The following is a 115343-nucleotide window of genomic DNA, read 5'->3' as shown; positions in this document are numbered from 1 at the left end:
TCTACCGTGGATTGCGGCATGAATTATTCCACGAGTTTGAGCGAATCCGTGTTTTTGCGGATATCGCAGGTTGGCTGAACAAGCAGATCGGCTCACATCCGCTTTCTTCACTGCGGAAACAAGGACATCAATAATGAACAAAAGCGAGGTGCGCTCAATTGAGGGCACCTCGCTTTTGTATTAGTGAATCCAGTTCAATGATAAGATCATCGCTTCAATTTCTTCCAATTCCAGTGACTCGCGATCTGCAGAATACGTTAATAGAACAAGTCGTTCCCCGTCTGAATATGCATAAATCCGGATGAAGACCTCTTCTTCTTTCCCGTCTACAGCAAGAAGTGCTTCTTTGGAAGAATTCCGACGTGCTTCAAGTGGTCCAGTCAGTTCAATACCAAACTCTTCCACCAATAAGTTGATTTCCTGTTCTGCCGCTTCAAAAGGTGTCAGTTCTTCTGTATCCGACTCGTAGATGGATAACTGTAACGTCCCCATCGCATTTTCTTCCGTCGAATAAAAACTAACAAATGTTTCTTCTTCTTGATATTCAAACGTTTTTGGATATTGCAGTGTAATCCAATTATCGACCGTGTACTGTTTCATATAATTTCCTCCATTCGATTTATCTCGTCAAAATGTATGCCTGTCACGGCTAGTTGCTGGAAACACCGTGCTAGCGTATCCGAGAGGAAAATACGTTCCGTACGTTCATCCCGCAAGATGTGGTGGGGACCAAGCGATGTACTGACGATTCGCTCCGTCATGAAGTAGACTTGTTTTTTCCGAAGCGTGCGGAAAATCTCCGTCTTATGTAGATGTTCCACCCGTCTTACCGCTAGAATATTGATGAGATAGTAATTGATGAGTCCCGTTCGTGTCTTCAGCTGGACACGGAGACATTGGACGGAAAACGGTGTCAGCCGCTCCAATATCTGTTTCATCCGTTCAGATACTAATGGGATCTTCAATTCGTTCGGAAGCACGTCCGGTAGCATATCTGCATCCTGTTCGATTGAAAAGGCAAGTAAGCTTGCGTTCAGAAACCACTCTCCTGTCGTGAAGCGATAACGATCGATTTGATGGTGACATGTCGCCATCCATCCTTTTCCCATCAGCTGTTCGCTCCAAACTCGAACTTTGTTCACCAGTCATTCGCTCCTCTTTCCATCTTCAGCCACTCACTCTCGTTACAGGAAGCTTATGTAAACGATTTAGCTCTTATTATTGTACACATAAAATCAAAAGAATTACCTTTTTTCATAAAAGTTATGGAAATAAACGCTTTGCTATGCTACTATATTTCATGTAGCAACTCTTGCGGGTGTAGTTTAGTGGTAAAACCTCAGCCTTCCAAGCTGATGATGAGAGTTCGATTCTCTTCACCCGCTCCAATTTATGACATAACATAGGTCACGACACATAGGTCAATGACTTTTATGCCTTCGAGGGCAGACGGCTTGCAACTTGCAAGTCGTCTTTTTTGTTGTCTCCAGGATAGATTTCCCCTGCTTTCGGGTATAGTTCGATATAAAACGTTACATCCTAAAAGAGGAGGACTCTCATGATTCAAATGAAGATGCCCGGCGTCATGGTGTACCAAAGTACATTAATGAAAACGACCTCGACTTTGATTGAGACTCCCGATTGTCTGATCGTCGTTGATCCGGGTTGGTTACCGGACGAGATCGCAACGATCCGCCGTGATGTGGAAATCATCCGGCACGATCGGCCTCTCTATATCGTGTATACGCATGCTCATTTTGATCATATTCTAGGAGCTTACGCTTTTAAAGATGCAATTGCGATTGCTTCCCGTCGTTTCGTGGATGTCGACCGGACAGCAGCGCTTGAAGAAGTGCAGAACTTTAATGACGAGTACTACATCGAGTCTCCCGTTCTGTTTCCGGATATCACACATGTCATCGAAGAATCCGAAACGACGTTGACGATCGGTAAAACCAAACTGATTTTTTTCCTGACTCCCGGTCATGAATCAACCCATTTGTCTTTTGTCGTCATGCCGCTTCATCTCCTTGTCTGTGGTGACTATGCCTCCGACGTCGAAATTCCGTTGATTGAACATGATTCGAGTGAATACTTAACGACCCTTGAATTACTCGAATCCTTTATTTATGAATATGAGGTAAAGTTACTTATTCCGGGACATGGTCATATTTGTGACGTTCGCACGGAAATGATTGAGCGGCTTCATTTGAGTTACGACTACATCTTGGCCTTACGTGCACACAAAGAGTCGGACTGGTCGCCGTCGTGGCAACGCACGTCCTTCATGGGACGTCTGCACGAAAAAAATAAACGCCAGATTACGAAAGAACAGACCGAGCAACTCGCCCGGCGGCAATACGATTAAAACAAAAAGACAGGCTGTTGTTTCCACAAAGGAACAGAGCCTGTCTTTTCTGTTAATCCATTACTCCAATCAGTTCAATCATTAAAGCTTTTTGCGCATGAAGGCGGTTTTCCGCCTGATCAAATACAAGGGAGTGACTGCCGTCAATGACTTCCGCTGTCACTTCTTCCCCGCGGTGCGCCGGAAGACAATGCAGGAAAATCACATCCGTTGCTGCTGACGACAACAACGTTTGATTCACTTGATAGCCTTCGAATGCCTTGAGACGTGCTTCCGACTCCTCTTCCTGACCCATACTGGCGAATACATCACTGTAAATGACATCAGCACCGGCAACCGCTTGAACAGGATCCGTATATTGTTCAATCTGTCCTCCGGATTGTTGTGCCAGCATCTTCGCCTGGTCAATAATCGTTTGATCCGGTGCATAAGCAGCCGGACTACAAATTCGAACGGTCATTCCACTTAACGCGCCGCCTAAAAGCAACGAGTGCGTCATGTTGTTTCCGTCCCCGATATAAGCCAATATCTTTCCTTTACGTTGACCAAAATGCTCCTCGATCGTCAATAAATCTGCCAAGACCTGACACGGATGATGGAGGTCCGTCAATCCGTTAATGATCGGAATCGTTCCGTGCGCTGCCAACGTCTCGACCGTTTCATGTGCAAACGTCCGGATCATCAAGGCGTCGACATAACGGCTCATGACTTGAATCGTATCGCTGAGGGACTCTCCGCGACCAATCTGCATATCCGATCCGTTTAAGACGACCGGATATCCTCCCAATTCGACGACACCGACCTCAAAAGAAATCCGTGTCCGCGTCGATGCTTTTTCAAACAGCAACGCGACTTTTTTTCCGGCAAGTGTTTGGGCATATGTCGCTGGAGAAGCTTTAACATCTTTCGCCAGTTCCAATAGATCGGTCAGTCCTTCTGCTGTCAGTTCTTCCAGTGTCAGCAAATGCTTTAATCGTTGTGTAGTCGTCATTGGATTCGCTCCTTTTGTGTCGTCCATTCGGATAATGGCTTAACGGTACACATCGGTATCGTTTGGACGGATTCGAAGTATTGGGCAAGATGTTCTTCAGTAATGACAATCGCTCCTTGGGCCAGCGCTTTTTCCCGTTGTTCCCGTTCTGATTCTGATTTCGAGAAGAACACAAGACACGTATCAAACTCGGTATCCGGCTGAACTGCCGCTCCTTCTGACCACGCGTCTGTTCCCGCTCCACAGATTCGAAGCGTTCGCTTGGCCATCGCTGTTTTCGTCGTCTGGTCGAAGACGAACCGTTCTTTGGCAAGTCCCGCTTCCGTCCACTGCAATGTTTCCCCGGTCGAACGCATGACAGGACCTGTCATCGGATCGACACCACGCAGCTTCAGCGTTGAGAATACCGGTGTCTTGACCGCATGGAACGGTAACGTCAACCGGTTTGCCGGCAAGGCTTCAACCTTCATCCCGATGGCGGCTTGAACCGCCCACTCGAGCAACGGTTGTCCCGTCACCTTTGAGACAATCGGCAAGGTACGCGAAGCCCGTGGATTAATTTCGAGAACATAGACGGTTTGATCTTTTACGACGAACTGGATGTTGAAGGCACCTTGGTAATCCAGATGTTGACCGATTGTTTGCGCAATCTGTTCGATTTCATCCTGTAAGCTTGCCAGAGCTGAGACAGGCGGCAAAATCATCGTGGAGTCGCCGGAGTGAACACCGGCGGCTTCGATTTGTTCCATGATGACCGGTACGTAGGTCGTCGTCTTGTCTGAAATACAATCGACTTCGAACTCGTGTCCTTCGATATAGGCATCCACCAAAATCGGAAACACCATTTCCGGCAATAGTTTTTCTAAATCGGTTGCTGTCGTTAACCGGTGCATTCCTTTTCCACCAATGACGTACGATGGACGGATCATCAGCGGATACCCCAGTTCCTTGACGATTGCCGTCAATTCTTCCTCGTTCGACACTTCCTGACCCAGTATACGGTCAATCTGAAGTCGATCCAAGAATTGATAAAAACGATCACGGTCTTCCATTTCGTCAATCGTGTCGGCTGTCGTTCCTAAGAGCTGGTATCCTAACTCTTCGAGTTCTGCAGCAAGCGTAATGGCTGTCTGTCCACCAAACTGGACAAGCACCTGCCGGCATTGTTCTGCTTCCAGTACATGAACAACATCTTCAATCGTCAGCGGTTCAACGTAAAGACGGTCCGCCACTTCAAAGTCGGTCGAGACGGTTTCTGGATTGTTGTTGATCATGATGGTTTCATAACCGGCTTTCTGTAAAGCACGAACAGCATGAACCGAACAATAATCGAATTCAATTCCCTGTCCGATCCGGATCGGTCCGGCGCCGAGAACGGCAACCTTTTTCCGACTGGACGGAGTCACTTCCGTTCGGCCGGACCAACTGCCGTAAAAGTACGGTGTCAGACTTGAAAATTCCGCCCCACACGTATCAATCATTTGAAAACTTGGTTGAATTAAAAAAGTATTCCGTTGCTGTTGCACGACTTCAAGTGGAACGTCGGTAATCTGTGCAATCTGCTGGTCTGTAAATCCGAAACCTTTTGCCTGTTGAAGCGATTCTTTGGATTCCAAATCCAATGATTCCTGCATCAAAATCAATGTCTCGAGCGTCGTGAGGAACAGAGACTGGATCTGCGTTTTTTCAGCCAATTCTTCGTGCGTCGCCGCTTTTCGATCGAGCAATGCCAGCATGGCCAATAACCGGCGATCCGTGATTTGATTGACTTCCTGCCACAAGACCTCCGTATCGGCCTGCTTCATCCAATTCGGATATAACGGCGCTTGTTCGATTCCGGCACCCCGCCATGCTTTTTGCAAGGCTTCCTCGAGTGTCTTGCCCATTGCCATGCTCTCTCCGGTCGCCTTCATCTGTGTACCGAGCGACCGGTCACTTCCCGGGAAAAGATCAAACGGGAAACAGGGCACTTTAGCCGTGACATAATCCAGGACAGGTTCGAAACTGGCCATCGTTTCCTTTGTCACCGGATTGATGCAGTCATCAAGACGCTCACCGAGCGCAAGACGGGTCGCTAATTTTGCAATCGGATATCCCGTCGCCTTGGAGGCTAAAGCAGAAGACCGACTGACGCGGGGATTGACCTCAATGACATAGTAGGTCTGTTCTGTCGGATGGATTGCAAATTGGATATTACAGCCACCGACGACACCGAGCGCAGAAACGATTTCCCGCGATGCCGTCCGTAAGATTTGATTCATTTTATCAGAGATCGACTGGATCGGTGCAAAGACGACCGAATCTCCCGTGTGCACGCCGACCGGGTCGATATTTTCCATATTGCAGACGATGATTGTCGTATCAAAGGCATCCCGCATCACCTCGTACTCGACTTCCTTATAACCAGCAATGCTGGCTTCGACGAGACATTGTGAAATCGGACTGGCCTGAAGTCCATTCGCCGCAAGTTTACGGGCTTCTTCTTTTGTTTGAGCAATCCCGCCACCGGTTCCACCGAGCGTAAACGCCGGACGGACAACAAGCGGGACGCCCGCTTTTTCCATGAACCCTTCCAGTTCCTCCAACGTCTCGATCGTCTGACTGATCGGGAGCGGTTGATCCAGTTCCAGCATCCGCTGTTTAAATCGTTCACGGTCTTCCCCGTCTCGGATCGTTTCAAGGGATGTCCCGAGCAGTTTGACTTGATACTGATCCAGTACTCCTGCTTCTTCGAGCGATAGTGCCAGGTTCAAGGCGGTTTGGCCGCCGACTGTTGCCAGTAAATGGGTCGGGCGTTCACGTTTGATAATGGCCGTCGCTTTTTCAAGCGTCATTGCTTCGATATAGATATGGTCCGCTGTTGAGGGATCCGTCATGATCGTAGCCGGATTCGAATTCATCAACATGACCTCGCATCCCGCTTCCCGAAGTGTCTGACATGCCTGTGTACCCGAGTAATCAAATTCCGCTGCTTGACCAATCACGATTGGGCCTGATCCGATGACCAGGACTTTTTTAACTTCCTGCATATGCTACCTCCTGCTTTAAGATGCCCGCTACGAATTGATCAAATATCACCATCGCTTCCAGTGGACCGGGATGAGCTTCCGGGTGAAACTGAACCGTCAAAATAGGATGCGTCGGATGAAGCAGTCCTTCAATCGAGCCGTCATTGATATGTTCATAAGCGACGTTCAGTTCAGAATTTTGCACGCTGTCCGCTTGAACGACATAACCATGATTTTGTGATGTCATGAAGACACGTCCGGTTTTCAACTGACGGACCGGATGATTTGCCCCACGGTGACCATGGTGTTGCTTTTCGATTCGACATCCGAAGGCCTTGGCAATCAGTTGATGCCCCATGCAGATGCCAAGCGTCGGATAGGCAAGTGCCAGTTTATTGATTTCTGGAATCAAGTGATCGAGTTGGCTCGGATCTCCGGGTCCATTCGAAAAAAGTAACCCGTCAGGCTTTAATTCATCGATGACTGTTTTCGGTGTATCGAACGGCACGACCGTCACTTTCATCTGACGCTCCTGCAAGGCTTCAATCATCGATTTTTTCACCCCGTAATCGAGACACACGATATGTCCGGCCTCGTAATCGGTTGGATAAACCTCCGGCTGTTTGATCGAGACGGTGGCAATCAAGTTCGACTGTTCCTGAACAGATGATGTCCCGCATGTGAGGATACCGATCTGATCCCCCTGATTGCGTAAATGATGGACCAATGCCCGTGTATCGACTTGTGTTAAAACTGGGATATCCGATGCTGCCAACCAATCCGCCAAGTCTGACCGTAATCCGTTGTTCGCTAAGGTCTGAACGACTACACCGGATACTTGAATCTGACGGCTTTCTGAATCCTGTTCTGAAATTCCGTATTGTCCAATGAGCGGGTAGGTAAAAACGATGATTTGTCCCCGGTAGGAAGGATCGGTCAATACTTCTTGATAACCGGTCATTCCCGTGAAAAATACAACTTCTCCTTGAACGGACGAGGAACCAATCAATTCACCTGGATATACATGTCCATCCGCTAATGTTAATGCCCCTGTTCCTTTCACATCATGACCTCCTGTTGACATACTGTTTTGATTTTTCCGACCGCGAGATCAAGCTCCTGTTCCGTGACGCACAATGAAGGTAACAACCGAATGACATTCGGTCCCGCGCTGACGACGAGCATTCCGGCTTGTTGCAACGCTGTAATCAGGGATGAAACCGGTTCATGAAATTCAATTCCGATCATTAGTCCGCGTCCCCGCACATCAACGACCATCGTCTCCGGTAATTGCTTCAGTTGTTGCATCAAATAAAGTCCTTTTTGTTGAACTTGTTTCATTTGTTGCTCGTTTAGCAAGACGTCCAGTGTCGCTTCTGCCGCTGCCATTGCCAACGGATTCCCTCCGAACGTCGATCCGTGGGTACCCGGTGTGAAAACAGCCGTTGCTTCCGGTGTTGTGATGATGGCTCCGACCGGGAATCCGCTTCCGAGACCTTTTGCCACGGTAATGATATCCGGCTTTAGCGGCGTCTGTTCAAAAGCGAAACGGGATCCGGTTCTTCCGATTCCTGTCTGGACTTCATCGATGACTACCTTCACATCATACTGTCGAGCTTTCTCCATCAACGCTTCCAACCAGGCATTTTCCGCTACGATGACACCGCCTTCTCCCTGAATCACTTCAAGCCAAACGGCAGCCGTCTGATTCGTAATCATTTCAAGACTGTCAAAATCGTTAAAGGTCAGATGCTTGAAATCCGGAACCATTTCTCCAAAACCGGCTTTAATCTTGTCTTGACCCGTTGCTCCCATCATGGCAAAGGTTCTTCCATGAAACGACTGACTGAACGTCAGGATTTCTTTTTTCTGTGTCCATTTCCGAATCAGCTTAAATGCCCCTTCATTCGCTTCCGTCCCGCTGTTACAAAAAAACACATGGCTCAAATGACTGTTTTCCGTCAACATCGCGGCAACACGTTCCTGTTTACTGCTCATGAATAAATTAGACGTATGCCATAATTTTTGAAGTTGTTCTTGTAACGCCTGTTCCACATGCGGGTGTCGATGACCGGTGTTGCAGACGGCAATTCCCATCACGAAATCCAGATAGTTTTTGCCTGCTTTGTCTTGTACGAACGATCCGTTCCCTGCGACCAATTCAATGTCATGACGTAAATACGTCGGTAGTAAAGCGCTCATTGGTTTCCTCCTTGATCCGTGTCCCTTGGCTCGTCACGTCGTGTCCGGAACGAATCTTGACCTGATGTATCCCTTGTCGGACCGCTTCGATGACGGCTTCGACTTTCGGAATCATTCCTCCGTTGATTTCCGTTGATTCGATTCCCTCCTCCAGTTCCGCGACCGTCACCTCTGACTGGAAGGTGCCATTCAGCCGGACACCAGATACATCCGTCAGTAGTTCGAATTCATCGACAGCGAGTCCTTTCGCTACAGCAATCGCACAGGTGTCCCCATTACAATTCAACGTCCCTTCCGTCCCTGTAATCAGGGAGGTGACGACAGGAAGGAATCCCGATGCCATCAATGTCGTAAATAACTTCGGATTAATCTGTGTCACTTCTCCGACTGCTCCGAACGCCGGTTGCTGCTCCCCCCGAATACTGGCTCCGTCAATTCCCGTCAAGCCGATTGCCGGCAGCCCGTTTTCATTCAGTTCATAGACGATTTTTGATTGCACTTCTCCTCCAAGCACCCGTTCCGCTCCCAGCAGAACCTGCTCTGTCGTCACCCGGATCCCATTGTTGAATTCCGCTTTAATATTCATGTCCCGGCAATAAGCCGATAAAGCCGGTCCACCACCGTGGAGGATGATCAATTCATTTTTCTCGGCAAGCCACTGACCCCATTCTTCGTAATAACGCGGGTCCAGCTGTTCGAAGACACTTCCGCCCAGTTTGATCAATTTACGTTTCGTCATGTCCGGTAACTCGCATTGATTTTGATATAGTCATACGTCAAGTCACAACCGAAAGCATGACCGCTGGCAGGTCCTTGATTTAAATTCACTTCGATTTCCACAACATCTTGCGCCAGTTCACGGGAAGCCAACGATTCGTCGAATAAAATCGGCATGCTGTGACGCAGAACCCACTGGGAACCGATCCGGATATCAATTTGTCCGACATCAATCGGTTCATCGATACTGCCGACCGCTGCGATGATCCGGCCCCAGTTCGCATCTTCACCGAAAATCGCTGTTTTCACGAGGGAAGACCCTACAATCTGTTTGGCAATTTTCCGGGCAGTCCATTCGTTCGCCGTACCATGGACGTTGACTTCAATCAGCTTCGTCGCCCCTTCTCCGTCACGTGCAATTTGTTTCGCTAAATCTTGACATACTTCCTCGACCGCTTGTTGGAACTGCTCGATTTCGTCCGTCTCCGGTTGAAGCGGCTGTGTTTGTGCGGCTCCACTTGCAAGAATCATCACCATGTCATTCGTCGAACTGTCACCGTCGACGGTGATACAGTTAAACGTCCGGTTGACCGCAGACTTCAAGATGTCCTGTAGTAACGGTGAAGGAATTGAGGCATCCGTCGTTAAAAAACCAAGCATCGTCGCCATATTCGGATGAATCATACCCGAACCTTTGGCCACTCCGCAGACCGAAACCAACTCGCCGTCTAACCAGATTTGACGTCCGGCCGTCTTCGTACCGGTATCGGTCGTTAAAATAGCCAGGGCAAAATCATCGGCTTGTTCTTCACCTTCATCCGGCTGTAGCTGTTCAATTCCTTGAAGTAACGTATCGATTGCGAGCGGCTGTCCAATGATGCCGGTCGAAGCGATGACGACATGTTCCTGTGCCAATTGAAACTGATCGGCAATGGCTTGTTGGGAAGCATAGGCATGTTCGAGTCCGAGCTGACCTGTACAGGCATTGGCATTCCCGCTGTTGACTAAAACGGCATGGACTTTTCCACCCGATTTCGATATCGCCTCTTTCGTTACAGTAATCGGTGCAGCCTGGACCTGATTGGTCGTGTAGACAGCTGCCGCATCGGCACCCGCTTCACATAATAAAAGAGCTAAATCTTTCCGTTTGCGTCTGAGCCCGACATGAACTCCCGTCGCCTTGAATCCTTTTGGTGTCGTCACGGTCAATGGTGATGTCAGTTGTATATTTAACATATTCATGGTCCCCTCTATATAAAGAATGGCTGTTGTGTCAGACCTAGTGTTTCTGGATATCCGCCAATGACATTGGCATTTTGAATCGCTTGTCCTGCTGCGCCTTTTTGCATGTTATCCAGCACGGATACGACCGTCAGTCTTCCCGTACGTGTATCCAGATAGACCGAAATGTCACAATAGTTGCTTCCGGCTGCCGATTTGATTTCTGGATCCGTTTGTCCGACACGGATAAAGGATTCCTGCTTATATTTTTCAATGAACCATGTCCGCCACTCGGCTTCCGTTTTTTCAACGAGGGGCTGCAACGTCATCGTCGCCATGATGCCACGGTTGAGTGGCACGAGATACGTCGCAAGTGACACGGTGATCTGTTGTCCGGTGATGTCTTCAGCAATCGATTCGATTTCCGGAATATGTTGATGTTGGTTCATTTTGTACAATCGGACATTTTCGCTTGATCGAACGTGGTGTGTTTGTTCCGTCAATGTTTTTCCTGCTCCCGACAAGCCGGAGCTCGCATGAATGATGATTTGCGACGGATCAATCACCCGCTCTTCTAATAACGGTAATAACCCGAGTAAGACAGCCGTAGCATAACAACCCGGATTGGCAATTAAACGACTGTCCTTGATTTGCTCCCGCTTCCATTCCGTCAGTCCGTAGGTTGCTTTTTTTTGGAGAACCGTATCGACGCTTTCATGGGGATACCATTTTTCATACAATGATTTTTCAAGACGCAAGTCTCCGCTCAAATCGATGACCGTTCCTTTCCAGTCATCCAGCTGTTTCAGATATTTCGTGGAAATTCCGCTCGGCGTCGCTAAAAATAAAAGATCTGTTTCCACCGCTTCAATTTGTTCCAGTGAAAATGCTGTCAGTACAGGAAATTGTTTATTATTCATGAAACTGTATAAATCATTCATTTCCTGATTGGTTTGCGAATCGCTGATCAATGAGACGATTTCCAAATGAGGATGTAATTCAATCAGGCGTATCAGCTCAATCGCAGCATATCCGGTCGCACCTACAATCGTACATTTCATCGTCGAAACCCCTTTGCCCTTAAATGATAACTCGATTTAAACATATGTATTTTTATACTGTCAAATGAATTTTTATTTATTTTAAACATAGAAAAAAGGCTTTGATCAATGACATCTCAATAGATGTGACTGATTAAAGCCTTTTTTTATCCGAAATGAAATTATCTTTTTTCCGCCCGTTGAGCAACCATGTGATCAATCCCGTAAACGCTGGCTCCCATTAATGCAATGACCACGACAAAAATTGCAGTAAACATATGTATCTCCTCCTGTTCACAAAATCGCCATCTCTTATTTCCTATTGTGCAAGATTTCTGCCGAAAAAGAAAGCGTTTACGACAAATTTTCGTCACATTTTCTATTTATCCTGTCATTTAGAACGGAATCCAGATAGTTGACGAATGAATTCATATCCTTTAACATAACAACTGTTCTTCATTTTACTTTCGTACGTAAAAGCAAACAAGCATAAACGCAACATAGAATTTAAGGAGGTGGAAGCATGCGTATGTCTTTTCGTGAATCCGCAGCTGTCCTAGGAATTAGTATCATTATCTTATTATCCGTTATATTCGGTGCTAAAGCCGAACCGCATCTCGCTATCTTATCCAGTTTGATTTTTGTCGTCGCCTATGCCGCTGTCCGCGGCTTCCGTTATGAACAACTGGAACAACATATGATTAACGGAATTCGTGAAGCCATCAAACCGATCTTAATCATGTTGCTTGTCGGTATGACGATTGCCGTCTGGATGATGAGCGGAGCTGTTCCGACACTCCTACACTACGGACTGGAAACACTTTCTGCAACATGGTTCGCACCAAGTGCTTTAATCATTACGATGATTGTTTCGACGTTTACCGGGAGTTCCTTTACAACAATCGGAACGGTCGGTGTTGCTTTGATGGGAATCGCAGTCGCACTTGGTGTTAATCCGGCCCTTGCCGCCGGTGCCATCATCAGCGGTGCCTGTTTCGGAGATAAGATGTCCCCTTTATCCGATACAACAAATTTTGCACCTGGAATCATCAATGTCTCGGTCTTTGATCATATTCGTTTTATGATGGGCACAACAATTCCTGCCATTACAATCACGTTCATTCTGTTCTTTATCTTCGGACGGGGAGACGGTTCGATTGATTCACAAACTATCGGCTCCACCCAACAGGAATTGACGCGTCTGTTTAATCTCTCACCATGGACACTGCTGTCACCGTTACTCGTAATGATTCTTGCATTACGTAAAACACCCGTCGTTCCGACTCTGATTGTCGGCGTCCTGAGCGGTCTCCTGTTGACTGGATTAACACAAGGCAACTGGAACATCGGACAATGGATGAGCGTCATCCAAAACGGATTAAAGATTGAAACAGCCAATGACACGGTTGCAAGTATCGTCAGCAAAGGTGGTCTCCAGTCGATGATGTGGTCCGTTTCACTTGTCATGCTTGCCCTAGCTTTCGGTGGTGTCCTTCGTGGAATTGGCGTCATCGATGTCATTATCGAAAACACGGTTTCAAAATTAAAACGGGACGGCAGCATCATCTCATCGGCTGCACTCGCTTCAATCGGCGTCAACTTCATGGCCGGTGAACAATACTTGTCTATCCTGTTACCCGGTCAAGCGTTTAAACAGATCTTTAAAGACCGTTCGATTGATCCGCGTTTTCTCTCACGGGCTCTCGAAGACGGTGGAACTCTTGTGAATCCGTTGATTCCTTGGGGTGTATCCGGTGCGTTCTTCGCCTCGACACTCGGTGTCCCAGTTACTGCGTATGTTCCATTCGCCTTTTTCTTGTTACTGTCGCCTTTCTTCACTTTCGTTTTTGCCTTTACCCGCCCTACAAAACAAGCTGCAAAAGATTTGGCAGCTTAATCGACGGATTTCCTGAAGCAGAACTGAACAATCAGTTCTGTTTTTTTCTTGAAGATTACTTGAAAATATATTTCTTTTCACTTTGTTTAACAAATATTGTACAGAATTCAGCAATTACAAATAAACATGTGTAAATTCAAAAGGAAATGGGAATATACCAAACATAAGATTAAAAAATTACAGCGAATTATAAAAAGAGAAACTTGCACCTGATCCTAAGGATGCGTTCGATGTAATTTTGTAGGAGGAGTTCGATTATGATCAAACGTGGCACACTGGAACGGCTTGATGGCAAATATGCTGTTCTTCTCTGGGAGAATGGTTCAAGTTTCATCCCACGCCGCTATTTGCCTACTGAAGCAAGGCTTGGTGATACAATATTATTCGACGGATCTAATTATTCAATTGATGCAACTAACTCTACCCAGTCTTCCTTTCAAACGTTTTCGTTTCGGCAAATGGGTTGACACTTAAAAAGCCATCTGACCGCTTAAAATGACTAGCAGACACGTTGTCTCGAATAGTCGTTTCTTGCGACAGATGGCTTTTGTCTGTTAACGAATCTGGAGCGTCTGTTCAGCGCAGCTTGGACAGGGCGTTTGGGTGAGCTCATCCAAAGAAAGTCGAACCAAAACAGAATTATCTTGTTCACAGCGATGGACCGGTTCAATGATTGCCCCTTTCAAAAACAAGGCGCACCAAAACCGGGTGGAGATTTGCTGACAGGTCGGACACTGAAAGACATCATATTGATGCGGTACCCATCCGTCTTCAATCTCCTCAATATGGGCATGGTACGTCCGAATCAACTCGGCCCGTATCCGGTCATCAATTTTTTGGCGACTGACGAGCGGCTCTTGATACGGTGGAACAAATAAAAAAGGCAATGCTGATGCGTAACTTTCCATCCCATACGTCAACACCGACGGAAATCCTTTCCACTCTTCCTGCTGACCGATTTCAATGATTTGACGATACGTACATACCGCACAATATAATTCCATCCGGTTATCCTCCGATCTTCCGCACCATCTCTTTCAACATCTCTTGCGTAACGGGTCCGACATGTTTTCCGACAATCGTCCCTGTTTGATCAATAATGTAAGTCGCCGGCATCGCCACTAACTGATACGTTTTTTCCGATTGTCCTTTCGTATCATAAAGTACCGAGTACGTAATCGGTGTTTTTTTCAAAAACTGTTTTACATCACTCAACCGTCTTTCCGCAGTCGTCACGTTGATACCGTACACCGGGATTGATGTCGATTTGGCAAAGGCATTTAATTCCGGTATTTCCTGCTGACAAGGGGGGCACCAGGTTGCCCAAAAATTAATGACGATGAGCTGATCCGTTAAATCAGACAAATGAATCATTCGACCGTCTTGTTCTATTTCGAGGTCAGGCGCTTTCATTCCTGTTTCAAGTCCACCCTCTGCTTGTTGTTTTGCTTTCATTTGTTGTTGGTCCTGTTTCGTCTGATAGGCGCTGTAACTTGTATAGGCAATTCCCGAAATGATGATTGCTGCCATCAGATACACTACATATTTTTTCACTGATCTCGTCACTCCTCTATGTATGTAGTGTAGCAGAATCGCCCGCTTGATTTGTGACAAAAAAGGCAGACTGGTGCTGACTTTTTTTCCGCTCGGATGAAATATATTTGACGTACAAAAAAACAGGAGTCGGATGTTCTCCAACTCCTGTCAACGATTTTCACATCGTTTCGTTTATTAATTATAACGCGGCAATTGTTTTTTGACCTGACGGTTATCTTTAACGCTGCCAACCGCCTCATCTCCGCCAAGTGCTTCGTTTAATGTCGTTTTACCTTCTTTGACTTCCAGTCGGCGATTAAAGAGCGCCCGATTGTCGACGGCAGCGACGAGGATAGAGGCAACATCTGTTTCGGAAATCGTGGCTTCCTTGACATCCTTCAAGTCTTCATCGGCCTCAATCAATCCGCGTCCTTCTCCGTCAACGATGTTAACCGGACAAATGATCGTATATGTGAGTCCACTATGTTCAATCTGTTCTTCGGCTGCATTTTTGGCAGCGTAGAACGGATACATCTCTTTTTTAAATTGGTTCGGACGATCAGCACCATAGGCACTGAGGAGGACGAAATGACGAACACGCGCCTTTTTCGCAGCATCAATCGTTTTTAAAGCAACCGTCCGGTCCAGTAACTCGATTTCAGTCGGTTCCCCGTCAACACCGGCTGTCGCTGCACAAATGACAGCGTCTTGACCGGAAACACCCTGTTCGATGACTTTTTCGAGTTCTGTTTCGATATCGACATAGTGCGCTTTAACACCAAGTTTTTCAAATCGTTCCACTAAATGCTGATGGCGGACGATAACCGTGACTTGATGACCTTTAGCGAGCGACTTGACGACACGAGCTCCGATTGTACCTGATGCACCTACAACTAATACTTTCATATGATAGGTCCCTCCTCGATAGTTTAGTCACCTTTACTAATTTCCACTGTTCGAGAAAGAACAAACCCGTTTTGAAAAATTAATCGTTTTTTAATGTCCCATAAAACGTCGTGTCGAGTTTCGCACGCAAGTCCTTCAATTCTTTTTCCTTAGGGAAGTCATAGAAAATACCATTCATCCGCTCACTGACACCTTCGACTTCAAGGTGTTCCCGTTTCGAGAACAACGCGAGCGATAGCCCCGCCGTCATCATCTGACGGACGCTGACATCGAGATTCATTTCTTCCTTCATATACCGGTGTGCGCCGGGAATACTCGACCATCCCGTCGGTTTCATCAAATGTGTCGCCACGGCTTGGATGACTTCCGACTGTCGGTTTGCCCGTGCCACGTCTGTATCCGTTTTACGGTGACGGGAATAGGCTAACGCCATTGCCCCATCCATGTGATATTCTTTTCCTTTTTGGAACGAATACTGATTGGCTTTTCCACTCGCATCTTGTTCCGAGAACGTTCCTGTCGACACTAAATCGACTCCTCCGATTTCATCAATCAATCCGATGAAGCTGTCAAATGAAATGACGATTTTACTGTCAATGTCTTGATCGAGAAGTCCGCTGACTGCACTGCTCGTACAATCTTCGCCGCCGTATGCAAAGGCATGGGTGATCTTATCCTTTTTGCCGTTTTCACAGGCAATCGGCGTATACGTATCACGAGGAATCGACGTCAATTGAATCGTCCGTGAGAGCGGTACGAATTGCATGACGGACAGTGAATCTGATCTCGAACCGCGTAATGATTCTCCCGGCCGGGCGTCACTTCCGATCAGAAGAAACGTAAACGGTTGTGAACTAAAAAGAACGGCTGCAATCAGGACGAGTAATAATAAACCGAACAGCTTTGACTTGAAGCGACGTTTCTTTTTCGGAACAGGCTGTTTTTTCAACCGCTGTTCAGCTTCTGCTTCACGCACCGGCTCTTTCGTTCTGTTGCTCCTTGAAGCACGACGTTGGCTGAAACGATTCAAGGTCATACTCGCCAGTCTTGTTCCTGAACGCACGATGATTCCGGCTCCGGCCTGCAAGCGCTTTGCAGATGGTCTTGATACCTCTTTCCGGGCAGGCGTTCTTTCCGACGGCTCATCTAAATACCGTTGACTGGCAGATTGTTCTCTTTCATGATTTTGATCCATGGATTCGCGGGATGCTTTCCCCTGCTCCATCTTCTCTGATTCACGCAATTCTTCCTGACGTCTGCGCTCTAAACGGGAACGTCCTGAATGAAATTCTTCCATAGGTTACCTCCGTATCAATCTCGGGCTAAGTGTTTTTCCTGTAAAAAGTCATGCATATATGTCCGTTTCGGCTCCCTCATCGAAGCAGCCATCTGATAGACCCATCCTTCCGTCCGGCGTCCATCTGTTCGTTCTCCATAATACGTAGACGTTTCTTCTTCATATTGCGACAACAATTCACGCATCGTGTCGTCATTAGTATACGTATTCCGGTGGAAGACCGCATCCATCGGAAGGCGGGGTTTTTTCCCCGGCTGTTGGTCGGGAATACCGACTGCGACTCCAAATAACGGAACGACATGATCCGGCAAGCCCAACAGTTCACTCACTTTGGCAGCGTCATTTCGTAATGAACCGATATAGACGGTGCCGTATCCTAACGATTCCGCTGCAATGACTAGATTTTGGGCGGCTAAACCGGCATCGACCGCACCGACAATCAAGGCTTCCGTCGTTTCGACCGTCCGGTCCACGGAACCGGATGCGATTTTCGCTGCCAGGATGTGTTTATGATAATCGATACAAAAAACGAAAAAGTAACTGTTCTCAGCGACGTAAGATTGACCGCTCGCTACATCGACCAATTGTCGTTTCAGTGCTTCGTCCTCCACGCCGATGATGGCATAGGCCTGCTGATAAGAAGACGTAGAGGCAGACTGGGCCGAACGGACGAGCGTTTCGACTGTCTCTTGATCTAATTGATGAGGCTTGAATTTACGGATAGACCGGTGGTTAAGTAAATGTTCGATTGTTTCATTCATGAATAATCGCTCCCTTTTTGTTAATGATTCTCTTAACGATAGGCAAACCTTTCTGGAAGTGCAAATGTTAGCTACCCGTGTTCCGAAACAATCATTTTTGAATTCCATGCACTGCCGATTACTTCTTAAAAAAATCGGGAAAAGGATAGAACTACTATTGTGTCTTTTTTGTCGAAGGAGGGCGATCATGAGAATTCGTAAACTGCGTCTTTTACTTGAACAATATGGCGATACGACCCTTCGCGACATCATCGTAGAAATCTATCGTCAACTTCCGAAACAAGTCATCGAAGAAAAAGATCTTGATTTGATGTTATCCCAGTTTGCGAAGTATAAAGGATTACAGAAAGAACAAGATCAACCGACTGTCGAACAGGCGATCGAGCAAACAGAACAATTCATTCAACTCGCATATGATTTACAGTACTTGGAGCCGAATGAGCTGGTCTCCGTCCGCGAACAAAAAAATTGGTACGTGGCGGCGAAACGCCTGCTGAAACATTTACGCCATTATATCGGTCGAAAAAACGGAACACGGGTTGCTTTTGAAGAATTCTTTTTTTTACTTTCTTCAGCCGCCGGAGAAGAACCGCTTTTTTTAAGTAACGATCCCTTCCGATTGATTAAGGTCACACAAGTCGAACTGTTCGAAGAACTGGTCGGTTATTACAAACTGGACGCATCGGATCAGACTTGGATGCAACGCGCCATCTATACTGCCGTCAAGGTACCGATCGATGTCGACACGGAACGAAGCGACCTCTTCCTCGCCGTCCTCACACATTGTACGGACGTCAGTGAACGGGAGGCTTATGTTGCCTTATTAAACACGCATGCCAAAAAACTCCGGGCGAAAGTTCGTGTCGATGCGGACATGCTGGTCTTGTATCAAGAAATCCGTTTTGCCGAACTGCATGCGCTGATCGCTTTACGTGAACTCGAACGTGCTGAAACGATGTTGTTTACGGAGTATATTCCTTATTTCTCACATCGTTCGACGCCCTTCCGGTATTATCTTAGTTTGCTTGAACAAGCCGGATTAAAGGATGAACATGATCGGATTGAACGGGTCGGACGACGTAAACATATTCACTTTTAAGCTGAAATCCCTGCAAAAAAAGACGAAACGTTCTTCGGCAAGTCCCGAGAACTAATCGTCTTTTTCTTTAATCTGTCGCATTTACGATTCCTAATCCAACTGTCGCAAGCAAAGCAATGCAGGCGAATAAAAAAGCCATATCGTTTGGAGAGTCGAATCCGTCATATGTCGGTTCCTTTTGATCCGTGATAATCTCATCCATCGTCCCGTAACTGCCGTATGTGGTAGATTGCCGGACTGTCGTTTCTTTTTTTTCAATTTCCTGTGCGTGAACAGGATTCATACCGATCAGGATCAAAAAAAGACCTGTCGCCATCAGTAGTCTCGTCATCTCATCACCACCTGATTATTTACCTTTAATTTCAATTTAATACATTAAAATACCATATTTTTTGTTATACTAAATGCACTGGCTTTCATTTTTTCTGAAAGGACGTGCACGTGTTGAACATTTTATCGTACGACCAATTATCTCATCCACAACGGCGTTTGGTCCATCGCTTACTCCGTACCACTCCGTCTTCCCCGTCATCATTTTCCTACCCACCGATCGAACACCAGCAATGGACGATTTGGCATGAAGATCATGTCCAGGCAACTCTCGGATTTCATGTTTTCGAACATACCGTTCAACTTTTAAATGCTTCCTATACCGATCTACAGGCGTTTCAAATTCTCGCTCACCATGTCCATTTGCAGGCACTCTCGTTTTCTCCCCGTCATATCGATGTCCAAATCATACCGCCGAACGACTTTGGATTCATCACGACCTGGAACGCTTTAGGGTACTCTTTGTCCTGTGAACAATTTCGGCTGATTGGTCTGACGCGTGGCCGACCCGTCTCCGTTCAATTTAAACCACTTTCCTTGCGCAACCGTCAATTGTTCTTGACGATTCGCAATGACGCAATCCGTTATTCCGACTTTCTTTTCCCTTATGATGCTATCCATCTCGATTATTTAGTCGATCAAGGTGTCCTGCCCTACCTCGTCTACGACAAGAACACTGTTGTTGGAACCCTTCTGATTGAACAGCATAAGCAGGTCGTCCGCCTTTTGGAAATCACGTGTTTACCCCAATTAAAAAACCAGGGATACGGGCGCCGGATTCTCGATACGTTCCAAATGAAATTACATAAGAAAAATATCTTATCTTTTGAAGTGTATTGTTTTTCGACCCATCAAGAAGCTCTTCGCCTGTATCAACCGACAACTTTTTGTGATATTCAAATTTTTTCGAATTGGCACCGTTATTCCTGTGAACCGGTTTCGTTAACTACGTAACCGTTGAACGATTTCCGAGTATTCGCTGAGTATATATTGATCATCCAACGTATTGAAATCGATACCCGCCTGTCGCTTTAAATGGTCGCCGATGACAAATAAACTTTCGTAATAATCCGTTCCCATACTTGTTGCAAGACCCGGTTGATGATTATGAAATGCCAATAAGGCATCCTTTAGAATTTCTTCCTGATTTTGTTCCATCAAAACAGCGTCTAGCATCTTCGGGAATTGTTCCGTCTGACGACCGACGATCGCATAAAAAAGCGGAAAATGTTTGGCATATCGAAATGTTGTAACATACCGGGTGTTCTCAATGATGGATTGCAGGCTTTCAAACTTCGCTCGTTGGAGCCGTTCTGCCAGACCGACTGTCGCCGGATGTTGAAACAACGGAAGACTCTGTTCATCCGGTGCCTGCTCATGCGTCAACAACAACACGATGTCCAGGGTATTGATTTCATCCGTTTCAAGAAAACGGTCACTCCGTTGCAATGTCGTTGTGTAGTTTAGGTCCAACCCCGAATCGACGGCAAGTTGAAACAAGACGTGGTCATAGACTGTATACAAGCCTACAGGAAAAGATAACGGCTGTCTGACAAGCGACCGGTGACCTTCGACTGTGATAAGTTGATTCAGATCGAGACCGGATGCAAGCAACTGTCGAAACAGCAGCGCGCCCTGCTCGATTTCCGTCAATTTCATCAGTAAACGGTCCATCTCAATCAACGGCTGTTTCGTCTCAAGAGCTAACGCGAGATGTTTGTCCGATTGAAGCGCGACCGCCCGTCCGACAAAATTCAAAGCTTGCCGCTCCTGTGCTGTCAGCAATTGATTATATGTTTGAAAGGCTTCGTTCTCAAGTGTAAGAAAAGCATTCAGCGCCGGAGCGATGGCTTCGTTTTTAACAAATCTTTTCATAAATTATTGTCCCCCTGCATGATGTCTCTCTTCGTAGTGTACGCAATATTGAATCGTCTTGAAAGGCTCAAAAAAAATCTTGGCAGCTTCTTTATGGAGAAAGAAGCACCAAGATTTTTATTTTTTACTTAACTGGAGATGTGAATTCCGGAATGCTTCATCCTGTTTTCCGGTTTTTTCAACACTGGTTCCAACCGAGCCGCTGTATTCAATCTGTTGTTTAGGCTGAATGAATTCATAAGTAATTGCCGGTTCACCGCGCAAACGTACTTTAATCACTTGACGATGTTGAATGGAAAAAGAAGCCTTCACTTCCAGTAGTGACGTTTTATCGATGTTGTGCTGTGTCTGCAACATCTTCGTCAACTGTTCTTCTGCACTGCGTTGACTACTTTGAAGTTCAGCGTAGGAAATTCCGACAGCAAACGACAATACGCCAATCAAACTTAACGCGAGAATGACCAGTACTTTTTTCAATGACTGACTCACCTCCAGACAAAGTTCTTCCTGCTTTCTTCATCGGTTCGTCCGTCCTATTCCTGAAGTCTTTTTGAATCTTCCCTCAAGTTCATTTGCATGTCTAGATGAGGAATTCCGTCCTCTAAATAGACATCGGACGTTTCTTTAAAACCAAAGGAACCGTAAAACCGTTTCAAATGTGCCTGAGCCTGGAGATCAATCAATGATTCCCCTTGCTTCTCGATGTGAGTAATCGCTTCGTTCAACAGTTTTCTTGCTACGCCGTTTGACCGGTAATCCGTTTGGACCGCTACCCGACCGATTGCAACGGCGCCTGACGACTTCCTCGGCAAAATGCGCAGGCAACCAATCAAACGTTCGCCGTCATATGCGAGACCATGCAGGGCATCTTGATCACGGTTATCGAGTTCCGGGTACGGACAATTCTGCTCCACGACAAATATATCTGTTCTTAATTTCAATAATTGATACAAGCTTGTATTATCCAACTCATTGAACCCCATCCACTTTGTCTGATACATACCTGATTCGCTCCTCTTGGCTTCTAAATTCAACCTCTGAACAATCGGGACAACCGGCAGGAATAGATAACGACCGGAATTCCGTTGAACAACGTGTCTTTTTCCCATTGTAACCCATTCGCCCGCGCAACATTTTGCGAAGAATGATTTTCCGGATGAATGATGGAAATGAGACGGTCATGTCCCCGCTCGAATGCTTCGCGCATCAGTCGTTTGGCTGCTTCCCGGCCATATCCCACTTTCCAATGAATCGGCGTCAACCAGTAGCCGACTTCGAGTTCCTCGATTCCATCGACTGTTTGTAAAAGCAGTCCGGCAAATCCAATCGGTTCATTCGTCTCTTTTTTGATTAACAATAAAAATCCGGTTTGCCGCTCATCCTTGTAGCGATCCAGTTGACGCTCAAACCAACTCCGCGCCTTATCCTCGTCTAAGACGACACCGCCGTTGATGTAACGCATGACCTGCTCATTTTGAACAAGGGTTTTATAAAACGTAAAATCCTCTTCTACGAACGGTCGCATTTCCAGTCGTTCACTTTCCATTTAAATCCCCTCTTTCCGGATGACAGTCGTTTCTTTAATTTTCCCTTTTTTACTTTTATTCATTCACAATCCGCTCATTTTTTATAAAAAGAAAACAACATCTACATGTTGATTCGATTACATTCTTCACGAACAGCTTGCTTTTTATCTGTCAACTCTGTATTTTGGGAACAGTATGCTAAACATCAATCACGGAATTAGTGTAAAATATATTTTGAGCGTTTTTTGGCTGAATGGAATTTATGAAAAAGGACTGAGACATGATGACTGAGCAATTATTAGCTGGATTATATGAAGGTATTGCAAAAGAAGCTGTTTTAATTAATGAACCCTTAAAAAACCATACGTACACCAAGATGGGTGGACTGGCAGATTTATTCCTCATCCCGTCGACATACGAAGAAACTGCATTCGCTGTCCGGTATGCCTATGAACATGACCTCCCGTTGACGATGCTTGGAAACGGTTCGAATCTCGTTGTCCGCGACGGCGGTATCCGCGGCATCGTTTTATCCTTTGAAAAATTAACGGATATTTCGGTTGAAGGACATGAACTGATCGCGCAGAGCGGTGCGGCCATCATCCAGGCTTCACGTATCGCCTACGACCACGCCTTAAGCGGTCTTGAGTTTGCCTGCGGTATCCCGGGAACGATTGGCGGCGCACTCATCATGAATGCCGGTGCCTATGGCGGAGAAGTAAAAGACTGCCTCCACAGTGCAACGGTCTTGACACGTAAAGGTGAGCTGTTAAACATCTCACACGAAGAACTTGAGCTCGGGTACCGGACAAGCTGTTTTTCGAAAAAAGAGTACATCATTCTCGAAGGACGTTTTTCATTAACAGAAGGCGACCCTGCTTTAATCAAGGAAATGATGGACGATCTGACGCATAAACGTGAGACGAAACAACCTCTCGAGTATCCTTCATGCGGGAGTGTCTTCAAACGTCCGGAAGGATATTTTGCCGGTAAACTGATTCAAGACAGCGGCTTGCAAGGTGCACGAATCGGTGGCGCGGAAGTGTCACAAAAACACGCTGGTTTCATTGTCAATATCAAGGATGCCACAGCGACCGACTACATCTCGCTCATCCGCCACGTTCAGGAAACCGTCCAGGAAAAGTTCGGTATCTTACTGGAGCCGGAAGTAAAAATCATCGGCGAAGAAGCTTGATTCCTGTTCATCCCATCGAACTAAACAAGGGAGCACCGCGGCATGTTAATTCTGCCCGGGTGCTCCCTTGTTTTTCTTTCCGTCAAAATTCCTGCATTAGATTGCCCAGTTTCCGTCACGCATCAATGGTTCGCGTGTCCCGTCAGACAACTCACCGTCAATCGACATCTGACCTGAACCGATCATGAAATCGACGTGTGTCATTGAATCGTTTGCGCCTTGTGCCGCCAATTCTTCATTTGATAAACTCGGACCGTTTTCGAGACATGTTGAATACGCACGACCGATTGCCAAGTGACACGAAGCATTTTCGTCAAATAACGTATTGTAGAACAAGATACCCGAATCTGAAATCGGTGAGTGGTGAGGTACGAGGGCCACTTCTCCGAGATAACGGGCGCCTTCATCCAATGAGATGAGTTCATCAAGCGCTGCCTGCCCCTGTTTTGCCTCGGCTTTGACGATTTTTCCGTCTTCAAACCATAATGTGAATTCATCAATCAGATTCCCGCTGTAGCTGAGCGGTTTCGTGCTCGAAACATAACCGTTGACGCCTGTTTTCTTCGGTAACGTAAATACTTCTTCCGTCGGCAGATTGGCGATGAAGTCAACACCATCCGCGTTTGGTCCGCCGCCACCTAACCAGACGTGACGCTCCGGCAGTTCAATCGTCAGTTCCGTTCCGGGTGCTGAATAATGCAACTTGTTGTATTTCTTTTCTGTCAGGAAGGTTGCTTTCGTCCGCAGGTTCGCATCATGTTGCTCCCACGCCGCGACCGGATTGTCCTGATCGACACGTGTCGCCTTCAAGATAGCTTCCCACAGGTCTTCTACAGCGTGTTCCGAGTCCGGGAATACCTTTGCCGCCCAGGCATCTGACGGCGCGGCAATGACGCACCAGCTGACGTTATCACTCATGACGAACTTACGCCAATTCGCCAACGCCACCCCTGCAGCTTTATTCGCCCGGGCAATCCGGCTGGATTCGACGCCGTTCAATAGGTCAGGATCTTCACTGACAACGGACAGGAAAGCTGTTTTTTCTTCTGCCAACTGATCAAACCGGGCTTTCAGCCAATCCGGGAACGCATCAAATGAATCTTCCGGTGCGTCGAAGTAACGGATTTTCGTCATTTCATCATCTGACCACTGGACGTAGACATTCGAAGCGCCCACTTCGTAGGCAACACGTGTGATTTCACGGACTAGCGGTGCATTTTCAATCCCCGCCCGAATTTCGAGTTGCTGACCGGCTTGCAGGTTAATTCCTGTACGTACCGCAAGTGCGGCATATTTTTTTAATTGTTCTTGAGTCGGCATTATGTAATCCCCTTTCAACTATTACTCTTATTTTCACGAAATAGTTGCAATTTTGCAAGAAATAAGGTGAAACTAGAGATACAGAAGGAGTGTTGATGATGGAATTTACACCAGGCGATTTTAAATCCGCTTACACCTATTTTCACCGCCAAGCGTTAAACGCGGTCGGAAATGCAAAAGCGCAAGAAGACTTATTGATTCAAGGGGAACTCGGATTAGCCCGATTGACGACAGATCTTGCCTCTGAGGACGGCTCGGATGTCGAACGCGAAGCAGAACTTGTTCTTTACTTCCAGCTCAAGCAGTTGCTCGAGATGTTACGTGCTTTGTACAACAAACGTTTCGAAATGCAACCAGAACAGGAACAACTTTTATTGACGGCCGTTTTGTACTTCACGTCTCCGGTTGATGCCCTGCCCGATGAAAATATTTTAGGCCTGTTCGATGATGCTCAAATCGTCGAAGCCATTTATGAAGAACTAGCAGCAGATGTCGATCGTTTTCAACATCTCGAATAATGACACACATCAAAAAAGAAGGATCCGATTTTTTTTTGAACTGCTCCCCGTCAAGTAGACAGGATAAATAATAAAAATCTCTTAAACGGCTTGAACTCTGTATTCTAATGGAGCCAAGCCGTTTAATCGTTGTTGGTACCGTTCTTCATTGTAGAAGTGAATATACTTCTGAATCGCAAGCTGGAGTTCGTCGAACTCCGCAAACTTATGTAGGTAATAACTTTCGCATTTCAAGGCGTCCCAAAATGATTCCATCGGACCGTTATCAATACATTTACCAACCCAAGACATACTTTGTGTAATGCCTGCCACGCGTGTCATGTGTCGAAACGCATGTGAAGTATATTGAAACCCTCGATCACTATGAAGCAAGGGACGACTTCCGGATGCGCCCTGCAGGGCGAGTTCGAATGTATCAAACACGAGCTGATTATTGTTAGAGTGCCCTAGAACGAAGGCACGGATGGAGCCGTCATATAGGTCCAAGATGGCGCTCAAATACGCCTTCTGAGAGGAACCGTACTTCAATTCCGTGACATCCGTCACCCATTTTTGATTCGGTCCTGCCGCGTTGAAATCACGGTTCAGAATGTTTTCGGCAATCTGTTGAGGACGATTACGAATGTACGAAGGACGTTTCCGGCGTATGACACAATGAATACTCGCGATGTGCATCAGGCGCCGGACACGCTTCGCATTAACGTTTCTTCCGAAACGACGTTTCAAGTTCAATTTCATTCGTCGATAGCCATATATTCCTTTCACCGAAAGGTGGATCTGGTTCATCTCTTCGATGATTTTCATGTTCTCAGCCTCATGTGCTTTCGGTATACCTATACGACGCAACCACTTGTAGTAGGCAGCACGCGAGACATCCGCTAGATGACATAGGGCGATGATCGGATAACCGAATTGCTCTACCGATGATTGAATGGCTTCATATTTATCTTGAAGACGAATTTGACTTAACGTGACCTCCTCTCGATCTCCTCTAACTTTTTTAGGAAATCGTTCTCCATGCGTAGTCGTTCATTTTCTTTCTCTAGTCGTTTCAGTTCCAACGCAAAACGCTCTGTATCCGTCAATTCTGCTACCGGCTTCTGACGTCCGCGACGATCCATCAGTGCGTCCATTCCGTCCTTCTCGAACTTCCTTACCCAGCTATAGATTTGTTGATAGGAGACCCGATGGGTCTTCATGATGTTTTGATAGTCTTTCCCATTTTGTATACAGTCCATAACTGCCTGGACACGCTCTTCAAACGTAGTGGTTCTACCTTTAGTCATAATGGATCGCTCCTTCAATGGTTTCCCTTGAGTATTATGACTAGTATACTTCCGAATCCATCTTGCAAGTACGCTTAAACTCGAAATATTAAACCGTACTGTAGCGCTAGTGAGCGATTCCTCTTGAGTCAGAACTGCGCGTACAGCCTCCATTTTTAGTTCTTCTGGATAACCTGTCCATTCTGTTCGATCACGGAGTGACGAGGAGCCGTATGTACGATATTTTGCTCTCCATCTATTCAAGGTCGTGACTGAAAGCTCGAAGAGCGAGGCAATCGATTTTATCGAGTCCATTCTATCCTCACACATCCTAATGATCCGTAATTTTTCATCCGGCGAAAACTTAGATTTAGACATAGAAATAGCTCCCTTCAAAAAGTGGACAGTTTTTGTTATTTCAACTGTCTACTTTTTGGGGAGCATATCAATTTCATCGAATCCTTCTTTTTTGTTTTTATAACGACGTCCTTAACGATTTTTAAGCTTTTTGTTTGGAAGCGATGTTGATTGTCGCTGCCTGTTCGTTTGACTGTTCTACTTCCAGCTTTGATTTATTAAGCCATGTGTAAACCATCCCCATGAACAATGCTCCGCCGATGATGTTTCCAAGCAGTGCCGGAACCAGGTTATGGATCGCACCGGCAAAGGAAATCGCTTCCGGATGCGGAACGACTAAAGCCAGTGAGAACAAGGCCATGTTGGCAATGACGTGATCAAAACCGGAGGCAAAGAACACAGCAACTAAAATCATCATCATCATGATTTGTGCCAGTTCGTTTTTCATATTTTTCGGAATGAAAATCGCTAGACAGACCATCCAGTTACAGAAGATGGCTCGTGTGAAGATCTCCCATGTCGTATGATGAATTTTCGTTTCGGAAACAGCAAACAACCAGTTCTCCATTCCGAGCTCCTGGATAATTCCTGTCTGTGAAAAGAGTAAGGCGAAGGCAAGTCCACCAAGACCGTTTCCGATAAAACATAGTGTCCATACTTTCAATGTATCCATTTTCGAAGTAAAACCACGCATGGTCGACGTCGTGAAATACATGGTGTTTCCGGTAAACAATTCTGCTCCGCCGTAGACGATCAAGACGAGTGCGACACCGAATGTCAATCCACCGACAAGCGTCGTAACCGGTGATTCATTTAAATATAAACCGTTGATTGCTTTGAGTGTAAATATGATGGCAAAACCAATGAATACTCCAGCTAACATCGCTCGAACCAAATATTCCAGCGGACGCATCCGTAGCATTTGTGTCGATTTGACAGCTTTTTTTCTTAACCCTTCTAATGCTTCTACTTCATTCATTGTAGAAACCCCGCTTTCTTTTGTTCAACACTTCACAATGTCTGTTCATTTATTATCATACTTCCATCTTATAAGATGTTCAAGTCATAAATAGACACTATTTAACGTTTTATTAAAAGAGCAGGATGTAAACGATACCATTGTGTCAAGTTTGTGAAAAGTGCCTTTTCTTGGTGAATACAACTAGTTTGAAGGAAGGATTTGCAACGCATCCTCGAATTTTTTAAAGAATACCGACCGTCTGGATTCGACCAGTACATAGTCTTCGACAACGACGCGGTTAAATCTGGTTGCGGAAGAAGTAGCCCGTTCAATATCCCGCGGTGTATAGTCTTCAATCCGTTGTCGGTCCGTCTCAAACGTGACGTCAGAAACTGTGTCGGTGTAACGGATTTGAAGTTCAGATAAATCAGAGACACTTAAAAAAAGTGCTAATGTATGATGCATGATCAGCTTGGATAATCGGCTCTCGAGAAAAGAAGTGCCAGCAGACCGGATTGTCTTTTCATTACTGCCTGTCCAGTCCGCCTGTTCTTTTCCGGCCGGTTCGTATGTCATCTTCACGGACGTCCCCTCTATCGATACAGCAGTCAACGCTTCGGAAAATGGCAACTGCTTAACTAGCTCTTCAATCGCAGCCGTATTGGAAACCGATATCCCGACATGACGCGCAATCACCTGACCATCCTTAAAACGCTCTTCTTCCGGTGGCTGCTGTAAATTCAGAACAAACCATGATCCTGCCGATAATCCGAGTCCAATGCAGAGAATGACCAGTATGATTTTTTTCAAAAAAATGGTCTCCTTTCTGAAAAACAGATGGTTTGATTGTTCTTTTTTCAAAACAGGGGTTGAATTAATCCTCATATCAGCGTACTCTTGCAGGCAGATACTTTATGGAGGAGGAGCATGAGATTACTCATCAATCAACATGAAAACTAAACAGCCCGCAAAGAAAAAACGTACAGAGAAAATCGGTTTCCTCTTGATCGGGACGTTGCTGTACTCGTTGTACATCAGTCTTCTCTTATCGCCGAATGATATCGGATCCGGCGGAATCATGGGAATCACACTTATTGTTCAGGAATTATTCCACACGCCAATCGGCTTGACACAACTGGTCTTGAATATTCCACTTTTTTTACTAGGATTTCGTTTTTTGAGAAAACGTTTTATGTTTTTATCCGGTCTCATCGTCTTGGCTTCATCATTCCTGATTGACTGGATTCCGACTCAAATCGTTCCGGAATCTTTAAATGATCCACTGGTCGCTTCCATTTTTGCCGGACTTGTCTCCGGTTTGGCAATGGCTTTAATCTTCTTTGGCGGCGCCTCGACTGGCGGTCTTGATATTCTTGGAAAGTTCTTTTATACCCGCTTCCACAATTGGCCGCTTCCGCGTATTTTTTTAATGCAGGATTTAGTCATCTATGTACTTGTCTGGTTCGTGTTTGATTTAAAACATGTCATGTATGCTTTAATCATGAGTTTCGTTCGAGCAAAAGCACTTCAGACAGTATACAGTTTTTACTCTGCTTCTAAACAATGTATCATCATTTGTGAAAAAGCCGATGAAATCAATGATGTCATTACAAAAGAACTTGGGCGCGGTGTAACGATTCTCGATGCCCGCGGCGGATATTCGAAACGAACGAAAAAGATGGTCTATGTCGTTGTTCAGAACAATGAAATTCTTAAGCTTCAGGAAATTGTTTCCTCCGTCGAATCAAATGCCTTTGTTACATTTTCTGAAATTCACACGGTCTTCGGTAACTATAAAGAGCATTCCTATTCTTTTTAATAGCCTTAATTCTGTCGCCGCTACACTCGTTGTAGCGGTTTTTTTGTGTATAATACGCAAATCCAAAGAAAATGTTCCACATTTTTCTGAAGAATCCTTCACTTTTTGGGAAATAGTGGTTAAGCTAATGACATTACGTTTTGTAAAAAAAGGACGGATTGTATGAATCAATTATGGCGTCACCGCATCATCCTTATTCTAGTCGTCAGCCTGTTTGCCTCGATCCCCCTCCTCTACGCTCTCAGCGGGTATCGTACGATTTCGAAGCTGACGGCAGAGATGCATACACAGGACATTCCAATGATTAAACAAGTGGACCAACTGATAGAGCATAATCGCGACCGGGCGAATGCTGTTCGGGGACTGCTATTATACGAAGATGATCGTTACATCGAACAATACTATTTTTCCACCTCTAAAGTTCATGATTTACGGCGATTACTGAATTCCTCCAATCAGACCCCCGGGGCAGTAAAAGATTTATTGTCACGCAACAATACGTGGGAAGAAGAGATTCAAGAGGTGTTTACCGTCTACGAAACAGATCATCCGCAACGTGCGAAAAAGTTGGCGAAACAAACGACTCAAACGACTCAAACAATTCTTGAAGATCTGTCGCAGATCAAAGACAAATTATATCGTGATCTGGAGCAAAAACTGGAATTGACTACTGAAATGACGGCAGAATATAAACGGATGTGCTTCAGCTTATCCATTTTAGCTTTTTTGTTAATCGCAACGACCATTATTTTATTTCACCGGTCCAAACCAATTCTCGAAAACAAAACAAACACGTACCGTCCGTAAGAACGATGCGTGTTTGTTTTTGTGATGGAGCAGACTTATGAGGACGCTTTCCCCTCGTTTACATGCTCCATGGCCAGATGGACGAGCGATGAGATATGGTGATCGTCCAACGAGTAGTAGACGACCTTACCTTCTTTTCTATATTTCACCAAACCTTGTTTCAGCAAGGTGCGGAGATGGTGAGAAGCTGTTGCAATCGAGCAATCTACCGAAGCCGAGACATCACAGACGCAAAGTTCCTCTTCTACCGTTAAGGCGTAAGCAATCCGCAGACGCGTGGCATCTGACAGGACTTTGAATAACTTTCCGATATCTGTCGTCGGAATCGTATCGACGACTTGCTCAATCTCTTGCGCACGTACCTGATCAATCGCAATCGTTTCACAACGTGGTGCATCCACAGTCATCACCTCTTTCCCTTTAATTCCACCATCGTTTCAAATGAATTGCAAGGAAATCACTCCAAGACTCCAACGACTGACTCCTTTAAATCCGGTAACTGAATATCGAAAAACAAAACAGGTCTGCTTCCCGTTCATCCAAAGCGGAAAGCAGACCTGTTCATTTGTCACGGTTTCGTCTTGAGACGGCATAAAAGAACCAACCGCCCAAAAAATTTCCGATATCCCATACGATACGATTGGAATCGACGGCACGTACACCGATATCAATCACACCTGTACTTTTCAAACGCTCCTGGTAACGTTCCCGTAAAAAACGGGGTAACGGAAGCGGCAGCAGCATCCGGTAAAAAATGTCCAGATGTGTGTGTCCCCAGATTTCCGTTGCGATGGAACTCGTTTGAATGAGTAAGGAACGTTTATACTGTTGCTGGTATTTATTCTTTAATAAGACCGCCAGTTGATAGGAATAACGATTCGGGAAAGGAAATAGAGCTGCCCCTAAATGATATTTCCCGCGATTTTCGACTCGAATGATTTGCGGTTCGATTTTATATCGAATCCATCGTCCTCGAAATCGAACAGACTGCCATTTCACGACCATCACCTCTAGAAGGATTATACCCTGTCTGAAACGCTCTGACGCACTTGTTCGACGGTCTGTTTAAACTTTTTCGTCGTTCGTTCAATTTCCGGATTGGCAAACAAAGCGGACACCACGGCATATCCATCTACGAGAGAATCAAGTAACGATACATTTGTTTCACTAATTCCACCGATGCCTACTAACGGGATGCGAACGGCTTTCCTGATTTGCTCTAATGTCACACGTGACATGAATGTCGCATCTTGTTTCGTCGCCGTCGGAAAAAGTGACCCGACTCCTAAATAATCTGCACCGTCCTGTTCTGCTGCCACAGCCTGTTCGACCGTTGAAACGGAAACACCGATCGTCGCCGTCGGTAACAATCGACGTGCTTCCGTTAAAGGAATATCATCTTGACCGATATGCAGGCCCGCTTCGACTAATAAAGCGATATCGATCCGGTCATTGATAATCAACGGAATATTATAACTGGCAGTCAGATCCTTCAGTACAACGGCTGATTCGAGAAAATTCTTACCCGACATCTCTTTTTCCCGTAATTGAACAATCGTTGCACCGCCCTTAATCGTTGCTTCGACAGCATCCTCCAAGGGAAGATGCGGGTGCAGACGTCTATCCGTCACTGCATAAATCAAGTATTCACTGTCCATTCATCTGCACCTCCGGCAAACTTTCCTCTGTCATCAGACTGACCGCATCAAACAATCCGGTCCGAAAACTGCCGATACCAGGACGATTTCCGGCCGTTTCCCCTGCTTTTCCCATGGCGTACGTCCCAAATACAGCTGCGTCGAAACGACCGTATCCTGCTCCCAGAAACGTCGCAATTAAGGAAGCGGTCATACATCCTGTTCCTGTCACTTGACCGAGTCGTTTTGTCCCGACATCCAGATGATGTTGACGGACTCCATCCGTCACAAAATCAACCGGTCCGGTGACGACGATGACTTGTTTCGTCTGGGAAGCGAAGGCGTGAACACTTTGAAGATCGAGTGATTCCCCTTCCGCTACATCGACCCCTTTCGTTCGAGCGGCCTGTCCGAGCAACGTCTTGATTTCCGAAGCGTTTCCTTTGATGACCGTAAAGGTGATCTCCTCCATCAGTTGTTTCATAAAATCCGTTCTTAATGTCGTGGCTCCCGCGCCCACCGGATCCAAAATGACCGGTTTCCCCAGTCGGTTAGCTGTTTTTCCTGCTAAAAGCTGTGCTTTGCGCATGTCCGGATTGATGGTTCCTGTATTAATCACGACGGCGTCTGCAAGACCAACCATCTCTTCGACTTCGAGCAGGTCCTCTGCCATGACAGGAGATCCCCCAAGCGCAAGTGTCATATTGGCACAATCATTGATCGTGACAGTATTCGTTAAATGATGAATCAACGGTTTTTTATCATGGATGCGTCGTAACATGTGTATCCCTCCAAAGTTCATGAAAATGATGTGTCGGTCCAATTCCGTGTCCAAGAGCAAAACCGTGACGAATCGCTTCGGTCACATAACGTTTCGCATAACGGATGCTGTCTTCCAGTGAATGACCAAGAGCCAGATTGCCGGCGATGGCAGCGGACAACGTACAGCCTGTCCCATGCGTATGGCGGGACGCTATCCGTTCTTGTTCAAAGACGACATATCGTTCGTCCGTATATAAAAGATCAGTGGCGTCTTGTCCTTCCAAATGCCCGCCCTTGAGCAACACAGCTCCTGCCCGACGTTCAGTCAGCTTTACCGCTGCTTGCTTCATATCCGCAAGTGAGTGGACCGTTCCGCCGATCATCCGCTCGATTTCAGGAATATTCGGTGTCACAAGAGTCGCAAGTGGTAACAGCTGTTCAAGCAATGCCTGTTCCGCATTCGGTTGTAACAAAGCATGGCCGCCTTTTGCGACCATGACGGGGTCAAGAACAATCGGCAGAGAATACTTTTCCAGTTGTCGGGCAATCACTTGAATCGTATCCTGATTAGAAACCATTCCGATCTTGACGGCATCGACACGGATATCTGAAAAAATCGAGGTTAACTGCGCTTCCACAAGCTCGGGAGATACGTCTTCAACCGCTTGAACACCCAGTGTATTTTGTGCCGTGATCGCCGTGATGACACTCATTCCATATACGCCGAGTGCTGAAAATGTTTTTAAATCTGCCTGAATCCCCGCTCCGCCTCCGGAGTCGGATCCGGCGATTGTCAATACGTGTTTCATTCCAATTCCTCACTTTCCTGTGAGCAAATAAGGAGAAAACGGACAACAAAAAGCGCCGTCCGCTGTAAAAAAGCAGACGACGCCATGAATAACCAGGTTGACCGGCTAAAGTACTCATGTCTTCGATCTCAACTTTCCTACGCTGGTATTATCCAGTTCAGGTGACAGGGTCGAAAACAGAGTGGTTTTCCTCTCAGCCGGACTCCTCCAGCTCCCCTAGTTGCTCGTAATTTAAATTCTTTTTCACTGTATCACAGCACCATCAAAAAAACGAGCCGAAGCTCGTTTTTACAAGTATCCAAGTGGGTTAACCGTGTTAGCAGGTCCTGACGCGCTATATTGATATCCACCAATATGCAGTTCAAAGTGCAAATGCGGTCCTGTCGAATTACCCGTACTCCCAAGAGTACCAAGCGTTTGACCTTGAGTGACCGTTTGACCTGCTGAAACCGATAACGAATTCATATGACCGTACACCGTTGTATACACTTGACCGTCAAGGAAATGGGAAATCATGACGTGATTCCCGTAAGGTCCGCCGCTTCCGGCCGTAATGACTGTTCCGGAAGCCGCCGCACGAATTGGCGATCCGACAGGTCCGCTGAAATCGACACCGTTATGGAAAGTATAACCGTTCGCTCCACTGGCCGGTCCGAATCCTTGTGAGACACCACCCGAAGCCGGACGAACAAACTTCGCCGATCCGGTCGGTCCACTGCTGACAGGAGTCGGAACAACCGTTGATTCACTTGATTCAGGCTTTGATTTTGCTGCTTCTTTTGCTGCTTTTGCTGCTTTTTCCGCTGCTGCCTTTTCGGCCGCCGCTTTTTCTGCGGCGGCTTTCGCTGCTGCTTTTGCTGCCGCAATCGCTCTTTCTTGAGCTTCTAAAGTCGCCTGTAATTCTTTGGCACTCAACAGTTTTGTCGTAAACTTCGTCTTCCCTTTACGTAATTTTTTCAGGGTTGCGCTCCGTTCTTTCATCTGTTGTTTTAATTGTTTCTTTTGAATGAGCAATGATTTTTTTTCTTGAACACGCTCTTCTTTTTTAGTGATGAGGTTCTTTTTCATTTCCGCCAGCTTTTCCTGTGTTTCCAAATAAGCAGAAATCATTTTATCATCTTGTTCGGCGATTTTTTTACCGGCCATGACACGGCTGAATAAATCCCCCAGGTCTTTCGAACCAAAAATGACTTCTTCCCATTTGATCGAATTACCGTCGTTTTCTTGAAGTACACGTAACCGGTCTCCGAGCAACTCTTCTTGACGTGTGAGCATGATTTCATAGCGGACGATTTCCGCTTCCAGATCTTCAATCTGAAGGTTTAGTTGTTTAATCTGCTTATTTTTTTCGGAAATCCGGAAAATATTTTCATTAATCGCTGCATCAATTTTATTGATTTCGCGTTGTTCCGCCGATATTTTGGCTTCTTGATTTTTAATGGCTTTTTCCAATCGACGCTGTTCTGTCGCATTTTGAGATTTCTTTTCTTTAATCGTTGCAGCATGACCAGAAGTCGGCGCAGTTGATACGAGCAACACTCCTAACAATACCGTTGACAACAATTTTTTTAACATGTCTCATTTCCTCACTTATGTATGATTTCTTATTTGAAAAGTAGTTAATTCAAAGTATTTATGTCTGAGATTGATTATAGCATCGTAATAGTTTCAGTAAAATTTCATTTATGTTTCAAGTGAAAGCGTTTTTTTGTAATATAACATTTTTCATTTTGATCAAGACACACAAAAAAAAGCGATTGCCATAGCAATCGCTTTTTCCGTAATTATAACATCGACATTGGATTTACAGAATTCGCCGGTCCTGAAGCACTGTAGCTGTAACCACCTACATGAATTTCAAAGTGTAAGTGCGGGCCTGTTGAATTCCCTGTGCTGCCAAGGGCACCGATTTGTTGTCCTTGACTGACACGTTGTCCAGCATGTGCATTTAATGAACTCATATGCGCGTAAACCGTTGTATATGTTTTTCCATTTAATTGGTGTGCGATCATGACATGATTACCGTACGGACCACCACTTGATGCAGTGATAACCGTTCCTGTTGCTGCTGCAACAATCGGCGTACCGACCGGCGCTCCGAAATCAATTCCATTGTGGAAAGAATAACCGTTCGAACCGCTTGCTGAACCATATCCTTGTGTGATTGATCCACTTGTCGGGTGAATAAACATAGAAGAAGATGATGGAGCAGGTGTTGGTGCTGCCGGTTCCGGTGTTGGTGCCGGTGCTGCTTTCGGCACAGTCACAGATGGCGTAGATTGTTTCGTCGACGTAGCAGGTGTTGACGATTTTTGTTCCGCTTTGGCTGCTGCTTTAGCAGCGGCTGCTTCTGCCGCCTGTTGTTCAGCTGCTGCTTGTGCTGCCTGTGCTTCTGCACGTGCTTTTGCTTCACGTGCCGCTTGCGCTTGACGCTCTTTTTCGATTCGTGCTTCACGTTCGCGAGCTGCTTTTTCAGCTGCAATTGCTTGCTCTTGCGCGATCAAAATTTGTTGTACTTCTTTTGCATCCATCAACTGAGTTTCAAATTTCTTTTTCTGTTTCCGGAGTTCTTTTAAGCGTTTGTTACGTTCTTTGAGCTGTTGCTCAAGTTCCGCTTGTTGACGTTTCAACTCTTGTTTCTCCGTCACAAGTTTTGCTTTTTTATCTTTTAATTCTTGTTGAGCAGCTGCTAATTTTTTTTGTGTGTTTTGATAATCGGTAATCATTTTATCATCTTGTTGTGAGATGGATTTCCCCGCTAAAACGCGGCTGACCAGATCCCCGACATCTTTTGATCCAAAAATGACTTCTTCCCATTTAATGGAGTTCCCATCATTTTCTTGCATGACACGAAGACGGTCACCAAGCAGTTTTTCTTGGCGTTTTAATTTCGCTTTGTACTTTTCGATCTGCTTTCCAAGTTCAACGATTTCTGCTTCAGTTGCTTTGATCTGACGGTCTTTTGTTTCAACTGCAAACATTTTTTCGTTTAATGCTTCGTCCAAGCGGTTAACTTCTTGCTGAGTCTTGGAAATTTTTTGTCCTTCTTGATTAACGGACGATTCTAAGTTTTTTTGTGTTTTGGCATTTTCTTGTTGCTTCTGTTCGTTTTTAGCTTTTTGTTCACTTAAGTCATCTGCTGCTACGAAGTGAGAAGTCGATGAAAGAATAAGTGCCGAAACGATGAGCGACGCGAACGTTTTTTTCATGTAGTATTCCCTCTTTTTCTGTGTAGTTTATATAAGTAATCGAATGATGATATTTAAATTTAGTAATACTTTTTAAAAATTATAAGAACGTTTTTGATTATAGCATTCATTTTCCTTGTATTATATTTCAGTGAGATGTCATTTTGGATAAGTTCTCTTTTCGCTCCTATCCAGACACCCCAACCGGATCTTCTTCATTGCGTGTTGGAAAAGAGTTTGACACACTATGACTATCGAAGTAAAGGAGGAACTGTTATGTATTTAGATCATACCGGCATCGCTGTTCGGGATATGCAGGAAGCGATTACGTTTTATACGACCGTTTTAGGAGGAACGTTAATTCGTGAGTACAGCAATCCGACACCGGGGGTTGCGTCTAATATTGCTGTCATTGAATTTGAAGATGCGCATATTGAATTGTTGACTCCGACAAGTCCGGAAAGTCCGATTGCCCGCTTTTTAAAACAACGGGGAAAAGGCGTTCATCATATTGCCTATCGTGTTGATGATTTGGACCAAGCCATTTTGGAAGCAAAACAACGGGGAATTACATTTTTAGAGGACACCTACCGTCAAACTCCGCTCGGCCGACGATTAATCTATATGGACCCCCGTCATTCGCATGGGGTCATTACGGAACTTTGTGATTATCCGGAAAACTAAAAAATGAGCGTCCGCTGATCGAAGTCAGCGGGCGCTCATTTTCACTTTAAGCAGTTATCCTAATTTAGCTAGCATTTCGCGATTAAATGCCGGAATATCATCCGGTTGACGGCTCGACACGAAGTTGTCATCGACGACTACTTCCTTGTCTTCATACGACACTCCCGCATTCTCTAAATCGATTCGAATCGATTTATATCCTGTCATTTTGCGTCCCTTGACGATTTTCGCGTTAATCATCAATTGTGGACCGTGACAGATTGAGAAGATTGGCTTTTTAGATGTATCAAACTCTTCCGTAAATGTGACGAAACGATCGTCTTCACGGAGTAAGTCCGGAGAAAAACCGCCTGGAATCAATAGTGCGTCAAAGTCTGAAGAAGATGTTTCATCAATCGTTACATCGACTGTTACTTTTGCTTCTTCTTGTTTCCCGACGAGTTCTGCACCTTTTTCTGTTCCGATGACTGTTACTTCATGACCAGCTTCTTTTAACGCATCGACAGGACCTGTAAACTCGACATCTTCAAAATGATCAGCAAGCACGACTGCTACTTTTTTACCCATTGTTGCTCATCCCCCAAATTAAAGTTTTTGTTACTTGTCCATTCCCCGGTCTCGCGGTGAAACCGGATCGTCCGGCATCTCGTCTTTTCCTTTTAATACTTCTTCCTGTTGTTCGGGTGAAAGCTCACGTTCCTTGTCCGTCAAACGTTTTCGTTCGTCTTCAAACTGTTCGTTTGGTCGTTCCGTTTCTTTTGGAGCCATCTGCTTCCCCTCCTTCAACGAGGATAAAATTTTAGTTGTCTAAAGAATCCACGACTTTTACTGACAAATCCACATCGATGTTGCCGCGTGTTGCTTTTGAATACGGGCAGAACTGATGCGTTTTTTCCAGCAAGTCCTGTGCTTCTTCTTCTGTTACGCCAACTACTTCGACAACAAGTTTAGCAGCAATTTTGACGCCGCCTGCTTCTTCGTCTTCAAGTAAGCTGACTTCAGAATTCGTACGTGTCTCAACACGTTTTTTATCTTGGCGAGCCATCAGGTTGAATGCCCCGTCAAAGCATGCAGCGTATCCTGCTGCGAATAATTGTTCTGGATTTGAAGTAGGAATATCTTCTTTGCCTTTCGTACCTGGCATGACAAGATCTAAATTAATTACGTTATCGTCAGAGGCGACCTTTCCATCGCGTCCCCCTACTGCAGTTGCACGTGAAGTAAGAATTGTTTTCGTCATGAATAAGAACCCCTTTATCCGCTAATTTTAGTAGCTTGTTTCGGCCACATAGACTGTATTACCACTGTCTCGACAAGAATAAACAATGAAAGGTGTTCTTTTTCACAAAAAAAGACTACACCGAAGTGTAGTCTTCCGTCTTACATTCAAACGATTTCTTCCGTCACCGGTTCTTTTTCCGGCAACTGTAGATAAATCGATTTAACTTGATGATTGTCGACTTCCATGACTTTGACCGTATGGTTTTTATAACGGAATTCCTGACCGCTCGATACTTCCGTATCCTGTGCCATGACCCAGCCGCCAATTGTATCAATGTCTTCTTCTTCAATTCCGAGATTAAACCGTTCGTTCAAGTCGTCAATCAAGACACGACCTGAAATCCGGTACAAGCGCTCATGAATCTGTTCGATGTCCGCTTTTTCATCTTTATCAAACTCATCGCGAATTTCACCGACGATTTCCTCCAGGATATCTTCCATCGTGATGACGCCGGCTGTTCCACCGTACTCATCGATGACAAGCGCCATCGGTGTACGTTCGACCTGCATCTTCAGCATCGCGTCTTGTAACGGAGAATATTCCGATACAATCGGCAGGTTGTGCACATAAAAGCTCAGTGCTTTCCCTTTGTTCGCCATATGATCCGTGAACAATTGTTTCGCATTGATAAATCCTAAGATTTTATCTTTGTCGCCTTCTTCTGCAACCGGATACCGGGTGAACTGGTATTCTTCAACAAGGGCAATGATGTCCTCCATCGATGCATCGTTTGAGATCGTAATCAGATCCGTCCGCGGCAACATGATATCTTTCGCGATCCGTTCATCAAACGAAAAGATGTTTTGCATGTACGACAACTCAGTTTGATTGATTTCACCGCTTTTGTAGCTTTGTGTCATGATGATTTTGATTTCTTCTTCCGAGTGAGCGTCTTCATGACCAACGGGTTCGACACCAAACAGGCGCAAGAAGACCCGTGCTGAGCCGTTGAGCAGCCAAATGACGGGTTTCATTACTTTCCCGAACCAATAAAGCGGAGGGGCAAGCAACATCGTAATGGCTTCCGTTTTTTGAATCGCCAGTGATTTCGGTGCCAGTTCTCCGAGGACGACGTGTAAAAATGTCACGACGGAAAAGGCTAACGTAAAGGAAACGACCGTCGAGACGGATTCCGGAAGTGCAATCTCCTTGAATACCATCGCGAGAATCGCACCAACCGTCGATTCGCCTAACCAACCCAGTCCAAGGGCCGTCACGGTAATCCCGAGCTGACAGGCAGATAAATAATAATCCAGGTTGTCTAATAATTTTTTCGCCGTCTTCGCGGTTTTACTGCCTTCTGTAATCAATTGATCGATTCGGGACATTCTCATTTTGACAACTGAAAATTCTGCTGCGACAAAAAAAGCGGTCAGCACAATTAAAAGTGCAATAATCAAAAGCCGAATGATAATCGTTGTTGTATCGAATGTCTCCACTGCGTGTGTACTGTCCAATCGTTTCCCCAAACTAAGGGGATTCACCTCCATTTAAATTAAGCCGATCAGCTTCTCATCGGTCTTCTCCACCAAAAAGAAGCTTGTTTTTAATGAACAAGCTTCTCTACTTTTTCATATTCATACTATAACGGAACTCTCGGAAAATGTGTACTTGCAGATAATCTTTCTTTTCCCTTACACGACATACAGGATGAATACGACAATCATTAACAGCATGGCGATCCCTTTTAATAAGGCACTCGACAGAATGCCCAACACAGTCCCGATTCCGATTGAAACAGAATCCTTCCATGTTTTCTTACTGATGATTTTTTCCGTTAAAATCGCAAAGACGAACGGGAAAATCAACAATCCAATCCCAGGCAGGATAAAGGGACCGGCAATCAAACCGACGGTCGTCGCGATTTTTGCGGCCTGTGAACCGCCGCGTCGATCAACGGTATAAGAGCTAACCAAATAATCTAACGTAAATAACAGGATAACGAAGATAGCTTGAATGACCCAGAAACTGACGGTCAACTCGGTAAAACCGAATCCAAATCCATAAATCAAAAATCCAATGATGAGTAACGGTGCACTTGGAATGACAGGATAGACAAGTCCTGCGAACGCAACCAAAAAACAGACTGCAATCAAACTCCATAATATGATAGTCATGCCAATCTCCTACTTTCTGCTGTTCTTTCTTCTCTTGATTACGTTAAAAAGCTGCGACTGGTTTCATGAAAGTGCCCTTTTTTGAGCCTGCTCCAAATGTTGACGGTCCCAGTCGTTTAATGCCGACCAGTCGACCTCCGAGCAGACAAATGGAATGAACCGGTCAATGCTCGCTCTATGTTCCGGTAAAGCATTCCGTTTCATGATTTCAAGTGACTCAAGCATCGTCGAAAGGACTGAAATATCCTCTTCGCCGTAATGCCGCAGTTGATAAAACGTCAAGTACAACAGTTCAGAAAACGCGAGCCGCTTGACTGTCACCGACCCTTCCCCGTTGACCAGGAGATTACCGTCCAGAAGCATGGTGTACCGTCTGAATAAATCACCGATTTGCCGCATCGCATGGCGTGCTGTATTCGGGTCATTGATACCGGGTGAAATCGCCCGAAGTGCCACCTCAGACAGCTTTTGAATCACAAACGCAAAATCTTGTTCTGCCGAACGCGTTGGGCCGACAAGAATTCCTTGTTCCACGTTCTCTTTTTCGGCACTGCCGATCCGTTGTCCTTGCGTGACGTAACTTCCGATCGTCACCTCAATCGCGACGCGTTCACCTGACTTCATCAGTAATTCATAATCAATTGCCTGTAAATAACCGGTTTGCAGAGCGGTAAGTCCGAATGAATACGTCGACCGGTTTTCCGGCACCAATTGATACTGACCTCCGTTTATCGCTTCCACATGCTCTTCAATCAGCGTACAGCCTTCTTCATGTAAACGATCGAGTAACGTCGTGACCCGAATCGATTGACTGACGATATGCACGAATGCGACAAAGGCAATAACCGCGATCAATACAACGATGACGGCGACGGCAGAAGCGACGACACTGTCTTTCAGCGACGATCGCATGAAGAACAGCATAGTAATCGAATATGTGACGGTTCCGATAAAAATCCCGAAAATATGTTGAACTTGTCGATTTTCAATAAAGTTCGGTAAGGTGCGGGGAGAAAATTGTGAAGAATAGGTTGTCAGGACGACCAAAATCGTCGAGAACGTAAATGTCATCATCGTCAATAATCCGGTAAAGACTGCACTGTGAATGGTCTGAGCCAAACCGAGTGTTGTTTTCCAGTCATTCGGAAACAGTTCTTTTGCATACAAATCCACCATCAGAACAACCGCCGTCAATACGGCTCCCCCTACTCCATAAAGGAGCGGCCACCACCAATTCGTTTCCCGGTACACCAGTTTCAGCTTCTGCACATTTCATCCACTCCACTCTAATATATCGGTATATTTTTTAATTCCTGTTTCTTCATATAGTAAAACGTCTTCGCCTCATCTTTTTAAAAATCCGCCGAGTCGATTCACTTTGTGAAAGTGTCGGTTTGTGTTTTACTTCTTCACATAACGTGAATAACTTAAGTGTTATCAAAACGAATTGGAGATGAAAACTATGCAACAACATACAAAATCATCACTCAATACAGACTTCACTAAAATTTTCATTAACGGTCAGTGGCGCAAAGGCGCAAGTGACAGCAATATGACGAATACGAACCCTTTCACGGGCGAAACGCTGTTTGAGATTTCAGCAGCTAACAACGATGACTTGGATGATGCTTACCAATCTGCCAAAGTCGCCCAAAAAGAGTGGGCAAAAGTGCCGGCACTGAAACGCCAAGGATTGATTGAAGAATTTTTAAAAGTCATGTACGAAGAAAAAGAAACAATCGTCAATTGGCTGATTAAGGAGTCCGGCAGTACACGCATTAAAGCTGAAGGCGAGTTCCTTGCCTCTGTCTTGATCGTCAAAGAAGCTGCTACTTTCCCATTACGGATGCACGGCGAAATTCGTCCGTCTGTCGTACCTGGCAAAGAAAACCGGATTTACCGGAAAGCGCTTGGTGTCATCGGCGTCATCAGCCCATGGAACTTCCCGTTCCACCTTGCTGTCCGTTCAATCGCAACAGCTATCGCTATCGGGAACGCGGTCGTCGTCAAACCGGCAACTGATACACCGGTTTCAGGCGGTTTGATTTTCGCCAGTCTTTTTGAAAAAGCCGGCTTACCAAAAGGTGTTTTAAACGTCATCGTCGGTCGCGGATCAGAAATCGGCGACTCCATCGTCGAGCATCCGGTTCCACGTTTGATTTCATTCACGGGTTCTACTGAAGTCGGCCGTCACATCGGTGAACTTGCAGGAAAACACTTGAAAAAGACAGCGCTTGAACTCGGCGGAAACAATGTATTCGTCGTACTGGACGATGCTGATCTTGATCGTGCCGTCGAATCAGCGGTTTACAGCAAGTTCTATCACCAAGGTCAAATTTGTATGTCGACGAACCGGATTTTGGTTGCTCAATCCATTCATGATGAATTCGTTGAAAAATACGTTGCGCGTGTCAAAGAACTTCAATTTGGTGATCCATCAAACGGACGCACACAAGTCGGACCGTTGATCAACCAATCGCAAGTCGACCGCATCATGGAAGAAATCGAAAAAACTAAAGCAGCGGGTGCAACAGTCCGTGTCGGCGGTGAAGCAGACGGAAACGTCATCGCTCCTACGGTCGTAACAGGCGTTACAAACGATATGCCGCTTGCTAAAAACGAAATCTTCGGACCAGTCGCTGTCATCATTCCATTTAAAGACGACGCAGAGGCACTTGAACTCGCCAACTCACTTCCTTACGGATTAAGCGGTGCTGTTCACGGTTCTTCAATTGAACGCGCAACAGAATTTGCACTTCAGGTTGAAACAGGCATGATTCACATCAATGACCAATCCGTCAACGATGAGCCGCATATGCCGTTCGGCGGCGAAAAAGACTCAGGTCTCGGCCGCTTCAACGGAGAATGGGTCCTTGAAGAATTCTCGACTGTGCAGTGGTTGTCTGTCATGCACGAACGCCGTCAGTACAAACCATTCTTTGAATAAGATAAGCTTAAATATGAAGTACGGGGTTTCCCGTACTTCTACATATAGATAGAAAGGAAGATGACTATGCCACTACTGCGTTTTGATGTCATTGAAGGGCGCTCGGATGAAGAACTGAAACTTTTACTCGATACTGCCCATGAGGCGATGCTGGAAGCTTTTGACGTACCGGAACGGGATCGTTATCAAATCGTTCATACGCATAAAGCGAACGAAATGATCATTGAGGATACCGGACTCGGGTTGACACGTTCCAATCAAGTCGTCGTTATCAGCGTGACAAGTAAAACACGGACAGAGGAGAAAAAGCAGGCACTCTATCGTTTACTGGCTGAACGGTTGGAAGCTGTATGTGGACTCTCGCCTGCTGATCTGATGGTCTCAATCGTCGAGAATGATGCAGCTGACTGGAGTTTCGGTTTAGGAAAAGCACAATTTTTAACCGGTGATTTGTAACATTCAAAAAGAGTCTGAACTCGTTTAACGAGCTCAGACTCTTTTTGAATTACTTTTGATGTTCTGCCGGGTTTTCCCGTTGTAACGGCGCCTTCCAGTCAAATGTCTCCGGTACAAAGTCGAGTCCGCCCGGATGAAACGGTTGGCAACGTAACAAACGACGGGTCGTTAAATAACCGCCTCTTAAGGCACCATGCTTCTCGATTGCTTCTTTTCCGTAATGCGAGCAGGTCGGATAAAATCGGCAGGTCGCCGGTTTCATCGGCGAAATCACTTTTTGATAAAAATGAATCCCACCGAGTAGGACTTGTTTCAATGTGGTCTCACCTTCTTTTCCCTTACTCTAACGCATATGAAGAGGATTTTCTGCTTAAGTGAATTATACTACCTTTGACAACTACTAAAAAGGACGTGTATTTACCATGCGAGCTCTTAGATTTCGTACCTTCGGAGATTCGAGTGTACTGCATTACGAAGAATATCCGACTCCTGAAATCAAGTCGAATGAAGTATTAATTGAAATGAAGGCCATCGGATTAAACTTTGCCGACATCTACCGCCGGAAAGGCAATTATCATTTGGAAGGCACGCCGCCTTACCTGCTCGGTTACGAGGGTTCAGGGATCATCACACAAATCGGTGCTGCTGTGACTGATCTTCAAGTCGGGCAACGGGTAGCCTTTGCCGACGTCCCGAACGCGAATGCCGAATTCGTTGCCGCACCCGTCGATAAAGTGATTCCTTTACCGGATTTTGTTTCGTACGAAACAGCGGCTTCCGTTCTATTACAAGGTTTGACTGCGCACTACCTGACACGGGACAGCTATACCATCCGGCCGAAAGATTTGGTATTGGTCCACGCAGCAGCCGGTGGCGTCGGTCAATTGTTGACACAGATTGTCCGATTACACGGAGCCATTCCGATTGGTTTAACGTCATCGATGGAAAAGGCGGATATCGCTAAACAAGCCGGTGCCGAACATGTCTTTTTATATTCGGATAACTGGGTCGAACAGATTTTAACACTGACGGATCAGCGTGGCGTCGATGTCGTCTACGAATCGGTCGGATCGACGTTGATGAACAGTTTCGAAGTGACGAAAATCCATGGAACAGTCGTCTTTTACGGCATGGCCGGCGGTGATCCGGTTTCTGTCGACCCACGGTTCCTGATGGATACTTCGAAAACACTGACCGGCGGTGATTTATGGAACGTCCTGACGACTCGTGAAGAACGTATCCGTCGGGCCGGAGAATTGTTCAGTTGGTTGGAATCCGGTCAACTGCAAATCGCTTCTCCGACTACCTTCTCCCTCTCGGACGGGCAACGGGCTCATGATTACTTGGAAAGCCGTCAGAGCACCGGAAAAATCTTATTACTCCCTTAATCTGAAATGCACTCTTCCTTCATTAGGTTGGGTGTTTTTTCGTCTGGAATGATTACAAAAGAGAAACAATTCTTTTTCTCAGCAATTCATCGACTTAAGTAGTTGCTTTCCTTCATAAAAAGGCGTAAAGTAAATTTCATCAAAACCAGAAACTTAAATTAGTTTTTAGTTTCAAGAAGGAGATTTGATTTATGTTTCGTTCAGAATGGAAAAAATTAAAAAGCCCGATGATGATCATCGTGATTCTTGCACTTATCCTCGTCCCGTTTCTTTATAACTCGATCTTTTTATCTGCTTTTTGGGATCCGTATGGTAAGACAGAAAACATTAAGGTCGCAGTCGTCAATGAAGACAAGGCGACGAAGTTCGAGGGAGAAAAAATTGATATCGGAAATCAGTTCGTCAAAAAACTGAAAAAAAATGATGACTTTGACTGGCAGTATCTCTCACGTAAAGATGCGGCTAAAAAGCTTCGCGCCGGTGATATTTACATGACAGTCGTCATCCCAAAGAAGTTTTCTCATAATGCGACTACTTTACTCGACGATCATCCGAAAAAAATTGAGTTGGAATATTATCTGAATCCAGCCAAAAACTATTCCGGTACGCAGATTTCCAGCGCTGCCGCTAAGCAATTGAACGAAAAAATCCGGAAATCCGTCACGAAACAATACAGCAGTGCGATTTTCGGATCCCTTAAAAAAATTGCCAAAGGACTAGAAGATGCATCCGAAGGTTCAGCCAAACTGGAAGATGGCGCGAAGAAAACGACAGATGGCGCAAAAACACTGACGACGAATCTCAGTAAACTAACGAGTGGGACAAATGAGTTGTCCACGAATTTAACAAAAGCCGCGGACGGTTCCGTCCAGCTTACAAGCGGTCTCAACACGTTAAGCGGTGGAACAAAAACACTGGCAGAGAAGTCCGGTGAATTATCGAGCGGCCTCAATCAACTCGATGACAACAGCGGAAAGTTAATGAAAGGTTCAGCCGATCTACAGGCCGGATCGACAAAACTCCGCCAAGGTCTCGAAAGTTCAGCTGCCGGATCCACAAAACTTCGTCAAGGTCTCGAAAGTTCAGCTGCCGGATCGACGGAACTCCGTCAAGGTCTCGAAACAGCTTCGGCCGGTGCGTCGAAGCTCGACAACAACCTGCCGGAGTTCACAGCCGGTCTCGATCAACTGAACGCCCGGGCTCAAGAAGCCAATGCCTCGCTGGTAGCAGTCAACGATGCGGCGGATACGTTAAAACAAGAGTTAAGTACTCGTCGTGAAGCACTTGAAGAAAATATCGCGAGTATCAAGGCAGTCATTGCTTCATCTGAAACTTTAACGGAAGAAGAAAAAGGTGCTTTGCTTCAATCCATCGCAACGATGGAACAAAACGTTCAAAATTTAGCACAGCAAGAATCGATACTTGATGCAAGCCTCGCTAAAGCGAATGATGCAACAGAAAAAATTAATCAGCTTGCGGTTGGTGGTCAAAGTATTGCTTCTGCCGTCTCGCAACTCGATGGTGGGCTCGCACAACTGCTTGACGGTTCAAAACGATTGGAACAAGGACAAACCCAACTACTTGCTGGTTCAAAACAATTAGAGCAAGGACAAACTCAACTACTTGCCGGTGCAAAAAGTCTCGAACAAGGACAAGGCACGCTCACGCAAGGTTTGACGGCCTATACAGACGGCGTGCATAAAGCAGCTGTCGGAAGCACCCAATTAACGGCTGGTGCCCAGCAACTGGCAACCGGTGCGAACGATGCCAGTACAGCATCCGGTCAATTGACTTCTGGTCTCGGTCAGCTGTCAGACGGTGCCGTCGCCATTTCTTCCGGTGCCGGTCAACTGACGGATGGCGCTTCACGCTTGGCAGATGGAAACTCGAAACTTGCCGATGGTGCCAACACATTGAAAACCGAACTCGGTAAAGGCGCGAAAGATGCGACTGTCAAACCATCCAACGCCCGGGACAACATGCTCGCTGAACCGGTTGTCTTAAAAGAACATGATTATTCGACCGTCAACAACTACGGATCAGGTCTTGCGGCTTACATCCTCAGCATCGCCTTGTTTGCCGGTGCCTTGATGTTCTCTTCTGTTTACCAGATCCGTCCTGAACATGGTGAAACATTAACGTGGCGGTTCCTCGTCGGAAAACTGTCGATCATCTTACCGATTGGTGCGTTACAAGGGATTGCGGCTTCCGTCGCCATTATTTATGTACTTGATGCGGATGTTGCAAGCACCCCTGCACTGTATGGTTTCGCTGCTTTGACAGGGATGACGTTCATCACACTACTCTTTATGTTAACCATGCTCTTTGGTCGGGTCGGACAATTCAGCGCCTTCCTACTGTTGTTACTGCAAATTGGCGGCAGCGGCGGAACATTCCCGGTCGAAATGACTCCAAGCTTCTTCCAAACGATTCACCGCTTCCTGCCGATGACTTACTCGGTCACAGGTTTCCGTGAGGCACTTGGAATCGGAGTTACCGATACACTCATCACAAACGGTCAGATTCTTGGTTTGATTCTGTTTTCTGCTCTCGCTATCAGCTTCGCTGGTGCATTAGGTGGAAAACGCATCTTACTCTCAACGAAAGCGAGAAAACGCCATGACACTGTCTGATAAAGAACATCTCATTTTAGATGCGGCGATGGCCTGCTTTTCAGAACTCGGATATAAAGGAACGACTATCGAACGGGTTGCCAAACGGGCTCATGTCGGAAAACCAACCGTCTATCAATTGTTTGAAAGTAAACTTGATTTGTTTGAATCCCTCGTCACACGGGTGTTGCAGGAGATGAAGGCAGAAGCGGAAAATGCCTATACGACGACAGCTTCGGTCGAAGAAAATAAACAGGCGATGATTGATGCCATTGTCAATCATCAACAGCAGCATCTGTTTATCTTACAAATCACACAAGAAACCCAGACACTGAAACTTCAGGAGATGTCGGAGCTACGGATTCGAATCGAGCAGCATATCGTCGAATATATAAAGAATCTGCTGGAAACACGGTTGGAACTTGAAAAACGTTCTCCGGCCGTTCCGGTCGAAGTAACTGCGTTCTTACTGTTCAAGACGTATATTGCCTTGATTTCTGAATGGCCGCTGATTGGGAAACCGCTTGATTTAAAAACAATCAGTCAAGCGATGTTAAAATTGTTATAATGAAAACAGCCTCTCGATGAATGGAGAGGCTGTTTTTGCGTGATCGATCCTTACTCGTACTTGAATGGAGTGTTTTATTTGTCCCAGCTTTTACTGTCCAATTTTCTGTTCACGTTAGCTTTGCTGGTCTACGTCATTGTATCGCTCGTTGATATGTGGAAATCGTACACCCGCACCAGCTCCAAAACAGATTTTCTGTTTTTCATTTTAACATTGATCACCTTATTTATCGGATTTCTTGTATCCCCTTTCCTTGCGCTTGCCTTTCAATGGAAACGAAGCCGGACGAAACGGATCATCGGGATTTTACTTATCGCCGTCCCTTTAATGCTCGTTCTTGTAAGCCGTTTTTTATAATCACATGTGTCATCCATCGAACGATCCGTGCTTATTCAAGCGGATCGTTTTTTCATGTTCTTCCGCCTAAAAACAGTTTACGCAACAGTTCTTTTTCCGGCATCGGTGCCGCATTAAACGCTTCAAGGTACGGTCGGTCATCGTACTTCACTTCAATGACATTCACGTTCCACTCTCCGCTGTTCAGTTCGACTACCGCAAATGGTGCTACAGCTTCCGGCTGACAGCCTAGCGCCCCCGGATTCAGGTAAGTTATCCCCATCGCCCGGACCAACTGTTTCGGATGATGATGCCCAAAGCAAATCAGACTCGCCTGCTCGCCTTTAAAGAGCTCGGGCAGGGATTGTTCTGTTCCGTCCACCGTATCTGCCAACGGTTCCTCTCCAATCGCTTTTGTTTCATCCAGATACGCATAATGTGTAAACAATGCTTCCTGTTCCGAAAATGTTTTTCGGACGGTTCTTGGGAGCTGCTCCAAAAAACGTTGATTGTCCGGTGTTAACTGATCGGCAATCCATTGATGATGTTTTTTCGCATGACGGTAACTATCCGGATATTTTTGACCATGGATCAACGCAAGGACATTTTCGTCATGATTTCCGCTGATGGTCGTCATGTGTGGTGTCGATCGCACAATTTCGATGACTTCATTCGTTTGTGGTCCGATGCCAATCAAATCTCCGAGACAGAAAATTTCTGAGACATCTGCTTCTTCCGTTATTCTTTTTAAAACTGCTTCTAATGCCGTTGCATTGCCGTGAATATCCGTAATGACTGCAAATTTCATGAAACCGCCTCCAATGTTCAACTTATGCCATTCTTATCTTTCCCCTGATTTTAAGTTCAAAAATCACGAAAAATAAATTGTCAGAAAATATTGATTATTCATCTTACCCGTGTTAGGCTTAGAAAAATTCACGGAGAGGGGAATACACTTTATGTATGTAAACCACATTGCTGGCCGACTGATTATTCTATGCTCGAGGGACTGAAACCTTTTCCGCTGATTTTCGGAATTGATTTTGGGCCCTCCTTTCGATGCATCGAATGAGGCGCCCGCAGGAATACTGGCGCCTATCCGATACCGGATAGGTTTTTTTCATGGCAAAGCGAAATAGATAGAGGATGAGTGAGTTGAAAGAATATGCGATGGATCGAATGGTGAAAGTATCTGCCGGGATGGCAAATGCCGTGTTAGTGACGTTAGGGGTAGGATTATTGATTGAGACGTTCGGAAATCTCTTACATATTGAAATGTTACTGACAATCGGCGGCGTCGCCAAAGTCTTACTCGCCCCCGCACTCGGAGCCGGAATTGCTTATCAGCTTGGCGGAAACACCTTAGTCTTATTCAGTGCGATGATTGCCGCGACGATTGGCGGAGCCGCACTTCAACCGACGGATGCCGGTCTTGTCCTCGTACCGGGTCAACCAATCAGTGCGTTACTCGCAGCTGCTGTGGCCGTCTTCGTCGGAAAACGGATGACAGGGAAAACAAAATTCGACATGATGGTCATCCCGGTCAGTGCTGTTCTCGCCGGCGGTTTTACCGGTCTTGGTGCCGCTGCCGTCACAACACCTCTCCTCACACGATTCAGCGCAATGGTTACTGCGTCCGTCGAGTCTTCACCGATTGCAACATCACTTGTTATTGCTCTTATCTTTAGTGTCTTATTGATGTCACCCGCTTCATCGGCTGCACTCGCAATCGCCCTTCAACTCGACCCGGTCGCCAGTGCCGCTGCTTTAATCGGTTGTTCAGCTCAGTTTGTCGGATTTACATTGATGGCATATCGTCAAACAGATCCCGGCGGTTTGATTGCTTCGTTCTTCGTCACACCAAAGGTTCAGTTTCCGAACATCGTTAAGAATCCAAGACTTGTCGTCGCTCCGTTCCTGGCCGCGATGATCTCGGCACCCATCGCCACACTTGTTCTTTCACTTGAAGTCCCTTATGAACTTGCGGGTCTCGGATTAAATTCAATGATTGCCCCACTCAACATCTTCGTTAATCAGGGTTTTAATGCGTTCCTGATCTTTTTTGCAACCGGCGTCGTCCTTCCCGGTGTCTTGACGCTCGTCTTTTACCGCATGACGACGATGGCCGGTTGGACAAAGATGGGCGACCTTCGATTAGAAATTCAATAGATGCTCACGTTGCTGTTCCCTCATATAATGAAGGAACAGCTTTTTTACATGAAAAAACTCCCATTCATCGTGTGATGAACGGGAGCTCGGTATGATTCTGACTGGGCTCGAACCAGCGACCTCTACCCTGTCAAGGTAGCGCTCTCCCAGCTGAGCTACAGAATCATGATCGTGTGTCCTGGGTATATGTTTATTATAGCAACATATTGAAAACTGTAAAGACTTTTCTCTGATTTTTTTTATTATATTTTTTCTTTCTGCTCTACAGTTCAAAGTTGCAGGGTTTCGTTTCGTCCTCTACTATGTAAATAAGCACATATAAAATAAAGGAGGGGTAACTGTTGAATTTTTTAACAAGGTTTAGTTTAAAGAACTCTGTCGCTGTATTTATTATTGCTATTTTATTAGTTTTGGGCGGCGTATATTCGTTTTCTCAGCTTAAAGTGGATCAATTTCCTGAAATTGAATTTCCTCAAATTTCAGTAGAAGCTGTGTATCCAGGCGCATCTCCGGATGATGTCGATAAACAGGTCGTCTCAAAACTCGAGACAGCACTGAAAGGGATCGAGGGCTCGACAAAAATCACGAGCTCTGCTTATGAAAGTATCGGGATCATCAATATCGAATTCCCATTTGATACCGATATGGACAAGGTCGAACAACAAATCGATGCTGCGATCCAGGATGCTAACCTTCCGGAAGAAGCGACAACGAAGTTAAACCGCTTCTCATTTGGATCGTTCCCAATCTACAACATTTCCTTCTTTAGTAAAGACGGAAAAGAGATTGAGTCCCTTCTAAAAAATGAAATCGAACCGGAACTGAATAAAATTCCGGGCATCAACAGTGTTTCTGTTGGTGGTTACAAAGATGATTTAGTCCAGATTACTGTCGACAACAAAAAGGCAACAGCGGCCGGTTTATCGTTATCAAGCATTAAAGAACAAATCAATGCCAAATATGTTTCCTTCCCGTCTGGTCAGCTCGCAGAAGGTGATTCGAAGATTCCGATCCGGGTCGAAGAAAAACTGGAAAACTTGGATAAATTAAAAAATCTTCAATTGACGTCAAGTGTTGCTTCCGGTGCTGCTTCCGGCGGCCAGGGTCAACCTGCCCAATCAGGACCCCCGGCTGGTGCTACCGGCGAAACGGGTGCTCCGACAGAACAAGCGGAACCGGTTCGTCTTTCAGACATCGCTACCATTGAAGCTGTCTCGAAGCAAAGTGAAAAAACACGTTATGATTTAAAAGATTCTCTCTCGATGGCGATTACCAAAAAACAAGACGCTAATACGGTTGAAATTGCTGACGGCGTCACAAAAATCTTAAACAAATATGATGACCAAATCGATTATACGATTGGTATTGATTCTGCGAAAGACATCGAAGAATCCGTCGCTACGCTTGTCAAAGAAGGATTACTCGGGGCCTTGTTCGCTTCACTGGCTGTCCTTTTGTTCCTACGGAATATCCGGGCGACGATCATTGCAATCGTCTCAATTCCGCTGTCACTCTTGATTGCGGCCATCTTCTTGAACTGGCAGGCTATTTCATTAAATATCATGACACTCGGTGGTATGGCAGTTGCTGTCGGCCGGGTCGTCGATGACAGTATCGTCGTCATTGAAAACATTTTCCGACGGGTCCGAAAATCAGATGGCGGTATGACAGATGAAGTCATCGAACAATCAACAAAAGAGATTTTAAAAGCCATCACGTCTTCGACGCTTACGACCGTCGTCGTCTTCTTGCCGATCGGCTTTGTCGGCGGTATCACAGGTAAATTCTTCTTACCGTTCGCCTTAACCATCATCTTCTCGTTACTCGCTTCCCTACTTGTCGCGATTACAATTGTACCGATCTTAGCGAAGTTCGCCTTTAAAAAGGTACCGGCGGAAGAAAAAGAAGGCGTCTTACAACGGTGGTACGGCACACTGATTGAAAAATCATTGTCGCATAAAGCGATCATCTTAGTTGTTTCCTTCTTGTTACTCGGTGGTTCGCTTGCCATCGTACCGCAACTCGGCTTTACGTTCATTCCGAATGAAGCTTCAAAAACATTGACTGCTTCACTGGAGCTTCCTGCTGCAACGTCGCTTGAGAAAACAAGTGATGTTTCGCTGAACATGGAAAAAATGTTTGATCAGGAAAACGCCATTGCTGATGTCACGACATCCGTCGGAGCACGTGACTTCACGACCGGATTGCGACTTGACAACAAAGCCAGCTACTTCTTGAATTTAAAAGACGGGGCTGATGTCGAAAAAACGATCAAATCCCTCGAAACCAAAATGGATGATATCGCAAAAGAAGATGGTGTCGACGTCAAAATCAGCGTTGCTGAACTGTCGACAGGTGGTCCCCCATCCAATAATAATGTAGATGTTGATTTGTTCTCGACTGATTTAGAAGCGCTCCAAAAAGCAGCTAAACTGGTGGAAGACAATATGAACAAAAACAATGATTTGAAATATGTTACGAATAACTTTAGCGAGAAACAAAAACAATTCCTTGTCGAAATTGATTCTGAAAAAGCCAGTGATCGTGGTTTATCCGGCTTCCAGATTCTTGGTACGGTCAACGACCAGACTAAACCTGTCACGGTCGGTACACTGAACCTTGATGACAAAGATCAGGACGTCCAATTGTCTTACAAGGAAGACTTGACGTCGAAAGAAGATCTTGAAAATGTCCAGCTCTTCTCGGCTGCCGGTCCTGTCGCCTTAAAAGATGTCGCAACCGTCAATGAAGTCGATACCTTCACATCGATTCAAAAACTGGACGGTAAAGTCTATGCCCGCGTTTCGGGTCAAGTCAAAGGCGATAACGTCCAAACGGTCTCCAGTGACGTCAAAGCTGCTGTCGAAAAAATTGACTTGCCGGACGGCGTTTCCTTAACAAGTGGCGGCGGAAATGATGATACGGTTGAAATCTTCCAATCTCTCGGAATTGCCATCGTCGTTGCCATCGGTCTCGTTTACTTGACGATGTTAATCACGTTCGGAAAAGCACGGATTCCGTTCATCATCTTGTCATCGCTCATTTTCGTTCCGATCGGTTCGCTCGTTACACTGTTCCTAGCTAACGAACCATTGTCTGTCAGTGTTATGATCGGATTCCTCATGCTGATCGGAATCGTCACGACCAACGCGATTGTGCTTGTTGACCGGATTGGTCAGAACATCACACGTGGACTTCCGGTTCGGGAATCCTTGATTGAAGCCGGTAAGACACGACTTCGTCCCATCCTGATGACGGCATTCGCTACTATCATGGCGCTTGTCCCGCTCGCGCTGACAACGTCATCCGGTACCCTGATTTCAAAAGGTCTCGCCTTGACTGTCATCGGCGGATTGACGACGTCAACACTCTTGACGCTCATCATCGTCCCGGTCGTCTACGAGCTCTTCTTCTTCAAAAAAGTAAAAAAAGAACGTCAATCTTAATCTAAAAAAATCCTCCCCTCTTGATGAGGGAAGGATTTTTTTGATTATTTTTCGAGCAATTCATCTGTCCGATCAATCGTTCCATTATGTTTCGCGACCAGTCCATCCAGTACGGATGGTTCGAATTCTTCCCCGATTGCAATGATTCCCGTCTTACCAGGTGGAATCACACCAAGTGTCCGTTTAAATGTTTCTTGAACAGCTTGATTCTCTTTTTAAGTCTTTTGATCCGCCAATCAGCATCCCGGTCATCGAACCTAATAAAATACCGAACGGTCCCCCGAGAATCCCGACTGCCATACCGATTAAAGAACCTTTAAAGGCTTTGTTGGAGCCGCTCAAGTCGACAGCATCTTCAAAGGAAAAAGCTCCGCTTTTCACTTCGTTTAATGACAGCGATTTGTTCAAAATCGACTTGGCCATTCGCATGATATTTCTTTAATTCACTGAATACCTGATACGAGGTCGCTTCTTCTTCAAATGTAAAGGTCATGATATGGTGCTTTTCTTCTTTTTTCGCCACAACTTTCCACCTCTTTCGAAAAAAGGCAGACCGCTGCTGCTGACGATGAGGAATACACCATTTCTTTACCATTTAAAGCTTAAAGTGAAACCTGTTACGGTGTACTTGGTTTACCCGGTGCCAATTGATAGTATTCTTCCATTGTCAATCCGGTCATTTTCAGCTGCGCCGCAAGCGTTGCTCCGACATAACGGTAATGCCAACTTTCATATGTGTAGCCTGTCCATGATTCTTTTCCGAGCGGGTAACGGAGATGGAATCCAAAACGGTGGGCATTGGCAGCCAGCCATTTTGCTTCTTTTGTACTTGAGAAGCTGAACTTGGCATATTTTGATGAATCGGCGCCTCCGATATCAAAACCCAGTCCTGTTTGATGTTCACTTTTTCCCGGCTGGGCACTGTACGTGCTGGCTTTCTCAAAACCATCCCGTGCCACATATTTTTCAAATAAGGCTTTTTGATACGCATATGAACGGTATGTACTGAATGCGACCAGCGTAATCTTTTCCGCTTTGGCAGCCCGTTTCATTTTTTCAAATGCGGCCCGTGCAACTGTACTTTCTCCCGGCGCATACGTCGAACGTAACGGAAGATTTGGATTAACGATTAATGTCTTGCCGATGCGTAACCCACCGATTTGTTGATCGGTCAGTAAATATTTTGTACTGGCATACCCTGTCTGTGTTCCATAACGAACTTTTGACCATGTCCCGAGTCGGCTGATTTCATTGACATAGACAGTAGTCGGAATCACTGCGACGACTGCTTTTGTTGTCGAAGCCCCGCTTCGAAGATTGAGCGGTGTTTTCGCCTGGCGGTAACTGGATGCTTCTGCGGCCAGTGAAAAACTGACGAGTGAGAGGAGAATCGCCAGTAACCCGATCACCGTTTGCTTTAATTTTTTCATATCTCTTAAAACTCCTTTTTTCCAAAACAGGGTAATTAGTCTTTAATTTTAGAATAACATTCATTTCAAAATGCCACCATTTTTTGTACAGGTGTAATCAAAATGAATTAATTCTCAGTTTGCCAAAAGAAGCTGGATTGTCCGACACAAGGATTGAATGTTCAGCCTTTCGGGTAAAGATTTCTTGTATGCGTTTTCTTTAAATAATGATTAGTATCAGTCAGGGGCGAATCTTATGACCATTTTAGATAAAGTGTTCATTGCCGTCTCTCTTCTTTGGTTATTCGAATTGTTTCTGTTCCGAAACCGTAAGAAGGAACCTTCTCCACTGGAAGAACGGCAAAGTTTTTATTGGATTTTAGCTACGTTAATCACCACAATCCTTTTTTCCGTTCTGTTCAGTGATTCAATTCGACTTCCCTTGTCACGTGAAATCGGATTGCTCCTTTTGACTTCCGGTGTCGTTCTGCGCTATTGGGGGATTTATCATCTCAAGCATCAGTTCACCCGCCATGTTGCTGTCAATCCGGGCGACCGGCTTGTCAGCACGGGTCCTTATCGGGCATTACGCCACCCCCTCTATTCCGGTCTGTTTTTTATCACGTTAGGTTTCCCGTTATACTTCGGGAATTTGTTTGTCACGTTATGTGCCGGAATCCTGATGTTCATCGCTTTGCTTCACCGTATTCGAATCGAGGAACAGATGTTAACCAAAGGATTTGGTCCTGCTTACACGGACTGGGCCCGCAAAAGAAAACGTTTGATTCCGTTTATTTACTAAAACATAAGGAGATGTGATTTTTTTGAAGAAACAGGCAGTCGTTATTGGAGCAGGTTTAGCAGGTATGTCAGCAGCAATCCGCCTTGCGGGAGACGGTTATGAAGTCACGATGCTAGAACAAAATGGAAATGTTGGCGGGAAATTAAACCAACGTAGCGGCCAAGGATTTACGTTCGATACCGGTCCTTCAATCTTGACGATGCCTTGGGTACTCGAACAATTGTTTACGAGCGTCCACCGTCGACTCGACGACTATTTGGAAATCGAACGCATCGAACCGCAATGGCGGACTTTCTTTGAAGACGGTACACAACTTGACGTCAAAGGCGATCTCCCGGGAATGCTTGAGGAATTTAAAAAAGTTTCCGATCAAGCGGATTTCGTCGAATTGTTCAGTTATTCTAAAAAGATGTATGACCTGTGTTTAGACAGTTTCTACAAATACAGTCTCGAAGATTTAAAAGACTTAAAAAAATACCATACGATGTCTGAATTACTTAAGATGGATCCACTCAATACAGTAGCAAGCGGTACAAAAAAACATTTGAACAACAAATATCTGGAGCAGCTGTTTAATTATATGGTCATGTACGTCGGATCCAACCCTTACGAAGCTCCTGCTGTCTTCAATCAAATGATTTATGTTCAGATGGGTCTCGGCATCTATTATGTCAAAGGTGGTATGTACAATATCGCCCGTGCCATGAAGACGGTGCTTGACGAACTCCGGGTGACCATTCACGTCAACACACCTGTCGCACGTGTCGTCACAGAAGGCAAGCGTGCAATCGGCGTGGAAACGACAGACGGTACATTTTATCCGGCTGATGTCGTCGTCTCGAACCTTGAGGTCATTCCGACCTATCAACATCTCATTTCAGAGAAAAAAGGACCAAAACAGGCTAAAAAATTAAATCAGTCATTCGTGCCTTCCGTTTCCGGTCTTGTTCTGTTACTTGGGGTTAACCGTGAATACAAAGACTTGAAACACCATAACTTCTTCTTCTCTGATGATCCGGAACGGGAATTTGCCCAAATGTTCAAGGATGGTGTTCCGCCAGAAGATCCAACGATTTATGTCGGTGTTTCTTCTAAATCCGATGCGTCACAGGCTCCTGAAGGAAAAGATAATTTGTTCGTCTTGACACACGTGCCACCACTGACGAAACAAGATGGAAAAACCGATTGGGATGCGTACCGTGAAGTCGTCCTCGATAAATTGGAACGGATGGGACTGACTGATTTACGCGAATCGATTGAATTTGAATACCGCTTTACACCAGAAGACTTGAAATCCCTATATGGTCCGAACGGTGGCTCGATTTATGGTGTGGCAGCCGATCGGAAAAAGAACGGTGGATTTAAGATTCCATCGAAGAGTGATCTCTACGAAGGTCTCTATTTCGTCGGTGGTTCCACACATCCAGGTGGTGGTGTCCCGATGGTCACCTTATCAGGTCAGCTGACAGCTGATTTAATCCAAAAACATGAAAAGGTAAAAGCATAATCAAAACAGGAGAAGGTCCCTTATCGAAGGGACAATCTCCTGTTTTTTTAGTTATGCTGACAAACTTCTTCAATCTGAAGGAAGGTTTCGTCTTTAAATGTCATTTGATACACAGCCGGCATCTTTAGCGTTTTCCAGAACGCATATCCATATGCCGGATCAAAATGTTGCATTAATAACACCATGATATTCCCGTGTGTTCCGATGACGACGGTTTGATCTTTATGTTTTTCTAGTAATCGTTTGATTTCAGGCACGATCCGCCGTTGTGCCGTAACGTTTGATTCACCTCCATACGGATTTTCATCCGGATGTTCCCATACATAACCGACAGCCTGTTGAAAATCCGGCAGTTCTTCGGGCGCCAATAACCGTTCTTGAAAAGCCGCTGCTTCTTGAATGACTAATCCATATTGTTCTGCTAAAGGCTGGACCGTCTCAATCGCTCGCCGATACGGACTCGCGTAAATCTGGTCCGGTTTAATCCCTTCAAAAAGAGTCGTCAGTTGTTCCGCATCGTATCTCCCTTGTTCTGATAAAGGACGCGCTTTTTCGTCTGTAGAATAGGTCGAATGCGCATGACGGACCAAATAAATTGTCGTTGTCATTTCAATTCTCCTTTTAGCTGTCTTTTGTCTGCTCCAGTAAACGATAACCCACACCTCGGACAGTCTCCAAATACTCATCGATTGGAAAGCCGGAACGCCGCAGTTTTTCACGAAGGTGGCGCATATGAGAATCGATGGTTCGTGGTTCAATCGATTGGTCGTCACTCCAAAGCGACCGCACTAATTGCTCTCTCGATAAGATTCTATTTACGGAAGCCAGGAGTTTTCCTAACAGCTGAAACTCTGTTTTGGTCAGTAAGATTTTTTGTTCATCAAAACTACAATCATATCCCTTAGCATCATAATGCAGACCATGAAATGTATACTGTTCCCGCTTTTCTCGTCCAATCAATAACTCAATCCGTCCTAATAGTTCACCTTCATGAATCGGTTTCGCCACATAATCATCGGCGCCGACTGTACGTCCCCGAACGACATCTTCCATTTGATTCCGTGCCGTTACCATGATGATCGGGAAATCAGCGATTCGTCTTATATTTTCACATAGTGTCCAACCATCCATTTCAGGCATCATGACATCCAGTAAAGCGATATCAATCGGAACTGTTTTGACGATTTCGATTGCTTTTTCAGCGGAATCGACCAAATGGCACGTATGACCATACGGTGTCAAATATAATTTCATTAATTGAAGCATCCGTTGTTCATCATCAACGATTAAAATTCGAGCCATTTCTTCACACCTTCCATTGAATCATCACACTCGTCCCGGCATTCTTTTCACTCTTGATATCTAATGTCGCATCGTGTGCTTGAACGATTGCCAAGGCAATCGTCAAACCAAGCCCTGATCCGCCCCGGCTTCGTGATCGTGACGGTTCACTGCGGTACAGACGTTTTGTCACATGGGGTAAACTTTCTTGGCTGATGCCGCTTCCTGTATCACGTACTTGAAAATACGGTCCTGTTTCATTCCTGCCGTATCGGACGACGATTTCACCGGTTGCTGTATATTTTTTTGCGTTATCCAATACATTTATCAGCACTTGCTTGAGCCGAATTTCATCTCCTGCTATCTCTACCGGTTCCCCTGATACATGCAAATGCAGCCCTTTTTCTTCAATTGCAGGTCGCATTTTCTCTGTCGTCGAGACAATCAATTGATCGAGCGCAAGCGGCACTCGTTCGACTGAGAATGCATTCGTATCGGAACGTGCCAGTAACATCATCTGTTCAATCAATGTGCTCAAATGATCGCTTTCTTCTTTGATAATCGACAGATAAGCTGTTTTTTCAGATTCCGGCAAGTTTGGACGATGTAATATATCCGCATAACCCTTCATGTAGGTCAGCGGAGTTCGAAGTTCGTGCGAGATATTTGCTAAAAATTCTGTCCGTTCACGATTCAAAAAATCAAGATCTTTTGCCAACTGTGTGATGGAGCGTGCCAGTGCCCCAAGCTCATCCGAGCGGTTTACCGGTAAATCCACGTCAAGGTTTCCTTCTTTCAACTTGGCCGTCGCACGCTCCATCTCAATGAGTGGTCTTGAAATCAATCGTGTACACAGCACGACAGTCGTAAGCGACAGAAGGACGGCAATGATACCAACTTGAATGAATTGTTGTCTTAACGGGTCGACGACTTGTTGAATTAACGTTTCCGGAGCAAACATGAAGACATGCCCACGATGAACACCTGAAATCGTGATTGGACTATCTGTCATAAAAAAACCCTTCGTTTCCGCTTGAGCTCTTAAAATCCGATCTTTTCGTTGTGTTTGAAATTCCGTATGGATAAGCTCTACTTTCATTTTGGGAGTAAGTGGATGCGAAGCCTTTAAAATTTTTCCTTTTTGATCCGTGATAACGACGGTAAATTCGGATGCTGATTCCATCAAACTGACATGTTCCAATGTTTCTGCATTAAAAGATTCCTCGAGGACATCACGGTGTGTATTTCCCCGGTTCAACAAACCAAGGACCACTTCGTCCGTCCGTTGATTCACAAGATTAAAGTAGAGGGTACTGAACAGAATACCGCCGATGACAAGAATCGCAGTCAAAAAAAGCAGACCGATGTAGTAAGAAATATGTCGCATGTCCCGCCCCCTCCTCTCTTCACTCTTACGATACACTTTTTTAAAAGCTTATTCAGTCAGACCATTGAATCGTCACCTTTTCTGCACGGTTTCTGCACAAAACATGGGTATAGTAATGACATAACCAGATTACTTACAGGAGGTCATTTTTCATGAAAAAACAACTGTTCGTCACATCACTGGCACTTTCTGCCGTCATAGGTTTAAGTGCTTGCGGATCTGATTCGAATTCGTCTAATTCGCACGATATGCACGATGATATGAAGGATTCTCACGCAGGAATGATGCATTCAAGTGACGGAAAAATTCCAGCCGGACTCAAACAAGCCGAAAATCCAAAATTTAAGGACGGTGCGAATGTCGTTTTATCGTCAGATCATATGAAAGGCATGGACGGCGCAGAAGCAACCGTCGTCGATTCATTTGATACGACGGTCTATGCCGTCAGCTTTACACCAACAAACGGCGGAAAAAAAGTCAGCAATCATAAATGGGTGATTCAGGAAGAACTGAGTCCGGTTCCGGATTCACCGCTAAAAGCAGGTGACAAAGTGACGTTAGCGGCGGACCACATGAAGGGCATGGATGGGGCTAAAGCGACGATTGATCAAGCCGATGAAACAACCGTGTATATGGTCGATTTTAAACCGACAACTGGTGGGAAAACCATTAAGAACCATAAATGGGTGACGGAAGACGAACTTCAAGCCAAAAATTAAATAAAAAAACTCCGTTCATCCAAGGATGAACGGAGTTTTTGGTATGATTCTGACTGGGCTCGAACCAGCGACCTCTACCCTGTCAAGGTAGCGCTCTCCCAGCTGAGCTACAGAATCATGATGCAGTACGTTATGTACTTGCTAGGACATGTATTAATATAGCAAGAAACTAACCATCTGACAAGTACTTTTCTAAAAAAATTAAAAATAAAAATGAACGGGACCGAACCATGATTTCGAGTCGGTCCCTTCACATTTACTTATAGAATTGTCGTGACTTGATCAACCGGCAGACGAAGGGCCGGACGTTTTTTCGCATCTTCCACTGCTTTACCGACGGCAATCAACATGACCGGAACATAACGTTCATCTGTAATAAACGTTTCCGTAAAGAGTTGGTGATTGAATCCCCCCATCGCAAGTGTTGATAATCCTTTTGCTTCAGCGACCAACATGAGTTGCATCGCTGCTAGACTTGCGTTTGACATGGCTGCATCTCTCGCATAAGCCTCGCTTTGGTAAGCTCCTTCCACTTGTCCTTTGATCGAGTCGAACAAGTCTTCCGTCATACCTCCTGCTTCTACGGCTGGACCATAAACCGGATTATAGTTTCGGTTTGCCTGTAAATCCCCTAGTACGGCAATGACGACTGAAGAAGAACTGATGGCAGGCTGATTGTAAGCGATTGGAGCCAATTGCTGCTTCGCTTCTTCCGAATGGAAGGCGACGAAATGCCAATGTTGCAAGTTCCAAGCACTTGGCGCAGCTGTCGTCAATTCAATCAATTCTTGTACGTCTTCATGCGAAAGCGTGAATGTCTCATCGTAATGACGAACTGAACGGCGTTCTGTCAAAAGTGATAGTGTGTCGGATAGTGTTTGATTCATAATGATCCCCCCTTAAGTACATCTGTTTACTTTGTTATCGTATCACCCTCTGCGCCAACTGTCATACGACAAGACTCGCTGATATTCTATCTGTTATAAAACAGTGATTGACATACATATTCTGTACTAGTACAATAAAAGAAATTCAGTGTTTCTTGCTGCCAGATCCATACATTAAGAGGAGGAATATAATCATGGAACAACCCTTTTACCAAGAAACTTCTCCGGAGTTTTACCGTCAACTTCCGGTCAAGACCTGCTCTCATTGCGGAAAAGAAATGGATGAACAGTGCGAATCATATAAAACAGAATGTGATGAGTGCGCTGTTACAGAACACTGATCGAGAATTATCCGAAAAAAGAAGTCTCCGATAACGGATGGACTTCTTTTTTTGTTGACGGTTTGTCAAATTAAGTGCAACACTTCTTCCGTGAAGACCTCGTATGCAGTTTTCCAGTTAAGACATTTTCGTGGTCTCCCATTAATCCAGGCGAGCGCTTGAGCGATTTCAGAACGACTGACCTTTCCGAAATCTGTCCCCTTCGGGAAAAATTCACGGAGAAGACCATTGGCGTTCTCGTTACTACCACGCTGCCAAGAAGAATACGGATCTGCAAAATACATGGGTAAGCCTAACGTGTCACGAATTCGTTCATGACAGCTAAACTCTTTTCCACGATCTGTCGTCGCAGTTTGGAACGTTCCCAACGGGAAGGAAAGATGTAATGCTTGAATCGCAGACTCCATCGATTGAGCGGACCGATTTTCCATCGGTACAGCGAGATAAAAACGACTCTTTCGCTCGACGAACGTTGCGACACAGGCTTTTGACGTTCCTCTACCCGATACAACAGTATCAAGCTCCCAATGTCCAAACGTTTGACGCCCTTTGACGTCGGACGGACGTTTACTGATTGGCAGTCCGACGTTGAAGCGTCCGCGCGTCTCACGTGGTTTCTGACGCTTTCCCTTTTGCCGAAGAAGTCCAGAATCGGCCTCGACGAGGCCACTATAAATCCAACGATAAATTGTCTTGAACGAGAGTCCTTCTTCTTGGAATAATCGTCCGGCAATTTGTTCAGGGGACCACGTCTCCCGTAATTTTTCGAGGATGCAGATTCCTTTTTCGAGCGTAAACTTCGTACGTGCACCGCACTTCTTTTTTCGCTCCACATAACGCTGGCCAGCATGAGAAGAATCGTAATGAGGATTTCGTTTCAATTCTCGTGAAATCGTAGAAGGTTGACGCCCCAGGCGTCCCGCAATCTTTCGGACAGAGAAACCTAGCTCGAGATACGTCTCTATTTTGACTCTTTCTGATATGGTAAGATGAATATAGCTCATAACGAATCCTCCGTTGAATTTTGTGTGGTAACTCTATTCTACACGAGGCCGTTATGGGTTTTTTTTGTGTTTTCAGCTAGGTGTTGCACTTAATATTACAATTCGTCTGTTAAAAAACTTTTTAGTTTTCTATTTTAATAACGTTTTTTTAGATTATAGCTCTACGAGTCATCTCTTTGTAACATATTTGTTACAAATGAAACAGACAAAATGTTACATTTAAGTCATAAGATTTTCCGTAAAGGAGCTCAGACATCAATGGATCCATACAACTCAGGCAATCCCCTCGGACTTGGTCCAAGGCATCGAAAACCAAAACGAAAATATTTCGCCAAGCTTTTTATTCTAATGGCACTTATCCTTCTTCCGCTTGGTGGTTATATCGTTTATCAATACCTGACTTCAACACAACAACAAGCGGATGTAAAATCCGTTCAATCTTTACAGGAAGTTCCGACTCCGAACCTGGACAAGGCACGCGTCGAGAAATGGAACGGGATTACTAAAAAAGTGGCGTATCTGACATTTGAAGACGGACCGACCGCTTTGACTTCAGACATCTTGAAATCATTAAAAGAACAAGAAGTTAAAGCGACTTTCTTTTTGATCGGAAGTAACATCAATGAGCAACCGGATGTCGTCCGCTCGATGGCAAAGGCTGGACATTACATCGGACCACACAGTGAAACTCATGATTACGACACGTTGTATAAGAAAAAGCAGTATGTTCCCGAGATGCTGCGGGTACAGAAACAAATCAACCAACTGACGAATCACAGCCCGTTGTTGACACGTCCTCCTTATGGATCAACACCCGGCATTACCAAGTCGATTGCAAAAGAGATCGAACAGGCGAAACTTCGGGTGTGGGACTGGTCGATCGATTCGATGGACTGGTACTACAAAGATAGTGCCAAGGAAGTTGCCAACACTGTCATCAGCCGTGCGGAAGGCCCGGTCGAAATCATCCTGTTGCATGAACAACCACAAACATTGCAGGCATTGCCTGCGATTGTCGCCGGATTAAAGAAAAAAGGCTATCAATTTTCCATCTATGATGAAGATTTTCATGTCCCGTATAATTTCGCAAAATTCTCTAATTTATAAGGAGTTCCTTTCATGATTAATAAACGGATGATCCTCACCAGTTGTTTGACCTGTCTCGGCCTCTTGTTTCTCAGTGCCTGCTCGAGCGATCCCGCTGCTTCGATATATAACCAGTTGGAAGAACAGGCCAAGTCTGAACGAAAAGCCGCAGCGATTGCTGAACAACGGACGCGCCAAGACGAAATTTCCGTTAATACGTATCAAGCCGTTCTCGAAGCCGGAGCCGATGACATCAAACGGGCACAAAATGAACGGGAAGAATTAACCGCTTTGAATCAAAATCGTGCCGATTTGTTAAAGCAGGAAAAAACCATTCGTACCCGTGCTTTTGATAAGTTGGATCTTTCGGAACTAACGGGCAGTTTATCTTCGTTACCCGCCGCTAAAAAAGACGGGACCGCTCTTATCAAGGTCTTTAAAGAGCGGGAGAAAGCTTTTGATACGTTTTTAAAACGTTACACGGCAGCAATCGTGTCAGAAAAGAAAGTGCTTTCCTACTTGACCGAAAAACCGAACTTCGTTAAGATTGACGAAGCGACAGCTGATTTAAACCGGACTTCCCGTCAAGCGACAGAAGCACTCAAAACCTTTAATCGATTGACCGTCCGATACAATGAATTAAAGCCCACCTTTTATAAAAAGGCTGGACTCAACATTAAATAACTCACACAGGTTGCAACCAAACCCTGTCCAAAAAACCTGGACAAGGCCCCGTTGCAACCTTTTTTGTGCGTTCTAAAACATGGAGGGATCTGTATGAATCGTTCAAAAGCAACACTTTTCGTCTTAATCGGCGCCATCAGTTACGGCGTTCTGTCGACTATCGTCAAACTGGCTTACGGTGCCGGCTTTGACTCCGCCGCTGTTTCCGGAAGTCAATTCTTCTTCGGATGGTTGATGATTTTTGTCTTGGCCCTGCTGTCAAAAAATCTTCGTTTACATCCGAAAACAGCTCTTACTTTAATGGCCATCGGAATTTCAAGCGGGACGACCGGTTATCTGTATTACCAAAGCCTACAAACTGTTTCCGCTTCAGTTGCCATCATTCTCCTCTTCCAATTCACATGGATTGGTGTCGTGATTGATTCAATTTTGGCAAAACGTCTGCCGTCGCGTTCTCATTTCTTATCTGCCGTCCTATTGATCGGCGGTGCCGTTTTAGCCAGTGCAGCTTATACGAGTGCCCTTGATGTGCGCGGTACGTTGTTCGGACTCGGCGCAGCCGTCAGTTTCTCGATCTTCCTGCTTGCGAGCGGACGGGTCGCAAACCATGTACCGGTCATAAAAAAAAGCTTTTACATGATGACAGGCGGACTTCTGTTCGTCATGATCATGTATCCGCCGACGACTTTCCTGACTGCAACGAATTTCGAACAGGGACTGATCTGGTACGCACTTCCACTCGGTCTGTTCGCCTTGATCCTACCACCGCTGTTATTCGCAGCAGGTGCCCCACACTTAAGCCCGGCCAGCGTCTCTTTGCTTGGTGCAGCCGAACTGCCGACTGCCGTCATTTGTTCCGTCCTCATCCTCGGAGAGCATCTTTCCGGTTCACAGTGGATCGGGATCATCATCATCCTGATCGGGATTTTCTATCCGATTTATGTCAGCAGTCTGAAACAATCGACTACTTCTGTTCCACGTCAAAACGACCTCTCCTGAGCAATCAGGAAAGGTCGTTTTTTTTTGTAGCATTATTTTTGACGTTTCATCGCATCAGCGACGAACTCAACATCCGTACCGATGATGATTTGGACGTTTTTCGCGCCCATCTTCATCACACCTTTTGCGCCGGCCGCTTTAATTGCCGCTTCGTCAATGATCGTTGAATCTTTTACCTGGAGACGGAGACGTGTCGCACAGTTATCAATCGCTGTGACGTTGTCCGTTCCTTGTAAGCCTGCAAAAATCCGCGCTGCTTGTTGCTCGTACTTATCGTCTGATACACCCGTGACAGGGCCTGCATCCGTTACAAGTGATTCATCTTCACGACCCGGCGTTTTCAGATCAAATTTCGTGATCATGAAGTAGAACAGGAAGTAATAAATGACGGCGAATACGAGACCGACAACGAGTAAAAGCAACGGTTTTGTCGCGATTCCGAAGTTCAGGACATAGTCAATGAAACCGGCAGAGAAGGAGAACCCGTGCAAGATACCGAGTAAATTGACGACTGCCATGGAAACACCCGTCAACACGGCGTGCATGACATATAAGACCGGTGACAAGAACATGAATGAAAACTCAATCGGTTCCGTAATCCCTGTCAGGAATGATGTTAATCCAAGACCAATCATCGCCCCTGCGACGGCTTTCCGATTTTCTTTGCGTGCCGCCATGACCATGGCTGCTGCTGCAGCCGGTAAAGCGAACATCATGATCGGGAAAAATCCGGCTTGATAAATACCGGCTGTCGGATCTCCAGCGAAGAAGCGTGCGATATCTCCATTCGCAATTGTTCCATCCGCTTTTTCATATGAACCGAAGACAAACCAGAAAATATTGTTCAAGACATGGTGAAGACCGACAGGAATTAACAGACGGTTGAAGAATCCAAACAGTGCGGCCCCTCCTGCTCCAAGGCTGACCATCCATTCTCCCGCATTATTGATTCCGTCTTCAATGAACGGCCATAAGTAACCAAAGACAAACGCTAAGACCAGCATAGCGGCTGACGTGATGATCGGAACAAAACGGCGTCCGCCGAAGAATGCTAACCAATCCGGTAATTTAATATTGTAAAATCGGTTGTACAACAAACCGGCGACAATACCGGCAATGATCCCGCCGAACACAGCCATATTGACCATCGAACCTAAAGTTGCCTGATTGGCAATGGAACTTAAGGTCGCCCCATCCACTTTCGTCGAGGAGTCATTGACAATGGCGGCGATTGCATCGTACTTAGCCTGAATTTGAGCGTTCGAATAATCCTTGTTCATGGAGTCGACACCCGTTTTTAAGACCAGATACCCGACTGCTCCTGCCAAGCCGGCAGCGCCACTTGCATCAATCGATAATCCGATCGCGACACCAATCGCAAAAATTAGTGGAAGATTATCAAAAATCGCACCACCTGCTGCCACCATTAACGGAATATCCAACATATCGGCTGAACCGAGTCGAAGGACAATTCCCGCGGCTGGTAAAACGGCGATCGGCAGCATTAAAGCTTTACCGATTCGTTGAAGAAACTGCAACATATACTTCATCCTTTCCTAAATAAAAACAAATAATGACATGACGATGAAAACGCTTTAACATCTATTATTATTCCACATACACGTCTAAATGACTAGACCTTTATACATATTTTTTCATAAAAAAAGATCCCTTTAGATAAGGGACCTTACGGGTACAGATTAACGACGATTCGTATCTTCGAGATTCTGTTGAACATTACCAACTGTTTTTTTAGCATCGCCTTTAAGCTGATCTTTTTTGCCTTCACGTTCTGTTGATTTATCTCCTGTTGCTTTTCCGAGCGCTTCTTTCGCTTTTCCGGCAACTTTATCAACTAAACCATCAGCTTTTTTGTTTAATCCGCTATCATGTGACATGTTCATTACCCCCTATTTTTTTAACGCATAGTAGTATGTTCCCACCTGAAACAGATTCAAACATTTCTCTGCTCTCATTTGCTCCCAGTCTTAGGGGTCCATCAATCGAAAAACTCCCTATCGCTTTCCGATAGGGAGTGGACTGTCACTGTGCAACCGAGACGCCGAGGACTTGTTCAATCCGTTCGAATGCCCAGTCTAATTCTTCTTTTGTAATGACGAGTGGTGGTGCAAAACGAATGACTGTCTCATGTGTTTCCTTGCAGAGCAATCCTTTTTCTTTTAATGCTTCGCAATACGGACGAGCCGCTTCTGTCAATTCGACACCGATGAATAATCCGCGCCCACGAACTTCTTTAATCATCGGATTGTCGATTTCTTTTAGACGGTTCATAAAGTATGTTCCGAGCTCTAGTGAACGTTCCGGTAACTTCTCTTCTTCCAAAACTTCAAGTGAAGCGACAGATACCGCACAGGCCAATGGATTTCCGCCGAATGTCGAACCATGCGATCCCGGATTAAAGACACTCAGGATATCGTGGTTGGCAGCCACACAAGAAATCGGGAACACGCCGCCCCCCAGTGCTTTTCCTAAGATGTACATATCTGGTGTTACATTGTCCCAGTCCGAAGCAAACCATTTACCCGAACGGCCCAGTCCTGATTGGATTTCATCCGAGACGAGCAATACGTTTTGTTCCTTACAGACGTCCTGGGCATCTTTCAAGAATCCTTCGTACGGAATCAGGATACCCGCTTCACCTTGGATCGGCTCAACGATGAAGGCAGCTGTATTTTCCGTGATGGCGCCTTTCAGTGCTTCCAAATCCCCGTATGGAATCGTTTTGATGCCCGGTAAGAGTGGTCCGAATCCACGTTGATACTCGGCTTCTGTTGACATCGAAACAGCCGTCATCGTCCGACCATGGAAGTTCCCTTCGCAGACGATGATTTCGGCATCTCCAGGAATTTGTTTGACTTCGTACGCCCAGCGACGTGCTGCCTTAACTGCCGTCTCGACCGCTTCCGCTCCCGTATTCATCGGCAGGACCATATCTTTTCCTGTCAATTGCGCGACCTTCTCATAAAAGAACCCCAACTGGTCATTGTGAAACGCGCGCGATGTCAGCGTAATTTTATCCGCTTGCCGTTTTAAGGCTTCGATGATTTTCGGATGACGGTGTCCTTGGTTCACAGCTGAATAGGCACTAAGCATATCCATATATTCGCGGCCTTCAGGATCTTTGACGAACACCCCTTCTGCCTCCGAGATGACGATTGGAAGCGGATGATAGTTGTGTGCCCCGAATTTCTCTGTCTGTGTAATGATTTTCTCTGTTTGATTCATGATAAATCCCCCTTTTTCGCTTGGAAAACGCTTTCATTCTGATTATAACAGATTCACACGGATAATCTTCAATCGAAATACAGGATTTATTCGCATGAAAATTGAATATACTGGGAATAGACAAGACAAGTGAACCGTCATCTCTGATCATTTAAAAGGAGTGTGCGTCCGTAATGGATCGTTCGACCATTAGTTCCTACGAAACTGTCATGCAAGGATTTCCTTTACCTGCATTTATCCTACACGTCGATTTAACCGTCCATTCTTGGAATGAGGCTGCCGAATCCTGCTGGGGCTGGTCGGCACAAGAAGTTACCGGACAACTGGTCCCGCTCCTTGACCCGGAAGATGCTGCGTTCAGCCGGCAAATCTGGTATTCATTTTTAGAAAAGCGGCAATCGATGCAATTACCGAATACAACATTTCTTCATAAATCAGGTGACCGTTCGACATCGACGTTGCTCGTCTCACCGCTCTTTGATGAAAAAAACGAACCTTCTGGTGCTTTTTTCTGTCAGCTGCCTTCTTCCACTCAACAGAATGCAACCAAACCGTTATTTCAAGGATTGATGGACTTACGCTATGCGTTTGATCAAATCGCTTGTGTCGCAATATTCGACGCACGGGGAACGATTCAATACGCCAATACCAATTTGACGGATATTACGGGTTTTTGCCCACACCTGTTGCTCGGTCAACCTTGGACGATATTACTAGATTCGTCTGAAGACGTCCTTCCCATGATTCGCTCTCAAATCAAGAAGAAAAAAGCCTGGTCCGGGAAGCTGTCCATATCGACACAGGATGAGTCTAAAAAAGTGTTTCATGCCACTTTGATTCCGGTTTATGACGTAAACGGTGTCCGTTTCCAACATCTTTTCATTGGTACCGATATTACGGAAACCGAACATCTCGAACAGGAACTTGATTTTTTAGTCCATCATAATGAATTGACCCATCTGCTGAATAGACGTGGCTTTCTTCGGGAAGGTCAGGTCTTATTCTCCAAAGCATCTGATGATCTCCCGATCTCACTCATCTTATTTGATATTGATCGTTTTAAAGTCATCAACGATTCCTTCGGGACACATGTCGGCGACCAACTTTTACAAGCGTTAGCCAAACGTTTGTCCGAACATGCAAAACAGCTGTTAACGTTCCATCCGACGAGTGACTTGTTTGGTGTGGTGCTCGAAGTCACAGACCGGAATGCCTTGTTCCAATATGCCCGGAAACTGCAACAAGTATTGCAACGTCCCTATTATATTAATGGGCATTCCTTAATCATCTCCTGTACGTTCGGAATTACCGTCTATCCTTCGGAAGCCAAATCACTTGAAGATTTGTACCGTCGTTCGGAGATGGCCCTGTATGCCGGAAAATCAATCGGCACAGGAACAATCCAGTATTTGACCCATGAAATGGATGAGCAGTTCACCCGGAAATTACAGCTCGAACGCTCATTATTTACGGCTTTAGAGGATCAAGCCCTTCATTTGGTCTATCAACCCATCATCAACTTGAAAACCAAGCATGTCGATGGTTTTGAAGCGCTGTTGCGTTGGAATCATACGGCACTCGGGAGCATTCCTCCGGATGAGTTCATTCCCCTTGCCGAAGAAGCGGCTTTGATTACACCCATCAACAACTGGGTCGTCATCGAAGCCTGCGAACGACTCGCACTTTGGCAGAAACAGATTGCACCTGATTTGACGATGGCCATCAACATTTCACCGCATCAGTTCCAAAGCGATTCGTTTGTCCGGACCTTACAGCATGTCGTGTCTCAAAAAAAGATCGATCCCCGATTCGTGACACTCGAACTGACGGAAAATATCGCAATTTTACAGACACAGCGGACAATTGAACGGATGCAACTGATCCAAGCGCTTGGTTTCCGATTATCGATTGATGATTTTGGAACAGGTTATTCTTCCTTACAATATTTGCGTGCTTTTCCGATTGATGAACTCAAGATCGATAAAGTCTTCATTGACGGCATCGATTTAGGAGAAAACGGGTTGCTCGACTCAATCATTCAACTTGGTCAAAACTTAAAGTTGAATCTGGTCGCAGAAGGCGTCGAAACGACGACTGCCCTGAGTTATCTGGAAGCGACCGCCTGCCAGCAGATGCAAGGATTCATTTTTTCCGAACCGTTGTCTGTTGAGGAAGTAGAACTGCGTTTTGGTTCATCCAATCCTGAAGAACCGGACAATAAGGACAACTAAAAAACAGGAGCCGGACTAGACTCCGGCTCCTGTTTTTCGTATAAAGACGGTTTTTGAAGTCCGCCGATGAGATTCGTCCATTGTCTTACAATTGAATTTGTCCACCGATCATCCCGTAAACTGCAACCGCAGCTAAGATAATTAAAATTCCACTCGCAATCATTTCGTAACGCGACATACCGCCCCGCTTCTGCTCCCGCTCCGCCATCAGATAGGCGATGATACCCGGTGCATAGACGAGGGCTGCGATGACGATATACCAAATCCCTGAAGCGTAGACGAGCCACAGTGAATAGGCGGCGGCAATCGTCGAGAAGATCAGCATCTTTGTATTGCGTTCTGCCCGTGAAAAACGGACACTGTACACGGCAGACAACAGATACGGCAACAATGCACAAATTCCGGCAATACTGGATAAGACTAAATACGTCTGTGCAGAAAATAAGGCGATACCTGCAACGAACTGGGTCGCAATTTGAGTGATCAGCAACGCACCGACCGGCGCCCCTTTCCGGTTCGTTTTGGCAAAGAACTTTGGAAAAGCACCGTCTTTAGCCACGAGATAAGAAATTTCAGACGCCAGAATCGTCCATCCGAGCAGTGCTCCGGATAACGAAATGATCAGTCCGACCATAATCAACGTTGCTCCAAACGGACCAATCGCAGCTTCGAGCACATAAGCCATTGTTGGTTCTTGTAATCCTGCTAACTGTTCCTGGTTCAAAACACCGAGCGATAAGACGGAAATCAGGATGTAGATGACAAGTACTCCGACAAGCCCTACGACTGTCGCCTTCCCGACATCACTCCGTTTGTTGGCGCGTGTCGACAAGACGACAGCCCCTTCAATCCCGACGAAGGCCCAAAGCGTCACAAGCATCGTTCCTTTGACTTGCGTAAAGATACTGCCTAATTCCGTTCCTTCTCCCCAAAAATTCAGGTTAAACGTCTTCACATTAAAAGCAATTGCTACCAATAAAATAAAAATCAAAATGGGAACGAGCTTTGCGATCGTCGTAATCAGGTTGACAAGTGTCGCTTCTTTAATCCCGCTCGAGACGATGAAAAACAGTCCCCATACGACAACGATACTCATCACTAACAAAAATACACGATTTTCTGATGAGAAAATCGGGAAAAAGTAACTGAGTGCATTAAAGACCAACGTTATGTTGGCAACTGTCCCGATCCAGGCCGAGACCCAATATCCCCAGGCGCTGTTAAAACCGACAAATCGTCCGAATCCTTCACGGGCATATGCGTAAATGCCGCCTTCAAGTTCCGGTTTACTGTTTGCCAAGTGTTGAAAGACCAGCGCCAGCATAATCATGCCAAGACCAGTAATTCCCCATCCGATTAGAATCGGACCTGCACTCGCTTTTTGAGCCATTGCTCCCGGCAGATTGAAGGCACCTCCACCGACCATCGATCCAATGACCATTGCGGCTAAAGCAAAAAAGCCGATTTTTTGTTGATTCATCCTCTAACACGTCCTTTATTTCTTGTATATCTATTCATATCAAATGTATATTAATTCGAAAGACACAAAATTCATTATAACAAAATCAAAGCCATTGTAAAGAAAGGATTTGATCAATATGAATTGGATCCATTCGTTCCAACTAGAGGACTTTTTTAAATTGATGATAGCCGCACTGTTCGGTATCATCATCGGATTCGAACGCGAAATCAAAAATAAGCCTGTTGGTATACGTACTAGCCTCGTAATTACCCTGATCAGTTGTCTGTTAACCATCGTATCCATTAAGTCTGTCGTGCTGTACAGTACGATTGCCCCCAATGCCCAAATGGATCCGATGCGTCTTGTCGCTCAAGTCGTCGCCGGAATCGGCTTCATCGGCGCCGGCGTGATTTTAAGACGTCCGCACGATATCGTCAGTGGTTTGACGACTGCTGCCATCATTTGGGCAGCCAGTGGAATTGGCATTGCACTCGGAGCTGGCTTTATCCTAGAAGCCACGTTTTTAGTCCTCTTTTTATTTTTTTCATTGGAAGGACTGACTTGGGTCATGAAGCGGGTCAACAATAGCCGATTCGAAGCTAACGTCATCGTTGCCCACCTGACTCTCGCAGCGGATACGGATGCTCAAACGGTCAAAACAGCATTAGAAAAAAAAGGAGTCCGCATTACTAATATCCGGTTACGCGGTCATGCGCGGCAGTTGACTTTACGGATGTATTCTCCTCATAAACTGACGATATTCATACTTTATGACTACTTGAAAACACTCGGAATTGAGCATATAGACCTTGATCAATAGAAATTGTCAGAAAATTTGTGTTGCATTTTTACTCGCTTTCACTTAAATTTACATTATGTTCACACTTTTCTGAAATCATTTCAGTCTAATCGGGGGGTCATCTTTCACATGAAGAAACAAACTAAAATTGCCTTTGCTGGACTATCCAGCATGGCGCTGCTCGCAGTAGCAGCTTGTGGCCAAAGCAATGAATCAGATGGAAACTCTTCTTCCTCAAAAGAAAAAAAACAAGAGGTGACACTCATCTCGACTACGGATGTGCCACAACTTGATCCAACAAAAACAACGGACTCAACATCCATCATCGTTACGAACAACGTCTTTGAAGGTCTCTACCGTCTTGACGGCGACAACAAACCGACTGCCGGAATCGCAGAAAGTGTCGAAGTATCAGATGATAAGAAAACATATACATTTAAACTCCGTAAAGATGCCAAGTGGTCAGATGGTTCAGCTGTTACGGCAGACGACTTCATCTACTCTTGGAAACGTGCACTCGATCCAAAAACAGGAGCAGAGTACGCATACATCCTTCAGGATTTAAAAAATGCTAACAAAATCTTAGCCGGTGAAGCAGAACTCGATTCGCTCGGTGTCAAGAAAGTAGACGATCAAACTCTTGAAGTGCAATTGGAAGCTCCTGCTCCATACTTCCTCGGATTGACAAGTTTCCCTACTTACTTACCACTCAAGCAATCGTTTGTCGAAGAAAAAGGCGACAAGTTTGCGACAAACGTCGACTCGATGCTCTTCAACGGACCATTCATTTTGGATAAGTGGCAATCTAATTCCGGTTGGACATATAAGAAAAACCCGGATTACTGGGATAAAGCAAACGTCAAAATGGAAAAAATCGATGTAAAAGTCGTTAAAGAAATTTCGACTGGTGTCAACTTGTTCGAGTCGAAAGACGTCGACTTCGCACCTATCACATCGGAGTTCGTCTCACAATACGAAAAATCCGACAACTACAAGACACGTCCAGATGCACGGATCAACTTCCTCCGATTCAACCAAAAAAATAAAGCACTTAAAAACGAAAACATCCGTAAAGCGCTTGCACTTGGTTTTGAAAAACAAGGAATTACAGACGTCATCTTAAATGACGGTTCAAAACCGGCTAACTTCATCGTCGCAAAAGACTTTACATTCACACCGGATGGGGAAGATTTCCGTGCCAAATATCCAGATCTCCAAAGCTTTGATGCAACAGAAGCGAAAAAAGCATGGGATTCCGGCCTAAAAGAACTCGGTGTCAAAACAGTAGAACTCGATATGTTGTCACGTGATGAAGATGCCTTCAAGAAAGTTTCTGAATTCTTAAAAGGTGATCTCGAGAAAAACTTACCGGGTCTTACGGTCAACATCAAGCAACAACCGTTCAAAAACTTCCTGGACCTCGAGTCTAAAGGCGATTACGACATCTCTGCTGCCGGTTGGGGCCCTGACTACCAGGATCCAATGACGTTCCTCGATATGTGTTTAACAGGCGGAAGCTTTAACCGTATGGAATACTCGAACAAAGAGTTCGATAAGATGATTAAAGAAGCTAAAGCAGAGCCGGATGAAGCAAAACGTTGGTCGACGCTTCAAGAAGCTGAAAAAATGCTCTTGGCAGAAGACTATGCGATTGCTCCAATCTACCAAAAAGGTGAAGCATACTTGCAACGTGCGAATATCGACAAACTATATCGTCACCCATTCGGAGCAGACATGAGCTTCAAATGGATGGAAGTAAAATAAGTATCCTCCTACCGGTTACCAGGCTTCCCTTGGTGACCGGTTTTTGTATACAACAAAGACCCCTTCTGCCGGAGCCGATCGGGGTCTTTACTGTGCGATTTGTTTATAAAATTCGATTTCTTCCCGCTGTCCTTCTTCGACAGCACGGAAAAATTCAGCAAAAAATGCGTATAAGACGGTTCGTTCCTGATAGGTCGGACCAGCCTGTCGAATCACTGAAAACGCAAGATTTCGTAACTGACGTTTTGTACGCCGGTTGTTTGGTAACTCATGAAACTGGTCGATAAACGAACGGTATACATCAGCAATCAACTTTTCATGACCTTCAAAATATGACTTATCCATTGAATCTGTCCTTTCTGATTGTTCTCTTCTTTTCTACGGAGTATCCTCCTGAAAAGTTTCATTAAGCTACACTTTTCACAAAGATATAAGACCTACTATAACAAGGATCAAATAATGATTCAACCGGAAAACTATTAAGAAAAGGTAAAGTCCACGTCATCACCTTTCGTGGACTTTACCTTTTCATTTAAGCTTGTACTGCAATATGTTGGAACGTTTTAACGTCAAACAATCCGCTGTCCGTTAACTTCAGATTCGGGATGACAGGCAAACAGAGGAACGACATCGTCAAGTACGGATTAAAGGAACGGTCGGCTTCTAATACATCAAGTGCATCATTGAGCGCTTCGAGTGTATCTCCGACTTCCTGGAAAGGACGACTCGTCATGAGTCCCGCGATTTCAAGCGGCAACTCCGCCAGAACTTCTGTCCCATTGACCGCAATGACACCTCCACCCGCCTTAATCAGACGCTCTGCCGCAAGTTTCATCTCGGCATCCGATGTTCCGACGATGACAAGGTTATGCGAATCATGGGCGACCGTCGCCGCAATGGCACCTCGCTTCATGCCAAACCCTTTAACGATGCCGACTGCTGAGAAGTTGGTCGCATTATGACGCTCGATGACGGCGATTTTCAATAAGTCTTGTTCCGGGACGGGGACAAATTTCCCGTCCTGTAAAGGCACATCCAAAATCAAATGTTCCGTGACAATACTTTTCGGGATGATTCCGATGACATGCGCTTTCGTTTTTTCTAATACGAGTTCAAAAACTTGATCCGTGATCGGCTTCGTTTTCAGTTCGCCGCGCAATGTCGACGGGACCGCTATCTTTTGGGATGAGATGATTGTTTTACCGGCTCGGGCGACCGGCTCTCCACTGACAAACACTTCATCAATGATCACTTGATCGGCATCCTGCAAGATGACAAAGTCGGCACGACGTCCCGGGACGATTGCTCCACGGTCATTTAGTTGATACGCATTAGCTGCATGAAGAGAAGCCATTGCATAGGCCGTTTCACGCTTAATACCGTGCTGTATGGCATAGCGGATATTATAGTCGATCGTTCCTTCACGTAACGTGTCGTCCAGGTGCTTATCGTCCGTACAGAAAAGGAATCGACCGGCATTGCTTTCCGTGACCGCATCAAGCACTTCCTGGAGATTCCGGGCAGCCGATCCTTCCCGGACTTCGACGTATAATCCGCGACGTGCCCGCTCAATTGCCTCTTGTTTACTGACTGCTTCGTGATCCGTCCGAATACCTGCTACACCATAGATATTCAATTCACGTGCGCCAAGTCCTGCGGCATGACCATCGACCAGTTTACCAGCACTCTCGATTTGTTCAATTTTTTTCAGCATATCACGATCAGCCCGTTCGACAGCAGGATAGTCCATGACTTCCCCTAAGCCATGCACTCCCGGATGCTTAACAAAAGGTGCGAGTGCCGCTGCATCGAGCGATGCCCCGGCATGTTCAAATGATGTCGCCGGAACACAGCTCGGCAACATCATTCGCACGTCAAGCGACAGTCCTGCTGCATCGTCCAACATGAACTGGAGCCCTTCCGCTCCCTTTACGTTCGCAATCTCATGCGGATCGGCAATGACGGTCGTTACACCGAGCGGTAAAATCGCCTGTTCGTATTCACTTGGTGTCACCATCGATGACTCGATATGGACATGGCCGTCAATGAAACTCGGCGCAATGAATTTTCCTGTTCCGTCAATCATTTCAATTCCTTCATATCCGTCGCCGACAGCGGCAATGTAGCCGGAATCTACCGCAACATCCGCTTGATACGTCTCACGTGTCATGACATCGATGACCTGAATGCCTTGATAGACGACCGCTGCTTTCTCTTTTTTGGCGGCAATGGTAATAAGTCGTGCCCGAATTGTCTGATTCATCCTGTTTCCTCCTGGTGTGAACGGTATTTTTACCATCTTACAATTAGTATGTAAGCAGTTGCAATTTATTTTTCCAACAGTCAAGATGAAAACGTACACTTGAAAGTAAAAGGGAGGAACAGACATGAAATATCGTGTAGGTCAATTGGTTCCAAACGTCGATCCGAGCGTCTACATCGCAGACGGCGCCAAAGTCATCGGAGAGGTCGAAATCGGTAAAGATTCGACTGTGTGGTTCAATACGGTCATCCGGGGAGATGAAGGTCCGATTAAAATTGGCGAGCGTGTCAATATTCAGGACGGATCCATGATTCATCAGTATGAAGGGTATCCGACCATCATTGAAGATGATGTCACGATCGGACACATGGCAATGATTCACGGGGGAATCATTCGCCAAGGCGCTTTGATCGGGATGTCGGCGACGATTTTGGACCAAGCTGAAATCGGAAGCGGTGCATTCGTTGCAGCCGGCAGTCTGGTCCCACCTAAAATGGTCGTTCCTCCGAATTCGATGGTCATGGGCGTTCCGGCAAAAATCGTTCGTGAAATCAGTGATCATGACCGGTTCATCATGGAACGGACGATCCGGAAATACGTCAAACGGGGTCAACAATATGCTGCTGACTGCACGCCACTCGAAGAAGATTTGACGACAATGTGAAAACGTTTACAAAGTTCACCTGTTTTTAACAATTTACCTCTCGTTTGTTTACATCTCTCCCTTACACTGTAGAAGTAAGGCAGGAATCACGACGGGGGAGGATTTAAAATGACACCATTATTCGAAGAACGGTTGATGGCTGACTTGTTTTCATCCACAAATAATCCGAGTTACGGTTTGCCGACTTTACCTGTATACGAAACAGATGGGTTGACGAAAGAGTTGCAAGCACGTATTGTTAATGATGCCGAGCAAAAATCCTTGAGTTTAGGAATAATTCAATCAAGAGAGGAAGAACATGTATGATTCAGCAAAATACAGTTCGCGCTTGGCTCGCTAGTCGAATCAAAAAATAATGATCTACCAGGATTACCTATTTTCCAAAACGATATAGCGCGTCAGCGCGCATGATAAAGAGACGAAGCGGATTCCCGCCTCGGCTCTCTTTTTTTACTTTTTAATGAGTTCTTCTTCAATCAAGAATTCACGTGCCACATCTTCCGGGCGTTCTTTTTCAACATCGGCTTTAAAGTTCAATTCCTGCATCTTTTTATCCGTAATCTTATCTTTCAACAGGTTCAGGACTTCTTTTAGTTCCGGATGTTCTTCGAGTGTTTCTTGACGTACAATCGGGACTGCATAGTACGGTGGGAAAAATTCTTTATCATCTTCAAGAACTGTCAGATCAAACTTTTTCAATAAGCCGTCTGTCGAGAAGCTGTCGATGACATTTGTTTTTCCATTTGTCAATGCAGTATAACGAAGACCACCATCGACAGGCTGAACATCTTTGAATTTCATATCAGGATATTTCTCTTTCAATCCGAGGTATCCATCTTCGCGGTTCGCAAACTCAATCGTCGATCCTAAAATGAGGCGATTACTGACGCCCGCCATATCAGAGACCGTTTTTAAATCATATTTTTTGATATCTTCTTTTGTCATCGCAAGAGCGTACGTGTTGTTAAAGCCGATTGGCTCCAGAACATCAACCTGGCTCTTTTCCGGAATCATTTTTCCGACCTTCTTATAGACGGCTTCCGGATCGGTTTCCAGTTTTTGTTTCAGGACATCAATCAATAATGTACCGGTATATTCGACATAGGCATCGATTTCACCCGTTTCAAGCGCTCCATAGGCAACTTTTGTGCCTCCGAGATTGAGCTGGCGTTCGACTTCCAAATCGGTTTTATCTTCAATTAAATCGGCTAACATATTTCCTAAAATCAATTGTTCCGTAAAGTTTTTTGAACCGATGACGATTTTATCCGTTTTTAAGAACGAATAGGCAACGGTTCCGCCAATCAATAGGAAAACAATCGCTGCAATTGCAATTTTCTTTCCGGCCGACATTGCTTTCCGGCGTTTACGGGCTCTGCTTTTCACCCGACCGTCCGCAAGCGGAATTCCGTTCGGCGCGACGGAATACTCAATCCGGCTAACGATGAAATCAATCGCTAATGCTAAGATGCCTGCAGGAATGGCACCGGCAAGAATCTGATTGTTATCAACAGTTTGAATACCGGAGAAGACCAGATACCCCAGTCCACCTGCACCGATGAAGGCAGAGATCGTCATCAGACCGACAGCCGTCACGGCAGAGATCCGAATTCCGGCCATCATGATCGGTAACGCCAGTGGAATTTGAACTTTACCCAAAATCTGACGATCCGTTAACCCGATTCCTTTCGCTGCTTCCAGCATGTCTCCCGGAATACTTGATAACCCGGTGTACGTGTTTTTGACAATCGGAAGCAGTGAGTAGAGAACGACCATGATAATAGCAGGTGTTGAACCGATTCCGATGAACGGAATCAGGAATCCGAGCAAGGCAAGACTTGGCACAGCTTGGACGACACTTGTCAATGCAAGGATCGGCTTCGCAAAACGTTGATACCGCGTGATGAGAATACCGATTGGAATTCCTAGTACAACGGCAATGACGACTGCCAACACAGTCAACTGTAAGTGTTCGAGCAATAAGTCAAAAATTTGACCGGTATTATTTTGAACATAATCTAAAAATCCATTCATTGAACTTCCTCCTCCTGAATGAACTGCTCACTCAAGACGGAAAGCAAGCTACTTCTTGTAATTAATCCACGTAATTGTCCTGATTTATTTGTTACCGGCAGATACCCTGTCTCTTCATGGTTCATGACTTCAAGTACATCAAGCAAGGAGTCCTGCTCATCAACAGCAACCAGCTCCCCTTCCATGACGTCTTCAATCCGGACACCTTTATCAGGAGCCGTTTGAATGTTCTTCAGTTTGACGATTCCCTGGAGGATACGATCGCGGTCTGTGATCAACAGGCTGTCGACTTTACGTCCCCGCATGATTTCAATCCCCTGCAACAGAGTCCGTTTCCCACTGATCGAGACAGGATCTTCAATCATGATGTCCTCTGCTTTAATGAACGCCGGACTGCTCCAAATCTTATTTTTCCCAATAAAGGATTCGACGTATTCGTCTTTCGGATGACGTAAGATTTCTTCCGGTGTATCAAACTGAACGATTTCCCCATCGCGCATGATACAAATCCGATCAGCCAGCTTGATCGCCTCATCCATATCATGTGTGACGAAAACAATCGTCTTCTTGACTTCTTCCTGGAGGTTGAATAATTCTTCTTGGAGGTCATTTCGTGTGACGGGGTCAAGCGCACTGAACGGTTCATCCATCAGGATGACGTCCGGGTCATTCATTAAGGCACGGGCAAACCCGACGCGTTGTTGTTGTCCACCACTGAGTTCACTCGGATAACGGTCAATGAATTGTTTAGGATCAAGACCGACCATCTGTAACAGTTCTTCCGTCCGAACATCCATCTGATCGTGGTCTTTCCCTTCAAGCCCGGCAATCAATTGAATGTTCTCCCGGACAGTCATGTGCGGAAAGAGACCGGTCTGTTGGATGACGTATCCCATATGACGACGCAATTCAATCGTATCCGTCTTCATGATGTCCTTTCCGTTGACTAAAATCGTTCCTGACGAGGGTTCAATCAAACGATTGATCATTTTTAAGGATGTCGTTTTCCCACATCCACTCGGTCCGATGAACACAACCAGCTCGCCCTCTTTGATTTCGAGAGTTAAGCCTTTTAAGACAACGTTGTCTTTAAATTGCTTCCCGACGTTTTTAAATTCAATCATTCGTTTCCACTCCTTTTACTATTTCCATATACCATATGTTCCCTATTCATTTCAGGGCTAAACAATTATTTAAGATTAATCCGTTTAGACTCATAAAAATTCGGGAATTATTTCCCTATTTTTTAGTTTTTTTGCTCAAAAAGGGTAATAGATAAGTAGAGTCAAGTGAGAGGCAGTCATCCTAGAAAAAGGAGGCGACGTACACATGCACGGGAAATGGATTCGGATCATAATGATCATGTTAATATCGCTTTTTCCTTTCTTTAGTTACGGTTTGACGGCAGATGCAGCCAGTTCGACGTTTGTCACAAAAGGATCGACGACGAGTAAAGTCGTCGCACTGACGTTTGATGACGGAGCAGATGGTGGAAACATCACTAAGATTTTGAGTATCTTAAAAGCCAACAATGTCAAAGCAACCTTTTTCTTAACAGGTACCGGTGCCAATAATCATCCACAATTGATTAAAAACATCGCCACTGCAACTCCGACGCATCAGCTTGGAAATCACTCCTATACGCATCCTGATTTTACGAAATTAACCGCCACTCAGATGACGAGTGAACTCTCAAAAACCGAAAACTTAATCAAGTCATTGACCGGACGGACGACTAAACCGATTTTCCGCGCACCATTTGGCGCGAGCAACAGCGCTGTCCTTGCCGCCGTCGGGAATGCCGGATACACGAAAACGATTCAGTGGAACATCGATACAACTGACTGGAAAGGTATCAGTTCAACAGCCATTTTGGCGCGTGTCGTTCCGAACATCGTCCCGGGATCCATCGTTCTGATGCATACGGGGGCTGGTGCACCCGGTACACCGGTTGCACTTCCATCGATGATTTCGCAACTTAAAGCGAAAGGCTATAAATTCGTCACAATCTCCGAATTATTAAAATTGCCTCCAAGCGGCAGTAAAACGTATACGGTTAAATCGGGCGATACCCTTTATAAAATCGCCAACCTCTACAATGTCACCGTCGCTGCTCTCGCTAAAGCCAATAACATCACGAACTACAATCTGATCACTGTCGGACAAGTGCTTGTCATTCCGGGAACGACACCTCCTCCGCCAACAACAGTCACCTATACCGTCAAAGCCGGGGACACGCTCTACTCCATTGCAACGAAGTACGGCGTGACGGTCACCGCGCTTGCCAGTGCCAATAAAATCACGAATGTCAATTTGATTTCCGTCGGGCAAGTCCTTGTCATTCCGAAGTAACACAAAAGCGTCCCGGTCTTTACGACCAGGACGCTTTTGAATGGTTTCAGTTCTTAAGAAGACGGGATATTTTCAAGACCCAGATCACATTGAATTAAATCGGCGTAAGTCTGGCGACGGACAACTTCACGCGATTCACCTTGATTAACGAAAACAACAGCCGGTCGTAAAAATTGGTTGTAGTTGCTTGCCATCGAATAGTTATAAGCGCCTGTCCCGAAGACCGCTAATGTATCTCCACTGACGGGTTCTGCTAAATCAGCAGACTCGGCAACCAAGTCGCCGGATTCGCACGCTGCACCGACAACTGTCACATGACGTGTTTCTCCTTTGATTCGATTGGCAATGACGGTTTCGTACACCGCTCCGTATAGAGCAGGCCGGATATTATCCGCCATTCCGCCGTCCACCGATAGGTACGTTCGTACACCTTGTACTTCCTTGATAGCACCAACCGTGTACAGCGTCGTTCCGGCATTTGCGACGACCCACCGCCCCGGTTCAATCCCGATTCGCGGACGATCGATCGCAAGACGCGTTGTTTCTTCATCGATGATCGCCATAACCCGCTCCATCGTTTGTTCGAAATCAAGCGGCTGATCATCTTGCGTATAGGCAATTCCAAATCCACCGCCGAGATTGACTTCGCTTGCGACGAAAGAAGTCCGCTCGCGAATCGTTTCGACGAATCCCATCATCGTCCGAGCCGTCCGCTCAAACAGTTCAATTTCTTGAATTTGCGATCCGACATGGCAATGAATACCGAGTAACACCAAATGTTCCGCTGCTAAAACAGCTTCGACGGCTTGCAGGTACGAATCATCATGCGTCGAAAAACCAAACTTCGTATCGACACCACCGGTCTGGATTTTCGTGTGCGCACCACCGATGACTTGCGGAACAATCCGGATCAGAACCTGAACGGTTTGACAGGTATCGCCCGCAATCTGGTTGAGTTGAGCGATTTCCCCGTAATGATCGATGACGATTTTCCCGACACCCTCTTTGACGGCATACTGTAAATCCTGCGTCGATTTATTTGAACCGTGGAAATAAATCCGTTCCGCCGGCACACCGGCTTTACGGGCGATGAACAGTTCGCCGCCTGTGACGACGTCAATGCCAAGACCATGTCGGACAACTTGCTGGTAAACGGCACCGATTGTCAAGGCTTTAGAAGCAAACGAAGCATACGTATTCGGATATTTCTTTAAAAAGGCGTCGCGTACGGTCGCCAGACGGTCCGTCAATTCACGTTCTGCCATGACATAAAGCGGTGTCCCGTATTGTTTGGCAAGCTCTGTTACTGCCACCCCGTCAATCTGTAGTTCATTGTTTTGTTCCGTCAAATAGCGGCTTCCGTACATCTTGCTTCCCCCTTATAAATAACGATGTGTTAAACGCCACGAACGGGCACACATCTGTTCCGAATTATTGGCTGTCCCGGTCCGGGTGATGTCATCAATTTCGATGCCGTCTCCGTACAGAACAACTTTATCACCGATTTCCACCGTCGAATCGACGGCGATGAACGTATGACTCATAAATAACTTACTGATGATCGGATAACGTTTTCCGTTGATGATGACCGGCAGTGACGACCGTCCGCGGACAACCCCGTCCCCGTAGCCGACCGGCAGAACGGCGACACGAATCGCTGTCGGTGCCGTATACGACGTACCGTAGCCGACATGTTCCCCTGCTTCCACTTGACGAATCTCAACGACTTCCGTCGTCATCCGGAGTGAGGGGACGAGCCAATCCATTTTTTCGATCGGCGAATAGCCAAACAGGAATATACCGGGCCGGACGTAATTGCAACAGGCGAGGCGCGGATCATGCTTGACGATCGTTGCACTGTTTTCGGCATGGATATAAGTAAAGCTATGTTTCGCCTGTAACGGATTTCCGATTTCAAGGAACCGTTCAACCTGACCGTCGTGATCGGCTCCCGGTTCATCGGCAAGCGGGAAATGCGTGTAGAGCCCTGTTAACGTCAGCTCTTGCTCCCGTACGGTTTCAAGCACCGCTAATGCTTCTTCGAGCGAACTGACACCAAAACGGTTCATCCCGACATTTATTTTTAGATGCAGTTCAATTCCCGATAAATCCGCCTGATGACGTGTCAGCCAATCGAGCGAAGGAATTCCGAGCGCTACTCCATGCAAGCGGACCTCTTTAAAATCCGATGCCGGATTCATCGCCAGGACATAACTGTCTGGAAAATTCGTTTTGATTTCAATTGCTTCATAGACTTCCGCCACTGCGAAATGCCGGACACCGGCTTCCATCAATGTGGCGACCATTTCAATCATCCCTAAGTTGTAAGCATTGTTTTTGACCACGGCAAAAATCTGCTTGTTAGACCGGGCGAAAACCGATGCGACATTATGCCGCACCGCTTCCCGATCAATGGTAACGACAGTTCTTGAACTCATTCGGCGACAGCAGGTGTCACATGTGTCAACCAGTCCGCATATTGCGGCAATTGACCTGAGACCGTCTGTCGGTAAAGATCAAGCAACTCATCCGCGACAGTCCGTGTTCCGCCGTTGATGACGATGTGATCAATTTCTCCGACACTTGTAATTTCTGCTGCTGTACCCGTCAAGAAGATTTCGTCTGCGACGTATAACTCATCACGGCCGATATGACGCTCGACGACCGGATACCCTTGATCCTGCGCCAAACGCATGATGACTTGACGTGTGATGCCGTCTAATACCGAGCAGTCGAGTGAAGGTGTATAAATCGTGCCGTTTTTCAACATGAACAGGTTGGCGACACTCGCTTCACTGACGTTTCCGTTCATATCGAGGGCAATCGCCTCGTCGAATCCGTCACGTTGTGCTTCGCCTTTTAAGAGCTGCGAGTTCATGTAGTTGGCGGCAGCTTTTGCCTGCATCGGCATCATTGTCGACGAAACGCGGCGGTAAGAAGCGACTTTCGCGCGGATACCGGCGCCTTTATCGAAGTACTCGCCCAGTTCCCAACAAGAAATTCCGACGTGAACCGTCGTATCTTTTGCCATCAATGCCTGCCACGGTGTACCGAGGAAAACAAACGGGCGGATGTAACAAGATTCAAAGCCGTTTTTGGCGACCAGATCAATTGTCGCTTGGACAAGTTCTTCCACTGTATAAGGAATCGTCACGTGATAGAACGCGCAACTGCGGAACAGACGTTCAATGTGTTCCGTCAATTGGAAAATCGCCGGACCATCCGGTGTCGCATACGCACGGATACCTTCGAAGAATCCGCTTCCGTAATGAATCGCATGGGACATGACGCTCGTATTTGCCTCTTTTGGATCATGAAAAACTCCGTCTAACCAAATTGCTTCTCCATACTGTGTATCCACTGCCATGTGTTTTCCTCCTCTTCGACGTCAATCAGAGTGAACGTAAATCATCCACCAATTGCGTCTTCTCTGCTGTTTTTTCGTCTTTCTGTTTGATGACGCGTGCTGGAGTACCAGCAACTACGCTACCGGCAGGAACGTCTTCTGTGACGACACTGCCTGCTGCGACGACGGCATCTTTTCCGACGCGGACACCTTCAAGAATGACGGCATTCGCTCCGATTAAGACACCATCTTCAATGATGACCGGTGTTTTTGAAGGTGGTTCAAGAACCCCTGCGACCACGGCACCGGCGCCGACATGAACGTTTTTGCCGATTGTGCCACGTGCTCCGACAACAGCGTTCATATCAATCATTGTACCATCTCCGATTGATGCACCGATATTAATGATTGCGCCCATCATGATGACCGCGTTATCACCGATGACGACATGATCGCGAATCCATGAACCCGGTTCGATCCGGGCATTCAAATGACGTGTATCAAGCATCGGCACGGCACTGTTGCGGCGGTCATATTCGACATGCACTTCAGTAATCCGGTCTGCATATTCTTCTAAGAAAGTTGAAGCAAGTCCTGCATCCGCGAAGAAAATTTTTGATTGATCCGTTCCGAATGCCGTCGCTCCTTCAATCGTCAGTCCTGCCAAGTCACCATTGACGTATAGTTTAACCGGTGTTTGTTTTTTAGCATCTTTAATGAATTTTGCAATTTCATAAGCATCAGTTAATAACATGTGAATCCTCCTGTGTGTAAAGCGTCTCCAGTGTATAGAGTCCCGCTGATTTTTGAATGAGCGCTTCCGCTGCCTTGATCGCACCTGAAGCGAATACTTTTTTTGATAACGCCGTGTGTTTGATTTCAATCAATTCATCGACGCCCGCAAACAATACTTCATGTTCGCCGAAAATCGTTCCCCCACGCATCGAGTGCATCCCGATCTCGTTTGGCTCCCGCTTCTCACGCGTCGACTCCCGTTCGTAGACCGGTTGGACATCTCGTAAATCCTGGATGGTCCGGAGCAACAGCTCCGCCGTCCCGCTCGGTGCATCGACTTTTTGATTGTGGTGTTTCTCAAGCAGTTCGATGTCGAATGCTCCGGCGAGCGGAACGAGTGTTTTTAACAGCTGTTGCATCATCGCGATCCCAAACGACATGTTATACGATTGGAAAATCGGAATTTGTGTCGAAGCATCGCGAATCGTCTGCAGTTCTGCTTCCGAGAAACCGGTCGTCGCAATGACGAGCGGGGTTTTCGTTTTGATCCCGTAAGCAAGCAAATCCGGTAAGAGACTCGGATGTGAAAAATCAATGATCGCATCGACCGACTCCGTCATTTCGGCGAGCGTGCCGTATGAGGGCACCTGTTCCGCTGTTTTCGTTTTGTCGATGACGGCGACGACGGCATCCGGTGCCAGTTCATGCACGTAATGTCCGGTCGCTCCGTATCCGTGAATGGCGAGTCTCATCCAACCACTCCTTTGTAACTCCGCATCGTCTCAAGCAGATGGGCATGACCGGCTTCCGACTGGCGAACAAGCGGCAGACGAGGTGCCCCGACAGCAAGGCCGATTTCTTCGAGTGCTGCTTTGACGGGAATCGGATTGACATCGCTAAACAATGCTGAGATAACAGGCATCAAATCACTTTGAATCCGGCGTGCCGTCGTATAGTCATTCGCAAGTAACGCTTCTGCCAAAGCTTGCGTTTCTGCCGGGTATGGATTCGACAAGACGGAAATCACGCCTTGTGCCCCCCATGCCATATAAGGAAGAATTTGATCATCGTTACCGCAGAAGACTGCAAAGCCATCTGGTAAGGCCGTCATCAATTCCCCCATGAAACTGACGTCTCCACTTGCTTCTTTAAACGCTTGGATGTTCGGATGTTTGGCAAGTGTGACGGCTGTTTCGACGGAAATCGCGACCCCTGTCCGTGACGGAACATTGTAGAGCATGATTGGCAAATCGACTGCATCCGCAACCGCCGTGAAGTGGGCGACGAGTCCTGCTTGTGATGTCTTATTGTAGTAAGGTGTGACCAGCATGGCAGCATCAGCACCAAGTCGGGCTGCCGTCTGTGTTTTTTCAATCGTTTGAGCCGTATTGTTCGTTCCGGTCCCGGCAATGACCGGTACACGTCCGGCTGTCACACGGATTGCCGTTTCAAGTAACGTTTCAAACTCTTCATTCGTCAACGTTGACCCTTCTCCGGTCGTTCCCCCGACGACTAACGCTTGAATGTTCGCTGCGAGTTGTTGTTCGATCAGTTGTTCAAATACCGCTAAATCCAGCTCACCGGTTGATGTAAATGGTGTAGCCAGTGCTGTTCCTGCTCCTTTAAACATATCGGATTCCTCCTCGTTTCTTACGAATGGATTGAACTTTCAAGTGCTTGCCGTGCTACCTGGACAGCGTTCGAAGCGGCCCCTTTACGGATATTATCGGCGACACACCAGATGTGGAACGTATTGGCGAGACTTTGATCCTGACGAATTCGTCCGACATAGACGTCGTCTGTTCCGCTTGCATCAAGCGGCATCGGATATTGATTATGACTGACATCATCGACTAAAACGACGCCAGGTGCTTCGGCCAGAGCAGCACGAATCGCTTCAACACTTGTTTCCTGCTCAAACGTGACATTGATGGCAACGGAATGTGAATTCGTGACCGGGACACGGACACACGTCGCGCTGACGGGCAACTCCGGCAAACGAAAGATTTTCCGAGTTTCGTCAATCATTTTCTGTTCTTCCTTTGTATAACCGTCCGGTAAGAACACATCGATATGCGGCAAAATATTATCATGAATCGGGTGTGGATAGTTGACCGGTTCTTCGCCGCGACTGCCGCGGGCTAAATCCTCGATTCCCTTTTGACCGGAACCGGATACGGCCTGATACGTCGTATAGTTGACGCGCTTCAAACCAAATGGTTGAAGCGGTGCCAAGGCGACGACCGATTGAATCGTTGAACAGTTCGGATTGGCGATCAAACGATCGTTCGGTCCGATTGCCTGCGAATTTACTTCCGGTACGACAAGCGGAATATCTGCCTGCATCCGGAACGCACTGGAATTATCAACGACGAGTGTTCCTGCTGCAGCAAGCAACGGGGCATACTGTTCACTGATGGTACCGCCAGCTGCGAACAGTGCGACACCAATCCCGTCTTTCGTGATGTTTTCCGATAACGCTTGAATCGTGACGTCCTGTCCTTTGAACTGAACGATTTTCCCGGCTGAACGGGCTGAAGCATAAGCTGAAATCTGACGGACCGGAAAATCGTGTTCCGCCAGGACTTGTAACATTTTTTGACCAACGGCGCCGGTTGCGCCAATGACTGCGACATGATACATATGATTTCCTCCTTACAGATCGAATGCTTTTGCGATTGCTGCGACAGTCCGTTCGATATCGGCCTGGGCAATCGTATATGAGATGCTGATTTCTGATGTCGTGACTTGATAAAACGTGATGTTTTCCGCCCGGAACGTCGCAAACAATTTCGAAGCGACCCCGGTTGCGTCCCGCATCCCGATTCCGACGACGGATAACTTGGCATGCTGGTTATGACGGTCGACTTTGACCGTCGGGAAACGATTGATGATATCCTGCAGTGCTTCTTCCAAAAACTCTTCTTCATCCAGCGGACAAGAGAAGGAAAGGAAGATGTCACTGTCAAACGTCGTCTGACTGATCATATCGATGTTGACGTGACGTCCTGATAACAGTTCAAAGATATCCGCGACCGCCGAGTTCGTCTGCGGTACATGCTTGATTGACACCGTCAACACGTTTTTCGTTACACTGACGCTCGTGACCGCTTTTTGTTCCATCGTTTCCGTTGCCTCCATGATCCAAGTCCCTCTTTCCGATTCTAATGTTTTTCCGACGAAGATGTGGACGCCGTATTTTTTACCGAGTTCGACACTGCGCATCTCCATGACTTTTGAACCGAGTGCACTCATTTCCATCATCTCATCGTATGAAATGTGTGGAATCGGTTGTGCCGTTGCATGAATCCGTGGATCAGCTGTGTAAACACCGTCGACGTCCGTGTAAATTTCACATCGTTTATCAAGAACCGCGGCCAATGCGACGGCTGTCGTATCCGATCCGCCGCGACCGAGTGTCGTGACATCCCCGAGCTCATTGACGCCCTGGAAACCGGCGACGATGATGACGTCGTATGTCTCCAGTTTTTTCCGGAGCAATTCGCCGTCAATCTGTTTGATTTTACTTTTCGTGTGCAGTCCCATCGTGCTGATGCCTGCCTGGGCCCCTGTCTGCGACAAGGCTTTTATCCCGAGTGAGTTCAGGGCGATGCTGAGTAATGAAATCGTCTGTTCTTCACCGATTGCAAGCAGCCGGTCCAGTTCGCGTCGTTCCGGACGGTCCGTTATCGCCTGCGCCTGAGCAATCAATGAATCGGTCATTTTCCCCATTGCCGACACGACGACGACTAATTTTTCCCCTTGTTCCGTCCGATTCTTCAAATAATTCGCAATTGACTGAATCTGTTCGACAGTCGCAACCGAACTACCACCAAATTTAAGTACAGTTGTCACAATCCTATCTCCTTTTGTCCCGAAACAGAAAAAAACGACGGGCCGGTAGGAGCGTTCCTACGGCCCGTCGTTATCACGATCGGACAAACGATGACAGCGTCATACGTTCTTTTACGTAAGATAGCGCTCCGAAACGTGGGTTTCGGCAGTACAACGGATCTTAACCGTTGTACCAGCAATCAAGAAAAAGCATTTTCTTGTTCACTTCGGCGGATTTCCCCTTTCACATCACTTGGCATGCTTGCCTTGAATAAGTGTTGCTACTGATGTCATCCGCGCCTCTATCTGTCGGTTGTTAGTTACAGTTATAGCAAACATTTTTTGTTAAATCCAGTGATTTGCCAAACTTTTTTTGAATTTTATAATTTTTCAAGTTGCTTCTTCGCTAATGCGAGTTGATCCCGGACGGCCGTAAAACCGGTCCCGCCGTAACTTCCCCGTCGTGCGACCGCCTGAACCGGATCTAACAACGGATAGACATCTTCTGCAATGACCGGATGGAACGTCTGATACGTGGACAGCGTCAAATCTTTTAAGAAACAGCCGCTTTGGACACAATGTAAGACGGCTTTCCCGACGATTTCATGTGCTTCCCGGAACGGAATCCCTTTTGTGACCAGATAATCCGCCAGTTCCGTTGCATTCGAGAAGTCTTGCATCGTCGCCTTCTTGAGCGCTTCTGTCTTAAACGTAGCCGATTCGATCATGCCTGTAAAAATTTGAACGGATTGTAACACGGTATCAGCGGTGTCAAAGACACCTTCCTTATCTTCCTGCATATCTTTATTGTATGCGAGTGGTAATGCTTTCATCGTCGTCAGGAAACCCATCAGATTTCCGTAGACACGACCTGTTTTGCCGCGGATCAGTTCCGCGAAATCTGGATTTTTTTTCTGCGGCATCATGCTTGATCCCGTCGAAAACGCATCGGACAGCTCAATGAACGAAAATTCTTGCGACGCCCAGATGATGATTTCTTCGCAAAAGCGTGACAGATGCATCATGACCGTCGACGCGATGCCAAGGTATTCAATCACGAAGTCCCGGTCTGAGACCGCGTCCAAACTGTTCGGATAGACCTGTTCAAACCCAAGTAACTCGGCTGACTTGAAGCGGTCAATCGGGAAAGTCGTTCCCGCCAGTGCCCCGGCACCGAGCGGCGACATCCGAATCCGTTTCAGGTTATCGGTCAATCGATCGGCATCCCGTTCAAACATCCAAAAATAAGCGAGCAGATGATGCGCGAGTGAGATCGGTTGCGCCCGTTGCAGATGGGTATAACCCGGCATGACCGTCTCCACATGTTGCTCCGCCTGTTCCGTAATGACGGATTGCAGGTTGCGAAGACTCGACAGGAGTTCTAAAACATGCTGTTCCATCCAAAGGTGGAGATCAGTCGCGACCTGGTCATTTCGACTGCGGGCTGTATGCAGTTTACCGGCGACCGGACCAATCTGTTCCGTCAGTAACCGCTCGAGATTCATGTGGATGTCTTCATCCACTGTCGTATAGACGTGTTGCTCGAGTGTCGTTTGCAACTGTTTAAGACCGGCTTCGATTTGTTCCCACTCGGTCTTTTCAAGAATTCCCTGTTCATATAACATCTGCGCGTGCGCAAGACTCCCCTGTAAATCAACGGCTGCTAATTTCTGATCAAACGAAATCGATGCTCCGAAGGCCTCCGCTTGAGCGGAAGCACTTTCCGTAAAACGTCCGCCCCATAGTTTCGTCATTTTTTCACGCCTTCCTGACGATGGACACTGGCATGTGTCGAAATCGCAAGACCGTGTAATTTGATGAATCCTTTCGCTGCTTCGTGATCAAAGGCATCTTCTTTTGTATACGTCGCGAGTTTCTCATCGTAGAGCGAAACTGCTGACTGACGTCCTGTGACGGTTGCGTTCCCTTTATACAGTTTGACACGGACTTCACCGGTCACGTCCTGTTGCGTTGCCGTCAAGAACGCTTTGAGGCCTTTTGTCAGCGGGGCATGGAACAATCCGTTGTAAATCGTTTCTGCATATTGTTTGCTGAGAATCGGTTTAAAGTGGGCAACGTCTTTCGTCAATGTGATCGTTTCAAGTGCTGCGTGGGCTTTGAGTAAGACTGTCGCACCCGGGCACTCATACACTTCACGTGACTTGATGCCGACCAAACGGTTTTCGACATGGTCAATCCGTCCAACACCGTGTGCACCGGCAATGATATTCAGTTCTGTAATCAGCTTCGCCAGCGGATACGCTGTCCCGTTGATCGAAACCGGAACACCTGCTTCAAAACCGATGATGACTTCTTCCGCTTGATCCGGTGCGTCTTCCGGTGCGACCGTCAAAGCGTATGCATCTTGCGGCGGCTCTGTCCATGGATTTTCAAGGACACCACATTCGTTACTGCGTCCCCATAAGTTCATGTCGATTGAATACGGGCTGTTGAGATTAATCGGAATCGGAACGTTGTTTTCTTTTGCATAAGCGATTTCTTCTTCACGTGACCATTTCCATTCGCGAACCGGTGCGATGACTTCGAGCGACGGATCAAGAGCAGCAACCGAAACTTCGAACCGGACTTGGTCGTTTCCTTTTCCGGTACATCCGTGGGCGACTGCTGTGGCACCTTGGGCATGTGCCACTTCAACCAGTTTTTCAGCAATCAACGGGCGAGATAAAGCGGAAATCAATGGATACGCACCTTCGTAATGCGCACCATATTGGAGGGCCGGCAAAACAAAGTCATTTGCGAATTCATCTTTGACATCAAGAACAATCGATTCGATCGCACCGACGAGTAACGCTTTTTCTTTGATGACCGACAAATCTTTTCCTTCGCCGACATCCATGCACAATGCGACGACGTCATAGTCCTTGCTTAACCATTTGATGGCGACTGAAGTATCCAGTCCACCCGAATACGCTAAAATCAATTTTTGTTTTGTCATTCTTATTTCCTCCTTGAATTCGACTGTATCTGTCTGTATAAAAATTCACTATGAATTATATATATACATAGACTTTCAAAAAAAGAAACCCTTTTTTCAGGATTTCTCAAAAAAATCAGCATTAAATTTTTTTCTCCATCGTCCGGTGCGGAATGCCCGCATCGTCAAATTCATCGGAAACAATCGCATAACCAAGCCCTTGATAAAACGGAATGGCCTTTACTTGGGCACCGAGCGTTAAAATCGTCCGGCCTTCCCGGCGGGCAATCCGCTCCATCGCCTGCATCAGCTCGCCGCCGTATCCTTTTCCTCTTGTCGCCGCAAGGGTCGCGACGCGTTCGACCTTCATCCGTTGCTCATCGTACGGACGGGTCCGCCCCGTCGCAACCGGACGATTCATCTCATCGAGGACAAGCAAGTGAATCGCTGTTTCATCATGCGTATCATATTCCAAATGGCTCGGAACGCCTTGTTCCTCGACGAAAACCCGTTCCCGGATCATTCGGACCGCTTGTTTTTGTTCGGTTGTTTTTACTTGAATCACTGTCATGTATGTAATTCCTCCTTTAATGCTTCTGCATAAGCTTGTGCCTCTTCATACGTTTGGAATACTGCTTGGGCATTGTTTTCACTTCCGCCGCCCCGTCCATTAAACTGCTTTAAATGGGTTTTGGCAAATTTTCCGAGATGAATGGATCCAGCGCTGCACATGAATAATTTTTTGGCGTTTTCGTTCCAGACGAATCCTGTCCGTCCTGTTTCAGCCAGGGCTTTCAACAGTTTTTCTGAAAAACGGACATCCTCTTGATCATGCCGTACGGTGAGAACCGGTTCATCCGTTGCGAGCAACTGTTTTAAGACCGTTTTGACATGCAGATCTTCTGCCTGTCCGATTTGACGGTTCAGACGGACTTGCTCCTGTTTCAGGTCTTCCACAACAAGATGGACCTGATTTTTTTTAGCTGATACTGCACGTGCAGTTTCTGTCAGGACACGCCGTTCGGTCGTCAGTAATCGAAACGCTCGGTCTTTTGCAACGTACGCTAAACGAATATTCCCGCGAACCTTTTCAAGTCCCGTGAATAAAATCAGTTCCAGTTCCGACGTCGAGGCGAGATGCGTTCCTCCACAGGCACTGTAATCCAGTTCACCGATTTGAACGACCCGGATTTTTTCTGTGACTTGTGGTGTTTTTCGTAACGGTAACTGCAATGCTTCTTCTTCTGTATATTCCGTTGCCGTAATCAAGAGGTTCGCTTGAATCACCGTCCGTAAACGTTCCTCCAAACGACTTTGAAGCGTCTCATCCCAGTCACCGAGATCGAGATCAAGCGTCGATTCTTCTGTGCCGGTTCGGAAACTGACTGTCTTGATTTGAAATTCGTCTTGAAGAATGGCAGAAATAACGTGTTGTGCTGTATGTTGCGCCGCATGATCCGTTCGAATGACATCATCGACCTCACCTTGCACTTCGTTTTCAAGAAGCGGACTGTCGAGCAGGTGCCAGACATCCCCTTCTTGAAGCTGGACATCGAGGACGGAAACCCCGTTGAGTGTTCCCCGATCGGCAGGCTGCCCCCCGCTCTCCGGATAAAAGTAACTTTGTTCTAATCTTACCCAGTAGCCTTGTTCTTCCTTCGTACCTGTCACGATTGATTCGAAAGTCCGGACGTCCGGATAAATTTGCTCTGAACGCATCTTCATTCCACCTTTTCAGCACTGAATTTGCTTCTATTATGACACAAATCACTTACAATCGTTTGTCGACATCTCCATTTCCTAGTACACTAGATGAAAGACTATCGACCGCGAAGGGACGAAATGCCGTGATTCAGCATATCAATAAAAATTCACCACTTCCAATCTACTACCAAATCGAGGCTGCCTTGAAGCAACAAATCGAGGAGGGTCTGTTACAACCCGGCGATTTAATCCCCTCGGAACGCGAGTTTGCCGAAGCCCATCAAATCAGCCGGATGACTGTCCGTCAAGCCATCTCGAATCTTGTTAACGCTGGTTATCTCATTCGTCAAAAAGGACGCGGCACATTCGTCGCCAATAAAAAAATCGTCATGCAACTGTCCGGATTAACCAGTTTTTCTGAAGAGATGGAACATCTTGGTTTGGAACCGGCGAGTGAGCTGCTGTCTTATCAAACGATTGCTGCTGAAATGACGATTGCGAATAAACTCGGGATTCGTGAAGGTGCCAAAATTTATGAATTAAAACGGTTACGCATCGCAAACGAACAACCGCTTGCGCTCGAAACTGTTTATATCCCAGAACAGCTGTTGCCGGGTTTGAACCAGGATGTCGCCATTACGTCCCTTTATGCCTTTGCTGAAGCCAGTGGACTCAACCTGGGTCGCGCCAGTCAGACTTTCGAATCACGTCTCGCGACAAAAGAAGAAGCACAACACCTCGGTCTGTCGGTCAGTTCACCTGTTTTGTCCGTCGAACAACTGACTTTCCTTGCCACCGATCAACCGTTTGAGTATGTCATTTCCGCGTATCGCGGCGACCGGTATACGTTCACGGTCGAAATGGAACGGCAACGCTGATTCTGATTTGAATACAGAGGAGAACTCATCTTCCTTTCCGAAAAAAAGCACATGTTTCAGGATACTTTTCAAGAAAGTATCTGAAACGTGTGCTTTTTAACATCACCCGTTAGCGTTACTGAACGGGTTGCTCGACTGTCGTCGAATCATCTGTTGTTGTCGGGTCCGTGGCTCCCGGTGTCCCTGTCTCTTCTTTCATCAGTGACACTTCTTGTCCTTGCATCGCCTTGGCCAGGTTGGCTTTCACCCGGTCAAGTTGATTCGGATCCAGATGGTACTCCCATTTCCCGCTGATTCCAATGTATCCTTCACCTGCGAGCTGGTATTCTGTCGTATTCCGTAAAGCTGTCGTAAAGTCAGCTAACCGGAGATAATCGTTCGGACCTAAGTTCGTCTCGACGTTGTCGCCGACAGCGTCCAAGATGTCACGGTACGCCCCGAGCGAACGGAAGCTTGCCGCTTCTTTTGCAACAGCTTGGATGACCTGCATCTGCTTTTGTCCCCGGCCGATATCCCCGAGTGGGTCATCATGACGGTTTCGAACGTAAGCGAGTGCCTGTTCCCCGCTCAAATGCTGCATTCCCTTCGGAACGGTAATCGTCCCTGCTTTACGCGCCGAATCCTGTTCCTTGAAGGCATAACGGACATCGATATCGACTCCGTCCAGTGCATCAATCAACTGAACGAATCCTTGGAAGTTAACTTTTACGACATGGTTGATTTCAATACCGAGCAGATTTTCGGTTGTCTCACGTGCCAGTTTGATTCCGTTGTATGAACTCGATTTGTCCATTGAACCGAAATAATGAGCATGAGTGATTTTATCCTGCTCGACACCTGTTTTCCCGTACGGCACATCATATTTGGAATAATCGATATTGACGAGTGAGTCCCGTGGAATACTTGTCAGTACCAATTGTTCGGTCTTCTTATTCAGGACACCGACAATCATGACATCCGATCGTGCCGGCTCATGCCGGTCTTTACTGGCTTTCGTTTCATCCGTTCCTAAAATCAAGAAAGATTCGGACGGCACATCATCATATTTCGAACTGACTTTTGAACCCGGAATGTTGATTTGTGTTCTTGCCAGCGTTTCCTGTGTTTTAATGAAAACCGCTCCCGCATAACCGGAACCGATGACGGTCAAAAGTAATAACAAGGCAGCAATCACTTTGATGAACATCTTGCCAGCACTTGGTTGCCTCTTTCTTGCTGATCTCGTCTGCATCTGTACGCCCTCATTTTCATGTAAATTTTCTGTAAAGTTCACTATTCTCCATTATCCCGACTTTTATTAAAATGTCAATTTACGATTCGATTAAGATCATGTGATTTCACTGTTTTTACACTCGCACGACTTGACGCATACAAAACAAAAAACCCGTCTGTTGAGAAGACCGGTCTGAAGCAGTCCGGTCTCATCAGAGACGAGTCATCGATTCATTTCATGAAGTTCGTATAGGCAGCTCGCCCTGTACGTTTCGCTTCGTCCGATAACAAGCTTGCCGCTTCTTCGTCCAGAACGACCATGACATCGGCGTGCCGCTGTAAAATCGTTGCCGGACAATCCGTCGTCGCCGGACCTTCCATCATGTCGCGGATCGCCTCCGCTTTCCGCTCGCTTGAAGCAACCAATAAAATCTTCTTCGCTTCCATGATCGTTCCGATTCCCATCGTGATCGCTTCGGTCGGCACATCCTCCAACCGGTCGAAAAAGCGCTGATTGGCCTGTCGGGTCGACTCGGTCAGCTTAGTCACGTGGGTTTTGGCATCAAACGGAGTACCGGGTTCATTAAACGCGATATGACCGTTCGAACCGATACCGAGCAGTTGAATATCAATCCCTAATTGCCGGACAAGCGCTTCATAGCGGTCACTCTCTTCCCGTGGATCCGCCGTGCTTCCGATCGGCACATACGATTCTTTAAAGTCGACCGCATCAAACAAGTGCTCCTGCATGAAGGTATGGTAACTGTGTGGATGATCCGGACTGAGTCCGACGTATTCATCCAAATTAACGGTCGTCACATGCCGGCAATCCACTCGATCTTTGCGCCATTCTTCATACACACCGAGCGGAGAACTGCCGGTCGCAAGTCCGATCGTTAATCCTTCCGGGTGTCTTACAATCTCCTGTTTGAGCAGTTGATACGAAACATTTGCCAATTCTTCTGCTTTTTCTACAATCATCCATTTCATCAGTTGTTACCCCTTTCCGTTTGTAAATCGGTGCACTTTCCCGCGGTGAACGGTTTGTTCCACTTCCAAGTCTGCTGTCAATACGACAAAATCGGCATCCTTGCCCTGCTCGAGTCGTCCTTTATGTGTTAAGCCGAATTCCTCTGCCTGATTAATCGACGTCATCTGGACGGCTTGTTCGAGTGAACAGCCAGTAAAGCGGATGATATTGCGTAGCGCCTGATCCATCGTCAGGACACTGCCGGCTAAGTTCCCGCTCGCAAGACGGGCAGCTCCGTCCTTGACGTGTACGGTTTGTCCGCCGAGTTCATATTCTCCATCCGACAATCCTTTTGCCCGCATCGCATCGGTGATGACCGTCAAACGGTCTGGTCCTTTCATCCGGTAAGCGAATTCGACCATCTCTTTTGAACTGTGAATCCCGTCCGGAATGATTTCCGCAAAGACTGATCGTTCGAGAAGACAATATCCGACCGTCCCTGGTTCCCGGTGATGCAAGGGACGCATTTGATTGTAGAGATGTGTCCCGTGGGTGACATTACCTAAATGATTTTGGTCAAATGTCGCATCGGTGTGTCCGGCAGATGGAATCGCCCCCGTCTTTCGAACCGCCGCTTCAAAATCACGGGCACCGGGCTGTTCCGGAGCGTACGTGACGAGTTTGATCTGATTTCCGGATGCCTGTTGCCATTTTAAAAACTGATCTGCATCGGGTTCGACGATGTATTCAAGCGGTTGTGCTCCGGCATAATCCGGATTGATGAACGGTCCTTCTAGGTGAATCCCTTCAATCGTCGTCTCCCGAGAGTCGATGACATCGCGCGCGACTTCCAGGGCCCGCGTAATCTGATGCCAGTCTTGGGTGATCGTCGTCGCAAAAAAGGACGTGACACCTTCCGCAAGCATGGCTTCACTCAATCGGTACAGCGCTTCCGCACTTGCGTCCATCGTATCGACGTCGTATCCGCCATGGATATGGACATCAATCATTCCTGGAATCAATCGTTTCCCCGCAAGATCAATAACTGTTTCGTCACGCTCTGTGTACGCGGACATCTGCCCGATTTCCTGAATCGTCTCCTCAAAGCGGATGAATCCATCGTGAATAACGGTCTGTCCCGTATAAATTTCGGCATGAATCATAGTTGGCATCTTGTGACTTCCTTTCTCGTTTGAATTCCGGCAAATAATCTCTCTTCCCTTTTAGTATACTGCTGTTCATTCTAGTTGTATAGACCTTTATACATTTAACCGATTGTGAAAAAGAAGATTCCGGCGTCTGATCCGGAATCTTCTTTAGTCACGGCAATAAAATCCGGTCTTTTTTCTTCGAAATCAGACGTGTCGCTTTTAAGATCGCAATCGTCAGTGATTGGCGTTTACGGTAGGCGAGGTAACGTCCTTCCCATTTCGGATCGTATTTTTCCTTGTATCGTCTCAGTCCTGTAAAGCTGTACATATACCGGATGTTATTGAACACATCCGCTGCCACGCGTTCCTGCCAAAATGAGGTTTCGTCCTCACCAACGGACGAGAGCGGAGCCATTCCCATATTAAAGGTGTGGTAGCCTTGCTCAGTTGCATAGTCAAACAAACGGATGAACATGGCATCCATGATTCCGTTCGGACCATCCGGACGAAAACGCATCAAATCAATCGAGAGAACACCTTCCTGATAAGCCGGCATGAACGTCATGAAGCCGAGCATCTGCTGATTGGCATCACGCATGATGCCGATCGGCGCTTGATTCAAATAAGACTCGTTGAAATAACCTAATGAAAATCCTTTTTCGGATTTCCCTCCCAACCACTCATCCGAGACGTCACGTAATTGATCCAATAACGCTTCACTAAACGGAGGCGATACGACTTCAAACGTCATCCCTTCCCGTTCAAAACGATTTTTAATGGAACGTAAGCCGGCCCGTTTTTTCCCGGAAACGGTAAAGGTCGTCATGTCGACGATCGCCTCTTCACCAAGCTTAAAGAAATTAAAGCCGAAATCATGATACAACGACATGTTCTGTGCCTGAATCTGATAGATGTTCGGGATATAACCTAAATCCTCGACACGCCGTAAGAAACAGGCAATCAACTGGGAATGCTCTTCCGGATTTCCGCTCGGATCACCAAGCATCATAATCCGGTTTCCGGTCTGACTGAACTGAATAAATGAACGTCCGGATTCGGAGAAGAAAAAGCGTTTATCGCCGAGAAAAGCCAGGTGACTTAAATAATTTCCCCCTTCTTCCGTCAAGACATCCTTAACTTTTTGCATATCTAACTTTTCACCCAAGACCGGCTGATTAAAGGTATTGAACAAACGAATGAAGACGAGTGTGTAGACAAGTGCAAAAATCGCTGCACTCGCGGCAAACATGAAGATCTCATGGGCAGGATAAACCTTTGTCCCGTCAGCCGAACCGAGTGTGTAAAAGGCGTATCCGAAAAAGATGAATCCACCGAGGTATAAAAAACCGGCAAAAGCGGCCCGGATCAGTCGAGTCGTCGTGATCAGCGTCCGTTCACGATGAAAGGCACTTCGTGACATCGTCACTAAAACCAGTACGATCAACACGACAGACAAGGAAATCAAGTTAAATCCGCGCAGTGCCATCCCGATCAAAGCAAAAGCCGAAACACCATAAATCATATACAGTGAACGCTTCGTCCGTCGGTACAGAGACGGGGCAAGCAGGACATACAACAAGCCGGCCATCAAAAAGAAACTGTTCGCAAGCAACAACAACTCATGCGGCAGACGGGCTTCCAAATATTCATACTGTGTCGAGTTTGGCGGCAAAATCGCCAGACCCCAAATCGCGATGCCAGCGAGTAACGTAATCAAGGCCAATGTAAAATGTCGGACTTTACTTAAAAAACGTAACTGAAGCCGCCAGATGACGCCGCCGACTTCAACCGACGGGCCGACAATCGGTTTATCCTCAATCATTTTGACGACCGGACCGCTGAACTCACGTGCCGAGAAAATGACTCCGATCACGAATGGAATCAAATAATACACAAGACGATAAATCAACAATCCGGTAAGGACAATCCCTTCTTCGACGCCGGCACGCTGCATACCGATCAAAAAGACCAAGTCGAACGAACCGAATCCACCCGGTACCATCGAAATCAGACCGGCTGTCGCGGCGATGATGAAGACGCCGATGACTTTAGAAAAACTGACATCCGTCCCGAGGGCCGCCAAAATAAAATAGACGACGACTCCCGCACTGAACCATTCCGCAAGCGATACAAGCGAATAGAGGGCGATCGACGACGGACGGATACTGCTGCTCCCCCGTCGGAAAGTAAACAACAGATAGACCGGGAAGAAGAAGGCAACACCGATGATGACCGGCCATAACCATTTCTTTAAATCCAACACTTCAAACGCCGGAAAGACATTTAATAAGGATAATGCCGATAAAATCGATAATCCGCTGATCAGTGTCGGTGCCATCCAACCGATGGCTTTCAATAACCGGGTTCCTTCGACGAACGGTCGATAAAGGGCGGTTCTGACGCCCATTCCGGCAAGTCCGCCGAAACCGATGATGCCGTTAAACGAGTTGGCAATCCAGGATGCCCGGAAAATCAATCCGATCGGAACCTTCACTTGAAGCGAACGCAATAAGAAGAAATCATAAAAGAACATCGTCGCGACCGCTGCAAGCCCCGATACAATCAATAAAATAAACTTCCAGGACGGAATTTGCTGAATCGCCCGAATCGATTCCTTTAACGACAGACTTCTTAATTCGTTTTGACCCTGATAAAAAATGAATGCAATCAAGATAATCGGCAAAATGATTTTCGCCACTGTCAACACACGTTGTTTATTGAATCTCATTTCACGACCTCCTTTGATTTTCTGACAAGATGCATCAGGCGGAGCAAGAGAAGACTGGCTCCGACGGCAAGTCCGATGATCAATCCCCACCAATACCCATCCGGTCCAAGTTCCGTAAACCGCTCAAAATAAAATCCGAGTGGTAGTCCGATGACCCAGTACGCGGTAATCGTCAAAATAAACGTGACGTTGACATCTTTGAATCCGCGAAGTGCCCCTTGAGTGGGTGCCGCGACTGCATCGGATAATTGAAAGAAAATCGCTAAAATCATGAAATGAGCCGCCATTTTGATGACTGCCGGATCGTTGCTGTAAAGTGCCGCAATCCGTTCATTTTGAACGTACAGCAGTCCACCTGAAAACAAGGAAACGACCAGACACAGCAACAAGCCGATCCACACGTACTGGACGGCGTCCTTGACCCGCTTGGCTCCCATCTCGAACCCGACCGTAATCGTCAGGGCTGATGCGGCCGAGAGTGGAATCATATAAACGAACGAAGCAAAGTTGATGGCTGCCTGATAGGCTCCAATGACGACATCGCCGTAGGCGCCAAGCAGCAAAGTCACGGCTGAAAAGATACTGACTTCCGAAAAGATTGCTAATCCAATCGGTGCACCGAGCAAAACCAATTCTTTGATTCGTGTTACATCCGGTTTATAAAAACGACGGAGAATCCCGAGTCGTTGAAACAGTTCACCTTTCAAGACAACACCAATAACCGCGATACATAAAATCCAGTATGTGATGGCTGTCGCCACTCCTGCTCCAATCCCGCCCAGTTCCGGAAAACCGAACTTTCCGAAGATAAACAGATAATTGAAAGCCACATTAATGGGTAAAGAGAATAATAATAACGTCATTGTGATGTTCGATTTGCCTAACGAATCGATTAAGGTGCGCAGGACAAAGAAGACGAACATCGGAATGATTCCAAAACCTAACATGACGAGATAGATGCGGGCAACATGACGTGCCTGATCCGATAATTCCATCTGGTTCAAAATCGGATTCACAAGTACAAGTCCAAGCAGAACCGTCAAAACGATGATGACGACGGAGACATACAATGCCTGAATCACGATCCGCTTCACTTCCCGTTCTTTTCGTGCCCCCATTGCTTGGGACACAAGTGGCGCCACGGCTAATAAAATCCCCGTCAATCCGGTGTAAACCGGTGCCCACAGACTGGCTCCGACGCCGACGCCCGCTAAATCAGCCGATCCATATCGTCCGGCCATGACCGTATCAAAAAAACTAATTAAGTAAAACGCTACCTGTGTGACCAGAATCGGAAAGAAAATCTTCATGAACTGTTGAATCTTTCCCGATAGCGTAGTTGTCTCTAACATTGTTCCACCACATTCCAGGGCAACCTGCGCCCTATTTTTATTGAAGCATTCAAGTTTGCTATTTGTTCTACGTAAATTATTTAAGGAGGGATTCATTTGAATCATCGTGATGCGGAAAATTTAACTTTTGAATTACTTGAAACCTGGTCGACATTTAATCATTATGCCGAGGAAGCCCAAACATTTAAAAACCCGGAAGACGTTCACCAGGCGCGGATCCGTTTACGTAAATTAATCACCTTCGCGAAGTTAGTCGATCAAACGGAGGAACCAATCTATCTCATCTGGAAACGATTGATGGCTGCGTTCGGTCAAGTCCGGGATCTTGATGTTCAACTCAGTCAACAAGGTGTCACTTCTCCGATTGAGCAGTTGTTCGCAGAACACCTCGCCTTACAACTGCAAGGCAAACGGGCCACGTTACTCGAAACGATGCATCTGTTGATTTCCGACGAACTCGACCGCTCCGTCCGTCGATTTTTAGCCGGTCGCTTGACGAAACAATTAAAACGGATTGATGAAAAAGATCTTCTTCAGACAGCTGAAAAACGATTCGACAAAAAGAAACTTCATTATGAAAAAGTTCAGCATAAGGAAGGGAAGAAGCGTATTCAGATGATGCATGAGTTACGGCTTGCAACGAAGTTCTACCGCTATACGGTCGAGTATTTACGTCCGTATACCGATTTCCCGAAATCGTCCGTCGACCGGTTAAAACGGATTCAAACCCAATTAGGTGACATCAATGATACGTATAACCGCCTCGAACGCTGGCGTCTTTTCAGCGTTCCTGACGACCAGCTTGCGCAACAACAAAAAGAAATCACCCGTCTTGAGAAAAAGCTTTCGAAACTGCTCGATCAACTGTCGTTTGATTAAGGATGACGCTGGACGAGCAACTCCAGCATCTTCGTTCCGGCAATCGAATTTCCTTTCAGGTCAAGTGCCGGTCCGAAGATACCGATTCCAAGGTCCGCCATGTCGAAGTCACTGCGACCGCAGGCAACGATCGCACCCGATACCCCGCTTTTTCCGGGTAACCCGACCTGGACTGAAAATTCACCGGACGCATCGTACATGCCGCATGTCGTCATGATCGCCCGGATGATCCGTGCATTCCGGCGGGAGATGACTTGATTCCCGGATGGTGTTTTTCCGGATTGACTTAAAATTTTCCCCATCATCGCGAGTCCTTTACAATTGGTCAAAATCGCACACTGTTTTGTATAGACATCGATGATTTCTTCGACGTTCCCTTCGATGACTCCATGATACCGCATGAAGTACAGCAGAGCCCGGTTTAAGTCGGTCGTCTCGAATTCGGACTTCGCGACCTCTGCATCGTATTTGACCATATCGAGTTCGATATCCAGCAGATCGGCAATGAATTGGCGTAACCGGTTCAGCTTATCGGCTGCATCTTCCCCCGGTAACATGCTCGTCACAGCGAGTGCTCCGGCGTTGATCATCGGATTCAGGGGTTTCGTCGGAATCGTCTCTTCAAGCTTCGCAATCGAGTTGAACGCGTCTCCCGTCGGTTCCATACCGACCTTCGAGAACACGTAATCTTCACCAAATGTCTCGAGGACAAAGGCTAACGTGATGATTTTTGAAACACTTTGTAAGGTGAACATCGTTTCGGCGTCTCCCGCGGATACAAAACTGCCGTCTGCATTACAAACAGCGATTCCGAGTTGGGTCGGTTCCGATTTTGCCAGTTCTGGTATATAACTCGCCACCTGCCCGAGCACCGTATAGGGGCGGCATTCAGCGATTAATTCTTCTAGTTGTTGTTGCGTTACGTTCATCGGAGTCCCTCTTCCTGTCGTTTTCATTAGCTTATCATGCTTTTTCGTCACGAGGTATGCCGTTATTCTTTTTTAGTTTTCCTTCTCATTCAAAAGGTCGTCTCTCCCCTGACTGTCAGAGGATGAGACGACCTTTTAAACTATAGTTTAGCGGATAACGAGTTCTGTACCGTCTGTATCGATTGCCACATGCGAACCATCCTGGATGGATCCACTAATCAGAGCCCGTGCCAGTTTCGTTTCAATCGTCCGCTGGATATACCGGTTAATCGGACGGGCACCGTACTGTGGTTCAAACGCTTCATTGAAAATTAACGTTTTCGCCGCTTCTGTGACATCAATCGTAATTTCACGACCTGACAGACGTTCTGCCATCTTGCTGACGGCCTTGTCGATGATCCGTTCGATTTCCGCCCGGTGGAGAGGATGGAACAGAATCGTGTCATCAATCCGGTTCAGGAATTCCGGCCGGAAATACTTTTTCAGTTCTTGGCGGACCGCTTCTTCTTCGGCCGCATCAATATCACCGTCTTTTGCTGCTTCGAGTAAAATATGCGATCCAATGTTCGATGTCATGATGACAATCGTGTTCTTGAAATCGACCACCCGTCCTTGCGCATCGGTCAAACGGCCGTCGTCCAGTACTTGAAGTAAGATATTGAAGACGTCCCCGTGTGCTTTTTCGATTTCGTCAAACAACAGCACCGAATACGGACTCCGACGGACGGCTTCTGTTAATTGACCGCCTTCTTCATAACCGACATAACCGGGAGGTGCTCCGACAAGGCGGGAAACGTTGTGTTTCTCCATATACTCGGACATATCAATCCGGACGATGTGTTCTTCACTGTCAAACATGGCGGCTGCAAGAGCTTTCGCAAGCTCCGTTTTCCCGACTCCTGTCGGTCCAAGGAACAGGAACGAACCGATTGGACGATTCGGATCTTTGATTCCTGCACGCGCCCGGATGACAGCATCCGAGACCAGCCGGACTGCTTCATCCTGACCAAAAACACGTTCATGCAACGTATCTTCTAAATACAGTAACTTTTCGCGTTCCCCTTGTGCGAGACGGCTGACGGGAATTCCCGTCCACTTCGACACGATATCGGAAATCTCTTCGTCCGTCACGGCTTCCCGGACGAGTTCATGCGCGACGTGTTCCGCTGATTCTTCCGCCACTTTCAACTGATTTTCAAGTGCCGGAATCTGTCCGTATTTGATTTCCGAGGCTGTATTCAAATCATACCGTCCTTCAGCTTCCTGAAGAGCCAGTTTTGCTTTTTCAAGATCTGCCCGCAACTGCTGGACATTTTGGGAACTGTCTTTCTCGCGTTCCCATCGTGTCCGGAGCGCACTTTCGTCTTCCCGGACAGAACTGAGTTCCTGTTGCAGGGTCTCGAGTCGTTTCCGGGATGCTTCATCGGTTTCTTTTTTCAGTGCGGCTTCTTCGATTTCAAGTTGCATGACACGGCGGACGAGTGAATCCAGTTCCGCCGGCATCGATTCCATATCGGTCCGAATCATCGCACACGCTTCATCGACTAAATCAATGGCTTTATCGGGCATGAAACGGTCCGTGATGTACCGGTCTGACAGGATGGCTGCCGCAACCAGGGCATTATCATGAATCCGGACACCATGATGGATTTCAAACCGTTCTTTCAGACCACGTAAAATCGAAATCGTATCTTCGACATCTGGTTCCGCGACCAGCACTTGTTGGAAGCGGCGTTCAAGTGCAGGATCTTTTTCGATGTACTTCCGGTATTCATCTAAAGTCGTCGCACCGATACAGTGCAGCTCTCCGCGGGCAAGCATCGGTTTCAGCATGTTTCCGGCATCCATCGCGCCTTCGGTCTTCCCGGCACCGACAATCGTGTGCAATTCGTCGATGAACAACAGAATCTGTCCTTCTGCTTCCTTAACTTCATTTAAGACCGCCTGAAGACGTTCCTCAAACTCTCCGCGGTATTTTGCACCCGCGACAAGCGTACTCATATCGAGACTGAACAACTGTTTGTTTTTCAGACTTTCCGGGACATCTCCCCGGACAATCCGTTGCGCCAGACCTTCGACGATTGCGGTTTTCCCGACACCCGGTTCCCCGATCAAGACCGGATTATTTTTCGTTTTCCGGCTGAGAATCCGGATGACACGACGGATCTCGTCATCTCGTCCGATGACCGGATCGGTTTTCCCGGACCGGAAGTCTGCGACAAGATCGCGGCCATATTTCTTCAAGACGTCGAAAGTCGCTTCCGGATTTTTAGTCGTTACTTTGCGGTTGCCCCGCATTTCGATGATTGCTTCCCGTAAGACCTGTTCAGTTACTCCCTCGTTCCGCAAATATTGTGTCGCCGGACTGGATTGTTTCACAAGACCTAACAATAAGTGCTCGACAGAAACGTAATCGTCTTGCATCAAACGGGCTTCGGTTTCTGCTTCCGTCAACACCTGCAATAAGGAGTTGCTGATTCGCGGCGTCGAAGATTGACCGAGCGCCGGTAACCGTCCGAGTGCTTCATTGACGCCCGTCTCCAACTGGTCGATCCGTTGATCGAGTTTCTCAAAAACAATCCGTGCAATGCCTTCTTCTTGTGAAAGCAAAGCCAGCAACAAGTGCCACTCTGTAATCTCACTGTGTCGACGCTGTTTGGCAATGGCTTGTGCCGATACGATGGCTTCATGTGCCCGGTCCGTTAATTTTTCGAAATCCATTTTCCCGTCACTCCTTCACAGATAAACGATTTTCCCACTCTTCATAAAACGATGGTTCCATTTCCGGTAATTTGACTTCTAGTTGAACCAGCAAGGCACCGCGGTGTCCCTCCCGGTTACTGAGTCCCCGATTCGGGATCCGAAGACGGGCTCCCGGTTTTGTGCCGGGCTTGATTTTTAATTTGACACGTTTTCCTTCCAACGTATCTGCCACGACTTCTCCACCGAGAACAAATACCGTCGGATAGACACGGACAGTCGAGATGACATCGGTTTCCTGCCGGCGGAATTGATCATCATCCTTCAGGTGAATCGTCACGTACACATCTCCCGCAATTCCTTTACGGTTGCGTTTCGAACTTTTCCCGCGTAACCGGACTTTTTTCCCGTCATACAAATCTTTCGGCAGACTCATTTGAATGGCTCCTGTCGCCAGTCGGATCGTCACCTTGTCATTCTGACTGAGATGACTTAACGGAACCGTCAATTCGAGTTCTTCGTCCGTTTCTTCCGGTTCTTGACTAAAAAACGAACCGAACATATCTTCAAATCCAAACGATTGCCCTGCCGATCCCGCCGTCCGGGATTGACGTCCGTTGAATTGGCGGAAAAGATCGTCATAGTCGGCTGACTGTCCATACCCCGCTCCAGCCATCCGTTCATAGTTACTTCCATATTGATCATACTGTGCCCGTTTTTCTTCATCCCCGAGGACATCAAACGCTTCCTGGATATCTTTGAAGCGCTGATCCGCACTCGCTTCCTGATTGACGTCCGGATGGTATTGTTTCGCAAGCTTTCGGTAAGCCCGCTTGATTTCCTGGTTCGATGCCGTCTTCTCGACACCAAGCGTTCGATAATAGTCTTTCGCCACGCTGATCACTCCCTTAACTTTTTGTTCTGTATCTTAATTATAGAATTGGTCAGTCAATTGGTCAAATATAGTCAAACTTTTTTTGACGATTCTTTTGTTCTTTTCACTTTACGCATTTTCCTCAAACAAGTTTCGCTCCAGGAAACCATGATATACTGACAACTAGCATTATGAAAAAGGAGCGATCAAGACATGGATGGTAAAAAACGCGCCGATGTTAAAATCGGACAACACGTCAGTATCGTATTAAAACAAGACCAGCGGACAGGTAAACGGACGGAAGGAATCGTCAAGGATCTGTTGACCAAGTCGCCGAATCACCCGCACGGAATCAAAGTCCGTCTCGAAGACGGACAAGTCGGTCGGGTTCAAGAAATCTTATAAGAGAGCACATGAAAAAGACACCCGTCTTCCGGTCATCATCGGCCGGAAAACGGGTGTCTTTTCGTCAATTACTGGACTCTTCGAGATAACGTAAGGTCACTTCGATTAAAATACGGGCTGCATGCTGCATCGCCTGCTCTTCAAAGTCAAACTTCGGGTGGTGATGGGGATAAAAGGTTTCGTCCCCTGCTCCCGTGAAGAAAAAGGTGCCGGGTACTTGTTGCAGATAATACGCGAAGTCTTCGCCGCCCATCGTCGGAGCAATTTCAAAGACGTGATCCGCACCCATGATGTCAGACGCAACGGTCCGTAAAAGGTTCGTTTCTTGCGGATGATTGACGACCGCCGGATATCCTCTTTCGTACGTAAACGAATAGGTCGCCCCTGCCGCGTCACACACGCCTTTAATCGTCCGTTCCATTTCGTGGACGATTTGCTCAGCGACTTCCGGATCAAATGTCCGGATTGTCCCGGTCAGTTCCGCACTGTCGGCAATGACATTAAACGTATTCCCGGCATGCAGTGTTCCGATGGTCAAGACCGCTTGCTGAAGGGGATCGAGTCGGCGGCTGACGATACTTTGCAACTCTTTGACGACCGTCGCCCCGAGTACGACGGCATCAATCGTTTCGTGTGGCTTCGCGCCATGTCCCCCGCGCCCGAACAACGTCAACTCGAACTTATCGGCCGCTGCCATGACAGGACCGATCCGGTAACCAATCGTTCCAAGTTTCGTCGTCGACCACAGATGGGTTCCGAAGATGACATCGACACCGTCGAGGCATCCGTCGGCAACCATGTCCCGTGCCCCGCCCGGAACGACTTCTTCCGCGTGTTGGTGAATCAAGACGACGTTCCCTGCCAACTGTTCTTTCTGACGGACCAGAATTTCGGCGACGGCAAGTAACGTCGCTGTATGGCCGTCATGTCCGCATGCATGCATGACACCGGGCACGGTCGACCGGTAATCGACGGTTTTTTCATCCTGAATCGGCAACGCATCAAAGTCTGCCCGCAGTGCGACCGTTTTTCCCGGTTTTCCTCCGCGAATCGTTCCGACTACCCCCCGGCCACCGACACCGGTCCGGATTTCAATCCCAAGCTCCGTCAATCGATCCGCAATGAATTGCGGGGTATCGACCTCATGAAACGACAACTCAGGATGTCGATGTAAATACCGACGCCGTTCGACCATCACTGGAAATAACTGCTCCACCATCTCTTCCACTGTCTGTTTCATTATGTACGCCCCCTATTTTTTACTGTGCAACATCTTGACGCTTTCCCGTGTATACTGCAGCCGTTCGATCGTATCGTCATAATGGACGGCAGCATAGGATAAAAACAACACATCAATCGCAAACAACTGGGCGAGACGCGAACTTAAGGCCGCACTGCGTAACGGCGCTTCCGGCGCCCGTGACGTCCATAAGGCGATATCCGCCAACTGGCTGACCCGGTTATCCCCGAACCGCGTCAAACTGATGACTTTCAGCCCGCGAATCTTGGCAAGCCGGATTAACTCGACGACTTCCTCGGTTTCACCACTGTAAGAAATCGCAAAAAAGACATCATCCTGACTGGCGTTCGCAAGAATCGTCGCGACGAGATGTTGATCCGATTCCTGAATCGTCAGTTTCCCGACGCGTGTCCATTTTTGTGCAGCATCCAACGCGACGACGTTCGATGCCCCGATTCCGTAAAAGTAAATTGCGCGTGCCTGGTCCAAGACATCCGCCGCTTCGGCAATCCGGTCTTCACTCAATTGTTTCGCCGTATCTTGTAAGGCTTGAATGCTGTTGCTGACCGTTTTTTCCACTAAGTCAGCAGGCCGTTCATTTTTTTCAATATCATGATACCCCTTTAAATCGGTTCGTGCCGTATCCGCTGAAATCCGCATCCGCAGTTCTGGATATCCTTTTAAACCGAGTGCCCGGCAAAAACGGACGACCGCTGCGGCACTTGTTCCCGATTCCTCGGCTAAATGATGAATCGTCATCCCCGCGATTTCATTCATATGCGCTAAAACAAAATCAGCGACTTTCCGCGAAGAAGAAGGCAACTCTTCGTGGACGGCGCTAATCTGTGAAAAAATACCACCTTTCATGCGACCCGCTCCCTTACCATGGATTAAAACAGGCGAATCCAGCGTGTCTCTGCTGATTCGCATGATGCTTCTTTTCTATTATGCGCTTTCAAGACGGCTTTCGTAAATCTAAAGAAATCTGACAATAGTAAATCGTTGTTTTGTTGTGCTTAAAAGTCAGCTTAGACTCAACAAAAAAGACTCCTGCTTGCGCAAGGAGCCTGTCTGTTCAAATGAAATCAACGGATTTTGACAATCGGTTTTTTCGTATCCGGCTCGATGAATAACATCGCTTCCGTATCGCCGTTCAAGTTCGTGACGGTAATCGTTGTCGGGACATTCCGATTGTATTCCCAACGATTTTCGAGCAAGTAGGTCACATATTGAATGAACGCTACGAGTTCTGCTTTTCCGTAAAACTGAACCGGAATCTTGATTTCCAACTTCTTCAGTTCACCTTCCTGATAAAAGCCTTCTCCCATCATACCGGTGTAGTTCGGGAAATAGTCTTCGAGGCGGTCCTTGAACAAATCAAACTTCGCGGCATCATCACGGACATCGTTCGTCGCGGCACCCGATGGGTAGTAATAATATTTTTCATCATAGTTCTTCCAGTCGTTCGAACTGATCTGATTGCCGCGCCCGATAAAGGCGGAAGATACATAATGTCCGGAAACCGGTGACCCTTCACTTTCCTGCAAATACAAGGCGACGTGGATCGGTGTCGTTTTGATACCGTCCGTTTTCCGCATTTTCTTGACCAATTCATTTGCCATCCGTTTTCCTTCTGCGATGACTTTTTTCTCGTCGAGTTTCACGGTATAGGTCGGACCGTAGTTTTCATCCTGGAAAACATATTCGCTGTTTAAGACTAAAGCGACGGATGTCCCGCCGAGTTCGAGTTTTTTATCTTCTTCCAACATGTAGTCCTGTTCCAAAATGTGCGATAGAATCAAAGGAGACTTTTGGTTTTTTTCTTTGTAAGACTTTCCGGTCGTATAGGCAGGGTTCAAGCCGTTCGGATCACTGACACCATCCACGGCTTTTCCTTTTCGTAACAACCACTGGGCAATTTGATCGGCCTCGAGCAGTTGTCCTTCTTGATAATAGTATTTATCAGGAGCAAAAAATTGAGTGGAGTGACGCATCAGGCCGGTCTCGATTTCATCCAGCTCCAGGCGGGAACTGACCCGCTTTTGTGTCATCCCGCGGGCGACACTCGGTCGGAACGGTAAGACGGTCCGATAATAGGAATCGGTTGTATCAATTGCCGGACTGACGACGGCTTGGACTTCTTTTCCTTGTTCGCTCTCTGTAATGACTTCTTTTGTATCGCTTTTCTGTGACAAATCAAACGAACACGCGCCGAGGAATAATGTACTCGTCAACGTCAACGCTGCTATTTTTTTAGATTTCATTTCTTTACGCACCCCATGTTTTTAAAATCGTTCTCTCTATCATAACAGAATAGTTTTCCATCCGGGAAGGTGTAGTTTTCCCCTGATTTTCAAAAAACGATCCTGCTGAAACAGCAGATGAAAGGATACTTCATGAAACGACAAAAATTTTTAGGCCTGCTTCTTCTGATTGCGGGCATCCTGCTGATTCTCTGGCCGCTGTATACCAACCATCAAAAACAGGCGGCCGCGGAAGAGCTGAAGCAACAGTGGACACAAAACTTAAAAGCGGTCGATGCAAAGGAAACGAAGCAGCCTGTCGCAACGAACGGCAGCGGATTATTGACGATTCCATCCCTTAATTTTGAGCAAGTCATTTTAGAAGGGGCTTCGACGGCTGTCCTCGATCAAAGCATCGGTCATCTGAAAGCGACCGGCGCTCCCGGTAAAGGCAATTACGCTTTGGCGGGACACCGCAGTTTCACAAAAGGACTGCATTTTAATCGTCTGCCGGAGTTGAAAACGGGTGCACATGTCATCGTGACGACAAAAAGTCATCGGTATACCTATCAAATGAAGACCTCACAACTTGTCAAACCAACGGATTTGTCCGTCTTAAATCAAGACGTCAAGCAAGCAACCCTTACACTGATTACGTGTGATCCGCCGGAAACGGCAACCAATCGGTTAATCAAACAAGGGGTTTTAATCAAAACCGAATCGCTGTAACATACCATTTCAACAGCAAACAGGGAAGGCGCCGTGAATCATGCGCCTTCCCTGTTTTTATTTAAATCATCCGTTTGATGGATGTTTGGTTACCCTTCGTATTTCGCCAGCTCTTCAAGCAGTTGTGTTTCATTCCAAATCTCGATTCCGAGCGACTCGGC

Annotated in this window: 115 protein-coding genes, 3 tRNA genes and 2 riboswitches (2 of these 120 only partly in view); of the genes, 37 read left to right on the top strand and 81 right to left on the bottom strand. The window is 46.4% G+C overall.

Features of this window, described 5'->3' with window-relative positions:
- Positions 1-134 carry the final stretch of an alpha/beta fold hydrolase gene (locus EXIG_RS03140; protein WP_012369483.1) on the top strand. 838 nt of this gene lie to the left of the window's left edge, so the window shows 134 of its 972 coding nt (coding positions 839-972); its start codon lies beyond the left edge, outside the window; it ends in the stop codon at positions 132-134.
- A gap of 46 nt (positions 135-180) precedes the next feature.
- Here the strand turns inward: EXIG_RS03140 and EXIG_RS03135 are convergent, their stop codons facing one another.
- The gene (locus tag EXIG_RS03135) at positions 181-600 is read right to left on the bottom strand and encodes a hypothetical protein (protein WP_012369482.1); all 420 of its coding nucleotides are present in this window, start codon (positions 598-600) and stop codon (positions 181-183) included.
- A complete protein-coding gene (locus EXIG_RS03130) occupies positions 597-1142 on the bottom strand; it encodes an imm11 family protein (RefSeq protein ID WP_233494594.1) in 546 nt (181 codons plus the stop codon). Before EXIG_RS03130 ends, EXIG_RS03135 begins: the two co-directional genes overlap by 4 nt.
- 172 nt (positions 1143-1314) lie before the next feature.
- Here EXIG_RS03130 and EXIG_RS03125 point away from each other — a divergent pair.
- Positions 1315-1388 (top strand) — tRNA-Gly (locus EXIG_RS03125).
- Positions 1389-1558: 170 nt separating this feature from the next.
- A complete protein-coding gene (locus tag EXIG_RS03120) occupies positions 1559-2368 on the top strand; it encodes an MBL fold metallo-hydrolase (RefSeq protein WP_012369480.1) in 810 nt (269 codons plus the stop codon).
- A gap of 52 nt (positions 2369-2420) precedes the next feature.
- Here EXIG_RS03120 and argF read toward each other — a convergent pair whose 3' ends face one another.
- The 7 genes from argF to argC are packed head-to-tail and all read right to left on the bottom strand — an operon-like array spanning position 2421 to position 11568.
- Positions 2421-3359, bottom strand: coding sequence for an ornithine carbamoyltransferase (gene argF, locus EXIG_RS03115; RefSeq protein WP_012369479.1), 939 nt, complete (start codon positions 3357-3359; stop codon positions 2421-2423).
- Complete coding sequence (gene carB, locus EXIG_RS03110; protein ID WP_012369478.1) at positions 3356-6388, bottom strand: carbamoyl-phosphate synthase (glutamine-hydrolyzing) large subunit; 3033 nt, start codon at positions 6386-6388, stop codon at positions 3356-3358. The genes argF and carB overlap by 4 nt, the downstream gene beginning before the upstream one ends.
- Entirely contained in the window at positions 6375-7430 is a 1056-nt protein-coding gene (locus EXIG_RS03105; protein ID WP_012369477.1) for a carbamoyl phosphate synthase small subunit, read from the bottom strand. The genes carB and EXIG_RS03105 overlap by 14 nt, the downstream gene beginning before the upstream one ends.
- Positions 7427-8569 (bottom strand): acetylornithine transaminase, encoded by a 1143-nt coding sequence (argD, locus tag EXIG_RS03100; protein WP_012369476.1) that lies wholly within the window; start codon positions 8567-8569, stop codon positions 7427-7429. Before argD ends, EXIG_RS03105 begins: the two co-directional genes overlap by 4 nt.
- Entirely contained in the window at positions 8535-9308 is a 774-nt protein-coding gene (gene argB / locus EXIG_RS03095; RefSeq protein WP_012369475.1) for an acetylglutamate kinase, read from the bottom strand. Before argB ends, argD begins: the two co-directional genes overlap by 35 nt.
- Positions 9305-10522, bottom strand: coding sequence for a bifunctional glutamate N-acetyltransferase/amino-acid acetyltransferase ArgJ (gene argJ / locus EXIG_RS03090; RefSeq protein ID WP_041261468.1), 1218 nt, complete (start codon positions 10520-10522; stop codon positions 9305-9307). Before argJ ends, argB begins: the two co-directional genes overlap by 4 nt.
- Positions 10523-10536: 14 nt before the next feature.
- Entirely contained in the window at positions 10537-11568 is a 1032-nt protein-coding gene (argC, locus tag EXIG_RS03085; RefSeq protein ID WP_012369473.1) for an N-acetyl-gamma-glutamyl-phosphate reductase, read from the bottom strand.
- Between the two features lie 502 nt (positions 11569-12070).
- On the opposite strand from argC, the gene nhaC reads away from it, so the two are divergent.
- Together nhaC and EXIG_RS03075 are read left to right on the top strand one after the other, a co-directional pair.
- The gene (gene nhaC / locus EXIG_RS03080) at positions 12071-13444 is read left to right on the top strand and encodes a Na+/H+ antiporter NhaC (RefSeq protein ID WP_012369471.1); all 1374 of its coding nucleotides are present in this window, start codon (positions 12071-12073) and stop codon (positions 13442-13444) included.
- Positions 13445-13701: 257 nt separating this feature from the next.
- Positions 13702-13911 (top strand): DUF3006 domain-containing protein, encoded by a 210-nt coding sequence (locus tag EXIG_RS03075; protein ID WP_012369470.1) that lies wholly within the window; start codon positions 13702-13704, stop codon positions 13909-13911.
- Between the two features lie 87 nt (positions 13912-13998).
- Here the strand turns inward: EXIG_RS03075 and EXIG_RS03070 are convergent, their stop codons facing one another.
- From EXIG_RS03070 to nfsA, 5 genes are all read right to left on the bottom strand, one after another.
- Positions 13999-14448, bottom strand: a complete 450-nt coding sequence (locus tag EXIG_RS03070) for a hypothetical protein (RefSeq protein WP_012369469.1) — start codon at positions 14446-14448, stop codon at positions 13999-14001.
- A 4-nt stretch (positions 14449-14452) separates the two neighbouring features.
- Positions 14453-14998 carry a TlpA family protein disulfide reductase gene (locus EXIG_RS03065; RefSeq protein ID WP_012369468.1) on the bottom strand — a complete coding sequence of 182 codons (546 nt, stop codon included), beginning with the start codon at positions 14996-14998 and terminating at the stop codon, positions 14453-14455.
- 177 nt (positions 14999-15175) lie between these two features.
- A complete protein-coding gene (locus EXIG_RS03060; RefSeq protein ID WP_012369467.1) occupies positions 15176-15886 on the bottom strand; it encodes an SDR family oxidoreductase in 711 nt (236 codons plus the stop codon).
- A 79-nt stretch (positions 15887-15965) separates the two neighbouring features.
- Positions 15966-17183 carry an LCP family protein gene (locus tag EXIG_RS03055; protein ID WP_012369466.1) on the bottom strand — a complete coding sequence of 406 codons (1218 nt, stop codon included), beginning with the start codon at positions 17181-17183 and terminating at the stop codon, positions 15966-15968.
- Between the two features lie 14 nt (positions 17184-17197).
- Positions 17198-17944, bottom strand: coding sequence for an oxygen-insensitive NADPH nitroreductase (nfsA, locus tag EXIG_RS03050; RefSeq protein WP_012369465.1), 747 nt, complete (start codon positions 17942-17944; stop codon positions 17198-17200).
- A 187-nt stretch (positions 17945-18131) separates the two neighbouring features.
- Here nfsA and EXIG_RS03045 point away from each other — a divergent pair, with 187 nt between their 5' ends.
- Positions 18132-19043 carry a hypothetical protein gene (locus EXIG_RS03045; protein ID WP_012369464.1) on the top strand — a complete coding sequence of 304 codons (912 nt, stop codon included), beginning with the start codon at positions 18132-18134 and terminating at the stop codon, positions 19041-19043.
- 67 nt (positions 19044-19110) lie between these two features.
- Here the strand turns inward: EXIG_RS03045 and EXIG_RS03040 are convergent, their stop codons facing one another.
- The gene (locus EXIG_RS03040) at positions 19111-19374 is read right to left on the bottom strand and encodes a hypothetical protein (protein ID WP_012369463.1); all 264 of its coding nucleotides are present in this window, start codon (positions 19372-19374) and stop codon (positions 19111-19113) included.
- Between the two features lie 110 nt (positions 19375-19484).
- Here EXIG_RS03040 and EXIG_RS03035 point away from each other — a divergent pair, with 110 nt between their 5' ends.
- Positions 19485-20327, top strand: a complete 843-nt coding sequence (locus EXIG_RS03035) for a GNAT family N-acetyltransferase (RefSeq protein WP_012369462.1) — start codon at positions 19485-19487, stop codon at positions 20325-20327.
- Here EXIG_RS03035 and EXIG_RS03030 read toward each other — a convergent pair.
- The 4 genes from EXIG_RS03030 to EXIG_RS03015 form a co-directional block, all read right to left on the bottom strand.
- On the bottom strand, positions 20316-21248 hold the full coding sequence (locus EXIG_RS03030; protein ID WP_012369461.1) for a hypothetical protein: 933 nt from the start codon (positions 21246-21248) through the stop codon (positions 20316-20318). The genes EXIG_RS03035 and EXIG_RS03030 overlap by 12 nt on opposite strands.
- Before the next feature lie 117 nt (positions 21249-21365).
- The gene (locus EXIG_RS03025) at positions 21366-21725 is read right to left on the bottom strand and encodes a hypothetical protein (protein WP_012369460.1); all 360 of its coding nucleotides are present in this window, start codon (positions 21723-21725) and stop codon (positions 21366-21368) included.
- A gap of 56 nt (positions 21726-21781) precedes the next feature.
- Entirely contained in the window at positions 21782-22249 is a 468-nt protein-coding gene (locus tag EXIG_RS03020; protein ID WP_012369459.1) for a GNAT family N-acetyltransferase, read from the bottom strand.
- Between the two features lie 29 nt (positions 22250-22278).
- The gene (locus tag EXIG_RS03015) at positions 22279-22794 is read right to left on the bottom strand and encodes a GNAT family N-acetyltransferase (RefSeq protein WP_012369458.1); all 516 of its coding nucleotides are present in this window, start codon (positions 22792-22794) and stop codon (positions 22279-22281) included.
- Positions 22795-23054: 260 nt separating this feature from the next.
- Between EXIG_RS03015 and murB the strand changes: the two genes are divergently transcribed.
- On the top strand, positions 23055-23969 hold the full coding sequence (gene murB, locus EXIG_RS03010; protein ID WP_012369457.1) for a UDP-N-acetylmuramate dehydrogenase: 915 nt from the start codon (positions 23055-23057) through the stop codon (positions 23967-23969).
- A gap of 96 nt (positions 23970-24065) precedes the next feature.
- Here the strand turns inward: murB and EXIG_RS03005 are convergent, their stop codons facing one another.
- Entirely contained in the window at positions 24066-25289 is a 1224-nt protein-coding gene (locus EXIG_RS03005; RefSeq protein WP_012369456.1) for an aminopeptidase, read from the bottom strand.
- A gap of 95 nt (positions 25290-25384) precedes the next feature.
- Here EXIG_RS03005 and EXIG_RS03000 point away from each other — a divergent pair, with 95 nt between their 5' ends.
- Positions 25385-25807: a DUF1232 domain-containing protein gene (locus EXIG_RS03000; protein WP_012369455.1), complete on the top strand. Its 423-nt coding sequence runs from the start codon at positions 25385-25387 to the stop codon at positions 25805-25807.
- An 81-nt stretch (positions 25808-25888) separates the two neighbouring features.
- On the opposite strand, the gene EXIG_RS15675 is transcribed toward EXIG_RS03000, so the two are convergent.
- From EXIG_RS15675 to EXIG_RS02980, 3 genes are all read right to left on the bottom strand, one after another.
- A protein-coding gene (locus EXIG_RS15675; RefSeq protein ID WP_234944566.1) for an IS3 family transposase occupies positions 25889-27450 on the bottom strand; the annotation gives its coding sequence in 2 pieces (ribosomal slippage) (positions 25889-26820 and positions 26820-27450; 1563 coding nt in all).
- A 121-nt stretch (positions 27451-27571) separates the two neighbouring features.
- Positions 27572-28408: a formate/nitrite transporter family protein gene (locus EXIG_RS02985; protein WP_012369453.1), complete on the bottom strand. Its 837-nt coding sequence runs from the start codon at positions 28406-28408 to the stop codon at positions 27572-27574.
- A 183-nt stretch (positions 28409-28591) separates the two neighbouring features.
- Positions 28592-29200, bottom strand: a complete 609-nt coding sequence (locus EXIG_RS02980) for a hypothetical protein (protein WP_012369452.1) — start codon at positions 29198-29200, stop codon at positions 28592-28594.
- A 139-nt stretch (positions 29201-29339) separates the two neighbouring features.
- Here EXIG_RS02980 and EXIG_RS02975 point away from each other — a divergent pair, with 139 nt between their 5' ends.
- Together EXIG_RS02975 and EXIG_RS02970 are read left to right on the top strand one after the other, a co-directional pair.
- The gene (locus tag EXIG_RS02975; RefSeq protein ID WP_012369451.1) at positions 29340-30209 is read left to right on the top strand and encodes a YitT family protein; all 870 of its coding nucleotides are present in this window, start codon (positions 29340-29342) and stop codon (positions 30207-30209) included.
- A 162-nt stretch (positions 30210-30371) separates the two neighbouring features.
- A complete protein-coding gene (locus EXIG_RS02970; protein WP_012369450.1) occupies positions 30372-31016 on the top strand; it encodes a CHASE3 domain-containing protein in 645 nt (214 codons plus the stop codon).
- Positions 31017-31051: 35 nt separating this feature from the next.
- On the opposite strand, the gene EXIG_RS02965 is transcribed toward EXIG_RS02970, so the two are convergent.
- The 7 genes from EXIG_RS02965 to EXIG_RS02935 all read right to left on the bottom strand — a co-directional run bounded on the left by EXIG_RS02965 (position 31052) and on the right by EXIG_RS02935 (position 37433).
- Complete coding sequence (locus EXIG_RS02965; RefSeq protein ID WP_041261463.1) at positions 31052-31423, bottom strand: ArsR/SmtB family transcription factor; 372 nt, start codon at positions 31421-31423, stop codon at positions 31052-31054.
- Positions 31424-31577: 154 nt separating this feature from the next.
- Positions 31578-32021: a hypothetical protein gene (locus tag EXIG_RS02960; RefSeq protein WP_438940147.1), complete on the bottom strand. Its 444-nt coding sequence runs from the start codon at positions 32019-32021 to the stop codon at positions 31578-31580.
- Positions 32022-32035: 14 nt separating this feature from the next.
- Positions 32036-32674 carry a thiamine phosphate synthase gene (gene thiE, locus EXIG_RS02955; protein ID WP_012369447.1) on the bottom strand — a complete coding sequence of 213 codons (639 nt, stop codon included), beginning with the start codon at positions 32672-32674 and terminating at the stop codon, positions 32036-32038.
- Complete coding sequence (thiM, locus tag EXIG_RS02950) at positions 32664-33434, bottom strand: hydroxyethylthiazole kinase (RefSeq protein WP_012369446.1); 771 nt, start codon at positions 33432-33434, stop codon at positions 32664-32666. Before thiM ends, thiE begins: the two co-directional genes overlap by 11 nt.
- Positions 33415-34224 (bottom strand): bifunctional hydroxymethylpyrimidine kinase/phosphomethylpyrimidine kinase, encoded by an 810-nt coding sequence (gene thiD, locus EXIG_RS02945; protein ID WP_012369445.1) that lies wholly within the window; start codon positions 34222-34224, stop codon positions 33415-33417. Before thiD ends, thiM begins: the two co-directional genes overlap by 20 nt.
- A 117-nt stretch (positions 34225-34341) precedes the next feature.
- Positions 34342-34452, bottom strand: a riboswitch (TPP riboswitch).
- A gap of 60 nt (positions 34453-34512) precedes the next feature.
- Entirely contained in the window at positions 34513-35799 is a 1287-nt protein-coding gene (locus tag EXIG_RS02940) for a murein hydrolase activator EnvC family protein (protein WP_012369444.1), read from the bottom strand.
- Positions 35800-36008: 209 nt separating this feature from the next.
- Complete coding sequence (locus EXIG_RS02935; protein WP_012369443.1) at positions 36009-37433, bottom strand: murein hydrolase activator EnvC family protein; 1425 nt, start codon at positions 37431-37433, stop codon at positions 36009-36011.
- Positions 37434-37688: 255 nt separating this feature from the next.
- Here EXIG_RS02935 and EXIG_RS02930 point away from each other — a divergent pair, with 255 nt between their 5' ends.
- Positions 37689-38096 (top strand): VOC family protein, encoded by a 408-nt coding sequence (locus tag EXIG_RS02930; RefSeq protein WP_012369442.1) that lies wholly within the window; start codon positions 37689-37691, stop codon positions 38094-38096.
- A gap of 54 nt (positions 38097-38150) precedes the next feature.
- On the opposite strand, the gene EXIG_RS02925 is transcribed toward EXIG_RS02930, so the two are convergent.
- The 6 genes from EXIG_RS02925 to EXIG_RS02905 form a co-directional block, all read right to left on the bottom strand.
- Entirely contained in the window at positions 38151-38663 is a 513-nt protein-coding gene (locus EXIG_RS02925; RefSeq protein WP_012369441.1) for a type 1 glutamine amidotransferase domain-containing protein, read from the bottom strand.
- A 30-nt stretch (positions 38664-38693) separates the two neighbouring features.
- Positions 38694-38864: a hypothetical protein gene (locus tag EXIG_RS15865; protein ID WP_012369440.1), complete on the bottom strand. Its 171-nt coding sequence runs from the start codon at positions 38862-38864 to the stop codon at positions 38694-38696.
- Positions 38865-38895: 31 nt separating this feature from the next.
- The gene (locus EXIG_RS02920) at positions 38896-39336 is read right to left on the bottom strand and encodes an Ohr family peroxiredoxin (RefSeq protein WP_012369439.1); all 441 of its coding nucleotides are present in this window, start codon (positions 39334-39336) and stop codon (positions 38896-38898) included.
- 146 nt (positions 39337-39482) lie between these two features.
- A complete protein-coding gene (locus tag EXIG_RS02915) occupies positions 39483-40868 on the bottom strand; it encodes a hemolysin family protein (RefSeq protein WP_012369438.1) in 1386 nt (461 codons plus the stop codon).
- 144 nt (positions 40869-41012) lie between these two features.
- Complete coding sequence (locus EXIG_RS02910) at positions 41013-41495, bottom strand: DUF456 domain-containing protein (RefSeq protein ID WP_012369437.1); 483 nt, start codon at positions 41493-41495, stop codon at positions 41013-41015.
- A gap of 63 nt (positions 41496-41558) precedes the next feature.
- Positions 41559-42764 (bottom strand): DUF2254 domain-containing protein, encoded by a 1206-nt coding sequence (locus EXIG_RS02905; RefSeq protein ID WP_012369436.1) that lies wholly within the window; start codon positions 42762-42764, stop codon positions 41559-41561.
- A gap of 193 nt (positions 42765-42957) precedes the next feature.
- Here EXIG_RS02905 and EXIG_RS02900 point away from each other — a divergent pair, with 193 nt between their 5' ends.
- Both EXIG_RS02900 and EXIG_RS02895 read left to right on the top strand, forming a co-directional pair.
- The gene (locus EXIG_RS02900) at positions 42958-44442 is read left to right on the top strand and encodes an aldehyde dehydrogenase family protein (RefSeq protein ID WP_012369435.1); all 1485 of its coding nucleotides are present in this window, start codon (positions 42958-42960) and stop codon (positions 44440-44442) included.
- A gap of 66 nt (positions 44443-44508) precedes the next feature.
- A complete protein-coding gene (locus tag EXIG_RS02895; protein ID WP_012369434.1) occupies positions 44509-44898 on the top strand; it encodes a tautomerase family protein in 390 nt (129 codons plus the stop codon).
- Between the two features lie 49 nt (positions 44899-44947).
- Here the strand turns inward: EXIG_RS02895 and yidD are convergent, their stop codons facing one another.
- Positions 44948-45214 (bottom strand): membrane protein insertion efficiency factor YidD, encoded by a 267-nt coding sequence (gene yidD / locus EXIG_RS02890; protein WP_012369433.1) that lies wholly within the window; start codon positions 45212-45214, stop codon positions 44948-44950.
- Between the two features lie 106 nt (positions 45215-45320).
- Here yidD and EXIG_RS02885 point away from each other — a divergent pair, with 106 nt between their 5' ends.
- The 4 genes from EXIG_RS02885 to EXIG_RS02870 all read left to right on the top strand — a co-directional run bounded on the left by EXIG_RS02885 (position 45321) and on the right by EXIG_RS02870 (position 49823).
- Entirely contained in the window at positions 45321-46286 is a 966-nt protein-coding gene (locus tag EXIG_RS02885; RefSeq protein WP_012369432.1) for a quinone oxidoreductase family protein, read from the top strand.
- Between the two features lie 191 nt (positions 46287-46477).
- Positions 46478-48919, top strand: a complete 2442-nt coding sequence (locus EXIG_RS02880) for a YhgE/Pip domain-containing protein (RefSeq protein WP_012369431.1) — start codon at positions 46478-46480, stop codon at positions 48917-48919.
- Positions 48906-49466, top strand: coding sequence for a TetR/AcrR family transcriptional regulator (locus EXIG_RS02875; protein ID WP_012369430.1), 561 nt, complete (start codon positions 48906-48908; stop codon positions 49464-49466). The genes EXIG_RS02880 and EXIG_RS02875 overlap by 14 nt, the downstream gene beginning before the upstream one ends.
- 60 nt (positions 49467-49526) lie before the next feature.
- Positions 49527-49823, top strand: a complete 297-nt coding sequence (locus EXIG_RS02870) for a hypothetical protein (protein ID WP_167315836.1) — start codon at positions 49527-49529, stop codon at positions 49821-49823.
- Positions 49824-49875: 52 nt separating this feature from the next.
- On the opposite strand, the gene EXIG_RS02865 is transcribed toward EXIG_RS02870, so the two are convergent.
- Entirely contained in the window at positions 49876-50610 is a 735-nt protein-coding gene (locus EXIG_RS02865; RefSeq protein ID WP_012369428.1) for a metallophosphoesterase family protein, read from the bottom strand.
- A gap of 338 nt (positions 50611-50948) precedes the next feature.
- Between EXIG_RS02865 and EXIG_RS02860 the strand changes: the two genes are divergently transcribed.
- Positions 50949-51971, top strand: coding sequence for a PTS sugar transporter subunit IIC (locus tag EXIG_RS02860; RefSeq protein WP_041261459.1), 1023 nt, complete (start codon positions 50949-50951; stop codon positions 51969-51971).
- A 92-nt stretch (positions 51972-52063) separates the two neighbouring features.
- Here EXIG_RS02860 and EXIG_RS02855 read toward each other — a convergent pair.
- Positions 52064-52136: transfer RNA gene (locus EXIG_RS02855), tRNA-Val, on the bottom strand.
- 176 nt (positions 52137-52312) lie between these two features.
- On the opposite strand from EXIG_RS02855, the gene EXIG_RS02850 reads away from it, so the two are divergent.
- A complete protein-coding gene (locus EXIG_RS02850; RefSeq protein ID WP_012369426.1) occupies positions 52313-55417 on the top strand; it encodes an efflux RND transporter permease subunit in 3105 nt (1034 codons plus the stop codon).
- A 44-nt stretch (positions 55418-55461) separates the two neighbouring features.
- Here EXIG_RS02850 and EXIG_RS16135 read toward each other — a convergent pair whose 3' ends face one another.
- From EXIG_RS16135 to EXIG_RS02840, 4 genes are all read right to left on the bottom strand, one after another.
- On the bottom strand, positions 55462-55587 hold the full coding sequence (locus EXIG_RS16135) for a hypothetical protein (protein ID WP_268741709.1): 126 nt from the start codon (positions 55585-55587) through the stop codon (positions 55462-55464).
- Positions 55588-55600: 13 nt separating this feature from the next.
- On the bottom strand, positions 55601-55825 hold the full coding sequence (locus EXIG_RS16040; RefSeq protein ID WP_234944565.1) for a DUF4564 domain-containing protein: 225 nt from the start codon (positions 55823-55825) through the stop codon (positions 55601-55603).
- Positions 55773-55940 (bottom strand): hypothetical protein, encoded by a 168-nt coding sequence (locus tag EXIG_RS16035; RefSeq protein WP_234944564.1) that lies wholly within the window; start codon positions 55938-55940, stop codon positions 55773-55775. The genes EXIG_RS16040 and EXIG_RS16035 overlap by 53 nt, the downstream gene beginning before the upstream one ends.
- Before the next feature lie 94 nt (positions 55941-56034).
- Positions 56035-56847 (bottom strand): D-alanyl-D-alanine carboxypeptidase family protein, encoded by an 813-nt coding sequence (locus tag EXIG_RS02840; protein ID WP_012369425.1) that lies wholly within the window; start codon positions 56845-56847, stop codon positions 56035-56037.
- A 235-nt stretch (positions 56848-57082) separates the two neighbouring features.
- On the opposite strand from EXIG_RS02840, the gene EXIG_RS02835 reads away from it, so the two are divergent.
- Together EXIG_RS02835 and EXIG_RS02830 are read left to right on the top strand one after the other, a co-directional pair.
- A complete protein-coding gene (locus EXIG_RS02835; protein WP_012369424.1) occupies positions 57083-57628 on the top strand; it encodes a methyltransferase family protein in 546 nt (181 codons plus the stop codon).
- Positions 57629-57650: 22 nt separating this feature from the next.
- A complete protein-coding gene (locus EXIG_RS02830) occupies positions 57651-59135 on the top strand; it encodes a phytoene desaturase family protein (protein ID WP_012369423.1) in 1485 nt (494 codons plus the stop codon).
- 47 nt (positions 59136-59182) lie between these two features.
- Here EXIG_RS02830 and EXIG_RS02825 read toward each other — a convergent pair whose 3' ends face one another.
- From EXIG_RS02825 to EXIG_RS02815, 3 genes are read right to left on the bottom strand one after another with little or no spacing between them, the layout of a single operon-like run.
- Entirely contained in the window at positions 59183-59743 is a 561-nt protein-coding gene (locus EXIG_RS02825) for a histidine phosphatase family protein (protein WP_012369422.1), read from the bottom strand.
- Positions 59744-59756: 13 nt separating this feature from the next.
- Positions 59757-60437, bottom strand: coding sequence for a response regulator transcription factor (locus tag EXIG_RS02820; RefSeq protein ID WP_012369421.1), 681 nt, complete (start codon positions 60435-60437; stop codon positions 59757-59759).
- Positions 60438-60441: 4 nt separating this feature from the next.
- Complete coding sequence (locus tag EXIG_RS02815) at positions 60442-61803, bottom strand: sensor histidine kinase (RefSeq protein ID WP_012369420.1); 1362 nt, start codon at positions 61801-61803, stop codon at positions 60442-60444.
- Positions 61804-61955: 152 nt separating this feature from the next.
- Here EXIG_RS02815 and EXIG_RS02810 point away from each other — a divergent pair, with 152 nt between their 5' ends.
- Positions 61956-62522: a YdhK family protein gene (locus tag EXIG_RS02810; protein ID WP_012369419.1), complete on the top strand. Its 567-nt coding sequence runs from the start codon at positions 61956-61958 to the stop codon at positions 62520-62522.
- 44 nt (positions 62523-62566) lie between these two features.
- Here the strand turns inward: EXIG_RS02810 and EXIG_RS02805 are convergent.
- Positions 62567-62639 (bottom strand) — tRNA-Val (locus EXIG_RS02805).
- A gap of 143 nt (positions 62640-62782) precedes the next feature.
- The gene (locus EXIG_RS02800; RefSeq protein ID WP_012369418.1) at positions 62783-63409 is read right to left on the bottom strand and encodes a nitroreductase family protein; all 627 of its coding nucleotides are present in this window, start codon (positions 63407-63409) and stop codon (positions 62783-62785) included.
- Between the two features lie 194 nt (positions 63410-63603).
- Between EXIG_RS02800 and yhfH the strand changes: the two genes are divergently transcribed.
- Complete coding sequence (gene yhfH / locus EXIG_RS02795) at positions 63604-63750, top strand: protein YhfH (protein ID WP_012369417.1); 147 nt, start codon at positions 63604-63606, stop codon at positions 63748-63750.
- 65 nt (positions 63751-63815) lie between these two features.
- Here yhfH and EXIG_RS02790 read toward each other — a convergent pair whose 3' ends face one another.
- Entirely contained in the window at positions 63816-64754 is a 939-nt protein-coding gene (locus tag EXIG_RS02790) for an IS30 family transposase (RefSeq protein ID WP_012369416.1), read from the bottom strand.
- Between the two features lie 348 nt (positions 64755-65102).
- Here EXIG_RS02790 and EXIG_RS02785 point away from each other — a divergent pair, with 348 nt between their 5' ends.
- From EXIG_RS02785 to EXIG_RS02775, 3 genes are all read left to right on the top strand, one after another.
- Positions 65103-65861, top strand: coding sequence for a polysaccharide deacetylase family protein (locus EXIG_RS02785; protein WP_041261806.1), 759 nt, complete (start codon positions 65103-65105; stop codon positions 65859-65861).
- A 12-nt stretch (positions 65862-65873) separates the two neighbouring features.
- A complete protein-coding gene (locus tag EXIG_RS02780) occupies positions 65874-66524 on the top strand; it encodes a YkyA family protein (protein WP_012369414.1) in 651 nt (216 codons plus the stop codon).
- A gap of 93 nt (positions 66525-66617) precedes the next feature.
- Positions 66618-67523, top strand: a complete 906-nt coding sequence (locus EXIG_RS02775; protein WP_012369413.1) for an EamA family transporter — start codon at positions 66618-66620, stop codon at positions 67521-67523.
- Between the two features lie 32 nt (positions 67524-67555).
- Here the strand turns inward: EXIG_RS02775 and nagE are convergent, their stop codons facing one another.
- From nagE to EXIG_RS02760, 3 genes are all read right to left on the bottom strand, one after another.
- The gene (gene nagE, locus EXIG_RS02770) at positions 67556-69064 is read right to left on the bottom strand and encodes an N-acetylglucosamine-specific PTS transporter subunit IIBC (protein ID WP_012369412.1); all 1509 of its coding nucleotides are present in this window, start codon (positions 69062-69064) and stop codon (positions 67556-67558) included.
- 159 nt (positions 69065-69223) lie between these two features.
- Positions 69224-69421 (bottom strand): CsbD family protein, encoded by a 198-nt coding sequence (locus tag EXIG_RS02765; protein ID WP_012369411.1) that lies wholly within the window; start codon positions 69419-69421, stop codon positions 69224-69226.
- A gap of 145 nt (positions 69422-69566) precedes the next feature.
- Positions 69567-70769: an ornithine--oxo-acid transaminase gene (locus EXIG_RS02760; RefSeq protein WP_012369410.1), complete on the bottom strand. Its 1203-nt coding sequence runs from the start codon at positions 70767-70769 to the stop codon at positions 69567-69569.
- A gap of 173 nt (positions 70770-70942) precedes the next feature.
- Between EXIG_RS02760 and EXIG_RS02755 the strand changes: the two genes are divergently transcribed.
- Positions 70943-73000 carry a sensor domain-containing protein gene (locus EXIG_RS02755; RefSeq protein WP_012369409.1) on the top strand — a complete coding sequence of 686 codons (2058 nt, stop codon included), beginning with the start codon at positions 70943-70945 and terminating at the stop codon, positions 72998-73000.
- An 85-nt stretch (positions 73001-73085) separates the two neighbouring features.
- Here the strand turns inward: EXIG_RS02755 and EXIG_RS02750 are convergent, their stop codons facing one another.
- Positions 73086-74480 (bottom strand): basic amino acid/polyamine antiporter, encoded by a 1395-nt coding sequence (locus EXIG_RS02750; protein ID WP_012369408.1) that lies wholly within the window; start codon positions 74478-74480, stop codon positions 73086-73088.
- Between the two features lie 118 nt (positions 74481-74598).
- On the opposite strand from EXIG_RS02750, the gene EXIG_RS02745 reads away from it, so the two are divergent.
- A complete protein-coding gene (locus EXIG_RS02745) occupies positions 74599-75282 on the top strand; it encodes an MgtC/SapB family protein (protein ID WP_012369407.1) in 684 nt (227 codons plus the stop codon).
- A 108-nt stretch (positions 75283-75390) separates the two neighbouring features.
- The gene (locus EXIG_RS02740; RefSeq protein WP_012369406.1) at positions 75391-77025 is read left to right on the top strand and encodes a peptide ABC transporter substrate-binding protein; all 1635 of its coding nucleotides are present in this window, start codon (positions 75391-75393) and stop codon (positions 77023-77025) included.
- An 87-nt stretch (positions 77026-77112) separates the two neighbouring features.
- Here the strand turns inward: EXIG_RS02740 and EXIG_RS02735 are convergent, their stop codons facing one another.
- A complete protein-coding gene (locus EXIG_RS02735) occupies positions 77113-77370 on the bottom strand; it encodes a hypothetical protein (protein WP_012369405.1) in 258 nt (85 codons plus the stop codon).
- A gap of 187 nt (positions 77371-77557) precedes the next feature.
- On the bottom strand, positions 77558-79288 hold the full coding sequence (ade, locus tag EXIG_RS02730) for an adenine deaminase (protein WP_012369404.1): 1731 nt from the start codon (positions 79286-79288) through the stop codon (positions 77558-77560).
- A gap of 124 nt (positions 79289-79412) precedes the next feature.
- Between ade and EXIG_RS02725 the strand changes: the two genes are divergently transcribed.
- Positions 79413-79952, top strand: a complete 540-nt coding sequence (locus EXIG_RS02725) for a gamma carbonic anhydrase family protein (RefSeq protein ID WP_012369403.1) — start codon at positions 79413-79415, stop codon at positions 79950-79952.
- A 108-nt stretch (positions 79953-80060) separates the two neighbouring features.
- Positions 80061-80258 (top strand): hypothetical protein, encoded by a 198-nt coding sequence (locus EXIG_RS02720; RefSeq protein ID WP_012369402.1) that lies wholly within the window; start codon positions 80061-80063, stop codon positions 80256-80258.
- A gap of 144 nt (positions 80259-80402) precedes the next feature.
- On the opposite strand, the gene EXIG_RS02715 is transcribed toward EXIG_RS02720, so the two are convergent.
- Both EXIG_RS02715 and EXIG_RS02710 read right to left on the bottom strand, forming a co-directional pair.
- Positions 80403-81986 carry an ABC transporter permease/substrate-binding protein gene (locus EXIG_RS02715; protein WP_012369401.1) on the bottom strand — a complete coding sequence of 528 codons (1584 nt, stop codon included), beginning with the start codon at positions 81984-81986 and terminating at the stop codon, positions 80403-80405.
- Positions 81983-83110: an ABC transporter ATP-binding protein gene (locus EXIG_RS02710; RefSeq protein ID WP_012369400.1), complete on the bottom strand. Its 1128-nt coding sequence runs from the start codon at positions 83108-83110 to the stop codon at positions 81983-81985. The genes EXIG_RS02715 and EXIG_RS02710 overlap by 4 nt, the downstream gene beginning before the upstream one ends.
- A gap of 232 nt (positions 83111-83342) precedes the next feature.
- On the opposite strand from EXIG_RS02710, the gene EXIG_RS02705 reads away from it, so the two are divergent.
- Positions 83343-84338: a LysM peptidoglycan-binding domain-containing protein gene (locus tag EXIG_RS02705; RefSeq protein ID WP_234944563.1), complete on the top strand. Its 996-nt coding sequence runs from the start codon at positions 83343-83345 to the stop codon at positions 84336-84338.
- Between the two features lie 53 nt (positions 84339-84391).
- On the opposite strand, the gene lysA is transcribed toward EXIG_RS02705, so the two are convergent.
- The 12 genes from lysA to EXIG_RS02645 form a co-directional block, all read right to left on the bottom strand.
- Entirely contained in the window at positions 84392-85705 is a 1314-nt protein-coding gene (lysA, locus tag EXIG_RS02700; protein WP_012369398.1) for a diaminopimelate decarboxylase, read from the bottom strand.
- 12 nt (positions 85706-85717) lie between these two features.
- Positions 85718-86776, bottom strand: coding sequence for an alanine racemase (gene alr / locus EXIG_RS02695; protein WP_012369397.1), 1059 nt, complete (start codon positions 86774-86776; stop codon positions 85718-85720).
- On the bottom strand, positions 86773-87705 hold the full coding sequence (locus EXIG_RS02690) for a branched-chain amino acid transaminase (RefSeq protein ID WP_012369396.1): 933 nt from the start codon (positions 87703-87705) through the stop codon (positions 86773-86775). Before EXIG_RS02690 ends, alr begins: the two co-directional genes overlap by 4 nt.
- Positions 87706-87730: 25 nt before the next feature.
- Positions 87731-88438, bottom strand: coding sequence for a 2,3,4,5-tetrahydropyridine-2,6-dicarboxylate N-acetyltransferase (gene dapD, locus EXIG_RS02685; RefSeq protein ID WP_012369395.1), 708 nt, complete (start codon positions 88436-88438; stop codon positions 87731-87733).
- Positions 88425-89171 (bottom strand): 4-hydroxy-tetrahydrodipicolinate reductase, encoded by a 747-nt coding sequence (gene dapB / locus EXIG_RS02680; RefSeq protein ID WP_012369394.1) that lies wholly within the window; start codon positions 89169-89171, stop codon positions 88425-88427. The genes dapD and dapB overlap by 14 nt, the downstream gene beginning before the upstream one ends.
- The gene (dapA, locus tag EXIG_RS02675; protein ID WP_012369393.1) at positions 89168-90049 is read right to left on the bottom strand and encodes a 4-hydroxy-tetrahydrodipicolinate synthase; all 882 of its coding nucleotides are present in this window, start codon (positions 90047-90049) and stop codon (positions 89168-89170) included. Before dapA ends, dapB begins: the two co-directional genes overlap by 4 nt.
- A gap of 20 nt (positions 90050-90069) precedes the next feature.
- Positions 90070-91062, bottom strand: coding sequence for an aspartate-semialdehyde dehydrogenase (locus EXIG_RS02670; RefSeq protein ID WP_012369392.1), 993 nt, complete (start codon positions 91060-91062; stop codon positions 90070-90072).
- Between the two features lie 12 nt (positions 91063-91074).
- On the bottom strand, positions 91075-92274 hold the full coding sequence (locus tag EXIG_RS02665) for an aspartate kinase (RefSeq protein WP_012369391.1): 1200 nt from the start codon (positions 92272-92274) through the stop codon (positions 91075-91077).
- A 113-nt stretch (positions 92275-92387) separates the two neighbouring features.
- A riboswitch (Lysine riboswitch) is annotated at positions 92388-92566 on the bottom strand.
- Between the two features lie 67 nt (positions 92567-92633).
- Positions 92634-94007, bottom strand: coding sequence for an argininosuccinate lyase (argH, locus tag EXIG_RS02660; RefSeq protein ID WP_012369390.1), 1374 nt, complete (start codon positions 94005-94007; stop codon positions 92634-92636).
- Positions 94004-95209 carry an argininosuccinate synthase gene (locus tag EXIG_RS02655; protein ID WP_012369389.1) on the bottom strand — a complete coding sequence of 402 codons (1206 nt, stop codon included), beginning with the start codon at positions 95207-95209 and terminating at the stop codon, positions 94004-94006. The genes argH and EXIG_RS02655 overlap by 4 nt, the downstream gene beginning before the upstream one ends.
- 121 nt (positions 95210-95330) lie before the next feature.
- The gene (locus EXIG_RS02650) at positions 95331-95759 is read right to left on the bottom strand and encodes a GNAT family N-acetyltransferase (RefSeq protein WP_012369388.1); all 429 of its coding nucleotides are present in this window, start codon (positions 95757-95759) and stop codon (positions 95331-95333) included.
- The gene (locus EXIG_RS02645; protein WP_012369387.1) at positions 95756-96907 is read right to left on the bottom strand and encodes an alanyl-tRNA editing protein; all 1152 of its coding nucleotides are present in this window, start codon (positions 96905-96907) and stop codon (positions 95756-95758) included. Before EXIG_RS02645 ends, EXIG_RS02650 begins: the two co-directional genes overlap by 4 nt.
- Before the next feature lie 128 nt (positions 96908-97035).
- Between EXIG_RS02645 and phnF the strand changes: the two genes are divergently transcribed.
- On the top strand, positions 97036-97770 hold the full coding sequence (gene phnF, locus EXIG_RS02640) for a phosphonate metabolism transcriptional regulator PhnF (RefSeq protein WP_012369386.1): 735 nt from the start codon (positions 97036-97038) through the stop codon (positions 97768-97770).
- Between the two features lie 115 nt (positions 97771-97885).
- Here phnF and EXIG_RS02635 read toward each other — a convergent pair whose 3' ends face one another.
- The 5 genes from EXIG_RS02635 to EXIG_RS02615 form a co-directional block, all read right to left on the bottom strand.
- A complete protein-coding gene (locus tag EXIG_RS02635) occupies positions 97886-98956 on the bottom strand; it encodes an LCP family protein (protein ID WP_234944562.1) in 1071 nt (356 codons plus the stop codon).
- 257 nt (positions 98957-99213) lie between these two features.
- A complete protein-coding gene (gene nagB / locus EXIG_RS02630) occupies positions 99214-99972 on the bottom strand; it encodes a glucosamine-6-phosphate deaminase (protein WP_012369384.1) in 759 nt (252 codons plus the stop codon).
- A gap of 6 nt (positions 99973-99978) precedes the next feature.
- Positions 99979-101124, bottom strand: a complete 1146-nt coding sequence (nagA, locus tag EXIG_RS02625; protein ID WP_012369383.1) for an N-acetylglucosamine-6-phosphate deacetylase — start codon at positions 101122-101124, stop codon at positions 99979-99981.
- 148 nt (positions 101125-101272) lie between these two features.
- Positions 101273-103831: a bifunctional lysylphosphatidylglycerol flippase/synthetase MprF gene (mprF, locus tag EXIG_RS02620; protein WP_012369382.1), complete on the bottom strand. Its 2559-nt coding sequence runs from the start codon at positions 103829-103831 to the stop codon at positions 101273-101275.
- Positions 103828-105183, bottom strand: coding sequence for an MATE family efflux transporter (locus tag EXIG_RS02615; protein WP_012369381.1), 1356 nt, complete (start codon positions 105181-105183; stop codon positions 103828-103830). Before EXIG_RS02615 ends, mprF begins: the two co-directional genes overlap by 4 nt.
- A 96-nt stretch (positions 105184-105279) precedes the next feature.
- Here EXIG_RS02615 and EXIG_RS02610 point away from each other — a divergent pair, with 96 nt between their 5' ends.
- On the top strand, positions 105280-106062 hold the full coding sequence (locus tag EXIG_RS02610) for a CHAD domain-containing protein (protein WP_012369380.1): 783 nt from the start codon (positions 105280-105282) through the stop codon (positions 106060-106062).
- Here EXIG_RS02610 and glsA read toward each other — a convergent pair.
- The 3 genes from glsA to EXIG_RS02595 all read right to left on the bottom strand — a co-directional run bounded on the left by glsA (position 106059) and on the right by EXIG_RS02595 (position 110586).
- Positions 106059-106991, bottom strand: coding sequence for a glutaminase A (glsA, locus tag EXIG_RS02605; protein ID WP_012369379.1), 933 nt, complete (start codon positions 106989-106991; stop codon positions 106059-106061). The two genes, EXIG_RS02610 and glsA, sit on opposite strands and share 4 nt — an antisense overlap.
- A gap of 147 nt (positions 106992-107138) precedes the next feature.
- Positions 107139-109712, bottom strand: a complete 2574-nt coding sequence (gene clpB / locus EXIG_RS02600) for an ATP-dependent chaperone ClpB (RefSeq protein ID WP_012369378.1) — start codon at positions 109710-109712, stop codon at positions 107139-107141.
- 7 nt (positions 109713-109719) lie between these two features.
- Positions 109720-110586: a DnaJ C-terminal domain-containing protein gene (locus EXIG_RS02595; RefSeq protein WP_012369377.1), complete on the bottom strand. Its 867-nt coding sequence runs from the start codon at positions 110584-110586 to the stop codon at positions 109720-109722.
- A gap of 192 nt (positions 110587-110778) precedes the next feature.
- On the opposite strand from EXIG_RS02595, the gene EXIG_RS02590 reads away from it, so the two are divergent.
- The gene (locus EXIG_RS02590; protein WP_012369376.1) at positions 110779-110970 is read left to right on the top strand and encodes a YwbE family protein; all 192 of its coding nucleotides are present in this window, start codon (positions 110779-110781) and stop codon (positions 110968-110970) included.
- A gap of 64 nt (positions 110971-111034) precedes the next feature.
- Here the strand turns inward: EXIG_RS02590 and EXIG_RS02585 are convergent, their stop codons facing one another.
- The 3 genes from EXIG_RS02585 to EXIG_RS02575 all read right to left on the bottom strand — a co-directional run bounded on the left by EXIG_RS02585 (position 111035) and on the right by EXIG_RS02575 (position 114474).
- Complete coding sequence (locus EXIG_RS02585) at positions 111035-112210, bottom strand: M20 metallopeptidase family protein (protein WP_012369375.1); 1176 nt, start codon at positions 112208-112210, stop codon at positions 111035-111037.
- Positions 112211-112222: 12 nt separating this feature from the next.
- Positions 112223-113077, bottom strand: coding sequence for a MurR/RpiR family transcriptional regulator (locus EXIG_RS02580; RefSeq protein ID WP_012369374.1), 855 nt, complete (start codon positions 113075-113077; stop codon positions 112223-112225).
- A gap of 218 nt (positions 113078-113295) precedes the next feature.
- Positions 113296-114474 carry a CamS family sex pheromone protein gene (locus EXIG_RS02575; RefSeq protein ID WP_012369373.1) on the bottom strand — a complete coding sequence of 393 codons (1179 nt, stop codon included), beginning with the start codon at positions 114472-114474 and terminating at the stop codon, positions 113296-113298.
- Positions 114475-114606: 132 nt separating this feature from the next.
- Here EXIG_RS02575 and EXIG_RS02570 point away from each other — a divergent pair, with 132 nt between their 5' ends.
- On the top strand, positions 114607-115182 hold the full coding sequence (locus EXIG_RS02570) for a class D sortase (protein WP_012369372.1): 576 nt from the start codon (positions 114607-114609) through the stop codon (positions 115180-115182).
- Positions 115183-115271: 89 nt separating this feature from the next.
- Here the strand turns inward: EXIG_RS02570 and ligA are convergent, their stop codons facing one another.
- On the bottom strand, positions 115272-115343 hold the end of the coding sequence (gene ligA, locus EXIG_RS02565) for an NAD-dependent DNA ligase LigA (protein WP_012369371.1). It continues 1923 nt past the right edge of the window; the window shows 72 of its 1995 coding nt (coding positions 1924-1995); its start codon lies off the right edge, out of view; the stop codon is at positions 115272-115274.

This window comes from Exiguobacterium artemiae 255-15 (assembly GCF_000019905.1).
In the GTDB taxonomy this organism is placed as follows: domain Bacteria; phylum Bacillota; class Bacilli; order Exiguobacteriales; family Exiguobacteriaceae; genus Exiguobacterium_A; species Exiguobacterium_A artemiae.
The sequence above is the reverse complement of the archived record's forward strand: the minus strand, read 5'-3'. Positions and strand labels throughout refer to the sequence as shown.

Bases quoted from the DNA above. Each gene is read 5' to 3' on its own strand.
- thiD (WP_012369445.1), bottom strand. From the start codon at position 34,224: ATGAAACACGTATTGACAATCGCCGGATCCGACTCCGGAGGCGGAGCG.
- EXIG_RS03030 (WP_012369461.1), bottom strand. From the start codon at position 21,248: ATGAAAAGATTTGTTAAAAACGAAGCCATCGCTCCGGCGCTGAATGCT.
- EXIG_RS03045 (WP_012369464.1), top strand. From the start codon at position 18,132: ATGAGAATTCGTAAACTGCGTCTTTTACTTGAACAATATGGCGATACG.
- EXIG_RS03000 (WP_012369455.1), top strand. From the start codon at position 25,385: ATGATGGAATTTACACCAGGCGATTTTAAATCCGCTTACACCTATTTT.
- EXIG_RS02910 (WP_012369437.1), bottom strand. From the start codon at position 41,495: ATGACTATCATATTATGGAGTTTGATTGCAGTCTGTTTTTTGGTTGCG.
- EXIG_RS02815 (WP_012369420.1), bottom strand. From the start codon at position 61,803: ATGCGACATATTTCTTACTACATCGGTCTGCTTTTTTTGACTGCGATT.
- EXIG_RS02740 (WP_012369406.1), top strand. From the start codon at position 75,391: ATGAAGAAACAAACTAAAATTGCCTTTGCTGGACTATCCAGCATGGCG.
- EXIG_RS03005 (WP_012369456.1), bottom strand. From the start codon at position 25,289: ATGCCGACTCAAGAACAATTAAAAAAATATGCCGCACTTGCGGTACGT.
- EXIG_RS02820 (WP_012369421.1), bottom strand. From the start codon at position 60,437: ATGGCTCGAATTTTAATCGTTGATGATGAACAACGGATGCTTCAATTA.
- argC (WP_012369473.1), bottom strand. From the start codon at position 11,568: ATGAAATGTACGATTGTAGGTGCGACCGGATATGCTGCGATTGAGCTG.
- EXIG_RS02765 (WP_012369411.1), bottom strand. From the start codon at position 69,421: ATGTCACATGATAGCGGATTAAACAAAAAAGCTGATGGTTTAGTTGAT.
- EXIG_RS02590 (WP_012369376.1), top strand. From the start codon at position 110,779: ATGGATGGTAAAAAACGCGCCGATGTTAAAATCGGACAACACGTCAGT.
- nhaC (WP_012369471.1), top strand. From the start codon at position 12,071: ATGCGTATGTCTTTTCGTGAATCCGCAGCTGTCCTAGGAATTAGTATC.
- EXIG_RS02800 (WP_012369418.1), bottom strand. From the start codon at position 63,409: ATGAATCAAACACTATCCGACACACTATCACTTTTGACAGAACGCCGT.
- EXIG_RS02790 (WP_012369416.1), bottom strand. From the start codon at position 64,754: ATGAGCTATATTCATCTTACCATATCAGAAAGAGTCAAAATAGAGACG.
- argH (WP_012369390.1), bottom strand. From the start codon at position 94,007: ATGACGAAACTATGGGGCGGACGTTTTACGGAAAGTGCTTCCGCTCAA.
- EXIG_RS02645 (WP_012369387.1), bottom strand. From the start codon at position 96,907: ATGCGTTCAGAGCAAATTTATCCGGACGTCCGGACTTTCGAATCAATC.
- EXIG_RS02865 (WP_012369428.1), bottom strand. From the start codon at position 50,610: ATGAAATTTGCAGTCATTACGGATATTCACGGCAATGCAACGGCATTA.
- EXIG_RS03075 (WP_012369470.1), top strand. From the start codon at position 13,702: ATGATCAAACGTGGCACACTGGAACGGCTTGATGGCAAATATGCTGTT.
- EXIG_RS02900 (WP_012369435.1), top strand. From the start codon at position 42,958: ATGCAACAACATACAAAATCATCACTCAATACAGACTTCACTAAAATT.
- EXIG_RS02920 (WP_012369439.1), bottom strand. From the start codon at position 39,336: ATGACGAAAACAATTCTTACTTCACGTGCAACTGCAGTAGGGGGACGC.
- EXIG_RS02670 (WP_012369392.1), bottom strand. From the start codon at position 91,062: ATGTATCATGTCGCAGTCATTGGCGCAACCGGCGCCGTTGGTCAAAAA.
- lysA (WP_012369398.1), bottom strand. From the start codon at position 85,705: ATGTACGGAAGCCGCTATTTGACGGAACAAAACAATGAACTACAGATT.
- EXIG_RS02585 (WP_012369375.1), bottom strand. From the start codon at position 112,210: ATGAAACAGACAGTGGAAGAGATGGTGGAGCAGTTATTTCCAGTGATG.
- glsA (WP_012369379.1), bottom strand. From the start codon at position 106,991: ATGAACGTAACGCAACAACAACTAGAAGAATTAATCGCTGAATGCCGC.
- nagE (WP_012369412.1), bottom strand. From the start codon at position 69,064: ATGTTGCAGTTTCTTCAACGAATCGGTAAAGCTTTAATGCTGCCGATC.
- thiE (WP_012369447.1), bottom strand. From the start codon at position 32,674: ATGGACAGTGAATACTTGATTTATGCAGTGACGGATAGACGTCTGCAC.
- EXIG_RS02575 (WP_012369373.1), bottom strand. From the start codon at position 114,474: ATGAAATCTAAAAAAATAGCAGCGTTGACGTTGACGAGTACATTATTC.
- EXIG_RS02810 (WP_012369419.1), top strand. From the start codon at position 61,956: ATGAAAAAACAACTGTTCGTCACATCACTGGCACTTTCTGCCGTCATA.
- dapA (WP_012369393.1), bottom strand. From the start codon at position 90,049: ATGTTTAAAGGAGCAGGAACAGCACTGGCTACACCATTTACATCAACC.
- dapD (WP_012369395.1), bottom strand. From the start codon at position 88,438: ATGTTATTAACTGATGCTTATGAAATTGCAAAATTCATTAAAGATGCT.
- EXIG_RS02655 (WP_012369389.1), bottom strand. From the start codon at position 95,209: ATGACAAAACAAAAATTGATTTTAGCGTATTCGGGTGGACTGGATACT.
- argB (WP_012369475.1), bottom strand. From the start codon at position 9,308: ATGACGAAACGTAAATTGATCAAACTGGGCGGAAGTGTCTTCGAACAG.
- EXIG_RS03040 (WP_012369463.1), bottom strand. From the start codon at position 19,374: ATGACGAGACTACTGATGGCGACAGGTCTTTTTTTGATCCTGATCGGT.
- EXIG_RS03070 (WP_012369469.1), bottom strand. From the start codon at position 14,448: ATGGAATTATATTGTGCGGTATGTACGTATCGTCAAATCATTGAAATC.
- EXIG_RS02705 (WP_234944563.1), top strand. From the start codon at position 83,343: ATGATCATGTTAATATCGCTTTTTCCTTTCTTTAGTTACGGTTTGACG.
- EXIG_RS02635 (WP_234944562.1), bottom strand. From the start codon at position 98,956: ATGTTCATCAAAGTGATTGCTGCCTTGTTATTACTTTTGACCGTCATC.
- dapB (WP_012369394.1), bottom strand. From the start codon at position 89,171: ATGAGACTCGCCATTCACGGATACGGAGCGACCGGACATTACGTGCAT.
- EXIG_RS02965 (WP_041261463.1), bottom strand. From the start codon at position 31,423: ATGACTGTGGATGCACCACGTTGTGAAACGATTGCGATTGATCAGGTA.
- EXIG_RS03135 (WP_012369482.1), bottom strand. From the start codon at position 600: ATGAAACAGTACACGGTCGATAATTGGATTACACTGCAATATCCAAAA.
- argD (WP_012369476.1), bottom strand. From the start codon at position 8,569: ATGAGCGCTTTACTACCGACGTATTTACGTCATGACATTGAATTGGTC.
- EXIG_RS02745 (WP_012369407.1), top strand. From the start codon at position 74,599: ATGAATTGGATCCATTCGTTCCAACTAGAGGACTTTTTTAAATTGATG.
- EXIG_RS03015 (WP_012369458.1), bottom strand. From the start codon at position 22,794: ATGGAAAGTGAACGACTGGAAATGCGACCGTTCGTAGAAGAGGATTTT.
- mprF (WP_012369382.1), bottom strand. From the start codon at position 103,831: ATGAGATTCAATAAACAACGTGTGTTGACAGTGGCGAAAATCATTTTG.
- EXIG_RS02785 (WP_041261806.1), top strand. From the start codon at position 65,103: ATGGCACTTATCCTTCTTCCGCTTGGTGGTTATATCGTTTATCAATAC.
- EXIG_RS02715 (WP_012369401.1), bottom strand. From the start codon at position 81,986: ATGAATGGATTTTTAGATTATGTTCAAAATAATACCGGTCAAATTTTT.
- EXIG_RS02690 (WP_012369396.1), bottom strand. From the start codon at position 87,705: ATGGCAGTGGATACACAGTATGGAGAAGCAATTTGGTTAGACGGAGTT.
- EXIG_RS03120 (WP_012369480.1), top strand. From the start codon at position 1,559: ATGATTCAAATGAAGATGCCCGGCGTCATGGTGTACCAAAGTACATTA.
- carB (WP_012369478.1), bottom strand. From the start codon at position 6,388: ATGCAGGAAGTTAAAAAAGTCCTGGTCATCGGATCAGGCCCAATCGTG.
- EXIG_RS02840 (WP_012369425.1), bottom strand. From the start codon at position 56,847: ATGAAAAAATTAAAGCAAACGGTGATCGGGTTACTGGCGATTCTCCTC.
- EXIG_RS02935 (WP_012369443.1), bottom strand. From the start codon at position 37,433: ATGAAAAAAACGTTCGCGTCGCTCATCGTTTCGGCACTTATTCTTTCA.
- EXIG_RS02725 (WP_012369403.1), top strand. From the start codon at position 79,413: ATGAAATATCGTGTAGGTCAATTGGTTCCAAACGTCGATCCGAGCGTC.
- EXIG_RS02735 (WP_012369405.1), bottom strand. From the start codon at position 77,370: ATGGATAAGTCATATTTTGAAGGTCATGAAAAGTTGATTGCTGATGTA.
- EXIG_RS02930 (WP_012369442.1), top strand. From the start codon at position 37,689: ATGTATTTAGATCATACCGGCATCGCTGTTCGGGATATGCAGGAAGCG.
- EXIG_RS02580 (WP_012369374.1), bottom strand. From the start codon at position 113,077: ATGAAAGGTGGTATTTTTTCACAGATTAGCGCCGTCCACGAAGAGTTG.
- EXIG_RS02860 (WP_041261459.1), top strand. From the start codon at position 50,949: ATGAGTGAGTTGAAAGAATATGCGATGGATCGAATGGTGAAAGTATCT.
- EXIG_RS02835 (WP_012369424.1), top strand. From the start codon at position 57,083: ATGACCATTTTAGATAAAGTGTTCATTGCCGTCTCTCTTCTTTGGTTA.
- EXIG_RS02750 (WP_012369408.1), bottom strand. From the start codon at position 74,480: ATGAATCAACAAAAAATCGGCTTTTTTGCTTTAGCCGCAATGGTCATT.
- EXIG_RS02780 (WP_012369414.1), top strand. From the start codon at position 65,874: ATGATTAATAAACGGATGATCCTCACCAGTTGTTTGACCTGTCTCGGC.
- EXIG_RS15865 (WP_012369440.1), bottom strand. From the start codon at position 38,864: ATGGCTCCAAAAGAAACGGAACGACCAAACGAACAGTTTGAAGACGAA.
- nagA (WP_012369383.1), bottom strand. From the start codon at position 101,124: ATGCCAACTATGATTCATGCCGAAATTTATACGGGACAGACCGTTATT.
- ade (WP_012369404.1), bottom strand. From the start codon at position 79,288: ATGAATCAGACAATTCGGGCACGACTTATTACCATTGCCGCCAAAAAA.
- EXIG_RS02760 (WP_012369410.1), bottom strand. From the start codon at position 70,769: ATGAATCAAACAGAGAAAATCATTACACAGACAGAGAAATTCGGGGCA.
- clpB (WP_012369378.1), bottom strand. From the start codon at position 109,712: ATGGATTTCGAAAAATTAACGGACCGGGCACATGAAGCCATCGTATCG.
- EXIG_RS02880 (WP_012369431.1), top strand. From the start codon at position 46,478: ATGTTTCGTTCAGAATGGAAAAAATTAAAAAGCCCGATGATGATCATC.
- EXIG_RS03055 (WP_012369466.1), bottom strand. From the start codon at position 17,183: ATGGAAGAATTTCATTCAGGACGTTCCCGTTTAGAGCGCAGACGTCAG.
- EXIG_RS02925 (WP_012369441.1), bottom strand. From the start codon at position 38,663: ATGGGTAAAAAAGTAGCAGTCGTGCTTGCTGATCATTTTGAAGATGTC.
- EXIG_RS02710 (WP_012369400.1), bottom strand. From the start codon at position 83,110: ATGATTGAATTTAAAAACGTCGGGAAGCAATTTAAAGACAACGTTGTC.
- EXIG_RS02720 (WP_012369402.1), top strand. From the start codon at position 80,061: ATGACACCATTATTCGAAGAACGGTTGATGGCTGACTTGTTTTCATCC.
- EXIG_RS02775 (WP_012369413.1), top strand. From the start codon at position 66,618: ATGAATCGTTCAAAAGCAACACTTTTCGTCTTAATCGGCGCCATCAGT.
- murB (WP_012369457.1), top strand. From the start codon at position 23,055: ATGATGACTGAGCAATTATTAGCTGGATTATATGAAGGTATTGCAAAA.
- EXIG_RS02970 (WP_012369450.1), top strand. From the start codon at position 30,372: ATGAATCAATTATGGCGTCACCGCATCATCCTTATTCTAGTCGTCAGC.
- EXIG_RS03020 (WP_012369459.1), bottom strand. From the start codon at position 22,249: ATGTATCAGACAAAGTGGATGGGGTTCAATGAGTTGGATAATACAAGC.
- alr (WP_012369397.1), bottom strand. From the start codon at position 86,776: ATGAGTTCAAGAACTGTCGTTACCATTGATCGGGAAGCGGTGCGGCAT.
- EXIG_RS02895 (WP_012369434.1), top strand. From the start codon at position 44,509: ATGCCACTACTGCGTTTTGATGTCATTGAAGGGCGCTCGGATGAAGAA.
- EXIG_RS02615 (WP_012369381.1), bottom strand. From the start codon at position 105,183: ATGTTAGAGACAACTACGCTATCGGGAAAGATTCAACAGTTCATGAAG.
- nfsA (WP_012369465.1), bottom strand. From the start codon at position 17,944: ATGAATGAAACAATCGAACATTTACTTAACCACCGGTCTATCCGTAAA.
- EXIG_RS02650 (WP_012369388.1), bottom strand. From the start codon at position 95,759: ATGACAGTGATTCAAGTAAAAACAACCGAACAAAAACAAGCGGTCCGA.
- EXIG_RS02570 (WP_012369372.1), top strand. From the start codon at position 114,607: ATGAAACGACAAAAATTTTTAGGCCTGCTTCTTCTGATTGCGGGCATC.
- EXIG_RS02985 (WP_012369453.1), bottom strand. From the start codon at position 28,408: ATGAATGAAGTAGAAGCATTAGAAGGGTTAAGAAAAAAAGCTGTCAAA.
- EXIG_RS02915 (WP_012369438.1), bottom strand. From the start codon at position 40,868: ATGGAGGTGAATCCCCTTAGTTTGGGGAAACGATTGGACAGTACACAC.
- EXIG_RS03060 (WP_012369467.1), bottom strand. From the start codon at position 15,886: ATGAAAGTATTAGTTGTAGGTGCATCAGGTACAATCGGAGCTCGTGTC.
- yhfH (WP_012369417.1), top strand. From the start codon at position 63,604: ATGGAACAACCCTTTTACCAAGAAACTTCTCCGGAGTTTTACCGTCAA.
- thiM (WP_012369446.1), bottom strand. From the start codon at position 33,434: ATGTTACGACGCATCCATGATAAAAAACCGTTGATTCATCATTTAACG.
- argJ (WP_041261468.1), bottom strand. From the start codon at position 10,522: ATGTTAAATATACAACTGACATCACCATTGACCGTGACGACACCAAAA.
- EXIG_RS02825 (WP_012369422.1), bottom strand. From the start codon at position 59,743: ATGACAACGACAATTTATTTGGTCCGTCATGCGCATTCGACCTATTCT.
- EXIG_RS02755 (WP_012369409.1), top strand. From the start codon at position 70,943: ATGGATCGTTCGACCATTAGTTCCTACGAAACTGTCATGCAAGGATTT.
- EXIG_RS02960 (WP_438940147.1), bottom strand. From the start codon at position 32,021: ATGGTCGTGAAATGGCAGTCTGTTCGATTTCGAGGACGATGGATTCGA.
- EXIG_RS02940 (WP_012369444.1), bottom strand. From the start codon at position 35,799: ATGTTAAAAAAATTGTTGTCAACGGTATTGTTAGGAGTGTTGCTCGTA.
- EXIG_RS02975 (WP_012369451.1), top strand. From the start codon at position 29,340: ATGAAAACTAAACAGCCCGCAAAGAAAAAACGTACAGAGAAAATCGGT.
- argF (WP_012369479.1), bottom strand. From the start codon at position 3,359: ATGACGACTACACAACGATTAAAGCATTTGCTGACACTGGAAGAACTG.
- EXIG_RS02875 (WP_012369430.1), top strand. From the start codon at position 48,906: ATGACACTGTCTGATAAAGAACATCTCATTTTAGATGCGGCGATGGCC.
- nagB (WP_012369384.1), bottom strand. From the start codon at position 99,972: ATGAAATGGATGATTGTAGAAAAAGCAGAAGAATTGGCAAATGTTTCG.
- EXIG_RS02885 (WP_012369432.1), top strand. From the start codon at position 45,321: ATGCGAGCTCTTAGATTTCGTACCTTCGGAGATTCGAGTGTACTGCAT.